The following is a 115,343-nucleotide window of genomic DNA, read 5'->3' on the forward strand; positions in this document are numbered from 1 at the left end:
AAACGGGATTGTGCTGGTTGACTTTATTAACCTCATGCGCGACCGCGGTGTGGAATTGCATGAGGCCATCGCTGCATCCGGAAAATCGCGTTTGCGTCCGGTGTTAATGACCGCTATGACGACTATTTTGGGCATGCTCCCGCTGGCGCTGAGTACCGGCGAGGGAGCCGAAATCTGGCGTCCGATGGGTATTACGGTCATCGGCGGACTGGTGTTTTCAACCCTCGTGACGATGGTGATTGTTCCGGTGATGTATGCCGTTTTAGCCCACAGCGGCGAACGGCGGAAAAAAGAAAAAGTACGTGCGAAGTTTGTATTTATGGACAAATAAAAAAACAAAATATGAAAGCAGTTTTTGTGGTATTTAACCAGGCCAATTCCGAACGGGTGGAGTATATGCTCGATCGCCTGGAAATCAGGGGTTATACCTGGTGGGGCGATGTGCAGGGAAGGGGCTCCGAAACCGGCGAACCTCGTATGGGAACCCACACCTGGCCGGAAATGAATTCGGCGGTACTCACTGTTGTTCCGGATGATAAAGTGGACATCCTCCTTGAAAAAGTAAAAAAGATGGATGAAGTAAACCTGGAAGTTGGGGTTCGGGCATTCGTCTGGGAGGTGCTGAAATCCGTGTAACTGGTTATAAATTTAGGAATCCCGGCATTGGGTTGAAAAAATCAGATGGTTCCCTGTTCTCGCAGTTGAGATGAGCAGGGAACTTTTTGTTTTTAAATTGTTCAGAAACAGCGAATTCTCCGGTCAAAACCTCCGGCTCACCATTCTGGGGAATAAAATTGTTTGCAGTACACCCCGCCCAAGCATAAAAAGCATCATCGACAGCCAAAGGGCATGATTGCCTAAGTGTTCCTGCAAAAAATAGTATGAAGGGACAAAAACCAGCAATGTTGCTGCAATCATGGAGTTGCGCATTTCTTTTGATGCGGTTGTCCCGATGTAGATTCCATCCCAAATAAACGATGCAAAGGTCATTACCGGCGTCAGGATCACCCAGCCCCGGTATTGGCGGGCGGTTTCAATCAGGCTGGTCTGGCTGGTTAATACTGATAGGATTAGTTGATTGCCGAAAAGAAACAGCAGGCTGAACAGCACCGCCAGCCCGCTTCCCCATACAAATAATTTGCGGGTAAGCATCAGGAAGCGGCTTAAGTTGTTTTCGCCCATAAACCGACCAGCCAGCGCTTCGCCGGCAAAGGCAAATCCGTCGATGAAAAACGAAAAAAATAACAGAAACTGGATGAGAACCGAATTAACAGCCAGGATGTGATCATCTGTTGCCGCTGATTTTGAGGTGAAAAAGGTAAAAACAGCAATCACGCAAAATGTGCGGACAAAAATGTCGCTGTTTACGCGGAAGAAGTTTTTCAACGCGGCCAGGTCGGTAATGGCTTTCAGGTTGAGGAACACAGTGAGCTTACGGTATTTTTTAAAAAAGAGGAATAAACCGGTTGCCAGCCCGAGGTATTGGGCAATGACCGTTCCCAGAGCTACCCCGGCTGAGGCCAGGTCCATGAATACAACAAAGATAAAACTGAAAAGAAGATTAAATACATTGGCTAAAATGGATGTAATCATGGGAAAGCGTGCATTTTGCATTCCCAAAAACCAACCATTCAGCGTGTATAAAGCAAGCGTGGCCGGGGCGGCCCAGATCCTGATCCGGAAGTATTCCCGGGCCAGTGATTCTACTTCGTCGCTCCCGTTTATCAGCCGGAAACTCAACCATTCGATCGGTTGTTGAAAGAGAAAAATAAACAGGCTGATCAGCGTCGAAATAAAAATAGCCCGGGCGAGTACCTGAAAGCTTTCCCGCTTGTTCCTTTCGCCGTAAAATTGTGCCGTAAACCCGCTGGTGCTCATCCGCAGAAAACTGAAACCCCAGTATATAAAATTGAATAAGACCGTTCCCAGTGCAACAGCACCAATGTAAACCTCCGATTGCAGGTGTCCCATGAGCGCCAGGTCAACCAACCCAAGCAAAGGAATACTCACATTGCTGATGATGTTGGGAATGGCTAAACGAAGAATCTCTTTATTCACAAATTTTTGGCTGCAAAATAAACAAAAATATTCCTAAGCCTAAAGAGCCTGACCAAAGCCGGTCAAATTGCCCGGGTGATGCTTATTTCACGATTCGGCCGACCTAATGTGATTGACGACATCTATCAGGCATAAATAAATTCTATCAATTTAATAGACTTCTTATTTGGAATGAGTCCAAATAGGTTGTAGATTTGCATATAAAGATAAAAAAATCCGAAATCAAAAAATACAACATTATGTCATTCGAATTACCTCAATTATCATACGCATATGATGCTTTAGAGCCATTGATTGATGCGCGTACCATGGAAATTCACCATACGAAACACCATGCTGCGTACACCAGCAATTTGAATAATGCCATTCAGGATACCGAACTGAGTGGGAAAACAATTAACGAAATTTTGTCAGGAGTGTCTGCACTTCCGGCAGCAGTCAGAAACAACGGCGGCGGTTTTTATAACCACGTGCTTTACTGGGAAATTATGGCCCCGGGAGGCGCGCCACAACCGGAAGGTGATTTATTAAAAGCGATTAATCATTCATTTGAATCTTTCGATAATTTTAAAGAAGCTTTTACAAAGGCCGCCCTTACCCGTTTCGGTTCGGGTTGGGCATGGCTTGTAAAGCAGGGTGATAGTTTGGTGGTTTCATCCACACCGAATCAGGACAATCCGTTAATGGATGTAGCCGATGTAAAAGGAACTCCGGTTCTTGGGATTGATGTCTGGGAACATGCTTACTACCTGAAGTACCAGAACAGACGTCCCGAATACGTTGATGCATTCTGGAAAGTCATCAATTGGGATGAAGTAGCCAAACGGTTTAAAGGTTAGTTGATTTTTGGTTTTTTTCCCCGAAGCAGAGGCTTCGGGGTTTTTATTTTTAAAAAAATTGTTATCTGGATTCTTTTTAAATAGAGCAGACTTTCTTTTTTCTTCAAACTTTTTGGGCTTAATTCATGTTTAGAAAGGCAAAAATCAAAAACGTCTAACTTTAAATTTAGAATTATGCCATTCGAATTACCCGCGTTACCCTACGCAAAAAATGCGCTGGAGCCTTATATCAGTGAGAAAACCATTGAATTTCATTACGGAAAACACCACCAGGCTTACGTGAATAATCTGAATAACCTGGTTCCCGGAACCGGGTTTGAACAGGCCGACCTGGAAACCATTGTAAAAAAGTCCGAAGGCGGAATCTTTAATAATGGCGCACAGGTTTGGAACCATACGTTTTACTTTTTCCAATTTTCAGCCACTGCGGCCAAGGAACCGTCCGGTGACTTGAAAGCTGCGATTGAAACCTCTTTTGGCTCGTTCGACACCTTTAAAGAAGCCTTTACAAAAGCAGCAGCTACCCTGTTTGGTTCGGGTTGGGCCTGGCTGGTAAAAGATGCTGCCGGCAAATTGAGCATCGTGCAAACTGCAAATGCCGGCAATCCCCTGCGCGACGGTTTGACTCCGCTGATGACCTGCGATGTGTGGGAACATGCCTACTACCTGGATAAACAAAATCTTCGTCCGAAATACATCGAAGATTTCTGGCAGGTTTTGGACTGGAAAGTGGTTGAGGAACGGTTTTAATCCGGGCTGTTCGCACAGTAATTAGAAAGTAGCCATCCGAAATTTATTTCATGATCTTTATTTTTAAATCAGCAGATGCCGAAACGAGTTCGGCAAGACCGAAAAATTAAATTAAAACCGATGAGTGCAGAAAAAGTATTACAAGTGATGAAAGCTGCCGGCAAGCCGATGAAAGCCGGTGAAATTGCCGAAGCTGCCGGCCTGGATAAAAAAGAAGTGGACAAGGCCATGAATGTCCTTAAGAAGGAAGGAAAAATTGTTTCACCGGTGCGTTGTGCCTGGGAACCGGTAAAATAAGTTGGATAAATAAAATGGTATAGCAGGAGCTAAGTATTCATCTGCTTTTGCTTGAAATAAGGTTGTATCTGAAATTCTGATCAGAACAGATTAATTGAAATCTGTTCCGGGTAGAATTTTTGGTATAGCCTTTTTTATTTTTTGTGAAGTTGTGTTTTTGCTGCCATTAATTGTTTCATGATACATCAATTTAAAATAAAGATGTTTAAGAATATATTGCAGGTTAATAAAAAAAATTATAAACTTGTATCGTGAAAATAAAAATTATTCTAAGAGTCATTCGATGGATTTATTTCTGAAAGACATAGAGGATGTAAATAATGAAAACCGGCAGTATGCCCAGAAGAGGAAAATTGTGGCGTTGCTCAATAGGTCGGAGAAACCGCTGACCATTCCCGGTATTTGCAAAAAGGTAAAGCTGAGCATACCAACCGGGACAAAATTGATTAATGAGCTGATTGATAATAAAATTATCATTGAAACGGGGAAAAAGGAAACGGATAACGGACGGCGCCCTTCGTTATATAAAGTTGATCCGGATTATGCGTATTGTATCGGGATTGTTGTTTTATTAAAAGGACTTTCGTTTTCAGTATATAACCTTGAGATGGACGAGGTCTTTACCTTTGAAGATGAGAATTTTGTTCTTGAGAACACCCGGGAGTGTCTGGATAGCGTTGTTGAGTTCATTCGCGGTTCAATTTCGAAATCGGGCATTAATCGCAGCCGGGTTTTGGGAATGGGCGTAGGTATTACCGGACGTGTAAATTCCAGGACGGGCCACTCGTATAATTATTTCAATTTTTTGAAAGAATCTCTTACTGATTTCTTTTCTGAAAAGTTTTTATTCCCGGTATACATCGATAATGATACTCACGTACTGGGTTTGGCTGAACAGTTTTTTGGCAAAGCCAAAAATATAAAAAATGCATTTGTCGTAAATCTAAGTCGCGGACTGGGTTTGGCCGTAATTGCCAACGGTGAAATTGTTGTGGGGGAACAAGGTTTCGCCGGCGAGTTTGGACATATCCAGTTTGCCGAATCGGATAAACTTTGTTTGTGCGGGAAAAGAGGATGTTTGGGAACTGAAGTTTCGGGGTATGCACTGGAGCAAAACTTTCAGCAACAAACAGAAGCAGGCGAAACATCCTTGTTACTGACCAATAAGGAATCCCGGGAAATTAAGTACGAAGATATTTTACAGGCGGCATCGGAAGGCGATGCCCTTTCAATCTCATTAATTCATAATATCGGGTTTAAGATCGGAAAGGCGCTGGGCAACATGATAAATTTATTGAACCCAGGGGTGATTATCGTTGGCGGCGAATTTGTTTCGGCAAAAGAAATCCTGATTGATTCAATTAAATCGGGAATGACCCACACCGGACTGTTGTTACCTTTACGATCCTGTGAACTCATCTTTTCTTCTATTGGCGCCGATGCCGCTTCAAAAGGAGCCGCAGCAATCGTATTACGTAGCTTACAACTGATATAACTAAAATCAGAAGAAAATACTAACTAAAAAAAACCTAAACGACTATGAAAACATAACAAAAGGACCGTTGAAACAAAACAGCCTGCCACAAGGCTTGGGGGCACAAGGACAGGCATGAAGTGAATGTATAATCAAGACAAATTTACTTCAATTTTAATATTTTTCATATTTATGTTTAAACCTTTTTTCGAAGGTTGAAACTTGTACTCAAACACGGCATTTTATCGTCATGTCCGGAAATGTCTTTCTTGCTGTTTTTCCGGGATTTGTTTTGCATGAATTTTCTTTTGACGAGAAAAGCCAGGTGTACTTCAAGATTACTTTTCAAGTGTCTATCATTTTAACAGTTCAATAAATGTTAGTTTACATGATAAAAAAACGAATTAGCCTATGGGGCTATGCGCTGACTATAATTACCCTCTTATTCTCTCAATATGCGTCGGCACAGGTAATGGTCAGAGGAAATGTGTCGGATGAAAACGGGGAACCGCTGATCGGAGCATCAGTTGTACTAAAAGGATCGACAACAGGAACAATTACCGATTCCGGCGGAAATTATACCATATCAGTTACAGATAACGCGGTGAGGCTGGTTTTTTCGTTCATTGGTTACGAAGCCAAAGAGGAACCGGTTGGTGCGCGCAGTCAGATCAACGTTGTACTTTCTGAAAAAAAGGAAGGAATTGATGAAGTGATCGTTGTTGGCTACGGTACTCAGAAACGGCAGTCAATTACCGGAGCTGTTTCTCAGGTTTCGGGAGAGGAATTGCTGAAAGCTCCTGTGGGAAACATTACCAACAGACTGGGAGGATTAGTTCCCGGGGTTATTGCCCTGCAACAATCCGGTCAGCCAGGGGCTGATGCCGCCAGTATTATTGTTCGCGGATCAGCTGCAAAATATATTGTTGATGGGATTGAACGAAGCTTTGCTGAAATTGATCCGAATGAAATTGCCACCATCTCTGTTTTAAAGGATGCTGCTTCGGCGGCCATTTACGGTTTAGGCGCCAACGCTGTTATTATTATCACCACTAAGCGTGGTCAGGCTTCTGCCTCTCAGATCTCATTTACCGGCGGATACGGAGTCAGTTCCAATGCTGTTATGCTCGATATGCTCGACGGCCCGGAGTATGCCTACTGGTATAATAAAGCACGCGAAATGGATGGTGATGCTCCCGTATTTACTTCTGAGCATGTTGCAAAGATGCTGAATAATGATCCTTCCGACGGCTGGGGAAATACCGACTGGTACAAAAAAACTTTTGGTACCGGAAAGACGAAGAATTTCAACCTGAATGCAACCGGAGGTACCGATAAAATTCAATATTTTACCTCCCTGGGATATTATAATCAGGAGGGTAACGTGGAAGGTTTTAATTACGACCGCCTTAATCTTCGGTCGAATATTGATGCAGAGATTGCCCGAAACCTGGATCTAACTTTCGATGTATCTGCACGTGTTGAAGACCGGAACCGGCCAGGTTATACTGCTTCGCCGGGTGACTGGAACAATATACCACAACAAGCAATGCGGGCTCATCCGTATGTAGTGGAAGAGATTAACGGGGTGCCTGTTTCAACAAGAACGGCAAGTTCATATGTCAGTCCGCTGGCGGCATCCGATCTAACTGGATACAGCCGGGTTAAAACACATGTTCTTCAAACAAATATAGCTTTGAATTACCGTGTTCCATCCATTAAAGGATTAAGTTTTAAGTTTGTCACGGCCTATGATATCTCTTATCAGACATCCAAATCTTTTTCAACTCCCTATTACACTTATGTGGCAAACACGCCTGCTTCAACCACGAACGATATCAGCTATACCTATACCTATGATGCACGTGGAACTACGGCCAGTTTGATAGAAGGTGCTTCGCATTACACCCATTTGACAACCAATTCGAGTGTTAAATACGAAAATCAGTTTGGCGCTCATAAGATTTCTGCGCTTGCGCTGATGGAAACAATCCAACGCGAAGGCAACAGTTTTGGAGCCTATGGTTACGGATTTGATATTCTGGAACTGGATGAATTGAATTTTGCTAATCTGGATGATCGGACCAAAGTGTCCGGCAGCAGCTATGAACAACGTCAGGTTGGTTTTGTAGGACGCGTCAATTATGATTATGATCAACGGTTTCTGGCAGAACTGTCAACCCGTTACGATGGAAGTTATGTTTTTGGAGGAATGAATAAACGCTGGGGAACATTCCCGGCAGCATCACTGGGTTGGAGAATCTCCGAAGAAGACTGGTTTAAAAATCAGGTAAGTTTCGTCAACAGCCTAAAGTTAAAGGGAAGTGTTGGCTTGACGGGTACTACAGAAATACCCGCCTATTATTATCTGAATACCTTGTCGTTTTTGGATGACCCGGCAGTTGTGATTAACGGAACTGCGCTAAATGGTTTGATTACGTCTAAACCGGCCAATATTAATCTGACTTGGGCAAAGGCTCTTCAGTATAACGCCGGTTTCGACGCTACTTTATGGAATGGCTTACTGGGTGTTGAGTTCGATGTGTTCTACAAGTATATCTATGACATGCTTAGTACCGTCAATGCAACTTATCCCGATTCGTACGGAGGCTATGTTTACGGGTATGAGAATAAAAATAAGCAGGATCATAAAGGCTTTGAATTTGCTCTAAGTCAACGCAATAAAATCGGAGAATTCACTTACAATATCGGTTTGAACGGAACGTATACTGAAAGACGCTGGTTGCGCTACGGTGATTCGTCCAATACCCCTGACTGGTTAAAACTAACCGGGAAGGAAGTGGGAGCACAGGTTGGATTTATTTCGCTGGGCTTATTTCAGAGTCAGGAAGATATTGATAATTCGGCCCTGATTGAAGGGAAAGGCGTTCGCGTAGGCGATATTAAATACCTGGACCGGAATGGCGACGGGATTATTTCGTATGAACAGGATCGCGGTTATATCGGAAAATCAGCTTATCCAAAATTTGTCGGAGGCCTTTCTTTTAGCGGAGAATGGAAGGGAATAGACATTTCTTTCCTGTTCCAGGGAGCTCTTGGGCGTGATGTTGCCCTAACAGGCGTGTACAGCAGCGGTGTTATGGATAATACGTCTATGACCAAGCCATTCTATCATGGAGGAAACTCTCCGAAATACCTGGTTGAAAATTCGTGGCGGGAAGATCATCTCAACGGAGAATTTCCGCGGCTATCCCTGGTGACTCTTAGTTCCAACAATGCCTTTTCTTCCAGTTTCTGGTACCGGAATGGCGATTACCTGAGGTTAAAGAATCTTCAGGTAGGATATACATTACCGCAGGCCTGGGTTAAATCGGTTGGAATGGATAAACTGAGAGTCTATGCAGAAGGTCAGAATCTGCTTACATGGAGCGAGCTGACTAAATACAATATCGACCCGGAGCAACCGGGTGTTTCCAATGGATACTATCCGCAACAGAGAATATTTTCGATGGGTGTGAAATTGACCTTTTAATTCGAGAAATTATGAAAGTTAAAATAAAAAAATTAGCCCTGTTTTTAGGAGTTATCGGTTTAACGGCTTGTAACGAATTTCTGGACACAACACCTACCGACCGGATATCTGATGAAGTGGTCTGGGAAAATGAAGCCAACGTCACCTTGTATATCAATGCGTTTTATCCGTACATCGATCGTTACGGTAATTTCGGTACCTCTCAGTTCAGCGGAAACCTGACCGAAGGGTTGACTGAAACGATGAAGTACGGCTCCTATGTGCCCGGAAGCAAAGCGGGCGATGCCAACATGTATGTATTTACCCCCGAAACCATGTCGCCAACAGGTAACTTGTTGAATACCTGGGGAGATACTTATGAAAGGATCAGGAGGGTGAATGAATTCCTGGTTGGGCTTCAGAAATATTCAAAGCTCGATGAGGAAAAGAATAAGCTTTTTGAAGGTCAAGCCCGTTTTTTTCGCGCTTTCCTTTATTTCCAACTGGCCAAGCGTCATGGAGGGGTTATCCTTTATACCGATATGAATCTGCAAAAGGATAAAAATCGTTCCTCAGCAGAAGAAACCTGGAATCTGATCGAAGAGGACCTCGACTATGCCGCTTCGGTTTTACCGAAAGAATGGTCGGCTGCCAACAAAGGTCGTGTAACGAAAGGGGCTGTTCTTGCATTTAAATCGAGGGCGATGCTTTATGCCCAAAGATGGCAGTCGGCAAAAGACGCGGCCGATGCCGTTTTTGCTTTGGACTTGTACGCATTGACCAATGATTACAACAACGCATGGAAAGGTGGTAATTCGGAATCTATCCTGGAGTATAATTACCTGGTTACAGGGCCGAACCACACTTTTGACAAAGATTACGCACCTTTTGGCGAAATAGAAAACCAGGGTGGAAGCGGAACACCAACCCAGGAGATGGTCGAATTGTATGAGCGGGCAGATGGAACAACCGTCGACTGGAGTGCCTGGCATCAGGAGGGTGGAACTACCACCCGGCCTCCTTACGAAGAACTGGAACCTCGGTTTCATGCAACCGTGATCTATAACGGATCTGCCTGGAAAGGAAAAATCATGGAAAACTGTGTTGATGGAACAAACGGAAAATATATGGGTTACCGTGACGACACTTATGCCAAAGGTCGGACGACTACCGGTTATTATCTGCGTAAACTCATGAATGAAGCTCATACCGACCTGGTTACCTACCGGAGTACCCAAACATGGGTCGAAATCCGTTTGGCCGAAGTTTATCTGAACCGGGCCGAAGCAAACTTCCGGCTTGGAAACAGTGGTCCGGCATTGAACGATTTAAATGCAGTACGGATCCGTCCGGGTGTTGGTTTACCTGTGAAAACAGGCCTTTCAGGTGATGCTCTTTTCAACGCCATCCGCCATGAACGGAAGATTGAACTTTCGTATGAAGGCCATTTATACTGGGATATGCGCAGATGGAAACTTGCCCATACCAATTACAATAACTACCGGGTGCATGGGATGAAGATTTCAAAGGCTGCAGGAGGTTATTTGTACGAGTATGTCGATTGTGATTTACAGGACCGCAAGTTCCTGCAAAAAACATACGTATTGCCGGTTCCTTACAGTGAACTGGCAAACAATTCAGCTATTGAGCAGTATGACGAATGGAAATAAAAAACTAAACCATGAAGAATAATTTAATTATAGCAATAGCTTTTATTTCCACTTTTTTGAGTGGTTGTCAGACACCTGATGAACTTATGCCATCGGTTTCAAGAGAAGGCATCAACAGTATTACAGCCAAGTTTGTTGACGGAACGGGTGAATTCATCGGTTATATTACAAACAACAGCGACGAGATCATTATTCCTGTTCCTTATTTCTTTCCGGAAAGCAGTGACAATCAGGTGACCGAATCCATGTTATCCAATATGCGGGTAAAAGCGAATCTGGATGATAATGTAACAGTTACTCCGGCTTTACTATACATGGATTTAAACCAGGATAACATCATCACCGTGACCGATCAGTTGAAGGCAAAGAAACAATATGTTGTCAGAGGTGAAATCCGGAAGAGCTCAGCCTGCCTGATCGAAGAATTTAAATTACCGTCGCTCGGATTGACAGGAGTGATTAATGAAACGACAAAAACAATTTCACTGGTTGCCGTAGGCGAACTGGAACCAGCGCTGGCTGAAGTGACCTTGTCGTATCATGCCACCATTTCTCCCGATCCTTCTGCTGTTATCCTTGATTTTAACCAGGATGTGGAGTTAACAGTTACTGCATTCGACGGGGTAAGCAAGAGTGTATATACGGTGAAGAAAGAAATTCCAATGAAGTTGCCCTACGGGATAAGATCAGGAAGCGCCAAACTGATGTTTGCCAAAAAGCTGAAGGCCGATCTGGGTATTGCGGTGGATAATTTGACTGGTGGTATGGCGGTAACGGGTGATTATGTCGTGCTCAATACGCGCGGTGAAAACAGTATTTATCTCAATGCCAAAACCGGGGTAAAATTGGGGGAAATTGAACTCGGATCAGTAAAAGGAAGTCTGGTTAATTTCTATAATACAGCCGATCGCGACGGAAATATACTGATCAGTAATCTGGCGCCCAATGCCGGTTCGTTTAAGCTATGGAAGCTGACTTCCGTTACTGCAACTCCTCAACTAATGATTGAATGGAATGAAGGGTACGCGCTGGGACGTAAGATTTCTGTGAGCGGAAGTATTGACGATAACGCGATTATTACAGCACCAATTCTTGCTGCCGGACAAAAGTTTGCCCGTTGGACGGTAAGCAGTGGTGTTTTGACATCTCAAACTCCCGAGATTGTGACCATGAGCGGACTTGTTAAAGGCTGGACGACCAACTGCGACATCATCTATACGTCGGCTACCGATGTAAACAGTGATTATTATGTCGCATCTTATTCGGATAATACCTTTGCCTGGGTTAACGGAAATACCAATGCCGTAAGAAAGAGCCTGGATGCAATTAGTGCAAATTATATCCCGAATGCAGTTGATTATATCGGGTTCAATAATGCGAAATATGTCACGCTAAACTGGGTGAACAGTTTCACCTGGGGAGCTGCTGACGCTGTGTGGTTACTGGATGTGAGCAGCGATGCCAACTTTGCCGGCAACCTCGAAACCCGGACTTGCAACGCTGTCGTATGGGAATGCGACCGTGATAAGTATGGAGCCAAGGGAGTTACCCCATTGGTTGCGAACGGAAACGGAACAGGCGACGTTGCCCTGCGGGTTTCAGACGACGGTTTTTACCTCTATCTTTATTTCATGTTTACGAATGGTTATGTTGTCGGATATCAGTTCGACTGTATCGATATGTGATAAAATTTAACTCAACAATATGGGCATCTCCGTGACAGGAGATGCCGGTATTGTTCTTAATGTCAGGTTATGAGTAAAAGATTCATCTGTTTAGTCTGTATATCTTTGTTTTTTATTTTAACAACTTTTATTGCAAGCTCCTGTGGTGGAGATGATGACGAATACAAATGGGAATGGGATGACAAGGAGGATGAGGAGAATTCAGTTAAACCACGGTTTATATGGGTCGATGCCGCGGCTAATTTTCCGGATTTTGCCAATAGTAAGGAAAATATTTTGCGTGATCTGACCCTGGCAAAAAATGCAGGTTTTACAGATATTGTGGTGGATGTACGACCGACGACCGGAGATGTGCTGTTTGTTACTGATGTGGTGGATCAGGTAAAATGGCTGGGTGCCTGGCTACCTGCCGGCTATACAAAAATTGAAAGGACAGCAAGCTGGGACTATCTTCAGGCATTTATCGATGCAGGGCATCAGCTCGGATTAAAGGTGCATGCCGGAGTGAATACCTTTACAGGGGCAAATACCACTTCGTTGGGATCAGAAGGCGTGTTAGTCAGAGATGCTGCTAAGCGCGAATGGGCAACCCAGTTGCTTACCGGGTCAGGAATTGTGAATACGCTCGACATCAGCGGTACCGGCGCCAAATTTTTTAATCCGGTAAACGAGGATGTTCAAAATTACCTGTGCGATTTACTGGAAGATCTGGCGGCTTATGACAATCTGGATGGAATTATTCTTGATCGTGGTCGCTTTGACGATCTGGACAGCGATTTCTCATCCTATACCAAAAAGAAATTTGAAAGTTACCTGGGATACTCCATTCAGAACTTTCCGGCCGATGTTATGCCGGCCGGAACAAAAACAGGCAGCCTGCCATCGCCGCTTCCAACTTACTTTAAACAATGGCTTGAGTTTCGGGTGAAGGTGATTCACGATTTTATGGAAAAAGCAGCAGCCCGGGTGAGAGCGACCAATCCGGATATTCAATTTGGTGTGTATGTTGGTGGTTGGTACTCAAGTTATTACGGAGTAGGGGTAAACTGGGCAAGCCCCGATTATAATACGGCTTCCGCATATCCTTCATGGGCGACCTCCAATTATCAGAAATACGGTTATGCCGATATCATGGACATAATTCTGATTGGTGCGTATGCTTCGCCTACCCGGGTTTATGGTACAACCGAATGGACCATTCAGGGATTTTGCTCTAAAGCTGTTGAAAAAATCAAAGGGAATGCAAAAGTAATCGGCGGTCCGGATGTGGGTAACGGCGAATGGGCAACGGCCAGCGCTTCGGTAGTCAATCAGGCAATTACCCAATCGGTTGATGCGGCGATCAATGCCTGCGATGGTTATTTCCTATTCGATATGATTCACCTGAAAAACAAAAATCAATGGCAATATGTAAAACAGGGTATTGATGCTGTAATTGCCGGAGACAACTAAAACAAGTATAATAAATTTGAAGATATAAAAATGAAAAAATCAACTGTCTGTCTATGGCTATGTTCGGTCGCATTGTTTTTTGCCTGCAGCCAAAGAACAAAAGATACAATAAAAGTTGAAAAACCAGCCTTGATGTGGTTTGATGCAGAAGCAAATTTTGAGCGTTTCAGCTATCCCGATTCCATCGATTTTTATCTTGAAAAAATAAAGAATATTGGTTTTACGCATGCCGTTGTTGATATTCGCCCGATAACCGGCGAAGTGCTTTATCAGAGTGAGTTTGCCCCTCAAATGAAAGAATGGGATGGTGTTGAACGACCTGATTTTGATTACCTGGGGCATTTCATTACCAAAGCGCATGAACTTGGATTGGAAGTTCATGTTTCGATGAACACCTTTGTCGGCGGACATAATTTTCTCGATAGGGGGCAAACATATACCACCAATCCGGATTGGGCCAGCATGGTGTATACGCCCGATGAGGGAATTGTATCAATTATGACCCAAAAGAAAAAATATTCGGCCATGATCAATCCGATCAATCCCGACTTTCAGGCACATATGCTGAATATTCTTAAAGAAGTGACTGCCAAATACCCGGAACTTGACGGTATTATTCTCGACCGCGTACGCTACGACGGTATTATGGCCGATTTTTCTGAATTATCAAAAACCAAATTCGAGGAGTACATCGGAGAAAAACTGGTGAATTTTCCCACCGATATTTACGAATGGAAGACGGATGAAACCGGAAAAAGCAATTACGAGCCAGGCAAATATTTTAAAAGGTGGCTGGAATGGCGCGCCGGGAATATTTACGCATTTATGACAAAAGCCCGTCAGGCCGTAAAAGAAGTAAACCCTGAAGTTTCTTTTGGCACGTATACGGGCGCCTGGTATCCGTCGTATTTCGAGGTAGGTGTAAACTGGGCCAGCAACCAGTACGATCCGACCGTTGATTTCGATTGGGCAACCGCCGGATATAAGAATTACGGTTATGCCGAAATACTCGACTTATTTACGGTTGGGAATTACTACACCAATGTAACGATGACCGAATATCTGAAAAACAACAACCAGATACAAAACGAAACCGACAGCAAAGCGGCCCGTGGCACCTGGTATTGCGTGGAAGGTTCGTGCGAAAAAATCAAAGGGATTTTAAACGGGCATCCGTTTTATGGCGGCATTCTGGTCGATCAGTTTTATGAAAACCGGCCTCAGTTGTCGCGTACAATAGCGATGAACCTGCAGGCTTCCGATGGATTAATGGTTTTTGATATCGTTCATATCATCCGCAAAAATATGTGGAAAGAAGTAGAAGATGGCTTTATCATGGCAGCCGACCCGGATTATTTCAAAAAGGAAGAAAATAATTAAGCATTGTAATCTTTAATTGCATGAGAATGAATGACGGAATGATAAGACGAAATCTATACCTGGTATTCTTGCTCATCGGTTTGTCCACGTTCTCATTCGCCGGAGGTAAAGTAGAATTGCCGCCCGTTTACAAGGGAAAGGTAACTTGCGGCGGAGAAGGAGTAGCCGGAGTTGTTGTGACCGACGGCTATTCGGTCACGGTAACCGGGAAAAACGGCGCATATTCCTTTACCGGAAATCAGAAGGGGCGTTTTGTCTATATATCTTCTCCGTCAGGCTATACGGTTCCGGTGATAAATTCAGTTCCCCGTTTTTTCTACCCGCTTAACGAAGGTGAAAAAACCGAAAAAATTGACTTTCAGTTGATTAAACTTGCAGGCGGTGATTCAAAACACGGTTTTATCGTGTGGGCCGATCCGCAGGTGAAAAGCAACGAAGAGGCCATACAGGCGAAAGAAGTGGCTGCCGATGCGGCCGATTTGATGTCAAGATATGTTCATATCCCGTTTCATGGACTGGGTTGTGGTGATCTGGTTGGCGATAACCCGGCCCTGTTTGATTGTATTAAAAACATACTGAGCCCATTGGAAATACCCTTTTATCAATCAATGGGAAACCACGATATGTACTACAACGGGCGCTCTGACCAATCAGCCTGCGACATCTTTGAAAGTCATTTCGGGCCAGCCTGGTACTCGTTTAACCGTGGAGACATTCATTACGTGGCGCTCAACGATGTTTTTTATCTCGGACGCGATTATTTTTACATTGGTTATCTTCCCGAGGAACAACTGGCCTGGCTCGAAAAAGACTTGTCGGTTGTTGATATTGGAAAAACGGTGGTGGTAACCCTTCACATACCAACGGCATTGGATGAAAAGGATTTGAAACAGTTTTCGTACTCCGCAATTTCTCAATCACTGGTGAATAAACAGGCCCTGTACAAAATTCTTGAGCCTTACCAAACGCATATCATTTCGGGTCATATGCACATTACAAATAACCTGGCTATTTCGTCCAAGCTTTTTGAACACAACATTTCATCGGTTTGCGGCGCCTGGTGGCAGGGCGATTATGCCGAAGACGGTACGCCGAAAGGGTACGCTGTTTTTGAAGCAAACGGACCGGATTTGAAATGGTATTTTAAAAGTTTCGGGTACGATGAAAATCATCAGTTCCGGGCATATCTGGCAGGAACGAACCCCGAACAACCGGATTATCTGACGGTGAATGTTTGGAATTACGATCCTGAATGGAACGTTTACTGGTACGAAAACGGGATACGGATGGGAGAGATGGAAGCTTACATGGGATCCGATCCGGAAACAGCCAAAGCTTACTCCGATAAAGAGAAGCTTGACTATACCTGGATATCAGCCCGAAAAACGGGGCATATGTTTCGTGTAAAACCTCAATCGGCCTCAGCAAAAATAACGATCGAAGTGATTGACCGTTTTGGCGCTGTTTACACACATGACTTGTAATGGAAAAATAAAAACTAAAATAAATTAATTAACCTGAAATACGAAAATTCAATGACCCGATTGAAAATTTATCTTTATCTGGCCTGCATGGTAGCTTCATTGGGCGGTTTTCTTTTTGGATTCGATACTGCAGTGATTTCCGGAACGGTTGGTTTTGTAGAAAAATATTACGTGTTGAGCAAGCTTCAGTTAGGCTGGTTCGCCGGTTCGGCACTTATTGGCTGCATTTTGGGGGCCATTATCTCCGGGAAACTGTGTGATTTATTTGGCCGGAAACCGGTATTGATCGGATCGGCAATTTTGTTCTTTTTGTCGGCGCTTGGCTCTGCTTATCCGTATAATTTTTCATGGTTGATTATTGCCCGGGTAATTGGAGGTGTAGGGGTGGGTATGGCATCAGTTGCCGCTCCGCTTTATCTTTCTGAATTTGCTCCTCCTAAATACCGGGGACGGGTGGTGGCTTTATACCAGTTGTCGATTGTAACCGGAATTATCGTTGCCTATCTTTCCAATTGGCTGATTCTTGATAAATCGCAAACCGGCTCAGTCAGTTTCGCATTTTTTAATGATCTTTTCATTCTGAACCCGTGGAAAGGAATGTTTGGGGCCGAAACCATTCCGGCGGCCCTCTTTACCTTGATGATGTTATTTGCCCCTGAAACTCCCAGGTGGCTAATTCTCAACAGAAAAGAAAAAAAAGGAAGAAATGTATTGAATTCCATAATGTCCGTCACCGAAGCCGAGTTTACTTTCTCAGAAATAAAAGCCGGACAGATAAAAGAAAAAACTTCAATCCGTGAACTTTGGGGAAAAGGAATCCGAAAAGCTCTTATTATCGGTGTTGCCTTGTCTGTTTTTGGCCAGCTTACCGGGGTTAATATTGTTGTTTATTACGGACCTTCCATATTGGAAAAAGCCGGATTGAACATTGGCGGAGCATTACAATACCAGGTTGCGCTAGGGATTATAAATTTTGTGTTTACGGTTGTATCCATGTTTATCATAGACCGTTTTGGGCGCAGACCATTACTTATTGGAGGAATGGGAATGGTTGCGGCAAGCTTACTATTGACCGGAGTTTTCTTTCTTTTTAAGGCCTCTGCTCTGGCAATAACGATTGTTTTAGGGCTTTATATGGCCTTTGTTGCTGTATCGATTTGTGCTGTTATATGGGTGCTGACACCCGAGATATTTCCCAATCGTCTGCGCGGGCGGGCCATGTCAGTGGCAACATTCTTCAACTGGACAACCAATGCTTTAGCAGCAATTATTTTTCCATGGATTGTCGCCTTGATTGGGATGGATGTCGTATTTTTTGTTTTTGCGGCAATCTGTACGGTGGGGGTTATTATTTTCTATCGCTCAGTCCCTGAAACCAAAGGCCGTTCATTGGAAGAAATCGAAAATTTCTGGAAGGTCGAAAAATCAACCATCGGATAATTCTTAATTAACTCACTGCAAATGAAATTTGAACTTATTGATATATCGATTATCATCGCATACATTGTTTTGAGCATTTTTATCGGCTTTTGGATATCGAAAAGAGCCAATAAAAATCTTCAAAACTATTTTCTCGGGGGAAACCGGTTAAAATGGTATTTCCTGGGGCTCTCCAACGGTTCGGGCATGTTCGATATTTCCGGAACAGCATGGACAGTCACCCTTTTATTTGTTTACGGGCTGAAGAGTGTCTGGATTCCCTGGCTATGGCCGGTTTGGAATCAAATATTTATCATGGTATTTATGGCCATTTGGTTGCGCAGGTCGGGGGTAATGACCGGTGCCGAGTGGATTACCACCCGTTTTGGAAGCGACAGGGGAGGGAAACTTTCTCATATTATTGTGGTGGTTTTTGCCATTATCAGCGCCATCGGGTTTATTGCTTACTTTTTTGTCGGGATCGGGAAATTTGCAGTGACCATTTTCCCTTGGGATTTATCATTCCACCTCGGTTCGGCGCAGGTAATCTCAGAATATGTTTACGCGACGATCTTGCTTTCGTTGACAACTATTTACGTGATTAAGGGCGGGATGTACAGCGTGGTGGCCACTGAGGTGATGCAATTTTTTGTCATGACAATTGCCTGTGTGGCGGTGGCTTGGTTCGCAATGACAAATGTATCAGCCGAACAAATTAACGCAGCTGTTCCCGATGGCTGGTTCGATATTCTTCCTTCGTGGAACACCGGGCTCGACTGGACCGGTATTTTTGACCAGGTGAACGAAAAAATTACGCAGGATGGGTTTGGCATGCTCGGCGCACTGGTGATGATGATGTTTTTTAAAGGCATCTTTTCCAGTTTGGCCGGCCCCGTTCCCGGTTACGATATGCAACGCGTACTGTCTGCTCAAACACCGCGGGACGCTGCCAAAATGAGCGGTCTTACTTCGTTGGTGCTGTATCCGCCGCGTTACCTGATGGTAGCTGGCTTGGGGGCCTTAGGGCTGGTTTTTGTAGCTCCCGTTTTAAAAACAGGCGGCGGTGAAATCGATTTTGAAAAAATTCTTCCCTATGTGATCAACAACTTGTTGCCGGTTGGATTAAAAGGAATTATCCTGGCCGGCTTGCTTGCTGCTTTTATGTCAACTTTTTCTGCTTTTGTAAATGCGGCGCCGGCATACATTGTCAACGATTTGTATAAACGCTATATTAACCCCAATGCTTCGGATAAGAAATACCTTCGGATCAGTTATGTTTCATCAGTCGGAATTGTGGTGGTGGGCATCATATTTGGTTTCTTTTCAGCCTCAATCAATTCGCTGACACTGTGGATTACTTCGTCGCTTTATGGCGGTTACGTGGCAGCGAATGTGTTGAAATGGGTGTGGTGGCGTTTTAACGGATATGGTTATTTCTGGGGAATGCTTTCCGGCCTGGCTGGCTCAACCGTGAAATTCCTGTTTTTTCCGAATACGCCGGATATATATATATTTCCCATCATCCTGGTCATGGCTGTACTCGGAAGCTTTCTCGGCTGTTACCTTTCATCCCCGGTTGATGACCATACACTGATCGAGTTTTACAAAAATGTGCGTCCCTGGGGGTGGTGGAAGCCCGTACACGACAAAGCATTGAAAATGTATCCGCGGTTGACAAAAAATAAAGATCTGCCTCGCGATAGTTTCAATATTCTGGTAGGGATTGTTTGGCAGATGACATTGATTGTGGCTCCCATTTATTTGGTTGTCAGACATTATCAGGGCTTACTGATATCGCTTGCATTATTTGTCATTACTTCGGTCATATTGAAATTTAACTGGTTAAATAAAATCAAAGATTATGAAACCATCTAGAAAACGGGGATGCTGCTTTTTGGCTGCTTGTTTCATGGTTTTAGCCGGAACTGGCATTACTGGAAACCTCGTTGCACAAGACGCGCTGCCTTACGATACCTCGTACACCTTTGCACATTACAAGGTGAGAAGGGCGTTTTATGAAGGGCTTCCAGACGGGAAAAATGAAATTGTGTTTCTGGGAAACAGTATTACTGAAAACGGAGACTGGAACGAACTGTTTAAGAATAAGAAAATAGTAAATCGTGGTATTGGTGGCGATGTGTGTTTTGGTGTGCTTAACCGGATGGATGAGGTGCTTGCTTCGCAGCCAAAATCGATTTTCCTGATGATCGGAATTAACGATATCGGGCGAACAGTGCCGGTGGATGTTATCGCCGGAAAAATCCGGGAAATCATACAAACAATCAACGAAAAATCCCCCAAAACCAAAGTCTGCCTGCAAAGTGTCTTGCCAATCAACGAAAAGGTGATTTGGTACGAGTATATGAAAAACAAATCTGATAAAATTGTCATGCTAAATGAAAAATTGAAAGTAATTGCCGCTGAAGAACGAGTTCGTTATCTGGATTTGTACACTCGCTTTGCCGACAGTGAAGGACAATTAATTCGGGAATATACCGCAGACGGGATTCACCTCAGCGCTACCGGCTATCTACGCTGGCGTGATGCATTTAAAGATGAAAAAATTCGTTTTTAGTTTTGAACAGATCAGAATAAATTGACTTAAAGGAAAAACAGAATGAAGATCAGAGGTACTTTTTTGGATGAAATCAGCCATGATATTCCTCACCAGAACTGGGGAAGAAAAGAATGGGACCGCGACTTTGCCTATATGAAAGAAATCGGGATCAACTCGGTGATCTTAATCCGTAGCGGATACCGGAAATGGCTGACTTATCCATCGCAAATACTTATTAATCGGGAGGGGGCATACAATCCACCGGTTGATTTGGTACAGATGTATTTGGAGTTGAGTGAGAAATACGGCATGGATTTTTACTTCGGTTTGTACGACTCGGGGCGTTATTGGGTGAATGGCGATTTCAGAAAAGAATTGGATCTGAATAAATTGCTTATCGAAGAAGTATGGGCTGCCTACGGAAAGATGAATGCTTTTAAAGGATGGTATATTTCTCAGGAATGCAGCCGGAAAACAGGAACTATTATTGATATGTATGCCGGATTGGGCATGCATTGCAAAGAAGTCTCGGGACAACTGACAACGCTGATTTCGCCATACATCGACGGAGTAAAAAATATCAGCCAATATAAAGCAGAGACCAGCCGCACTTTAGGCGTGAGTTTGAAAAGACATGAAGAAGATTGGAGCGAGATTTTTGCCGGGATAAAGGATGCAGTGGATATTGTCGCTTTTCAGGACGGCCATATCGATTTTGATGAACTGGATGATTTTCTTCAGATCAATAAACAATTGGCAGATAAATTTGGCATTCGAAGCTGGACAAACTCCGAAACCTTTGACCGGGATATGCCGATCAAATTTTTACCGATTAAATGGGAAAAACTGCTGATGAAATTAAATGCGGCAAAGCGTGCCGGAATGGAGCAGGCAATCACCTTTGAGTTCTCCCATTTTATGAGTCCGCAATCGGCTTATTTGCAGGCGGCGCATTTGTACAATCGCTATAACGAATATTTGGAGGGAATTGAGTAACATTCATCAAAATGGAGAAAACAGATTTAAGAGATTTAGCAGGAATATACAAAACGGAATTGCTCAATAACGTGGTGCCGTTTTGGCTGAATAACTCACAGGATAAGGATTTTGGAGGGTATTTTACCTGCCTCGACCGGGAAGGAAAGGTTTTCGATACCGATAAATTTATTTGGTTGCAGGGCCGGGAGGTCTGGTTGTTTGCCATGCTTTATAACCAGGTGGAGAAAAATCAGGAATGGCTGGACGCCGCGATTCAAGGTGCTGAATTTCTGAAAAAATTCGGACACGACGGAAACCTGAACTGGTATTTCTCTTTGAGACGTGACGGGGAGCCGCTGGTTGAACCGTATAATATTTTTTCGTACACGTTTGCAAGTATGGCTTTTGGTCAGTTAAGCAAAGCGACCGGGAACCGGGAATATGCGGAGATCGCAAAAAAAACATTCGATCTGGTTCTTTCGAAAACCGATAATCCGAAAGGACACTGGAACAAAGCTTTTCCGGGTACGCGTAACCTGAAAAACTTCGCGCTTCCGATGATCCTCTGTAACCTGGCGCTCGAAATTGAGCATCTGCTGGATGAAGCTTTTCTGAAGGAGACGATGGAAACCTGTATTCACGAGGTTATGGATGTTTTTTACCGCCCGGAACTGGGGCTGGTGGTCGAAAATCTCAACGCCGATGGCACCTTATCAGATACCTTCGACGGACGCTTGCTGAATCCCGGACATGCCATTGAGGCTATGTGGTTTATCATGGATCTGGGCGTTCGTCTGAACCGTCCGGAACTGATCAGAAAAGCCAATGAAATTGCTATTCGGATGGTTGAATACGGTTGGGATGAACAGTATGGCGGCATTTTTTATTTTATGGATCGCCTCGGCCACCCCACCCGGCAACTGGAATGGGACCAGAAACTTTGGTGGGTTCATATCGAAACCCTGATTACGATGTTGAAAGGTTATCAGCTTACTGGTTCAGATGAAAGCCTGGAATGGTTTAAAAAAGTGCATGACTATACCTGGAAGCATTTTAAAGATGCCGAACACCCCGAATGGTTTGGTTATCTAAACCGTCGCGGAGAAGTTTTACTTCCATTGAAAGGTGGCAAATGGAAAGGTTGTTTTCATGTGCCGCGCGGGTTGTATCAATGCTGGAAAACCTTAGATAAAATCAATAATCAGTAAGATGAAGATTTACCGTTTTCTAAAAGTTGTTGTATTGACCGGGATATTTGCCTGTTGGTTTTCAGGAAGCCAGGCATCAGAGAAAAACCGTTTTTTTGCAGCAGGAAATCCGGCATTTCAGTATATGGGCCGGGTTGAAATTGAAAATGACCAGGCCAGGTACAACTGGCCAGGAGTAGCTGTTTCAGTCGACTTTTCAGGACAGGTATTGGGAATCAGGATAAAAGGCGGCCCACGCAACTATTTTAATGTTTGGGTCGACGATTTTCCGGCAGAAATTTTCTGCGCGGTGAACGATACGGTTTGGTGGTTTCCCAAACGCTTATCTTCTGGCGAACACCGGTTGCGCCTGGTAAAACGTACGGAAGCCGATATGGGGATGGCTGCATTTTATGGCGTTTTTGTCGGGAAGAAGGATTCGGTGAAACGGCCTGCGCCGCTTCCTGAACGAAAAATTTTGTTCATCGGCAACTCCATCACCTGCGGTTACGGAACCGAAGGGACAGACAAGTCGGAGCGGTTTCTGGCATCAACCGAAAATTGCGAAAAGTCGTATGCCACCATTCTCGCCCGTGCATTTAACGCGCAATATCAGTTGATTTCGCATTCGGGTTTGGGAATGGTACGTAATTACGGCGATCCGGGGAAAATAGCTGTCGAAAGAAAACCAATGCCGGCCCGACTCGAATATTTGTTCGACGATGATTCAACCAAATTGTACGACTTGGAGAATTTTGTCCCCGATGTGGTATTTGTCAATCTGGGCACAAACGACTTTTCCACACAACCTTTCCCCGATGAGGCTGATTTTATTCAGGCCGGCGAAAGACTGATTTTGAAAACATGAAAAGACGGAATTTTATAGGAATGATCGGGGCGACAGGTGGTCTTTTTGCTACCGCTCCCCTGATCATGAGTCCGGACAGTTTGTATGCCGGAAATTCAAGGAACAAAAAACGTAACGCTTCAACAGAGGTAGTTGCCGACCTGGTTGTGGCAGGTGCCGGAATGGGTGGTTGCGCCTGTGCTTTGGCTGCTTTGCGCAACGGTCTTTCGGTGGTAATGACCGAAGAAACCGATTGGATTGGAGGTCAGCTTACCCAACAGGGAGTGCCGGTTGACGAGCACCGATGGATTGAAACGCATGGCGCTACCCGGTTATATCGCGATTTCAGAATGGCTTTGCGGCAATATTACAAACGGAATTATCCGCTCACCGAAGCTGCAGCGGCCCGCAGCGAACTAAATCCGGGCGATGGAGCTGTTTCGCGTTTATGCGTGGAGCCACGCGTCGGGGTGGCCGTATTAACGGAGATGCTTGCTCCGTATATCAGTTCCGGTAAATTGAGCTTGCTGCTCAATTGTAAGGTGAAAAGCGCTGATGTGGAAGGTAACAAAGTCCGTGCACTGGAAGTGATAAACCAAAGCGGACAGTTGTTATTGCTAAAAGCGCCATATTTTGCCGACGCAACGGAGATGGGCGACTTGCTGCCGCTTACCGGTACCGAATATGTGACGGGTACCGAGTCAAAAAGGGAGACCGGCGAGCTTCATGCGCCTGAAGTGGGCGATCCGGACAACCAGCAGGCCTTTACGCTCTGTTTTGCAATGGATTATGTTCCCGGCGAAAATCATGTAATCGACAAACCGGCCGACTACGAATTCTGGAGATCTTATATTCCGCAATTGACACCTTCGTGGCCGGGGCGCCTGCTCGATCTTACCTATTCAACTCCGGCGACTCTGGCGCCCAAAACGCTGGGCTTTCATCCCGGGGGAGGGAAAACAGGAGATGTGCTGAACTTATGGAATTACCGGAAAATTATCAATCGTCATAATTTTGTTCCTGGATTTTACCCAGGTGATATCACCGTGGTCAATTGGCCGCAAAACGATTACATGCTGGGAAAACTGGTTGATGTAAGCGAAAAAGAATTTCAAAAACAACTGGACAATGCCCGTCAGCTTAATCTTTCGTTGTTTTATTGGTTGCAAACAGAAGTGGAGCGACCCGACGGAGGTGCCGGCTGGCCAGGTTTACGTTTGCGGGGCGATGTCATGGGAACTGAGGACGGAATGGCCAAGTACCCCTATATCAGGGAAGGACACCGGATAAAAGCATTGTTTACCGTGCTGGAAGAGCATGTAGGCATTGAAAACCGTACGCTCGTAAAAGGGAAGGATGCAGCAACCAAGGCCGAACGTTTTTACGATCGTATTGGCGTTGGATCCTATTACCTCGATTTGCATCCAACCACTAAAGGCAACAATTATATCGACCTGCCTTCACTCCCGTTTGAGATTCCGCTGGGGGCGCTGATCCCGCAACGGATGGAAAACCTGCTTCCCGCTTGCAAAAATATCGGAACCACGCATATTACAAACGGTTGTTACCGTCTGCACCCCGTTGAATGGAATATTGGCGAAGTAGTGGGCATGCTGGCTTTTTATTCTTCAAAAAAGAATGTTTTGCCACGGGATATCCGTGAAAATGAACAACTGCTGGCTGATTTTCAACAATTCATCCGATCGCAGGGCGTCGAAATCCAATGGCCTGAATAACGGATCGTCTATAAAAGCAATTGCCGAAAAAGCGTTAGGGGGAGTTAAAGAAGAAGTACAAAGTAGAGAATACAGAAGGCTGTCCGTTGTATGTTGGACAGCCTTTCTTCCTGTTTTCGTCACTTTTTTTCCGATAATTTATATCTAATTGAAGCAGAATAAAATAGGCTTGTTTTATTTTGATTTTGGGTGTCTCATGGCTATTTTTGTTGCATGTTTGTTCGTCGCAAAGCAAATAAAACGGGATCGGTCAGTGTCCAGGTTGTTGACAAGAGCCATGGGCGTTACCGGGTAATCAAAAGTTTGGGTGCAGGGAGGACCGAGGCGGAAGTTGTCCGTTTAGAAGAGAAAGCTCGCCAACATGTACGCGAACTTACCGGAACAAACAGGTCTCTTTTTGAGGATGAAGATGAAATCAAGCTGGAGGACTTCCTATCAACCATTTCCAACTCACAGATACAAGTCATAGGCCCTGAAATCATATTTGGGACACTTTATGACCGGATCGGCTATGGCCGTATCCACAATGAGTTGTTCCGGCACCTGGTTATAACCCGGCTGTTTAATCCGGGCAGCAAGCTGAAAACGATCGATTACCTTTTCCGTTATCAAGGCGTTGTCTATAACATCAGTAAGATTTACCGGTTTCTGGACAACCTGTGCTTCCGCAGGGAGGCAGTGGAAAGCCAACCAGATGGGATCCCCGACATAAAAAAGCAGGTGGAAGATATCTCCTATTCCCATACGCTTCGTGTGCTGGGAGGGAAGATCGATGTGGTTTTCTACGACATGACCACGCTCTATTTTGAATCAAGCGACGAAGACGATCTTCGGAAAACCGGTTTCTCAAAGGACGGCAAACATCAATGCCCCCAGATTTTTCTTGGCTTGTTGGTTGGCCAGGGCGGGAACCCCATCGGTTATGAACTGTTTGAAGGGAATATTTTCGAGGGAAATACTTTTATCCCGGTACTGCAACGCATGGAAGAGCGGTATAACCTTGGAAAACCCGTTGTCATTGCCGATTCTGGCCTTTTGTCTAAGAAAAACATCTTGGCATTGGAAGAGAACGGGTATGAATATATCCTTGGGGCACGCCCCAAAAACGAAAACGACTTGATCAAGCAAAAGATTCTTGCCTTTGATTTAAAAGACGGTGATGTGCGGACGATAAAGAAAACAGGGGCCACCCGGTTGGTTTTGTCCCGGACAAACAAGCGGATGTCCAAAGATGCCCATAACCGCAAACGTGGATTGGACAGGCTGACCAAGCGCCTGAACAGCGGAAAACTGACCAAATCAAACATCAACAACAAGGGATACAACAAGTATTTAAAGATGGAAGGGATAGTTACCATCTCTATTGATTTGGAAAAGTTCAATGCCGATGCCGCCTGGGATGGCATAAAAGGATACTTGACCAACACTGCCCTTCAGGCAAAACAGGTGATCGCAAATTACAGGAACTTATGGTTTATTGAACGTGCTTTTCGTATGAACAAAACCGATCTTAGGGTACGTCCAATATACCATCGGCTATATAACAGGATCGAAGCCCACATTTGCATCTGTTTCACTGCATATACGGTAATGCTCGAATTGGAAAGATTGCTCAAGGCCAAAAAATCGGTCATTAGTTTGAAAAGGGCACAAGAAATAACGCACAATATGTACCAAATCCTTTATCAATTACCCTACTCGAAAGATACCAAAGCTCGAATGTTAAGAATGGATAGCGAGCAACAGGAACTATATGATATTATAATCCAATCCAAAACTGTAAATTGAAATTTAGGTGTCCCATTGACGAAAACAGGCGTTGAATGGAATATTGGCGAAGTAGTGGGCATGCTGGCTTTTTATTCTTCAAAAAAGAATGTTTTGCCACGGGATATCCGTGAAAATGAACAACTGCTGGCTGATTTTCAACAATTCATCCGATCGCAGGGCGTCGAAATCCAATGGCCTGAATAACGGATCGTCTATAAAAGCAATTGCCGAAAAAGCGTTAGGGGGAGTTAAAGAAGAAGTACAAAGTAGAGAATACAGAAGGCTGTCCGTTGTATGTTGGACAGCCTTTCTTTTTTTTGCAAGTATTGCTCCCGGATGTCTTGTGCTCCAAGAGCTTTTTGTCAAACCAACTTCTGTTATCTCTGGTTTTATGCTGAAAGAAATTGTTACCGGGAAGACCGGATGCTTATTTTTTCAGCAAATGTTCCATTTCCTCCAGTGTTTTGCCTTTGGTTTCAGGAACCATCTTCCAAACGAACAGGAACGACAACACACTCATCAAACCATAAAATGAATAAGTCATTCCGCCACTGAATTCCATCATGGCCGGGTAGGTTGATGAAATAAAGTAGTTGGCTGCCCATTGCGCCGCAACGGCAATGGCGACAGCCTTACCCCTGATTTTATTCGGAAAAATTTCCGAAATCAATACCCAGGTAATCGGGCCCCACGACATCATGAAGGAAGCGGTGTAGATGATGATGAAAACAAGCGTACCAATGCCGATCACTTTCATAAACGACAGGGCGGCAATGGCAAACATGCCGATGGCCATACCCACCGATCCGACCATCAACAGGGGGCGGCGGCCCCACTTGTCGACCGTAACAATCGCCACAACGGTAAAAATCACGTTAACCAATCCCATCACCACGGTTTGCAACATCGAGGCATCTTTTTCGGCCCCCATACTTTCGAAAATACGGGGAGCATAGTATAAGGCCACGTTGATTCCAACAAACTGCTGAAACACCGACAGTAAGATACCGATGATGATAATGGTTTTTCCGTAAGCCAGTATTTTTGCCGATGACTTTTCAACTGTTCCTTTTATCTCGTGAAGAATGGTCTTGGCCTGTTCCAGTCCGTTAATGCGCGACAGAATGCTTAGCGCTTTGTCGTCCTGATGGTTCAATGCCAGGTAGCGCGGGGTTTCGGGTACGAAAAACAGCAGAACACCAAAAATCCCGGCAGGTATAGCTTCGGATGTAAACATTTTCCGCCATCCGACAGTATTGATCCATTCCAGGCTTTGGCCGTTGGCAATGCCCCAGTTGACAAAATAAACAACCAGCATTCCGAAGATGATAGCAAACTGGTTAATCGAAACCAGCCGCCCGCGGATATCGGCCGGAGCAATTTCGCCAATATACATCGGGCACACGGCAGAAGCAAGTCCCACGCCAATTCCGCCAATGATCCGGTAGAAATTGAACATGTACAACAGGCCCATGGTTGGTTCTCCTTTGGTAAAAAAGAGAAATTCCGGATAGCCGGAACCCAGGGCGGAGAGGAAGAATAAGCCGGCGGCCAGCATCAGCGATTTTTTACGCCCGAGACGCGAAGCCAGCAAGCCCGAAAGCGCCCCGCCAATAATACAACCGATCAGCGCGCTGGAGATGGTGGCCCCGTGTGCCCACGAACTTAAGCCTAAGCCATCGATCAGGAAAGCCTGAACGGATTTTTCGGCTCCGGAAATAACAGCCGTATCATATCCGAAGAGTAAACCACCCAAGGTTGCCACCAGGGTGATGGCAACGATGTATAGTGAGTTTTGTCCTTTCATACAGCAAGGATTAAATGTAGCAGTTGATTAGTTGCTCAAATAATTCCTGTTTTCCGCTGATTTGTTTTGGTTCGCCTGTTTCTTTGGCAATGGCATACAAATCTTCGAGGCCTAACCGACCTTTTTCAAATTCGGCGCCTTTACCCGAATCATAAGAAGCATAACGCGTTTTGCGTAGTTTCAGGTAGTCCGATTCCTTTAATATTTTGTCAGCGATCACCAACGAGCGGGCAAAGGTATCCATGCCGCTTACATGGGCAATGAAAATATCTTCCAGGTCGGTGGAATTGCGACGGGTTTTTGCATCAAAATTGATCCCTCCGTCGGTAAATCCGCCGGCGCTGATGATTTCCAGCATCGCTTCGGTTGTTTCGTAAATATTGGTCGGAAACTCGTCGGTGTCCCATCCGTTTTGGTAGTCGCCTTTGTTGGCATCGATTGAGCCTAACATGCCGGCATCGGCAGCCATGCGCAATTCGTGGGCAAAGGTATGACCGGCTAGGGTGGCGTGGTTTACTTCAATATTCATTTTGAAATCGTTTGACAGACCGTTCTTAGCCAGGAATCCCAACACGGTTTGCGTGTCGAAGTCGTACTGGTGTTTGGTCGGTTCCATCGGTTTGGGCTCAATCAGGAACGTTCCCTTAAACCCTTGTTTCCGGCCGTAATCTTTGGCAATTGTCAGGAATTGTCCCAGGTGTTCGAGTTCGCGTTTGGTGTCGGTATTCAGCAAGCTCATATAGCCTTCGCGTCCTCCCCAGAATACATAACCTGTTCCGCCTAAAGCAATGGTGGCGTCAATGGCGTTTTTCACCTGAACGGCAGCGTTGACCAGGACGTTGAAATCGGGGTTGGTAGAAGCGCCGTTCATGTAACGCGGGTTTGAGAATACATTGGCTGTACCCCAAAGCAGTTTCACCCCGGTGGCTTCCTGGCGTTCCCTGGCAAAGTCGATCATTTTAGCCAGTCTTTTTTCGATTTCAAAGACGCTTCCGTCGCCCACCACGTCGGTGTCGTGGAAACAGTAGAATGGGGCGCCTATTTTGGTGATGAATTCGAAAGCGGCATCCATTTTTTCTTTGGCAGCATCCATCGGGTCAGCAGCTCCCACCCAGGGGAAAATCTGTGTGCCCGGGCCAAACGGATCGCCGCCGTCGCCGCAGAAGGTATGCCAGTAAGCTACCGCAAAGCGCAGGTATTCTTTCATGGTTTTTCCGCCAACTACACGGTTTTCGTCGTACCATTTAAATGCCAATGGATTTTTTGATTCCGGTCCTTCGTATTTGATCTTCTCAATTCCCGGAAAATACTCTTTGTTCCCTTTAAACGTTTTCATTTTATTAACTGATATTTATGATTATTAATTGGTAGCTTCGCGACCTTGTGCTTAAATTGTTCGTTGACAGACAGCTCCGAGTCTACCATAGATTTTCACCATACGACCATCCTTCGCGTACCGGCTCTTTAATGTAGGCATCCAGTTCGGGACGATTGGTCACTTTCATATTTTGGGCGTCGTAATCAAGCCTTCCACCGAATCGTTGCGCCAAAACGCCAACCTGGGCCATCTCCATTAAGCTGGCCGAATAGTCGAAGTTGGATCCGGGCAGGGCGCCGTTTTTAATGGCATCGATCCATTCCTGAACGGGTTGTTCTTCGCCAACCCGCGGGATGGTTTGGGCAGGGGCATTTTTCAGAAATTCGGCCATTTCTTCTTCGGGTACAAGCAATCTGGCGTTGTTTGGCCTGCCTCCGGTGATCAGTGTTTTTTTATCGCCAATCATGATCATCCCAGTATCGGGTAATTCGTTAACTCCCCATTCAGGTCTCACTACCGGTTTTTCAAATCCTTCGTACCACTTCATGGTTACAGGCGCTTTATCGCCGCGCGCTGCAAACTGCCAGGTGACGACTGATTCTTCGGCAACAAAGCTATGATCAGGAACCGGATCTGTGATGACCGCTTCTACCGTGTGCGGCAATCCGAGATCCAATGCCCAGAAAGGAGCATCGAGGGTATGACAACACCAGTCGCCTAATTTTCCGTTTCCGAAGTCATAAAATCCTCTCCAGGTTCGGGGAGCGTAAAGGTTATTGAACGGGCGTTCTGCAGCCGGTCCTTGCCATAAGTCCCAGTCGAGCCCGGCAGGTACTTCTTGCGGTTCAGGCGGGAAAGAGCTTGGTTTTCCAAAATAGCCGTCGTTTGCAAAGTCAATTTTGCCTTGCCAGGCAATCACTTCTTTTACTTCTCCGAGTACACCGGCTTCGTACCATTCTTTAACCAGTCTGATGCCGTTTGTGGTGTGACCTTGGTTACCCATCTGCGAGACAATGCCATAATGTTTTGCGGCTTTTTTCAAGGTGCGTAATTGCCAGATGTTATGCGCCAACGGTTTTTCAACAAACACATGTTTGCCAAGCTCCATGGCCGCCATAGCCGCCGGAAAGTGAGTGTGGTCGGGTGTTGCAATAATTACGGCATCAATTTTTTTAGCCATTTTGTCGAACATGACCCGAAAGTCTTTAAATTTTTTTGCACCAGGACATGCCTGAAAGCCTTTTGCCGACATCCGGTCGTCAACATCGCACATGGCGACAATACTTTCAACAGGAACCTGGCTCCAGCAGGCTTGTCCGCGTCCACCAACACCAATTACGGCAATATTTAAGCGGTTGTTTGGCGAACAGCTAATCATGTTCGGAATAAAGATTGCTCCGGCAGTCGCTGCCGAGGCTGTTTTCATAAATGATCTTCTAGAAAGGTTGTTCATAGGAATATGGATTAGGTTTAAGTTTTTCTTTTCAAGGATGAAAACTGGCGCTACACATGACCTTTGAGTCCGGCTTGTTTTTACGAAATCATTTTTTCAAGTTCTGTTTTCCAATGATCATAGGCTTCGGTGTACTCGTCGGCACGCGTGTTGTCAGGTTCAATCACTTCCAGTTTGGTTAGATTGGCAAATGCCTCACTCGCAGATTGGTAGTATCCGGAGCCGATCCCGGCCCCGCGGGCTGCTCCGATCGATCCGTCGGTGTTGTAAAGTTCAATGGTTGCCCCGGTAATACCGGCCAGCGTTTCCCTGAAGATGGGGCTCAGAAACATGTTGGCTTTTCCGGCACGAATGACTTTTGCATCAATACCGATGGTTTTCATGATGTCCATGCCATATTTGAAGGCGAAGACAATGCCTTCCTGCGCGGCCCGGAACAGGTGGGCATTGGTGTGAATGTTAAAGTTGATGCCGGCCAGGGTCGATCCCGGGTTTTTGTTTTCGAGGACGCGTTCGGCGCCGTTTCCAAACGGTAAAATACGCAAACCGTCGGCGCCGATCGGGATACCGGCAGCCAGTTTGTTCATTTCTTCGTACGAGATCGTTCCTCCTCCAATTTGTTTGTTCAGCCACGAGTTGAGGATGCCGGTGCCGTTGATGCACAGCAGCACCCCAAGCCGGTTGGCGTCGGCAGTATGGTTTACGTGGGCAAAGGTGTTTACCCGCGATTTTGGGTCGAATTTAATTTCGTCGCTCACCCCGTAAACAACCCCGGATGTACCGGCCGTGGTGGCAATTTCGCCCGGGTTCAGCACGTTCAGCGACAGGGCGTTGTTGGGTTGGTCGCCGGCACGGTAACTGATTTTAATGCCTTTGGCCAATCTCAGTTCCCTGGCCGCTGTTTCGCTTAGTTCGCCCTGTACCGAGAAAGTAGGAACGATTTTGGGGATGAAGCTTTCGCTAAAACCATAGTGGGCGAGTAATAATTCTGCAGGTTTGTTTTCTTTGAAGTTCCAGAGGATTCCCTCAGAAAGCCCGCTGGCCGTGGTTTTCACTTCGCCGGTGAGTTTCATGGCGATGTAGTCGCCCGGCAGCATCATCTTGTCAATTCGTGCATACAGTTCCGGTTCATGGTCTTTTACCCATTTGAGTTTCGATGCGGTAAAATTACCGGGTGAGTTCAGCAGGTTTTCGAGACAACGTTGCCGCCCGATTTCCTGGAGCGCTTTTTCGCCGATTCCGGTGGCCCGGCTGTCGCACCAAATGATGGAAGGACGCAGTATCTGTTGGTTTTTATCAACCAAAACCAGGCCGTGCATTTGGTAAGAAATACCGATTGAATCAATTTCAGCCGGATTGACCGCTGTTTTATCCATGATTTCGGCAACGGCGAGTTTCAGGTTTTCCCACCACTGCACCGGCTCTTGCTCGGCCCAACCGGATTGGATCGCTGTGATTCTCATTTCCTGTTTGGGATAAAAAGCCGAAGCCAGGCATTTGCCTGATTCTCCGTTTATGATGGATGCTTTCACTGACGAGCTTCCAATGTCAAATCCAAGTAGATACATCTTATTGGTCATGTTTATTTTTACTTTTCCGTTCTGTTCTGGTATGTCCTGCAAATTTAGAGGTACTCCTCGCGATTTCAAAACCGGTATAAATGTTTTATAACAGATTTTAAATGGAACTCCGGACTTTAAGGCTGGTTGGAATCTGAATGGAAACCGGCTCGCTGCTGACAACAAACTCCGCGGCCTTTTTACCCATCAGTTCAAAGTCGGTCGAAATAACCGTAATCCCGTCTTTTACATACTTCTTCATGGGGGTTTCGTTGTACGAAATAACCCCTGCATCTTGCCCGGGAACCAGATTTTTCTCAGAACACTGATCCAGGAAACGGGCCAGGGTACGGTCGCTGACCAGCAGATACAAATCGCCTTTTTTAACGTCGAATTGTTTGGAATTCAGTAATACATCGTAATGGAGCTGAAAATCCTGCCCGAATTTCTCGAAATAGCTGACTGATTCTTTGGGATGATAGGTAAATTCGGGATATAGATAGATAAAACGATCGTATTTTCTTATCAGGTCGAGCTTATTTTGCAGCGAGTCGTAAAGCGTTTGTCCAAAATCCTGGTAGATCATCGACATATCGCGACTTGCATGGATATTCCAGTCAATAATCAGCAGCCGGTCTTTCGGGATCTGGCTGATGATTTCGGGAACACGTTTATGGTCGAAATTCATCACAATGTACTTGGTATATTTTCCCAGACTTTCGGTGATGATTTTTTCAAAAACATTGATGTTGTAATGATGAAAATGCAGGTCCACGGCGATGGTTTCAGGTAGATTTTCGAGAAACGATCCGTAAAGCACTTCTTTATATGCCTTAAAGGTATCGAGAAACAGAAATACCTTGGTGGTTGCCCTGGCTACAAAATACCCTTTGTTGGGAACCGATTCGATGATGCCGCGGTTTTTTAACTCGGCATATGCTTTAAAAACCGTGTCGCGCGATAATGAGCTTTTTTTTACCAATTGATTTACCGAGGGCAGAATATCGCCCACCTGCAGCAGGTTGCGGCTGATTGCGTCGATAACGGCATCAATGAGCTGTTGAAATTTCAATTGATTGGACAGCGGGTCGACAAGGAATTTAAATTTACTCATAATATCGGGTGTTCTGTTCTGTTATGCAAACATACAAAAGAAATTGTGAAAATAGATAAATTTCTGTTTCCCAAAAATAAACGGTGAGTTGGTTTGTTCGGAATTCACATCGGTTTTGTTTTTTTGTAATATTGAAGCAAAAACTATTATCATGTTAAAAGATTTAATCCTTAAAAATCGTAGCTATCGGCGTTTTTACGAGAATGAAAGGCTGTCTGCCGGTCAGTTGGAAGCCTGGATCGACTTGGCCCGTTTTTCGGCCAGCGGGCGGAATGCCCAATCATTAAAGTATGTTTTGATTACCGATGCAGAAACTTGCCATCAGGTTTTTCCCTTGCTTAGCTGGGCCGGTTATTTAAAAGACTGGGGTGGCCCGAAGCCGGGGGAACGGCCAGCGGCTTACCTGGTTATGCTGAATGATAAAGAGATTTCGACCAACTATTATTGCGACGACGGAATTGCCGCTCAGAGCATTTTGCTTGGCGCTGTCGAAGCCGGCTACGGCGGTTGTATTATTGTTTCGGTGAAGCGGACTCAGATGAGGGAACTTCTGAAACTGGACGAACGCTATGATATCATTCAGGTATTGGCTTTGGGAAAACCGGCTGAAACGATTGTTTTGGACGAGATGAAAGAGGGTGATTACAGATATTGGCGCGATGCGGAAGATGTGCACCATGTGCCCAAACGAACATTGAGCGAACTGATCCTGAGGAAATAAAAGGAGGAGAGACGCCCGTAAGCGTCTCTCCGGATTACCCTTAAAATTAACCCCTAAAAAACAGTGCCTTGATAATGTGCGATGTTATTTGCGGATTCTCCTTCAGACGTCGCGTCGAATAATTAAACCATTCGTTTCCAAACGGAACGTAAACCCGCATTTTGTATCCTTCCCTGACAAGCGAATCGCGGAGATCAGGGGTTACCCCGTAAAGCATCTGGAATTCATACCTGTCCTTCGGAACCCGATGCTTTTCGATGAGTTGTTTGGCTTTTTCAATCAGGTATTTATCGTGCGTGGCAATGGCCGCATACATCTGATGGGTGAGCATATATTCGAGGTCTTCGAGATAATGATCGCGTATTTCCTGGTAACCTTTGAAAGCGATTTGCTGAGGCTCGACATAAATTCCTTTGCAGAGCCGGAAGTTAAGCGGATGACTGTTCTGAGGAAGTTTGCTCATGTCGGTCAGATCGTTTAGCGTGCGCCTGAGGTAGGCCTGCAATACCAGACCAACATGACCGGGAAATTCCTGTTTCAATTGCCTGAACATGTTTGTTTCAAGATCAACACATTGCGAATCTTCCATGTCAATCCGAACAAAACTACCTTTCCCGGCGGCCTGGCCGATAATCTCGCGCAGATACCGGTAACATACATCCGGGTTAATCAACAGCCCAAACATACTGGGTTTTAGTGAAAAATGTCCGATAATCTTTTCTTCGGTAAACCGCTCGATAATCTCCAGGTATTTGTTCTTGTTTTCTTCGGTTTGTTGCAGGTTGGTGATAAACTCGCCCAATAAATCAACAGTTACCTCAATGCCACGGGCGTTCAGCTCCTTTGCCACCCGTAATCCGTCGTCAATGGTTTCGCCGGCAATGTACCGTTTCGAAAATACCCAGATGAGTTTTTTCGGCAGGCAGGGAAGCATATTTGCAATCAATTTATTAATCATTCAGGCTGCTTTGTAGTTATTGTTGTCCATTTTCGTTTTCGTAAAAGTACAATGGGAAGGCCCCTGCGTTCAATGATGTTTATCAGCGAATAATTATGATTTTACGCAGGTTTCACGCGTAGTTATGTTGTGTAGTCTGTTGTGAAAAAATATTGATGAACAGGGTGATTTACTAATGATAAATTTTTATTTTTGGCTCGGATTAACCGGAAGGCACGAAACAAATAAGCAGTTTGTTTTGGTTTTCTTTTTAATAGTTGGTTTCTTAAAAAATTAAACGCATGAAAAATACTTCTTTGATCTTAAACCTGGTATTATTGGTTGCTGTTGTGGTGATTTATATTTTGCATTTTACGTCGGGAACTAAAAGTATTGGCGGCGAGTTCGTCGGGTCCGGTTCCGGTGAGGTTGCTGATTCAAAAATTGCCTACGTTAAAGTTGATTCATTGATCCTGAATTATGAAATGGCCCAGGTCCTTCACGATGCATTTACCAAAAACCAGGAAGCATATACCCGTGAATATGCATCCCGACGATCAAAGTTTGAAGAGCAAGCTGCTTCCTTTCAGGAAAAAGTGCAACGGGGCGGGTTTTTGACAGAACAACGCGCCGTTCAGGAGCGTGACCGTTTGGTGGGCGAAGAGCAGGCCATCCTGAAACTTGATCAGGAATTGTCGGGTAAACTGGCCGAATTGCAAAGCTCGAACAATCAGCAACTGGTCGATAGCCTGATGAACTATCTGAAAATTTTCAATGCCGATAAAAAATACGATTATATTTTTAACGGGACGGATATTTTAATTGGCAACGAAGCGCATAATATCACCAAACAGGTGTTGGATGCGATGAACGCCCGTTACGCAAAAAAGAAATAGACTGAAATAATTATAACATGAAGATCCGGGTTTTGCCCGGATTTTTTTTATCCTTAATTTCCGGTCATGTCATTTGCCAAACAATACCTGGAGCAGCATATACCGTACGGGGCATTTATTAAAGATAAACCGTCGGAAAGGCTTGGCCTGATCGTGTTGATCCCGGCCTGTAACGAGCCGGAATTAATGCGGACCATGAATTCTCTTGCCGGTTGCGAACAACCTGCTTGCGGAGTGGAGGTGATTGTGCTGGTGAATGAAGCGGAGAACAGCCCCGGCGATATTCGACTGCAAAATGACAGGAGTATCCGGGAACTGGTGGACTGGAAGAGGTCTCATCCAACTGTTTTCTTCGATCTTTACCCGATCCGGGCAGAGGCTTTTCCACGCAAACATGCGGGCGCCGGTTTGGCCCGGAAAACCGCGATGGATGAGGGAATCCGTCGTTTCTGTGCCATTAACCAGGCTTCCGGGATCCTGGTTTCGCTCGACGCCGATACGCTGGTCGCCCCCAACTACCTGACTGAAATTGAGCGATGTTTTAATTTGGGTGAAAAGCCGGTCGGGGCAACCATTCGCTTCCGGCACCGTGTTGACGAGGTTCACGATAACCGTCACCGGACCGGAATCATGCTGTACGAAAAATACCTGCATTATTACAAACAGGCGCTGGCCATTACCGGTTTTCCACATGCCATTTATACGGTTGGATCAGCCTTTGCCGTGCGGGCCGACGCTTATGTGAAACAGGGCGGCATGAGCAAAAGGCAGGCGGGGGAGGACTTTTATTTTCTGCATAAGTTAACGCAATTGGGGCGGGTAGCTGAAATAAACACCACCTGTGTATTTCCTTCGGCGCGGCTTTCGAACCGGGTTCCCTTTGGGACGGGCCCGGCACTCCAAAAGTGGATGGATGGAGATGATAGCCTTCGGAAAACATACGATTTTAGGGCTTTTACCGACCTGAGGCAGTTTTTTAAGTTGCTGCCGGTTCTTTTCGACACGGCTGTTCGCGCGGATCATATCGAACAACTGCATGTTCCACTGCCGGTTTTGCAGTTTCTTCGGGAAGATCGTTTTTCCGATTCGCTGGCCGAAATCAAAAGGAACAGCTCCTCTTTTTTAACTTTTGAAAAGCGTTTTTATCAATATTTCAATGCCTTCAAAATTCTGAAGTTTTTGAATTTCAGCCATCCGGATTATTATACCTATCCGGATTTGGAAGAAGCTTTCCGGCAAATGGAGAAAGCAACAGCTCGTCTGGTTTCTTTCCCGGAGAGCGAATAAATCAGTCCTTATATTAATAAAGCATGGCGAATTTGAGCGATTCGTCAGATGTTTTGAATTTCACGATTGATCAGTTTCCAGGCATTTTCGACATGTTCTTGTTTCGTATGGGTTTGGCCAATGCTCATGCGCAGCCAAAACGTGCCGTTCAGGACCGTGTGTGTCAAAAATATTTTTCCGCTTTTATTGAGCTTGTCCATCAGTTTTTTGTTGAACCCGTCGCCAGACTTGTGCCGAAAGCAAACCAGGTTAAAAGGGGGTTCATTCAGCAGTTCAAAGTCGGACGAAGCATTTACCCGGGCTGCAAAATCGCGGGCCATACGCAGGTGTTCGCCAATGTGGTAGCGTAAGCCTTCGGCTCCGTAATGGCGAATGACAAACCATAGTTTCAGCGCGCGAAACCGACGTCCCAATTGCACATGCCAGTCGCGGTAGTCAATCACGGCGCCTTTCTCGGTCGCTTCGTTTTTGAGGTATTCGGGCAAAATGCTCAGCGTTTTGATCAGCACGGTTTTATCGGCCACGTAAAAACAATCGCAGTCGAAATTGGTAAACATCCATTTGTGCGGGTTAAAAGCGTAACTGTCGGCCAGCTCAAGCCCGTCAAAATGACTGCGGTAGGCGGGACAAATGGCTGCTGTGCCCGACATGGCCGCATCCACATGGAACCATAGGTCGTATTTCCGGCAAATTTCGCCGATGCGATGCAGCGGATCAATCGCGTTCGATGAGGTGGTACCAACTGTTCCGCAAACGAAAAAGGGGACCAGTCCTGCTGCCAAATCGGCTGTTATCTGATTTTCAAGCGCCTCCGGTTTCATGGCGAATTGGTCTTCTACCTCAATCTTACGCAGTTTGTTTGTGCCTATTCCTGCCACTTTCACGCCTTTCTCGACCGATGAGTGGGTTTGCGTGGATATGTAGGCTACCAGGCGGGAACTGTCGCCGGTAAGGTTGCAGTTAAAGTTTGTTTTTTTCTCACGGGCAGCAAGTAATGCAGTCAATACGGCATTTGAGGCGGTATCCTGGATGACCCCGCCGCCGCTTTCGGTGGTTTTGAAATGTACGGGCAGGTCCATCATGTCAACCAGCCAGTCCATCACCTGGCTTTCCAGTTCGGTGCAGGCAGGGCTGGTGGCCCATAACATACCTTGCACCCCCAGTCCGGCTGAAAGTAATTCTCCCAGAATAGAAGGGCCGGAGCTGTTCGATTGAAAATAGCCGAAAAAGTTGGGCGACTGCCAGTGGGTGATACCGGGCATAATAACCTGCTCCACATCGGTTAACATGGCATCAAACGACTCGCCCGTTTCCGGTGCCGTTTCGGGCAATTTCCCGCGGATATCGCCCGGCGGAACCTTTGACAATACCGGGTAATTTTCTACCTGCGTGTAGTAGTCTGCGATCCAGTCAATCAGTTTTTTCCCTTCTGCCCGAAATTGGTCGGGAGTCATGTGATAATTCTTTTCCATCTTATTTTTTAGGATAAGTGTGATGTGTTTTTAATTGATATGGGTTTTGCTCCGGTATTCAGTATTTCACAAAAAAAGACGGATACTCCTGAATGCCGGGAAGTTCGGTTTTGAACAGCCGGTCGACCCGACTGAGCCCGTTTCCGGCTCTTAACAATTCAATATAGAGTTGAATTGTATCTTCGTCTCCTTCGATTTCCAGATCAACACTGCCATCCGTTTTATTTCTCACCCAGCCGCAAAGGTCAAGTTCGAGGGCTTTTTCCCTGGCAAAATATCGGAATCCAACTCCTTGTACCCGCCCGGTCAACACAATATGACAGGCTTTTTTTTGATTCAAGGTTTGCTGTTTTGAATTTTATGGTCAAACTCGGCGACAATCTCAGGTTGTACCAGCGCCCAGATCGAATATACGCCCAATGCCGTTCCGAGCGGGAAATTCAGCAGGTTTAAAACGGAGAGAATCAAAATCAGGATGCGGGCCCATTGTTGGCGTTTGATCAGTCCGATGCCTCCAATGATGCCGGGAATGGAGAAAATGGCAAAGACTACCGCCAGTATATTGGCAATCATCGCGAGAATAAAGTTAGCGTTTAGGTCATTGGTGAAATCACCTACCAGGTGAAGAATGGTATAAATCAGAAGGGCTGTTAACAGGCCCAGGGCGCCGCAAACAATGTGTAAAATACCGATAAGGCTGATGTGTTTTTCCATGAGTTTAATTTTCCTCTAAAATTAGGAAGAATACACGGAACTTTGGATGAAATTAGGACGGAATAATAGCCGAATCTTGCTTTTCTACCCATATTTGGCGACTGACGGCGTCCCTCAAATGGTACCCGTGTTATATCATAAGTCTTTCTCAGTGATCCACTGTGAGGAACTTTCCTTAAATGCTGCATCAAATCAAAATTGGTTCTTCGTGGAATTTGTCGTACACCCAAATCCGCGCACCCAATGAGCTTTCCTGAAAGTATTTTAAAATTTGTCTGCAAAAATGCAACCATCGCATTTTATATTTGTCTATCGGAATAGTTAAGCAGTTTAAAGCACCAGAAAAGAAAAGTGAAACCTATGAGAATATTGAAACTTGGAATGATTGTGTTCTTATTTTTAAGCAACCAACTTTGGGCCCAGAGCTATGGAAATTATGATAAAGTGCCTTTTGCGGTGGGAATCTTTCCACCTGTCAACAGCAACGGGACGAACGCCGGAAATTGTATTAACCAGTTTTCGCTGAACCTCATCTCCGGTTATTCGGCCGGCCTGACCGGATTTGAATTTGCAGGATTCTCGAATACCGAGCGCGATTTTGTGAGAGGTGTTCAATATGCCGGTTTTTTCAATTTCGTAAACGGCGATTTTACCGGCTTCCAGTTTGCCGGATTTGGAAACTTTAACCGCGATGTTTCCAGGGGGTTTCAGTTTTCGGGTTTCGCTAATTTCAATTACGCTGAAGCCAATGGTGTTTTAGCGGCCGGATTCGCCAATTTTACCAGGGGGAAATCACTGGCCATTCAATGGTCCGGTTTTGCCAATTTTTGCGAGGATGTGCAAGGGGTACAGGCAACAGGTTTTGCCAATGTGGTGAAAGGAAACGGGAAAGTTCTTCAGTTTTCGGGATTCTCAAACATCATTCTGGGAGAGGTGAATGGCATTCAAGCAGCGGGATTTCTCAATTTTTCGAAAGCAAAGATGCAGAATGTGCAGGCGGCCGGTTTTTGTAATGTTTCCATGGACGATGCTACCGGACTCCAACTGGCCGGTTTTTCGAACATCACCAACGGCAATCTGAACGGAACCCAGATTGCGGGATTCGTGAATGTGGCTAAAAAGGTAAACGGGCTGCAGTTAGGAACCATCAACATTGCCGATACCATTGAAAGCGGCGTTCCTATCGGGTTTCTGAGTATCGTCAGAAAGGGATTCCGCGAGCTTGAAGTTTCTTTCGGCGAAGGTTTGAATACACAGCTTGCGTTTAAGATCGGAGTGAACCAATTCTACAATATTTTCGCTATAGGCGCCCAATTCCTGGGTTCAGACGAGATGTGGGGAGTTGGCTATGGTATTGGTACGCATTTGTACAATAACGATCAGACTAAAATACAACTGGAGTTGCTCAGTTACCAGATCAACGAAGGACGCGAATGGACAGATCACTTTAATGGGCTGGAGCAGTTAAAATTGACCTTCGCGAAAAGCCTTGGCAATCATCTTCGTGTTTTTGCCGGGCCAACCGTTAATTTATTGATTACCGATAGTCAGGACAACAACGGACAGAAATTGTACCGTGATTTCGCTCCCTATTCCTTCTATTCCCGAACCGGAAAACATACCAGCATGAAGGGTTGGATTGGTCTGACGGCAGGTATTCATTTCAACTAAAAACACCTCTGCTATTCATAAGCGGTGTTTGTCGTGAATTTTTCAGTGAAGAAGGATTGTTATTTTCTTTTGCCGGCCATGTTTTTGCGTCTTCATTTTTTGCATTAATTTCAAAACGAAAACAGCAGAATCAGTTTTTTCTCTTTGTTTCCCTGTATCTTTAGCAGGCGTTTGGCGAAAGGAAAATCGACCTGTTGTCAGTCGTTTATTTGAAGGGGTGAAAATGATGAGCAAACCAGATCACAGCGGGTTACCAGCCGGTTTAATGAAGGGCCTTCTCGAAATAACGGGAAAGGCGACAAACCTGAATCAATTGTTGCAACAGTTTTGCGACTTGATTGCAGACTTTCCTTTTGCCGGCGATAAAGTTTCGGCACGGATTTTCTTTAACGGAAGGAACTGGTCGGATAAAAACTTTGAAGAAGGCCCGTTCGTCCAAAGCAGCAATTTTAAAAGCCCTGACCACAAACAGGGGAAAATCGAGTTTTTTTACCCGGGCCTTGCAGGTAAGTCGGAAGCAGGTGATATGTCGGTTTATGCTGAAAGTTTGCTTCAGCAGCTTACTCCCTGGCTGGTGAGTTTTATTTCACGATTCCAGCTCGATGAACTGTACCGGTATACCACCGAGCGGGATAAGGAACTGAAAAGTATAAACCGGACGGCCGAGGTCCTAAAAAAAAGTAAAACCCTTGACGAGGCGTTGCAGGAAATTTGTTTGTTTTTGCCTGAAGCCATGCAATATCCCGAACATGCTGCTGCCCGTATTCAATATGGTCAAAAAGAATTCGTCAGCCAGTCGTTTAACGCGACCGCTTGGAAACTAAACCAGGCTTTTGATATGCCCGACGGAACCGGCGGATGCATCGAAATCCACTATCTGAAGAAATTCCCCGATGCTTTTGCCGGACCGTTTTTAGAGGAAGAACAAAGCCTGATCAATAACCTGGCAGCATTGATTTCAGGAACCGTTTCAAAGAAAGTACTGAAGAAACTTTTGGTTGAGAATACGGAGCGGCTGAAAGAGCTAAAAGGGATCAACCAAACGTCGGAGATTCTGCAAAAAGGCAGATCGATGGAAGAGTCGTTACGTGTGATTTGTACCGTTTTGCCGGATGCCTGGCAATACCCCGAGTATACCTGTGTGCGGATTAAGTACAACGGAAACCTGTTTGTCAGCAAAAACTTCAGCGAATCGGAGTGGCGGATGGTCCAGGCGTTTGAAGCTCCCGGAAGAAAAAAGGGAACCATCGAGATTTTTTATTCAAAACAATTTCCGGAGGCCGATGAAGGTCCGTTTTTAAAAGAAGAGCGCAATCTGCTGGTAAATCTGTCCGGACTGATTTCAGGTTCGGTTACCCGCGAAGAATTTAAAAAGCTATACCGGGCCAATACCGAACGCCTCAAAGAACTGAAAGCCATCAGCCAGACTTCGTTCATTATTGAGGCAGGAAACCCGGTAGACGAAACTTTACAGGCAGTTTGTTCCATTCTTCCCGCCTCTTTTCAATATCCGAGATTTACGGTTGCCCGGATCCGGTTCGAAAGCAAGGGTTACACCAGTGAAGGTTTCCGGGAAACCGAATGGGCGCTCAAAGAAAATTTTGTAACGATTGATCATAAAAAGGGACAAATCGAAATTTTTTATCTCAAACAATTCCCGTATGCCGGCGAAGGTCCGTTTTTATATGAAGAACGAAACCTGCTGGTTAATATCGGTAAGCTGATCTGCGGTTATCTGAACGGCTACAAAGGGCATGAAATTATTTCGCACAAAGGGATTGCTGTTACCGAACGGCATCCCTCCGACGAATTCAGAAATTCGCTGATCAAAAACAAAAAACCCTTGCAGTTATACTTCAACCAACAGTCGATTGATAAATACATCTATCTCGACATGATGAAGTATAAAATCAAGCATATTCTTTTTATTGCCACCTTATACGACGCCTTTATTCTCGAAAGCGAAGACTCGTTCTTCGAGAAATTTATGGGCGAAATTTATCAGTACAGCTTGTTTTCTGTTCCCCGCATAACGGGTGTTTCTACGGCCGAAGAAGCTCTGGAGTTAATGAAAACAACGCATTTCGATCTGGTGATTCTGATGGCCGGAATCGACCGCGAGGCGCCCATTTTGATTAGTGAACAAATTAGAGCGTCCGACGAATCGTTGCCCATTTACCTCCTTCTGAATAAAAAAAGTGATATCCGGTATTTCGAAGAACTGGTGCCCACCATCCGTTCGGTCGATAAATTGTTTGTGTGGAATGGCGATTCGCAGATTTTATTTGCCATTGTAAAATCGACAGAAGACAGTGTGAATGTGGAAAATGACACAAAAATCGGTTTGGTTCGCGTCATCCTGCTGATCGAAGACTCGCCTCTGTATTATTCAAAATACCTCCAGATTTTGTATGGGATTGTTTTCGGACAGGTACAACGCTTGTTGCCGGAAGTCGAAAAAAATGAAATCGACAAGATTTGTAAGATGAGGTCGCGGCCTAAAATTTTGCTGGCCCGCAATTACGAAGATGCCATGTATATTTTCAACAAATACCGGGATTTCATGCTTTGCGTGATCTCTGATGTTGAATTCGACCGTTCAGGCAAACTGGACAAGCATGCCGGCGTTCGCTTTATCAAATACGTGCAATCGCATATTTCCAACCTGCCAATCATTCTTCAATCGTCGGAAGACCGGAACGAACGGATCGCCAAAGAGTTGAATGTCACCTTTATCAATAAAAATTCGGAAACGCTGCTGAATGAAATTCGCGCCTCCCTGAAAAATTTTCTGGGCTTTGGCAACTTCGTATTTCGCGACAAAGATTCGAACAAAATTGCCGTGGCCAGGTCGCTGCGTGAATTTGAAACCCTGTTGCATCAAATTCCCGACGAATCGTTTTACCTGCATGCTTCCGAAAATCAATTATCGCTGTGGCTGATGGCGCGCGGCGAAATTCAACTGGCCAAAACGCTTAATCCGGTTCAGGTGAGTAGTTTTCAGAATATGGGCGAATCGCGGCAGTTTTTTATTGATCAGATAAAAAAGTACAAGGACGAGAAGAAAAAAGGGAAAATTCTGGATTTTGACGAGACTTCGACCCTGGACGAAAAAAACATTGTTTCTTTTGCCGGGGGATCGTTGGGAGGGAAAGGCCGTGGTTTGGCTTTCATCAATATCCTGATCTCAAATCTCGATTTTTCGGCCTTGTCAAACCGGATCAATATTCTCGCGCCTATTACGGTCATTATCGGTACCGATGAGTTTCAGAACTTTATTATCAGGAACGGCCTTTTCGATAAAATCATCGATCCCTCTGTTTCCTACGCCGAATTAAGGCGATTGTTTGCCGAGGGACACTTGTCGTCGACCTTAATGCGGAAATTGAAGGTGTTTGTAACTCAGATTGATAAGCCGATCGCGGTGAGGTCGTCAAGCACATCCGAAGATTCAATCACGCAACCTTTTGCCGGAGTTTTTGACACCTATATGGTTCCAAACTGCACGGTGAATAAAAAGATTGTGATTGAACAGTTGTCAACAGCCATTAAGTTGATTTATGCGTCTACATTTTCGGATAAGGCGCGGAATTATTTTTCGATTATCCATCATAAAATTGAAGAAGAGAAAATGGCTGTTGTCCTGCAGGAACTGGTGGGAAGTCAGTACGGCGATTATTATTACCCGCACATCAGCGGGGTAGCCAAATCGTACAATTATTACCCGGTGGCCCACATGAAACCCGATGAAGGATTTGCCGTGGCGGCAGTCGGTCTGGGGGCCTATGTGGTGGACGGATGGCAGGCATTCCGCTTTTCGCCCCGTTACCCCAAAACCGATATGTATAGCATTAAAGATTTGCTAAACAGCTCGCAGGTTGAATTTTATGCGTTAAAATGCAACGAATTATCCGTTGATTTTCTGGAGAAGGGCGAATTGGCATCGATGGAATTGCTGGATATCAGCGAAGCTGAAAAACATGGTTCCCTGGTTCATTGCGTATCAGTGTACAACCCGGAAAACGACCGGCTGGAAGCCGGGCTCAGCGCCTGCGGGCCGCGGGTGATTAACTTTGCCGATATTTTACAATACGGCTATATTCCGCTCGCGGAGACCATCCGGCTTCTTTTAAACACCATTAAAGAAGCATTTGGTTCGCCTGTCGAAATTGAATACGCGGTCGACCTCAACCGGACAAAAAACGGATTGCCTGCTTTTTACCTTCTTCAGATTAAACCCTTGCTTGCCGAACAGATGGCGCCAACCGCGGCCATTGAAACGAAGGATAAATCAAAAATGATCCTTCATACCAGATCGAGCATGGGTAATGGCATCATCAGCGACATCAGCGATCTGATCTTTGTCGATCCGAAACGGTTTAACAAGATGAAAACGTTAGAGATGGCAAAAGAAATAGAAGCCTTAAACAAGATGATGTGTAAAAGCGGGAGACAGTATATTCTGATTGGCCCCGGACGCTGGGGCAGCAGGGATCACTTTGTAGGAATTCCCGTCAACTGGTCTCAGATCTCGAATGCCAAAGTGATTGTAGAAGTCAGCCTCGAGAATTTCCCGCTCGATTCGTCGCTGGGCTCTCATTTTTTTCACAACGTCACCTCGATGAATATCGGCTATTTTTCGGTACAGCATACATCGCCTGTCGATTTTCTGAAATGGGATGTTTTGAACAAACAGAAAATCATTCATGAAACAAAATATTTTAAACACGTCAGGTTCGAAAACACACTGACCATTATGATGGACGGGAAACAACGAACAGCGGCGATATTGGATGAATAAATGAACGGACTTTTCGGGCTCATGCAGATTCAAGAAACAGGTATATGATCAATATTGCACTATTTGATGAACACAAATTGATTTTGGACGGAATTTCCCGTTTGTTGTCCGATATAGCTGACTTTAACCTGGTATTGGTTTCTGATAACCGGGATGTGCTGACCGATAAACTGAAAAAAGTGAACGTGCATGTTTTAATTTTGAATATGCACGATATTTCAGTACGGAACTTAAACTTTATCGTTCAGCTGACCATCGATAAGCCGAACCTGAAAATATTAATCCTTTCGGCCATCCGGAATGAAGAAATTATCCTGAAAACCGTTAAAGCCGGGGCCAAAGGCTTCCTGGGGACAGATTCGGATATAAACGATCTGATGGAGGCCGTTTTTACCCTTCGCAACGGGCATGATTATTACCATAAATCCATCTCCAACCTGCTTGTCAACCAGTATCTTTCCAGGCTTAGCCAGACGCCGGGGCAGGATTCGGCAGCAGCGCAACTGAGCGCCAGGCAAAAGGAGATCCTCCGGTTGTGGGGCGAAAGTTATTCAAACCAGGAAATTGCCGATCAATTATTTATCAGTGTGCGAACGGTCGAAACGCACAAAAACCATATCATGCAGAAATTAAACCTGAAGAGCACCGTCGATATGGTGAAATTTGCAATCAGAAATAACATCATCGACATCTAAACGAGCAAGCCCCGCTTACGTGATACACGTAATTGCAAACCGGAATATATTGATTTTTATCATGAATGCTATTTTTGCCTGACGTGATGCCTTACACATCATCCTGTTCCTGTTTTGCAACGTTTATCACCCATTTATATAAAAAAAACTATTATGACTGACATTTTGAATTTAAAAGTAAACGAATTCATGGCAAAGGTGATTGCCAGAAATCCCGGGGAATCTGAATTTCATCAGGCTGTTCAGGAAGTGGTCGAATCATTGATCCCTTTCATCGAAGAAAACCCGAAATATCACTATGCAAAAGTATTGGAACGGATGGTAGAGCCCGAGCGTGTGATGATGTTCAGGGTGCCCTGGATTGATGACGAGGGGAATATTCAGGTAAACCGGGGCTTCCGGATACAAATGAACAGCGCCATTGGCCCGTATAAAGGAGGCTTGCGCTTTCATCCCACCGTAAACCTTGGCATTTTGAAGTTCCTGGCTTTCGAACAGGTGTTTAAAAACAGCCTGACTTCGTTGCCAATGGGCGGCGGTAAAGGCGGTTCCGACTTCGATCCGAAAGGAAAATCAGATAATGAAGTGATGCGTTTTTGCCAGAGCTTTATGACCGAGTTGCAACGTTACATTGGAGCCGACACCGATGTGCCTGCAGGCGATATTGGCGTTGGCGGCCGCGAAATCGGATACCTGTACGGTCAGTACAAACGCATCCGGAATGAATTTACCGGTGTGTTAACCGGAAAAGCCATCGAGTGGGGGGGAAGCCTCATCCGCCCGGAAGCTACCGGTTACGGGGCGGTTTATTTTGCCGATCAAATGCTGAAAACCCGGAACGAGAGCCTCGAAGGAAAAATTGCCACCGTATCAGGTTCAGGGAATGTGTCTCAATATGCTGTTGAAAAACTGATAGAGATGGGAGCAAAAGTGGTTACCATGTCCGATTCGTCAGGCTTTGTATACGATCCCGAAGGATTCGATAAAGAGAAACTGGCCTATATGATGGAACTGAAAAACATTCGCCGTAAGCGGATTAAAGAATATGCCGAAAAATACGGTGTCCAGTTCTTCGAAGGCAAAACACCCTGGGGAATTAAATGTGACCTTGCTTTCCCCTGTGCCACACAGAACGAAATTCACGAAAGCGATGCTGCCGAATTAGTGAAAAACGGTTGCCAGCTGGTTTCCGAAGGAGCCAATATGCCTTCAACACCCGAAGCTGTTGAAGTATTCTTACAATCCAAAATCCTTTACGGTCCGGGTAAGGCGGCCAATGCCGGCGGTGTTTCAGTATCGGGACTTGAAATGACACAAAACTCTATGCGTTTGCCTTGGACAAGAGAGGAAGTGGATGCCAGGCTGCACCAGATCATGGTTAATATTCACGATACCTGCGTGAAATATGGCACCGAAAACGATGGTTTTATCAACTATGTGAAAGGCGCCAATATCGGCGGATTTATTAAAGTCGCTAATGCGATGATTGCACAAGGAGTAGTTTAATCCCGAACATGATATCCGGCGATCAACCGCATGATGCCGGAGAGCTTCAAAGCCCCGCTATTCCTTGACGTACAACAAGGGTAGCGGGGTAAATTTTTTGTTCCTGGTGACGAATTTGCCCTTTTTTTTCAACCATCTCCCGGTTTATCTGTTTCAAAATCATGCAGCCGTATTTTTGGCTGACATTAATTTTCAGTACTTTTGTGACGGACTAAAAAGAAGGAATTATGCAGTTTTTAATTGTTTTGCTGGTGACTGTTGTTTTGTTGGCTCTGGCCTTTGCCGGGCTGGCTGTCAAGATTTTGCTGGAAAAGAAGGGTCAGTTTCCGAACCTGCATATTGGCGGTAACAGGCACATGAAAGAACGGGGGATTACCTGTGCGCAGACTTTCGACAAGATTGAACAGTCGAAAGCCCGGAAGGAACTTAGTTTCAAAGAGCTTGAAATCCTGAAAAATATACCGGGGAGCTGTTAAGCTCCCTTTTTTCGCTCATTGCGCACCCATCTCTTCACTCGCTACTCGCTACTCGCTACTCGCTACTCACTACTCGCTACTCACTACTCGCTACTCACTACTCGCTACTCACTACTCGCTACTCACTACTCGCTACTACTCGTATTCCTTAATCAACAGTGTCCGAAAACCCTCCGAGACATAGCTTTTATAATGGCCGTTTTCGTCGGCATAAATAAAGTAAACCTCAATGTCGTTTCGCGCATTGGCAATTTCAATGGATTCTTCGAGTCCCAGGACCATAAAAGCAGTTGCAAACGCATCGGCTGTCATGCAATCGGCGGCTAAAACGGTGGTACTTAGCAGGCTGTGCTGAACCGGGTAACCGGATTTTGGATCGATCGTGTGCGCGTATTTTTTCCCGTCTTCCACGTAAAAATTCCGGTAATTACCCGAAGTGGCCAGTGCCTTGTCTTTTAACTGAACTACGGCTTTCAGTTGTTTCGTGTCAAACAGGTTATCTTCATCCGGCCGGCTGACGCCAATGTTCCAGTAATTTCCCTTCTGATTTTTACCGCGGGCGACCACTTCGCCGCCAATTTCAACCATCAGGTTTTTGCAGCCTTTGGCAGTCAGGTAATCGGCTGCCAGGTCGCAGGCAAAGCCTTTGGCAATGGCGCTGCAATCCAGCATCGTATTCGCATGTTCCTTGACGATTTTTCCATCTTCAAGTCTGATCTTTTTATACCCCACCAGTTGCAGCAGTGAGTCGACCAGCTCGGGCGTTACGCTTTCCTTGTTCTTAAAACCAAATCCCCAAACATTCACCATCGGGGCTACGGTAATATCGAAGGCTCCGTTGGTGGCCTCCGATACTTCGACAGCCTTATTGTAAACCGTCAGGAAAATATCATCCAGGACAGTGTCCTTGTTGTTGTTCACCTTCGAGATGGTCGAAGTGGGAATAAAGGTCGACATCGACTGATCCAGCTTTTTCAGTTCGGCCTCAATGCCCTCCTGTAAATCAGTCCCGTTCGGACTTTCGTAAGTGATGTGGTAGATGGTGCCGTAAATAAAGCCCTCGTTAAAAACATATTTGGCCGGCTGCGAACAGGCTGCTAAAAGGACAGAGAGCAGGGTGAGCAAAATGAAGGACGGTCGGGTCATAATTTCAAAAATTTTGTTGCAAAGATAGTTGATTTCCCGGCTCATTCTCATTCGCGATATTTTTTTGCAGATGACATAACTTCAGCTTATTGCGGGCCTTCTGTTGCGGATTTATCATGACGAGGCCTTCATCAGGAAACAGAAAATAATCGTTAGCATTCAATTATGATTATAAAATTATTGTTTTGTCTATTTTAATAATTATCTTCATCAGCTGAAAAACTGATTTTGATTTTTAAAGGTGAATCATCTAAACCAAAAGATCCTGTTGCATTGGCGCCGGGGCTTCAGGGAAATTGTATTCGGTAAATCGACGGCAATTGACCTCGAATCTCAGTTAACGATTGCAACTTGTTTTGTAGTGGCTTTATCATCATTATTTTCGTCAATTGGTAATTATTACCTGGGATTGTACAATATGATGTATGCCACATTGGGCTTGTTGATTTTATCCGTGGCCTGCTATCTGTGTGCGCGACTGTGGAAATTAAGTAAACAATTATACTTTGTCATTTTCGCTATCGCAGTGGTATTCCTGAATGCAAGCTGGTTCTTCAACTACGGGTCCAGGGGGCCGATGCTCCACTTTTTCATCATTATTTACGCGTTCTTTATCTTTATTTGGAACCAAAAGAAGGTGGCCTTGGTCAGTTTATTTTTCTTTTTGAACCTGCTTACCCTTTTTGTTCTGGAATACCGGTCTCCGAACCTGACCGGTAATTACCCCGAAGAGCAGGTCAGAACCCTGGATGTATATGCCGGCAATCTGTTATCGATGATCCTGATGTTAATTTTTGGGGTTTCGATTAAAAGCAGTTACCTGAAACAATATCAAAAAGCCCGGAACTCGGAACAACTGAAAACCGCCTTTCTCGCGAACATCTCGCACGAGATCAGAACGCCGTTAAATGCAATCGTGGGCTTTTCGAGCCTGCTCACAAGCGGCGATTTTGGAAAAAAAGAGCAAAAAGATTTTCAGCGTATTATCACGCTGAACACGGAACACCTGCTTCAATTGATCGAAGATATTATCGACCTGTCGAAACTGGAGGCAAACAACTTTCAGTTGGAGTACCGGAAAGTCGATCTGGAGCAGCTCTTTGGTAAGCTTAAAAAGAAATACAGTCATTTCCTGGCCGACGAAAATAAAAAGATTTCGCTGGAGTATGAGTTGTCGGATGAGCACAAACTGATCTGTACCGACCGGGTCTCGTTAGAGCAGATTATGCGTAAGTTGCTGGAGAATGCCATCAAATTTACCTGGGAAGGAACCATCCGGTTTGGTTGCCTTCTGGAACATGAAACGCACCTGTTTTATGTGAAAGATACCGGGATGGGGATCAGGAAGGAGAATCAGGAACGGATATTTGAACGCTTTGTTAAGGTTGAAGAAGACGAAACGCGCTTGTATCCCGGGACCGGAATTGGCTTATTCCTATCGAAACAACTGGTAGAAAAACTGGGAGGAAAAATTTGGGTCGAATCGCGGCACGGCGAAGGATCAACATTCTATTTTACCCTGAAGAATCAGCCATTGCCGGTGTCATACAATCATCTGCACTCGGAAACCTGATTGCCGCGCCGGATCAATTTTTGAACCGATTCTGAAAAAAATCGCTCAACTATTTTTATTTTTGTGCCGTTATCAATTAAATCATTCATTTAAACAAAATATTACCGTGGGAAGAGCATTTGAATATCGCCGGGCCGCCAAAGAAAAACGCTGGGGGCACATGTCTCGGATTTTTCCGAAATTATCCAGAGCAATTACAATGGCAGCAAAAGAAGGAGGACAGGACCCGGATATGAATGCCAAACTCAGGACTGCCATCCAGAATGCCAAAGCCCAAAACATGCCGAAAGACAACATCGATGCGGCGATTAAACGGGCTGCCGGGAAGGATGCTTCGGAATATACCGAAGTAAACTACGAAGGAAAAGGGCCGCACGGCGTACTGGTTTTTGTTGAATGCGCCACCGATAACACCACCCGCACCGTGGCCAATGTGAAATCGTATTTCAACAAGGTAGGCGGAGGTCTGGTACCCACCGGCTCGCTGGAATTTATGTTTTCGCATAAAGCGGTGTTCGAGTTCGAAAAAACAGCCGCCATCGATGTCGAAGAGCTGGAACTGGAGTTGATCGACGCCGGCCTGGAAGAAATTGAAGTGGTGGAAGACATGGTTTACGCAACCGGCGATTATACCAGCTTTGGTACGCTTTCGAAGGCACTGGAAGACCGGAAGATCGACATTAAAAAAGCCACGCTGAAACGAATTCCGACAACACCGGTTGAATTTACCGAAGAGCAGTTGGAGGATATCGAGAAATTACTGGATAAAATTGAAGACGACGACGACGTACAGCAGGTATTCACCAATATTGCCTGATGTCTGTTAAAAATAATGATCAGCCGTTCTCCTGCCGGGAACGGCTTTTTTTACGTTTGAAAAGGGATTATTGTGACGGGGAGCTGTACGGCAGTATTCGGTACGCCGGATATCAGGAGGGAATGTCGTTTTAAACGCAAAAAAGCTACCCGGTAAGGATAGCTTTTATTGATATGGTAATTGTTTATAATTAACTTCCAAAGTCGTCGAACAGCACGTTTTCGTCGGGTACGCCCAACTCGTAAAGCATTTTGGTTACCGCGCTGTTCATCATGGGCGGGCCGCAAAGGTAGTAGTCAATCTCTTCCGGTTCCTCGTGTTTGCTGAGGTACTGATCGTAGATGACCTGGTGGATAAATCCTTTCGGTCCATCCCAGTTATCCTCGGGTTGCGGGTCTGAAAGGGCCAAATGGAATTTGAAGTTCGGGAATCGTTCTTCGATATCGCGGAACTGCTCGTAATAAAATACTTCTCTCCACGAACGTGCGCCGTACCAGAAAGTGACATTCTTTTTGGTTTCCTTTACCGTGTGGAACAGGTGGAACAGGTGAGAACGCATGGGGGCCATACCGGCGCCACCACCGATAAACATCATCTCGTTATCGTTGTTTTTCAGGAAGAATTCGCCGTAAGGCCCTGAGATGGTTACTTTATCTCCCGGTTTGCGCGAGAAAATGTACGATGAACAAATTCCGGGATTAAGCTTTTGGAAACCTCCTTTTACCCGGTCGAAAGGCGGAGTGGCAATACGGATGTTCAGCATGATGATGTTGCCTTCGGCCGGGTGGTTAGCCATGGAATAAGCGCGGAAAGTGGCTTCCGGGTTCTTCATTTTCAGGTCAAACATGCCATATTGTTCCCATTCAGGACGGAATTTATCGTCAATGTCCATCTCTTTAAAATCGACATCAATTTTGGGGACATCAATCTGGATATAACCGCCCGATTTGAAGTCGAGGTTCTCACCTTCGGGCAATCTGACCACAAATTCTTTGATATAGGTGGCCACGTTGCGGTTCGAAACCACTTCGCATTCCCATTTCTTTACGCCGAGCACTTCCTGGTGGATGTGCAGCTTCATATCTTCTTTTACTTTCACCTGGCAGGCCAGGCGCCAGTTGCCGGCTTGTTCTTTCCGGGTAAAAAAGCCGGTTTCGGTGGGAAGGATTGACCCGCCGCCGTCTTCTACCTGACAACGGCACATCCCGCAGGTACCGCCGCCCCCGCATGCCGAAGGCAGCAGAATTTTATTATTGCCCAGGGTCGACAGAAGGGTATTGCCCGGTTCGACTTCCATATCGAGGTAGCCGTCGTTAATGTCGATTTTTACCGTTCCGGCCGGAGTTAGTTTTTTCTTGACATACAACAGGATTGAAACCAGGAAGATGATCACCAAAAGGAACAAGGCCACGCTGGTAATAACAACTGTTGTTTGAGTAGCTAAAAATATCATGGTTTTAGACTGTTTTTAATTTCTACTATAATTTGATTCCCATAAATCCCATGAAAGCCAATCCCATCAGGCCGGTCACGATAAAGGTGATGCCAAGTCCGCGCAAAGGTGCAGGGACATGAGAATACTGAATTTTTTCACGAATAGCAGCAATGCCCACAATCGCTAAAAACCAACCGATTCCTGAACCTAAACCATAAGTGGTTGCTTCGGCTATGTTGTTGAATGCTTTTTGTTGCATAAACAACGAACCGCCAAGAATGGCGCAGTTTACAGCAATCAATGGCAGGAAAATACCCAGTTGGGTGTACAAAACCGGGGCAAACTTTTCAACGACCATCTCAACCAGTTGCACCATGGAGGCGATCACGGCAATAAACATGATGAAGCTTAAAAAACTGAGATCAACGTCGGCAAAAGTCGGGCCGAGCCAGGTTAAGGCGCCGTCTTTCAGAATATAGTTTTCCAGCAGGTAATCAACAGGTAGGGTAATTGCCAGTACAAAAATAACGGCAATTCCAAGGCCGGTAGCCGTCTTTACTGATTTGGAAACTGCCAGGTATGAGCACATTCCGAGGAAATAGGCAAATACCATGTTTTCAAGAAAGATTGACTTGATAAATATATTAATCAGATTTTCCATTTCTCGTAATTTGTGAGGTTCAATACTAATCTTCGATCAGTTTACGGTTTTTACTGCGTTGCACCCAAATGATGACGCCAACCGTGATCAGGGCCATCGGGGGTAAAATCATCATCCCGTTGTTGGCGTAAGATCCGCCGTTGGCGATAAACCAACTTTCCGGGATCAGGTGAAATCCGTAGATGCTGCCTGAACCAAGCAACTCGCGGAAAAAGCCGACGATCACCAAAATAGCCCCGTAACCGGCGCCATTTCCCAACCCGTCGAGGAAGGAGGGCCAGGGTTTATTACCCAGTGCAAAAGCTTCCAAACGTCCCATCAGGATACAGTTGGTAATAATCAGCCCAACAAATACGGAAAGCTGCTTGCTGACATCGTAAACAAACGCTTTCAGAATCTGGTCAACCAGGATGACCAGGGCGGCGATCACCACCAGCTGTACAATGATCCGGATGCGGTTGGGGATGGTATTTCGTAAGAAAGAAATAATAACGTTCGCAAAGGCCAACACGGCGGTAACAGATATGGCCATCACAATGGCTGGTTTCAATTGGGCGGTTACCGCCAGGGCAGAACAAATACCCAGTACCTGAACGGTAATCGGGTTGCTGCTGTTAAGCGGGTTTGATAACAGTCCCAGGTTTTTCTTTGAAAATAAAGGTTCTCTATCGCTCATCTTCTTTTATTTTTTCTGGTTGAAAAAAGCTTTATACGCACCCAGGTCGTCGGTCAGCATTTGTTGCAATCCTTTCGATGTAATGGTACCCCCTGAAATTGCGTCCACTTTGTGTTGGGCCGGCGCCGATTCGTTTGATTTGGCAACAATGACCGACTGGAATGTGCCGTCGGTTCCGAAAATAACTTTTCCTTTGAACTGGTTCTGGAAAGCTTTGGTCGAGATTTCGGCGCCCAGGCCCGGGGTTTCGCCCTGGTGGTCGAACGTTGCCCCGTAAATGGTATTCATATCATCCTCCACGGAAACATATCCCCAAATCGGGCCCCAGAGACCTGCTCCGTATACCGGGAGAATATATTTCAGGCTGCCGTCGATCTGACACTCAAATACCGGAAGATTGCGATCTTCGGTCTTTTTGCTCCGTTCTTTTTTCAGGTCCACCGAAAAGGCATCTCCTTCAATCTGTTCTCCTTTGGCATTGACCACATACGATTTGACAATCCGTTCACTGTAAATCTGGCCGGCATTTTTCGCGTCTGTTTCGATATTCACCGAGGCCAGGATGTTTTGCATCTTCTCGGTTTCAATATTTTTTTGCTGGAATGGTTTCAGGTTGATTGCTGCAACAGAAAGTACCGCTGCTACGATGATCACCATTACCGAGGCATATATAAATGTATAAACATTACCGTTCCTGTCCATTTTTATCGTCTTTGTAGGTTAAGCATTTACTTTTGCACGTTTCAAACGGCGTTTAATATTTCCCTGGAGCACGTAGTGGTCGATGAGCGGTGCAAAGGTATTCATCAGCAAAATGGCCAGCATCATCCCTTCGGGGTAGGCCGGGTTAACTACACGGATCAGGATGGCCATTACGCCGATCAGGAATCCGTAAATCCATTTTCCTTTATCGGTTTGTGCTGCCGAAACGGGGTCGGTTGCCATAAAGACGGCGCCAAAAGCAAAACCGCCGATGATGAGGTGTTCCCAGAACGGAAGCGCCATGTAGGTATTTACGGCAAAAATATTTAGCAGAACTCCCATGAACAGACCTCCCAGGACAGTTGATAACATGATTTTCCAGCTGCCGATTCCGGTAACGATCAGAATCAGGGCGCCAATCAGGATCGCCAGGGTTGAGGTTTCGCCAATCGACCCGGGAATTAATCCGATAAAAGCGTTCCAGGTATCGATCGTTGTTTCGCCGGCAGCAGCCAGGGCCATTGGAGTGGCTCCGGTAAAACCGTCGGCCAGCGTTTCAATGCCGCTTGCCGAAATCCAGACGGCATCGCCCGACATTTGGGCCGGATAGGCAAAAAAGAGGAATGCGCGGGCTACCAGCGCCGGGTTCCAGATGTTCATGCCTGTTCCGCCGAAAACCTCTTTCCCGAAAATGACTGCGAAGGCAGTGGCAACGGCAATCATCCAGAGCGGAGTATTAACGGGCATGATTAAGGGGATCAGAAATCCCGATACCAGGAATCCTTCGTTTACCTCGTGTCCGCGGATTTGGGCAAACAAAAATTCAATGCCAAGACCAACGGTGTACGAAACAACAACAATGGGCAATACTTTCAGCAAGCCAAACAGGAACATATCGAAGAAACCGGCGGTTTCCAATTGTCCCAGCGCTCCGAAATGCTGATATCCCACGTTATAAATTCCAAACAACAAGGCCGGCACCAGGGCCATGACAACAATACCCATGGTCCTTTTCAGATCGATATAATCGTGAATGTGTGTTCCCGATTTCGACGTATTTTTCTGGACGAAAAACAAGGTAAAAAAAGAATCATGCGTGGAGTGCAGCCAGTGATATTTGGCGCCCTTCTGCACATGAGGTTTCGTCTTTTCAAAAAAGTTTCTTAATGCTTTCATTGAATATCTTGTTTTAAAGCAATCGTTCGTTTATCCCAATTCTTTTACCATGACGTTAATGCCCTCGCGTAAAATATCCTGAACTTTTATTTTTGAAGTACAGGCGTATTCGCAAAGCGCAAGGTCTTCTTCAATCAACTCATAAATGCCGAGTTGCTCCATCTTGTCAATGTCATTTGCCAGGATCGCTTTGAGCAGGAAAACCGGTAAAATATCCATCGGAAGGAATTTCTCATACTGTCCGGTTAAAACAAAAGCGCGTTCTCCGCCATGCATGTTGGCATTCAGTTTATATTCTTTTTTCGGGAGCAAACGCGATAAGAATGCTTTGCTGGCTGTAAATTTATCGATTCCGGGAAGCGCCCATCCCATAAATTCATATTCGTCGCCTTCGGGAATGACGGTTATCTGCTGATCGAAATAACCCAGGTAGTCGTCGGTAGTCACTTTTGTTCCGGTCAGCACATTGCCGCTGATAATCCGTTCGTGACCTTCCTGTTTTGTTTTGTTTTTGAGCAATTCATTCAATTCGGCGCCGTGGATGACTTTGTAGTATTTGGGTTCTTTCACTTCCGATCCGGTCAATGCAATGATCTTCGAAAAATCGGTTTTCCCGTTTTCGAATAAGCGGCCGATGAAAACCACCGCCTGTGCGCTGATCGTCCAGACAACTTCTCCTTTATTGATCGGAGCAATATGGTGAATCTGGATTCCCACGTTGCCGGCCGGGTGAGGGCCTTCGAAGGTGTTGATATCCACCTGTTTCAACGAGGCGAAAACTCCGTTGTTCTGTTTGGTCGACAAACCCAGGAAGACAGATCCTTCAGTTATCCGGCTGAGGGCATTGATCCCGGTTTGGAGGGCCGATTGTTCGTTTTTGAAAATAAAATCGTAATCGGCAGCCAAAGGGCCCGAATCGAAGCCCGAGATGAAAATATGCTTGGGTTTGTCGGCCGGCTTGGCAGTCGTTCCGTAAGGACGTTGCCGTAAGAACGGCCAGATACCGCTTTGTAACAACTGCCCGCAAATTTCTTCGCGGGATAATTTGAGTGGGTCGGCTTGTGTAAAAGACCGGAATTCATTTTTGCCGTCAGCTTCAACAATTACTTCCAAAATTTTACGGCGTTCTCCCCGAATGACCGATTTCACGGTTCCGCTTACCGGCGAAGTAAATAAAATCTCAGGATGGTATTTGTCGAAAAACAGGGCATCACCAGCTTTTACCTGGGCATCAGCTTTTACACTTAGTTTTGGAGTTAAGCCTGGAAAATCGGTTGGCTTAAGGGCAACTGTTTTGGGGGTCGGTGCATCCACCAATATACCTTCCGCATTTCCTTTCAACCGAATATCCAATCCGCGCTTTAATTTAAAATGCTTTGACATTGTAATCCCTTGTTGTATTTGTTATTTTTGGCAGGCAAAAGTACATATTATTAGAAACTTTTACAATCTTTATTTGATAAACTTGGATGGTTTGAAATATTTAAATACGTGTAAACGTTAGTCGAAAAGTTCATCCCGGATGCCGGACAAATTTTTCGCTCCAAACAGGTAAAAAATGATCTGAAATCAATCAAATTTTAACGAAAATGAAGCGTGTTTTTCAAATTTTGCTGTCAGGTTGGTTCGTTATTTTATCATTAAATTCATTTTCGAATCGCGAAAACGAATTTTATTACCAGAACGCTGTTTTTAAAGAAGAGATCAAATCTGTTCAGTTATTTCGCGATGGCGCTGAGCTGAGTCATCCGGTTATTTCACTGGGAACAGACGAACAACTGGTGCTGAAATTTGACGACCTTTCGGGACGGGTTAAGGATTACTATTATACGATCATTCATTGTGATGCCGGTTGGAATGAATCATTCATTTCTCAGAATGAGTACCTCGACGGCTTTGTGGAAAATCCGCTGGATGATTATGCTTTAAGTTTTAATACAACGGTGCAGTATGTCAACTATCAGTTGCGTATTCCAAACGAACGTGTCGGGATTAAGTTCTCGGGGAATTATGTGCTGGTTGTTTACGAGGATATGGACCAGGAGAAAGTGGCTCTGACACGCCGGTTTCACCTGTTGGATCAAAAGGTTAGTGTGAGCGGTTTGGTTAAACGGGCGACCTTTGATCCGTTTAAAGGCGAAAACCAGGAGGTGGACTTTACCATTCGTCATGAACGGATGATGATTGCTAATCCGCGGGAAGAGATTCAGGTTGTGGTGATGAAAAACCGGCGTTGGGATAATGCCATTACGAACCTGAAACCGTTGTTTGTGAGAAACCGGGAACTGGATTATAATTACAACCAGGAAAATGTGTTTAGCGGGGGGAATGAATACCGTTATTTCGATGCCCGAACCTATCGCTTCCCGGGCGAGAATGTCCGTGCTGTTGATTTTTTTCACCCGTATTATCACCTGACCTTAGACATAGATGAGGTGAGAACCAATAAAAACTTTTTCGGATACCGTGAAATGAACGGGAATTTTGTGATTGAATGTCAGGACCGGATTGAGGATTACGATACGGGATGCGATTATGTTTTCGTTCACTTTACCCTGGACCTGGAGGTCCGGTTGTTGGGAGGTACCGTGAATGTATTTGGCGCGTTGACTGATTGGAACGCGAATAAGAGCAACGAAATGACCTGGAATTACGAGCGATCGGCGTACGAATTGTCGCTGCTGCTGAAACAGGGTTATTACAACTATCAGTACGTGTATGTTCCCGAAGGCGCTTCACAGGCCGATGAAACCGTGCTGGAGGGAAGTTTTTATGAAACCGACAACGAGTACCAGATTTTGGTTTATCACCGCGGAATCTCGGGCAGGTACGATGAGCTGATCGGGTATCAAATTCTGAATTCACGGAATTAACGGATAATTTTCAGGGTCGTTTCACCGTCTTCAAAAGGAATGCTGAAATAAAAACGGGAACCTTTGTCCACCTCCGATTCCACTTCAATTTTTCCTCCGATTAACATGGTGTAATGCTGAGCGATGGCCAGACCAAGGCCCGTGCCTTCGTATTTTCTTGTCGGTTTATTGTCGATTTGGTGAAACCGTTCAAAAATCCGGCTGATTTGGGTTGGTTCAATGCCGATGCCGGTATCCCTGACAAAGAACATGATCTGCGTTTTCCCGTTCATCTGGTATCCGAATTCAACCTCTCCCTGGGGCGTGAATTTGATGGCATTATCAAGAAGTTTTTTTAAAATTTCGCTTAACAGGAAGGTGTCGGTTGTAAAGCCAAATTTCGGATTGGCATTTTCGTTGCTCAATTTAAGCCGGATGGGTTTGTTGCTGACTTCCATGCTGTATTCGCGGTAAAGTTCGACCATCAGGTCGTTTATTTTACAGTATCCTTTTTTGGCAACAACCTGTTTGCTTTCAATTTTTGAAATACTGATCATGTCGTCAATCATTTCCATCAGCACTTTGCCGTTCCCGACGATGATCTCCAGAAAACGGTTTTTCTCTTCCATGTCGAAATCAGTCGAACCAAGCATGCGTGAGAATCCAATGATCGCGTTCATCGGCGTCCTGATTTCATGGGAAATGTTGGCCAAAAAAGCAGATTTTAACTGATCGGCTTCCTCGGCTTTTTCCCTGGCCTCTTCCAGCCTGATTTCGGCAACTTTCCGTTTGGTAATGTCGCGGGCAATCGAAATAACCGAGTTGTCGTCGAGCCGGGCGATACGCATTTCGAACATGGCAGTCCCTTTTTCAACCTCCAGTGCGTATTCAATCGTTTCGATGGAGTCAAAACGAATGGCATCCTGGATACACTGGAAAATTTTCCGGGACATTTTTTCCGAAAAACCAACTTCAAAAATGGAATTACCAACAATATCATCGGCTTGTATCTGAATGAATTCGGATTCTTTAATCACAATGTCAACATAAATTCCATCCTTATCGATAATAAAAAACAGGTCGGGGATAGCTTCCAGCAATACTTTATACCGTTTCCGGCTTTCCTTTAAACTCAGTATGCTGTGTTGTTTTTTGGTAATATCGTAAAAGATGCAGGTTATCTTGTCTTTTTCAACCGAGAGGATAAACAGCTCAAACCATTTATCCAGGTGCTCGATGTGCAATTCGGTTTTTTGCTTTTTAGCGTGCAGGAAAAAGTTGTTCCAGTCGAACGAGTTTCTGAATACCTTGGGAAAAATAATATCGGCTTCAATATCACGCAGTTCACGGGCGCTGACCTTAAACATGGTTTCAAAGGCCTGGTTAACTTTAATTACCTGCAGGCTTACCGGGTTATCCATTTCGTCGCGGTTGATTTCGAGTTCGAGCAAACCTTGCTGAAATAAGCGGAAGAAGCGTGAATTTCGTTGTTCGGTTTCCTCCGTTTTCTTTTTTAGTTCCCGCAGATTTACTTCAAAATTCCAGGACAGGAGGAAACAAAAGATAAAAATGATAGTCAGAAAAAAGTACGGATTAATGGTGAATTCATCTCCTTTCCACAGGACAGATGCCAGGTTGGTGAGCATACCTGCTTCGGAAAGGTGATACGTCAGGGTGAGTAAACTGATGCCGAAGTAGACGGACAGTTTTACCCTGTTTTGATCGAAAAACAGGAGTAACATCAAACCTGCCAGCATCGTCCACAACGTGTACGGGGTGGTCAGGTGGATGGGCATAATGGCATAAGGCTTGGCGATGAAAAAGAAATAGGCCGGGAACGGAAACAGGAAAAATGTGTTGACAGTACAGCGTGGCCGGGCATTTCGCAGGCAGTACAGCCCGACAATGAATATTCCCATGAGTGAAACATCGCCGGGGATGCAGGAATATCCCGATGTTCCCCGTACCGCCAGGGTAAAGTCGACAAGGCTAAAAATTAAACCTGCCATCATGATGAAATGCAGGATGATCACCTTCCGTTTTTCATCTTTGGAATCAAAACGAAATGGTCGGATGATAAAGTTAAATATAGAATTTGGCATGAACCTGCTTATCAAATTAAATCAAGGACTAAATATAGTAAATTTTGTGTGGTAATTATTTTTTTGCACAACGCAGAAAGTTGCATTTTTCGAAAGCTGATTTTTATTAGGGATTAAGTTTTTCGGAATACATAGTTTTGTGAAACAGGGGCGAAAGCCTTGGAGAATACAATTTTAACGATATAAACTGACGATTATGCCCAAAGGATTTTTTAATGTACCCATTGCTAAAAATGAGCCGGTAAAAAACTATGCGCCGGGTTCGCCCGAAAGAATCGGCTTGAAGGCGAAATTGGAAGGGCTACGGTCAATGGAAGTGGAGATCCCCATGATTATAGGAGGGAAAGAGGTAACGACGGATCGCCGGATCCGGATTCATCCGCCGCACGAAATCAAACATACGCTTGGGTATTATTACCAGGGAGACGCATCGCATGTGCAGGTGGCAATTGATGCGGCGCTGGAGGCCAAAGCGGAGTGGGCAAATCTGGCCTGGCAACACCGCGCGGCTATTTTCCTGAAAGCAGCCGATTTGCTGGCCGGTCCTTACCGCGAACGGATCAATGCGGCAACCATGTTGGGACAATCCAAGAACGCTTTTCAGGCCGAAATAGATGCGGCCTGTGAACTGGCCGATTTTTTCCGCTTTGGCGTGAAATGTATGACCGATATTTATAAGATGCAACCCGAATCGGCCCCGGGACAATGGAACTACAACGAGTTTCGCCCGTTGGAGGGCTTTATCTTTGCGCTGACCCCCTTCAACTTTACATCGATTGCCGGCAACCTGCCCGCGGCTCCCGCGATGATGGGCAATGTCGTGGTTTGGAAACCATCCAAAACGGCCATTTATTCGGCTGCGGTGATCATGGACATTTTCCGTGAAGCCGGTTTGCCCGACGGTGTGATTAACCTTATTTTTGTTTCCGGACCGGTTGCTGCCGATATCGTTTTTGAACATCCCGAATTTGCAGGGATTCATTTCACCGGTTCTACCGGCGTTTTTCAGGAAATCTGGAAGACCATCGGAGAAAATATTTTCAAATACAGGTCTTATCCGCGCATTGTTGGCGAAACAGGAGGGAAAGACTTCATTTTTGCCGATCATACCGCCGATCCGCAGGCCTTAACCATTGCGATGTTACGTGGCGCATTCGAATACCAGGGCCAGAAATGTTCGGCCGCATCGCGGGTCTATATTCCCGAAAGTTTGTGGGAAGATGTCCGTCAACGGCTTGGCCGGGAACTGGCTACCGTGAAAATGGGCCCGCCCGAAGACTTTACCAACTTTGTGAACGCGGTCATTGATGAGGCTTCTTTCGACAAACTGGCCGGTTTTATTGAACGGGCTAAAACAGATCGGGATGCCGAGGTTATTTTTGGCGGAACCTGCGATAAATCGGTTGGTTATTACATTCAACCAACCGTTATTTTGGCAAAAAGGCCGGACTACATCACCATGACGGAAGAATTGTTCGGGCCGGTACTCACCGTTTACGTTTATGAGGATGAGAAAATCGACGAAACACTGACCTTGTTGGATAAAACCTCTTTCTATGCCTTAACCGGCGCTGTTTTTTCACAGGACAGGTACCAGATTGAAAAAATCACGAAACGGCTGGAAAATTCGGCCGGTAATTTCTACATCAACGATAAACCTACCGGCGCTGTTGTCGGGCAGCAGCCTTTTGGCGGCGCACGGGGTTCAGGCACCAACGACAAAGCCGGTTCGGTGTTTAATATGCTCCGGTGGGTTTCAATCCGTACGATAAAAGAAACCTTTGTTACGCCGGTTAATTACATGTATCCCGGCTTTTTGCCCGACCAGGAGTAAGTTGACACAAAAATATTGTGTAAAAAGGGGATGATTTTTTTCATCTCCTTTTTTTTTGACCGCAGAAACGGTATTTTTGTCCGAAAGGCAAGTGGTATGAATCATGTTTTAACATCGGTCGGGAAAATTATCCGCAACAAATACGGGATTACATTATTGTTGTTCCTGTTGTGGCTTTTCTTTTTTGATGAATACAATCTGCTTGACCATTTCCGCAATAAACACAAATTAGTCCAGCTCGAAGAACAAAAAGATTTTCTAAAGGAAAAAATAGCTTCCGACCAGCGTAAAATTCAGGAGCTTAAAACCAGCCAGAAAAACCTCGAAAAATTTGCGCGTGAACAATTCCTGATGAAAAAGGAAAACGAAGACGTCTATATTGTTATTGAAGACTAATCCGGCCCGATCGCCGTTTCTGCCTGATTTATAGTTTTGTTGACCGGTTTACCGGATGTCGTTCAACTTTATTCACATTTTAATTGTTCCATTTTATTTGATTAATAGTTGAATTTTTTTAAATTGATCTTGAATTCAATAAAAAATGAACTTGAATATCAACATATTTAAAATTGAAACCAATTATGTTTTGCCAGGTAAAGGTCGTATCCTGATTGCGGAACCTTTTCTTCCGGGAAGCTATTTTAACCGCTCGGTCGTATTGCTGGTGGCATATAGCGATAAGGGGGCTGTTGGTTTTATTTTAAATAAAAAAGTTGATTATCCGATCAATGAAATTATTGGCGATTTTCCCGATTTTCAATCTGATATATTCATAGGAGGGCCGGTAAGCACCGATTCGGTTTACTTTATTCATTCACTGGGCGATCTCATTCCCGGAAGTATTCATGTTAAAGATGATTTATACTGGGGCGGAGATTTTGACGAGTTGAAAAAGCTCATTAATCTCGGACTGGTAAAACCGGACCAGGTTCGCTTTTTCCTGGGGTATTCCGGTTGGGATAGTGGTCAGCTCGAAGAGGAATTGAAAGAAAATACCTGGCTGGTGTCTGAAATTGAGCAAAATACGGTAATGGACGATTCTCCGAAGAACCAAATGTGGGTGCAGATTGTACGGGAGTTAGGCGGTAAATACTCCATGTGGGAAAATTTTCCCGAAAATCCGTCATTGAATTAATTCCCGCTTAAAAGCTTCATTTATTTTTTTGATTGTTTTGTTGAAGTAGCGTTTTTGTTCAAATGCCTTCACCCATTCGATTCCGTGAACATCGCCGGCTACAAAAACTTCATCGGCCCGAAGCAGGTCGTCAGTGGTCAGTTGATCGGCTTCATGGAAAATCAGCCCCTCGTTGAGGCATAACTGCCGGATTACCTTTCGTGCGGGGTTCAGGTAAACACCAGTCGTTTCAGATGGTGTGCTGACCGTATTCCCATTCACAATAAAAATATTCCTTTCAGCCACTTCAACGATCGCTTGATTGGTGTTGTAAAGGATAAATTCGGCGTTCGGGCTGTGGGATGAACGTAACATTTTCCAGAAAATTTCAGATCCAACACGTAAAGCTGACAAGGGAGAGATGGCTTTTGCTGTTTGACCGAAACTGGCCAGGCTGATTCCTTCGCGGTTAAGCTCGTAGCCGGTTGCTTCAATTTCGCTTGCCCGCGCCCAATAAGACAATTGCTGTTTTTGCCGAAAGAAAAACAAATCGGTCCGGGCGCTTTTAAAAAGTTTGTTTTTGACCAGCATGCGTTCCAATTGCCTTTTCAGTTCTTTTCCGTTATGGGATAAAAACAGAGGAGCGGGCAGGTTAAACAGCGCTGACTGGCGGTTAATTAAATCCAGGTGTTCGTCCCAAAACATAAACTGATTGCGGATTGACCGGATACAATCCGAAAAAAGCAGATGATCGGGCGCTTCGGCGCCGGGAAACAGTTGGTCGTTTTTAAGAAACTGACCGTCGATAAGTAGAAATGGCGAACTCGTCATGGCGTTTTTGCCGTTTATTTTGCGTGAACGTTATGGTTACCAGTCTTTCAGCCGGAACGGCGATCTTTAAATTAACCGGAAAAGCTTGTCCAGAAAACGTTCCAGGTATTGCGGATTAAGCAGAACGGGTAATACAAATCCGTAAAGTGCTCCCAGAAAATGGGCATCGTGTGCAATATTGTCGTTTTGTTTCCTGCTCATGTAATAGGAATAAGCCAGATACAATACAGCAAACAGAATTCCGGGCACCGGCAGTACGCCAAAAAAGTAGATTTTGTTCCAGGGGTCAAAAAAAATGGCGGAAAACAAAACGGCCGAAACTGCGCCGGATGCGCCTACTGCATTGTAATAGTAATTATTCCGGTGCTTAATAATGGCATAAGCGTTTGAAACAATCATCCCTCCGAAATAGAGCAGCAGGTACCAGGCATTGGCCATCCGCCCGAAGCCATATTGGAAATACACTTCAATGGCCCGGCCAAACGAGAAAAGCACAATCATGTTCACGATCAGGTGTTCCCAGTTGGCATGGACAAAACCGTGGGTAATCAGCCGGTGGTATTCTTTCCGGTGATAAATTTTGCTGGCATTAAACTGGAGTTTATCCATCAGATCGTGACGGTTAAATGCAGCAATGGATACAAGGCAGGTGATGAGAATAATTATAATCGTCATGTTGTTAGTGTAAAATACGGTAAATCATTTCTTTTTGTAACTCTTCCGGGCTGCTCGATACGTTTCCCATCCCTTTCGACTTCAGGTCGTATTCCCGGAGGATTGATATAATCTCAACGACTTTCCGGATAGGGTATTGCTTTGCCGCCGCAACATAATTCCGGACAAAGTATGGACTGATTTGCAGCGACGAGGCTACCGCGTTCTGAGACTTATCTTCCAGAAAGTGGTAGGTTAATATCTTCATGAAATAAAAGAACAAGCTGGCAACCGTTCGTGTGAATGGGTTTGAATTCGGATTGGCGGCAAAGTAATGAATGATTTGGTTTGTTTTTAATACATTTCTCTCAGCCAGGGCATTTTGCAACTCAAAAATATTAAAGTCTTTGCTGATGCCAATGTTTTTCTCGATATGATCGGGCGTTATCCGGCTGTTTTCCGGCAGGCTGATGACGAGCTTGTTCAGTTCGTTGGCCACCTTGCTCAGATCGGTTCCCAGGTATTCGGCAAGCATGGCCGACGCCTGGGGTTCAATGCTGTATTTTTGAGCCGACAGGTAGCTGTTGATCCAGGCAGGCAACTGGTTGTCGTATATTTTTTTCGACTCAAACAAGACCCCTTTTTTATCAATGAGTTTGGCAAAGGTTTTTCGTTTATCGATGGTTTTATATTTGTAATTGATCACCAGAATAGTCGAATTCAGGGGGTTGTTGACATAGGCTTCCAAATCTTCGATTTTCTTAATGTTCTGTGCCTCGCGGATGATGACGACCTGGTGGTTGGACATCATTGGAAACCGGCGGGCATAGGTAATAATGGTATCCACCTCCAGATCTTTTCCATACAGGATGTGTTGGTTGAAGCCTTTTTCAGCTTCGGTAAGCACATGCTGGGCAATGTAATCTGAGATCTGGTCAATAAAGTAACTTTCTTCTCCCATTAACAGGTAAACGGGGTGGTATATTTTATTACGCAGGTTGGCAAGAATATCTTCGTAGTTCATATGTTGTATTAAACGGATTTAAAATTTCAGGTGTTTGACCGACCGGCCGTTTGTTTTTATTTCTATCAGGGCGTCAATCCCAACTTTCAGGTGCATTTCTACAAAATTCGAGGTGACTTTTTTGTCGCTGACCTCTGTTTTAATTCCGGTTGAGATCATCGGTTGGTCAGATACGAGAAGTAATGCGCCAGTCGGTATTTGATTGGCAAAACCAACGGTGAAGATGGTGGCCGTTTCCATATCAATGGCCATGGCCCGGGTTTTATACAGGTATTTTTTAAACCGGTCGTCGTATTCCCAAACCCGCTTATTGGTTGTATACACAACGCCGGTCCAGTAGTCCATTTTATTTTCGCGAATGGCTGTGGAAACGGCCCGTTGCAGGTTAAACGCCGGGAGGGCCGGTATTTCGGGCGGGAGGTAATCGTTGGACGTACCGTCGCTTCGGATGGCTGCGATGGGCAAAATCAGGTCGCCGAGCTTGTTTTTCTTTTTCAACCCGCCGCATTTCCCAAGAAACAAAACTGCTTTTGGCATAATGGCGCTGAGTAAATCCATGATCGTGGCGGCATTGGGACTTCCCATGCCAAAATTGATGATGGTCATTCCCTCGGCGGTGGCATTGGGCATATTTTTGTCTTCACCAATAATCGGCACCTCGAATCGTTCTGCAAACATTTCCACGTAAAGCTGAAAGTTGGTCAGTATAATATAGTCGCCAAAATTCTCCAGTTTCTGTCCCGTATAGCGGGGAAGCCAGTTGTCTACAATCTCTTTCTTGGTTTTCATATTGAATGATGTAATTTTTTTGCACTTTTGGAATGCCTTAGCCGGAAATTCCCGGTGACGGCCATAAAAACGAAATTCACAAAAATACAACTTTGCAACAGCATAAGATGTTCACGAAACTAAATTTACCAATATATTCGTTTCGGACAAAAACGGAGGCAGGGAAAATCCGGATTTTTGATGAGATCAGGAAAAAATTTCTGGTATTGACCCCGGAAGAATGGGTGAGGCAGAATTTTATTCGTTTTCTGATCAGCGAGAAAGCTTTCCCGGCTCAGCTTATGGCCATCGAAAGCGGATTAAAAGTCAATCAGAATCAGTTTCGGGCCGATTTGCTTGTTTACGACCGGTCCGGACAACCGTTGCTGGTGGTGGAGTTTAAAGCTCCGTCGGTTAAAGTTACACAGGATACGTTTGACCAGATTGCCCGATATAACATGACATTTCAGGTGCCTTACCTGATTGTTTCCAACGGACTTGACCACTACTGCTGTCAGGTTGACTTTACAGCGAAAAACTACTCATTTCTAAAAGAAATACCTGCCTTCACGGACTTGATTTAGCAGAATGAGCGGCAAATTTCCAAATGTCGCAATTACAGTATTTTTTGCCAGATTAATTCGTCCAGCCAGCCATCGGTCGTTTTTAGCCAATCCTTCTTTGTGCCGGTCAGCCGGAAACCTGCTTTTTCAAAAAGATGAATGCTGTCCGGATTGTCGGTGCCGATATGGGCATACAACTGGTGTAAGTTCAACGTGTCTTTGGCATAGTTTGTCATTAACTGCAGGCTGTCTGAAGCGAGGCCCCGCCCGCGGTCTGATTCGTCGTAAATGAGTATACCAAGTCCGGCGCGCCGGTGAAACGGGTCAAAATCAAACAAGTCGATGGCCCCGACCGGCTTTCCGGATAAAGTTTCAATGATCAGCCGAAGCTGCCTGGTTTCAAACAGATCGCGGTGCGATTCCTGGATATACTGTTTCAGAATGTAGCGTGAGAAAGGGGCCAGCGTGTTACTTACTTTCCAGATTGCGGTGTCGTTTTCCCAGATGTATAAAAAATCAAGATCTTCCGGTTCCAGTGGCCTGAGTTTGATTTGTCCGTAACTTAAAAATGTGTTGCCCATAAGCTCATATTTTATTCAGAAATCGATTTTCAGAAGGTACAAAATGCGATAATTTTTTGGATAAACCAGATTGATTGCACGATAAACTGTTGCTTCAATGCTATTGCGTCAGGGAGCTTTCAAAATCGAGCCTGTTTTTTATGGAACGGCCGAGTGTCAGCTCATCTGCGTACTCCAGTTCATCGCCAATGGATACACCCCGCGCCAGGGTTGAAATTTTAATCCGGTAATCTTTCAGTTTTTTATAGATGTAAAAGTTTGTCGTATCACCTTCCATGGTGGTGCTCAGCGCAAGGATTACTTCGGAAATCAGGCCATCTTTTACCCGGTCAATCAATGAGGTGATCTCCAGATCGGCTGGGCCTATTCCATCCATCGGCGAAATGATCCCGCCCAGTACATGGTACAGGCCGTTGAACTGGCGGGTATTTTCGATGGCCATCACGTCGCGGATATTTTCCACCACGCAAATGATTTCAGGTATCCGGTTTGCCTGGCTGCATATGTTACACATGTCGGTATCCGAAATATTGTGACAAATTTTGCAATGTTTGATTTCGGTGCGGGCCTGGATGATGCTGTTGCCGAAAAATTCCACCTCATCCCGGTCCTGTTTTAATAAGTGCAGAACCAAGCGGAGCGCTGTTTTTCTTCCGATACCCGGGAGTTTTGAAAACTCGTTCACCGCATTCTCCAACAACCTGGAAGGAAATTTTTCCGTGATCATACCATTTGTTTTAGTCCGCTTCAAAATTAATAAGCTTGACGGAATCAAAGGTAAAAAGTCAGTTTTTCTTTTTTCGGTAAGCCAATGAAACAAACAGTTGGCGCTAACTAAACACATGCCGGCAAAAAATAATCAGGTCATGGCGAATTGTTGACAAATTTTGGAAGAGAGAAATCGATAAGAAAAATTTCTGTTAGCTGATTCAACGTTATCATACCTGTTTCCGGCTATGGGGGGAATTACCTATTGACTGCAATTGATGATAAGAATTAACTTGCATCCAGATATAAAATAGTTATAGGTCTTATTATCTTGATTAAAATTATTAAAAGCATTACATCAGGGAGCAAAGTGTTTTTAGTAGCAATGATTAAAAGAGGAGATATGAAAGTGATGTATAAGATTGCGGTACTGGATCAGAGTCATTTATTTCGTTCCGGATTAATATCGGTGTAACTTGGTATATAAACTTTTGATCCTTAACCTATTTGTTAACCTCTGGAAGGTTAGTTCTTTGCACGCAAGAATGGCCTGATAAACCGCTTCATAAGGCAAGCGTGGTGAAGCTCCTTACCAATGAAACTTCTGAAGAGGGATTATGAATGTTTATTACAATTCTGAAATTTTAATGATGTGATTATGAAAAAGGACTACTTTTTTTCTGTGAGAAAAATGGCAATGGGTTGGCTTAAACGATGTACATGGCAGTTTTTGCTTTACCCGCTTATGCTTGTCGCCTTTATGGTGATTGGCCTTACGGCAGCAGCTCAGAACGTTCAGGGAGTTGCCCCGGTACAAACCCCTATGGGTGGATTTGGCGTTGATGGCGATGCTTTTGCCAATACGCCTGCAGGTTACGAAGGTGTAGGTGACTGGTTTTTCAACGCGCCCGGTGGTGGCGGAGGTTTGTATAACCCCGATCCTCCCTACGATTTCCTTTACCCCTACACGTATCAGTTTGTAGATGCCTGGGGAAGGCAACCGGATTACACTACCTTTACCTCTTCCAATAAAATTAATGATCACCCTGCAACCTACACCTGGGGTTTGGGCAATGTTCCCAATAAGAATGAAATCCAGAATGTCGGGGTGCACTTTACCTGGGGAGAACCTTCGCTGGGAGGTGATGCCGATGATTTATGGTGTTTATTTGCTGCCGACCGCGAGGTAACAAACGGGAGCAGTTACATCGACTTTGAGTTTCTGCAAAACACCTTGTCGATGGTCGAAGGCGGCACCTTTACCACGGAAGGGCCTCACGGCGGACGGACAGTGGGAGACGTGCTGGTCACTGTTGAGTTTACCAACGGTGGTCCGGTCGCTACGGTCGTAGTTAACGTGTGGGAGCAGGTTGGCGCCGGCTACCAGTACGTGGTACATCCGAATTCTGAATTTACCGGAGCTATTTTTGCCACGGTAAATACAGCCCCGACCACTGTTCCCTTTGACGTTTATGGGGGAAACACCTATGTGGTCAACCAATGGTGCGAAGGCGCTGTTAATCTGAGCGCGTTGTTTAATTTGGATGAAGATCCGTGCTTCAGCCTCGCTACCTTGTTTGTCAGGACCAGAACTTCCGGTTCTTCCGCTCAGTCGGAATTGAAAGATATCCCGGGAGCGCCGATTCAGCTGAACCTCGATCTGGATGATCTGGCAGTTAACTGTCCGAATCCGGCTACTGTGGATGCTTGTGCCGACGTTGCCACCGCTTACCAAAATTGGAAAGATGGCTTCAGTTATTCGGGAGGTATCGGAACAATTGTCGATAACCTGGGAGAACTTCCGGAAACTGCAGAAAGTATCCTGTGCGGCGGGCAGATCAGTTTCACCTATTATGTGAGCGATGACTGTATCGATTCATTAAACTGCTCAAGCACCTTTACCGTAACCGCTCCGGACCCGATCGTGATCAATTGTCCGACAGATGTTGACCTGCCCGAATGTACATCCCTGGATGATATCGCGGCAGCCTATGCTTCATGGGTTGGAGGATTTACCTCTTCGGGCGATTGTCGCCTGAGCGACAATATTGATCAGATACCCGCGTTGCCCGAAAATGTACGCTGCGTTGGAGCAGACCTTTCATTTACCTATGAAGTGACAGGCGACTGTTTCGGTACCGAAACCTGCACCAGTACCTTTAAAGTAGCTGCTGATGAAACCGCTCCGGTGATCACAGCCGACAACGAAGACGACGACTTAGGCTGCAACCCGACAGCAGAGGAAATCGAAGCTGCCCTGGGAGGCGCGTCTGCAACGGATAACTGCGATGATGAGGTTGACGTTGACTATACCGATGGTGATGTTATTTCAGATGGTTGTATGCGTTCGAAGACCCGTACCTTTACGGCCGAAGACGAATGCGGCAACGCAGCTGATGAAGTGACCGTTACCGTAACCTGGAAATGGGATACGGAAGCTCCGGTTATTACCGCCGATAACGAAGATGACGACTTAGGCTGCAACCCGACAGCAGAAGAAATCGAAGCTGCCTTGGGAGGCGCTACGGCTATGGATGGTTGCGACGGCGAAGTTGACGTTGACTATACCGATGGTGATGTTATTTCAGATGGTTGTATGCGTTCGAAGACCCGTACCTTTACGGCCGAAGACGAATGCGGTAACGCAGCTGATGAAGTGACCGTTACCGTAACCTGGAAATGGGATACGGAAGCTCCGGTTATTACCGCCGATAACGAAGATGACGACTTAGGCTGCAACCCGACTGCAGAAGAAATCGAAGCTGCCCTGGGAGGCGCCACCGCTATGGATAATTGCGACGGCGAAGTTGACGTTGATTATACGGATGGTGATGTTATTTCAGATGGTTGTATGCGTTCGAAGACCCGTACCTTTACGGCCGAAGACGAATGCGGCAACACAGCTGATGAAGTGACCGTTACCGTAACCTGGAAATGGGATATGGAAGCTCCGGTTATTACCGCCGATAACGAAGATGACGACTTAGGCTGCAACCCGACTGCAGAAGAAATCGAAGCTGCCCTGGGAGGCGCCACCGCTATGGATAATTGCGACGGCGAAGTTGACGTTGACTATACGGATGGTGATGTTATTTCAGATGGTTGTATGCGTTCGAAGACCCGTACCTTTACGGCCGAAGACGAATGCGGCAACACAGCTGATGAAGTGACCGTTACCGTAACCTGGAAATGGGATATGGAAGCTCCGGTTATTACCGCCGATAACGAAGATGACGACTTAGGCTGCAACCCGACAGCAGAAGAAATCGAAGCTGCCTTGGGAGGCGCCACCGCTATGGATAATTGCGATGGAGAAGTAGATGTTGCGTACACCGACGGCGATGTCATGGAAGATGGCTGTATGCGTTCAAAAACCCGTACCTTTACGGCCGAAGACGAATGCGGCAACGCAGCTGATGAAGTGACCGTTACCGTAACCTGGAAATACGACCTGAGCGAACCTGTATTACAGGGAACTTTCGATGATTTGGTATTCGAATGCAGCGAACCGGTTGTGATACCTGATCCGGTATTTGAAGATGAATGTGACGGTACGATTTCCGAACTCACTGTTACCGTTAATGGCGAGCCCGAAACCGACCTGGCCGGTTACATGTTCCCGGAAGGAGATACTGAAGTTTGTTTCTACGTAGAAGATGAATGCGGAAATCCGGCTTCTGTCTGTATTACCGTAACTGTTCTTCCTTGCGGCGAAGATTTCTGTACGCTTACACAGGGATTCTATGGAAACGACGGAGGTTTGTACTGTGACGGCAGAACCACGACTGAATTGCTCACCGACCTGCTTGATACCGACCTGGTTATCGGATGTCCCGGACATTCCTACACCATTCCGGCCGGAAGCGCTGCCTGTGTGATCGGGATTCTCCCGGGAGGAGGTTCGTCGTCAGTGCTGAACGGTGACTACAATTGTGGGCAATTGGTAAACAAACAAGGTACGCTAAACAATTCGTTGCTTGCCCAAACCATTACGCTGGGCTTGAACCTGCGTCTGGATGCAGATCTGGCAGACCTGACAATTACGCCGTACTTTGATGCTGGCGAAGGTGTTTATGTATTCTGGACGTCAAAATCGTCCATTTGTAAAGGTGAAGAAGGCGAAGCTTCTCCGGTTGGAGAATGGTTGCCGTTCTATCTGCCTGCCTCCGTCCTGTCTGGTGGTTCGGTCAATGTCGGCGATTTGTATGCCATGGCTAACGATGCTCTTTGCGGAACCGATGTCGGCGTATCATTAGGCGACCTGGCTATGGCTGTTGGCGCCATCAATGATGGATTCGACGAATGCGCATTCCTGAGCACAACACCACCGGCAGAATATTTTGCTGAGGAAGAAGAGGAAACGGTAATGCAGGAAATGAGTACCTTTAATTCGTTCAGTATGACGATTGAAAAAGAAGGTATCGATTTGATTGCTTATCCGAATCCGTTTACCGAAATGGTAACCTTCCAGTTTGTTCCGTCACAGGATGGCCGCGCTGTACTGGAGATCTTCAACTCAACCGGCGCCAAGCTGTCAACTGTTCTGAATCAAAAAGTACTTCAGGGAGTTACTACCACGGCACAATATCAGCCGGCAGGTGTTGCTCCTGGTGTATTAATCTATTCGTTAACATTAAATGGGACTAAAGTTTCCGGTCAGTTAATTTTGAACAAGTAAAAATGACTGGCGAGATTTTTATAGATTTCTGCGATTCGATATATGGTGGAATGGGCCATATATAATGGTAAGGAGTAGTAATTCAAATGTCCCGACCAAAGAGGCTGAACCGGCGTGTTCAGCCTCTTTCTGTTAAAAAGGCGTGTACATCTGTTGAATCGGAGGTGCAATCCGCATTATAAAAAAGAAGCCCCGGATGGCTGGTCCGGGGTCTTCATTTCAATTTTAATTGATTATTTAAGGATTAGAATTGGTTCTCATTCTTCATCCTGTTCGGCGGCGTAAGCGGCGAGCAGTTCGTCCTGTACTTCCTGCGGTACTTTCTCGTATCCGTCGAACTTAATGCTGAAACGGCCTTTCCCCTGGGTGATCGAACTCAGCGAGGTCGAATATTTAAACATTTCTTTCAGCGGAACTTTGGCTTCAATTTTCTCATATCCTTTTTCACTGCCCATGCCCATGATCAGAGCCCGGCGTCCTTGCAGGTCGCTCATCACATCGCCCATGCGCTCGCTCTGTACCATGACCTCCAGGTTATAAATCGGTTCAAGGATTTTCGGACCGGCATCTTTAAAAGCTTTTGAGAAAGCGTTTCTTCCTGCAAGTTTGAAGGAAATTTCATTGGAGTCAACCGGGTGCATCTTACCGTCGTAAACATAAACCCGGATGTCGCGTGCATAAGAACCGGTTAGGGGACCCTCTTCCATTTTTTCCATAATCCCTTTCAGGATGGCAGGAAGAAAGCGGGAATCAATCGATCCGCCCACGATACAGTTGTGGAAAATCAGTTTTCCTCCCCACGAAAGCGGGTATTCCTGCGTGTCGCGGACCGAAAGCTTCATGTCTTTCCCGTTAATGCTGAAAGATGTTTTCGGGTCGACACCTTCAATAAAAGGTTCGATCATCAGGTGTACTTCGCCAAACTGACCGGCGCCACCCGACTGTTTTTTGTGGCGGTAGTCGGCCTGGGCCGATTTGGTGATGGTTTCGCGGTATGGAATTTTAGGTGTTTTAAATTCAATGTCGATTTTAAAAATATTTTTATAAAACCAGTTCAGCGCATTGAGGTGGTACTCACCCTGGCAGTGGATGAGCATCTGTTTCAGCTCTTTTGAATATTCTACCCGGTAGGTTGGGTCCTCGTCGTGAAGCTTTTGAAACATCTCGCCTACTTTTTCATCATCGGCCTCATTTACTGCTTTTAACGCGACCGTGTGGCGCGAGGTTGGAAATTCAACCGGTTTAAATTTGTAGGCGGCTTCTTTTTCGCTGAGGGTATGGTTTACTTTTGTCTCGCGAAGTTTTACGGTTGCGCCAATGTCTCCGGCAATCATTTCCGGCACCTTGGTTCTGCTTTTACCGGCCGCTACAAAAAGCTGGGAGATCCGTTCTTTATTTTCAGTCTTCGAATTGGTTAAATCCTGACCTTCTTTTACGGTGCCGCTCATCACTTTAAAGTAGGTGATTTCACCCACGTGTTGTTCAATCGAAGTTTTGAAAACAAACAGTGACGTTGGGGCGGCCGGATCCATTTTAACGGTTTTCCCGTTCAGTTCGGGGACTTCAACAGCTTCGGCAGGCGAGGGGGTAATGTTGGTAATAAATTCGAGCAAGCGGCCAACGCCCATATTGTGTTTTGCTCCCGTGCAAAATACCGGGAAAAGGCTTCGGGAAATCATGCCCAGTTTAATTCCCTGCCGCATTTCGTCTTCGGTTAAGCTGCCTTTTTCAAAATACAGCTCCATCAGGTTTTCGTCGTTTTCGGCAGCCATCTCAATCAATTCGTTGTGCAATTTATCGGCCCGGTCTTTTTCCCCGGCCGGAATCTCCAATACTTCGGGTTTACCGCCGTCGGCCGGGTATTTGTACAGTTTCATTTTCAGTACGTCGATAATCGAGTTGAAACCCTGACCAGCATTTACCGGGTATTGCACCAGGGTGACTTTATTTCCGAACGTATGTTTCGCCTGATCGAGGGTTTGTTCAAAGTTGGCGTTTTCGTGATCGAGGTGGTTGAAAACGAAGATTAATGGTTTTTTTGCTTTTTCGGCATAACGGCAAACCGCTTCCGTTCCTGATTCGATGCCATGCGGGGTGTTGATGATCAGAACTGCGCTGCCAACAACATGCAGGGAGGAGATAACCGAACCACGAAAATCGTCCATCCCGGGAGTGTCGATGATGTTGACCTTTTTATTGTTGTACTCCGCGTGCAGGACGGTCGAAAATACGGAGTTGCCATAATCCTGTTCAATCGGATGGTGATCCGATACCGTGTTTTTAGCAGTTACTTCACCTCTGCGGTTAATCACTCCACCCTCGAACAGCATGGCTTCCGCGAGGGTGGTTTTCCCACTGCCGGCATTGCCAATTAAAGCAATATTCCGGATTTCATTGGTCGTATATACTTTCATGGTGTTAGTTTTTTTTGAAAGAAATTTCAGGTTTGTTATACTGTTTTTTGCAATGAAAACACCAAAATTAGTAATAATTTCTTAACAAACAACGAGGCGTAAACCGGGCGAATATGTTATTAAAATGATTTTGAAATTGTGCATTATTGTTGGATTAAATATTTTGTTTATGTATGTCTTCCATGCCCGGCTTTGCCCTTACGTCGTGAAACACCGATTGCAGATTTGCTTTCACACGACAGATTTTCTTTCGGGACATGTTTTAAAATAGACTAATTAAAAGATAAAAACATCCGAAATACTGAAACATTTTAAATTGCTAATAAGTAATGAGTTACATGACAAATAAAAAACAGGATTTATGGAAAAGAATTTTTTACTTATTTTTTCTCTTTGTATGCTGATGATGGCATCATGCGAGAAAACCGCGATGGATGAAGCCTTTGCCGAGGGTGAGTTAAAAAGCGCTAAAAAGGCGTTGGTTTTTAAAGCGCATTTAACCGGGAACCAGGAAGTGCCGGCTGTAGAGACGATGGCGAAGGGCGAGGCAGTTTTTTTATTAAATAAAGACGGGAACATGCTTACATTTAAACTGATTGTTGCCAATATCGACAATGTCCGGATGGCGCATATCCATTTGGCTCCGGCCGGTGTAAATGGTGGCGTGGTCGTTTGGTTATACCCGTTGGCGCCACCTTTTCAGCTAATCCCCGGGACTACGAACGGGATTTTGGCAGAAGGAACCATCACCGAGGCGAATTTTTCGGGAATCTTACTGGGGCGACCATTTTCTGAACTGGTGAGCGCCATGTCGGCCGGGAATGCCTATGTTAATGTGCATACCGACGCTTATCCCGGCGGTGAAATCAGAGGACAAATCAGTGGTAATTAAAAATGACCATGCGGGGGTGATTAAAACGGGTTTCGGCAATGTTCTCAGGATATCCGGGCGGCATAAACGGGACCCTGTTTCTTAATCTTAAATGCTATTGCTCCAGTTTTTTGGCTTCGTCCCAGTATTTGTCCATTTCGGCCAGGCTCATGGTTTTCAGGTCAAGACCTTTTTTCAGGGTTTGGCTTTCCAGGTAATTAAAACGTTTGATGAACTTAATGTTGGTGCGTTCCAGCGCCGCCTCCGGGTCAACGCCGTAAAGGCGGGCCGCATTGACCAATGCGAAGAACAGGTCGCCAAATTCGGCCTCCACCTGATCGGTGTTGTTGTTGGTTATTTCGTGTTGCAACTCGCTGATTTCTTCTTTTACTTTTTCCCAAACCTGCTCCGGATGTTCCCAGTCGAAGCCAACACCGCTGGCTTTTTCCTGAATGCGGTTGGCTTTTACCAAAGCCGGAAGCGAAGCCGGAACGCCTTCGAGCACGGTCTTCTTTTTACGGTCTTTTTCTTTTAGCTTGAGCGATTCCCAGTTTTGTTCCACTTCGCGGGCATTGTGTACATCTACTTCGCCGTAAATATGCGGATGCCGGTAAATCAGTTTTTCGGTTAAAGAGTTAATGATGTCGGTGATGTTGAAGGCCTGTTGTTCCTCGCCAATTTTAGCGTAAAAAACAATGTGCAGCAGTAAATCGCCCAATTCTTTTTTGATCTCGTTCAGGTCGTTTTGCAGAATCGCGTCACCCAGTTCGTAAGTTTCTTCAATGGTTAGTTTTCGGAGCGATTCAAAGGTTTGCTCGCGGTCCCACGGGCATTTTTCGCGCAGCTCGTCCATGATTTCAAGTAATTTGCCAAAGGCATTCAATTTTTCGTTCATCTGCATCTCCTTAAAATGATCAATTCACCAAAATTACAATCTTTATTGAAAGCAGCCGTGGCTGATCCGAAAAAAGGCTGTTGCTTTCGGCTGAAATTTTCAGGACAGGAAAAGATAAATAAACAGGGATATGAACAGGTTGTCTGGCTGCATTTTGCTTTTCAGGAAGGCAGTTGCCCGGTAAAGCTGATTTTCGACAGTTCGTTTGGATAGGCCGAGATTTTTGGCAATTTCATCGTTGTTCAGACCTGATTCTTTGCTCAGTTGAAAAATTTTGCGGCGTTGTTCGGGCATTTGCTGCATCAGTCCGTGAATTTGGGCGAGCATGTCGTTGAAAATAACCTCCTGCCAGGTTGAATCTGATTGATTGGCCATGCTGCTTGCAAAGTCGGCAAAAGCCTGCTCAATATTTTTTCTGCGGATCAAGTCGTAGATGCTGTTAACCGCGATTTTGAAGATAAATGCGCGGATATTGCCGGAGTAATCGAGGGTGTGGCGTTTCTCCCAGACTTTCAGAAAAACATCCTGCACCAGTTCCTCTGCGTCATGATCCGATTTCAGGTAGCTGCATGCAAAGCGGTGGATATTCCGGGCGTACCGTTCGTACAGTAAACGGAAAGCCTCTTTTGATCCGGCGCGGACCAACCCGGTCAGTTCCTGGTTGTTTATATCGGGAGTAATCTTCAACAATGGCTTGTTTTAGCTGGTTACGGGCAAATATATAACAAACTTTAATTAGCCGGTTGAATGCTGCCGGAATATTTTGCATAAGGTAAATTTAAGGATAGCCCGAATGTGGTTGGTTTTGTATCATCCTTCATCCCGAAAATACATTGATCAATTGGTGGTTTTGATCCATGCTGTTCTTACTTCAGCCGAATCTCTTTCGGCAAAATAGGGCTGCAGTGCCAGCGCTTCCCCGGGTATTCCGCTAAAGGTAAAAGTTGGCATTTTCCCGGGAGGCGATACAAATTGTAAATACCGGATAGGATCGCTTTCCGAAAAAGCCGGAAGTTCATCAACCGGCTTTATATAACTAAGCAGGAGGGGGCCGTAGGTAAAAGCCAGCTTGTTCCCCTTGCTCCGTATCACATTCGGACGCATGCCGAGGATAATTTCCACTTCATCGCCGTTTTTCCATTTTTTTGCCACTTCGGTAAATTGTCCGGCTACCACATTGTATTTTACGCCTTTCACGGTAACCGACGCCCGGTCGGCCCATTCGGGGATACGAATGAACAGGTCGAGATAGCGGGTATCCTGCAGTTCAAATTTTAAGTTGATGCTGCCGTCGTAGGGATATTGCGTGTCCTGGATCAGCCGGATTTTTCCTCCCGTTGTGTGCTCGTATTCAATCGCTGAACTTCCGTAAATATTCACATAAATGCGATCATACAGCCGGGTGTAGTAAACTGATTTGATTAGTTCTTCGCTAACCGCTTCGGGGATGTGAGCATTGTAAAACAGCCTTTCCAGTTCGTCGGCAAAGCGTACCTGCCCGGTATATTTTAAAAGGCTGTCGTTTAATGTAACCCACGAGTGAATTTCTTCGGCAGCCAGTTCTTCAAACTTGTCGGTACAGAGCTGTTGCCATCTTTCCCAATCGCGGATAAGTTCTTCTATTTTAATATTTCGGCCACCTTCTTTTAATTGTTCTGTATTGATTATCAGTTGTTTGAATCCCCGTGTGTAATCCGGGGCAGGCGGGTTGCTTGGTGGATTTTCAGGATGACCTTCGGCCAGCCTTTCGGCCAGAATCCCGCCCAACGAAACCTGCTCGGCAGGAACAGTCATGGATACGCCAACCTGATCGGGAGCCGTACGGTATTGGCAGGATGAAAATACACTGATCAGACCAAAGACCAGCAAAAAGAGATCATGTTTCATAAAACCGATTTTTGATAAAAAAACAGCAGAACACAATTCAGGTTCATTCTGTTTGATGATTTCCTTTCGTGGTAAGAGGAAAGACATCCAAATAAAGACAAGGACGATTTTTGGTATACATGGGAATTTGATATATTAGCCGGTCATAAGCAGGAAGCTTGTTATGAAAAAATACCTGGTTGTTATTACCTGTTTGTTTTTGTTGAGTGCTGCCGAAAGTTTTTCGGGAGAACAATACCGGCAAAAAGATGTGTTAATTACTTCAAAAGGAGATTTGGAAATTGAAGTGATCGGGCATTGTTTTTATCATTTCACCTTTAACCGGCTGAATATTTATGTCGATCCGATTCCGAATGTGGGAGATGTCAGCCGATTGCCCAAGGCCGATTTGATCCTGATTACCCATGACCACCGCGATCATTTAAGTAACTCAACCATTGAATTTTTGTCGAAGCACGATACGAGAGTCATTGCATCCAAATCCTGTATCAAAAAGATGGATTTTGGAGAGTTTCTCGAGAATGGCATGCAAACGACTTTCCATGACATTTACATTAAAGCGGTTGCCGCGTACAATGTGGTCAATCTGCGTCCGGACAACGTTCCGTATCATCCGAAAGGAGAGGGCAACGGCTATTTCCTGGTGTTTGGCGACAAAACGATCTATATTGCCGGCGATACCGAATATATTGATGAAATGCGCTTTTTTATGAAACCCGATGTCGCGTTTATTCCCATGATGTTGCCCTTCATTATGGATGAAGATATGTTTGTGCAGACGGTCAAAAAAATCAAGCCCAAAATTGTTTATCCGGTGCATTACAATACCAACCTGAATACGCTGATCGAAAAATTATCGGTGGCCATGCCCGATCTGGAAGTCCGGATTCGCTAACCACAAATTAGCGTGCCGGTTCTTATTTTTTTGATCGGGCTGAATTACCACACCCACCAGGGAGCTGTGCGCGATTGTCCGTAAACCAGGATATCAAAAACCACATGCCCCAGGATGGGGGGAACAATGCTTTTGGAAAATTCCTTTAGCCGCCCGGCCAGCAAACCTACTCCAAACGTGATCGCGAACAACCAGAACAAGCCGCTTCCCGAAGCTTCAGGCTGTGTTGTAAAAAGGAAGGTTTTGTAAGCCGAATGTGCAAAGGCGGCGAATACAACGGCAAAGCTTAAACTGATTTTGCTGAAGTAACCCTGGACGATTCCCCTGAAAATAAATTCTTCGCTGCCACCGATGAGGGCCGCAAGCAAGGCAAACCGGGTGAGAGAACCCGGAAGAAGGGTATTTCCCAGGTAATACCGGTAATAAACAGCCAGCGCTGCTCCTGCCGCTAAGCCGGCAAACAACGAGGTGATTGGCTTTCCGGGTATTTTAAAGCGAATAATTTCGGAGAGTTCGCGCCCCGATTTGATTCCGCCGGCCAATATCCAGGCGGGCAGGGCCAGCCCCGCCACCGAAACAACTGGCCATGGAAACGGGCGGTGAATAAAAAGCGGGAAGAGGATAAATCCCGTTATACAAAAAAATGCCCGTATGTATAATTTTTGTCTTTTTCGAATACGGGCCATCTTCATAAATCAGCAGCAATGCGTTTTCTTTTCGTCAGGAACCAAAACAGGGCGGCAAGCGGGAAAAACAGCAACAACCAGCCGGTGCCCATGCAATAGCCGTAGTTGGAGCCAATCAAACAATTCGGCAATTGGGTTTCGAGTTGGGCCAGGTAAACCGAATCCTGGTAAATGCACTCGGGAAGCGCCAGGTATTTCAGGTTCTTTAATTCTGCTATTGTGGCATGGTCATACAAGCTGTCTGCAATGGTCAATACGGTTAATTCTTTTAACGAAACAAGAGCGTCGAGATCCCGGATGTTTTCGGAGTTATAAAAGTCAAGCGCTTCTAAACCGGGATTATTTGCAATCAGGGTATTGAACTCTTCCTGTGTCAGATTTATATGGAGCGAAAGCCACTTTAAATGATACAATTCGTTCAGTGCATCGATGTTTACGACCGAGTCGGCTTTTAAACTCAGGGATTCCAGTTTATTGTGTTTCCGTATAAAATCAAGATCGATCAAGGTATCCTGTGCGATTACCATTAACTTTTTCAGGCGGGATAAAGGCTGAATGAAAGCATAGTCGGTTAACGAGAGGCTAAGCACATCGAGCCGTTCAATTTGATGGTTATTCATCAGCAGGTCAGAGCTTATTTCCGGCAAATAGTGATCAATAGCCAGGTTTAGCTGTTTTAACTGCGGCATTGCGGGCAGGGGAGTGGTGATCAGGCTGTCGTAAGTTTCGATATATAAACGTTCAAGCAGGTTCAAGCCGGCTAAAATGTCAGCATCGTCCTGCTTAAAGTCGGATAAAATCAGCCATTTGGGATTAAATTTTTTCAGCAGTTGCGGAATGATGTCGTAGTCTTCGTTAAAGCAAAGGCCAATGTTTGGGTGAGATTGTGAAAGTTTATCAATGAATTGAAGCTGTTGCTCGGTTAGGCTGTCGGTATTGATTGTCAGTGATTTGATCGGGTTTCGGTCGTTTTCAATCAACCACTCTGCCTGTTCGATGGGTTCGGCTTTACTCAGATCGATCACCGAAGATTTACTCTCGGCAACAAAGTATAAATCATCTGAAATTCCAATATGAATTCCGGGAGCTTGCGGATCGAAGAAGAAAATGGCATCATCCGATCCGAACAGGTCGCCGGCAGCTGATATCAAAAAAGCAGAATCGGAAGCTTCGACATAAAGGTGTCCGGTTTCTCTCGAAAAGTTAAATACTTCCGTTTGTTTGCTTACGTAATAGCCTGGTTCCTTCTTTTCGTGACAGGATGAGGCCGGGATCAGAAGCATGACGGCCGTTAGCGGGACCAGTATCCACATAAGGTGCCCGGTCAGTTGGCGCATTTTTTTCTTAATGGTTAGGATGGTTGTTTCCATGATGATCAGGTTTAGCGTGATAAATGGTCTAAAGGGTTCCGTATGTGTTCGACAGGCCAAAGTTACGGTTTAAATTTTCATAAAAATCTCATTTTCAGTAAATATTTACTTCGGCTTGTCTCGATTAAGCAGTTCGGTTCGGGTGAAATGCAGAACTTCCCGCGAAAGAGGATAACGGCATTTTCGACCTTTCGGTTGTGAATTTCGTGTTTATTATTCCGGTTAGGCCGATGGTTGTAAAGAAAAGAGAATTGCGTAAATTCGGAGGAAACAAAACAATAAAGAAATGAAGGTTCTTGGAAATATGATTTGGGTCGTTTTTGGCGGCTTTTTTATTTTTCTCGAATACCTGCTTGCCGGGTGTTTGCTGTGTTTAACCATTGTTGGGATACCCTTTGGTTTGCAGTCGTTAAAATTGGCCCAGGTTGCTTTGTGGCCGTTTGGAAAACGGATCGAATACATGGATTACGCGCCGGGATGCCTGTCAACCATTATGAATATTCTGTGGCTGTTGGTGGGCGGGATTTGGATTGCGCTTTCGCACCTGGTGCTGGGCCTGTTGTTTGCCATTACCATTATCGGCATTCCTTTTGCCAAACAGCATTTTAAACTGGTTAGCCTGGCATTAACTCCGTTTGGACGAAGAGTTGTATCGGCCTGATCTAAACACGAAGAGCTTGTTAAACAAGCTCTTCGTGTTTAGCTATTTCTTAATGCGAGTGCAGCCCGCATTCCTTCTTTGAATTGTTTTCCCACCACCAGCGCCCGGCGCGGAAATCTTCGCCAGGCTGAATGGCGCGCGTGCAGGGAGCGCAGCCAATGCTGACAAAACCGCGGTCGTGTAATACATTGTACGGAACATGGTTTGTGTTTACATAGGCACGGCAATCTTCGAGGCTCCAGTGCAGCAGCGGGTTGTACTTCACCAGCGAAAAACCGGCATCCCAGTTGAAAAATTCCAGACCTTCGCGGTTGGCCGATTGCGAGGCCCGTAAACCGGTAATCCAGCACTCCATGCCAGCCAGGGCGCGTCCGAGCGGCTCAACCTTACGAATGTGGCAGCACATTTTTCGGTTTTCAACCGAAGCGTAAAAGCTGTTGGGACCCTTTTCGGCTACAAATTTTTCCAATTGCTCATGATTGGGATAATAGGGGTAAATCGGTTTGTTGTATCTTTCCAGGGTACGGCTGTAAACCTTGTAGGTTTCCTCAAACAAACGGCCGGTATCCAGGGTAATCACCCGAACCGGAAGGTCGTGCTTGAAAATCAGATCCGTAATCACCTGGTCTTCGATGCCAAAGCTGGTTGTAAACACAATTTTACCGGCAAAGCGTTCGGCCAGCGCCTTTAAGGTTTCATGGGTTTCTTTTTCGTTGAATTCGGTATTGAGTTGTTTTACCAATTGTTCGCTCATCATTCAATCTCCTTTCTGCTGAAAATGTCAGTTCCAAAATTAACTATTATTTTTGACCTATGACATCAGAAAAAACCAATTGGCCAACAGCATTTACCGAACGCATCAGAAAACAGTTTCCCGAAACGGCCGAAGAGTTTTTGGAATCGCTTGATTTTCAGTCAAAAGTGAGTGTCCGGTTAAACCCGGGCAAGTTTGACCGGAAATTCGGTTTGGAGCAGGTTCCCTGGAGCAGCAACGCGTATTTTTTGGACGAACGGCCCCTGTTTACGCTCGACCCGCTTTGGCACGCGGGCGCTTACTATGTGCAGGAAGCCAGTTCCATGTTCCTGGAACAGGTGTTTAATCAAATTCAAACCGATCATCCGAGATTGATCCTCGATTTGTGCGCTGCGCCGGGCGGCAAATCAACTCAGTTGAGCAGCCTGATGCAAGCAGGTGATTTACTGGTTGCCAACGAAGTGATCCGCTCCCGTGTGCCGGTATTAATCGAAAACCTGAGCAAATGGGGACATACGAATTTTTTGGTGAGCAACAGCGATGCTGCTCAGTATGGCGAATCGGGAGCTCTGTTTGACGTCCTGGTCGTCGATGCTCCTTGCTCGGGCGAAGGCCTGTTTCGTCGTGATCCGGCGGCAGCCAACGAGTGGTCGGTTGAAAACGCGGGGCACTGCGCGGTACGCCAGCGGCGTATTCTGGCTGAAAGCCGGGATTGTCTGAAAAGCGGCGGGTACCTGATTTACAGTACCTGTACATTTAACCCGGCAGAGAACGAAGAAAACCTGAGCTGGCTGAAAAATCAGGGCGGATTTAAAAGTATTCGTCTGCCGATTCAGCCTGATTGGCAGATCGATGAACTGGAATACGACGGCATTTGGGCTTACCGCTTCTTCCCTCATAAAATGAAAGGTGAAGGTTTTTTTATCGCCTTGCTGCAAAAAACCGAAGAAACCCGGCCGGCACGTTTCCCCGGGAAATTTAAAACAAAGTTGCAGAAGGCCTTGGTTGCTCAGCCAAATTGGTTGCTTCGGTCCGAAACAAAAAGATTCTTTCAGCACCAGGACCAGCTGAAATTTATCCCGGCAGCATGGGAAAAAGAAATACTGCTTCTTTTTGAGCGGGTAAACCTGGTAAAAGCCGGAACAACGATGGGTCTGGTGAAAAAGCATGACGTTTTGCCCGAACATGAACTGGCGATGTGCCTCGATTTAAACCGGCAGGCATTTCCGGAGACAGAACTTATGTTTGACGATGCCATCCGCTACCTGGCGAGGGAGCAGTTCTGCCTGAACGATCGGAACGAAAACTGGTTGCTGGCAACTTTCAGAGAAACTCCGCTGGGTTTTGTCAAAAACCTGGGTAGCCGATTCAATAATTATTATCCGAAGGAATGGCGTTTGCGGATGCAAGCCAGGCCCGAAAGTAAGCTTTGGTATGAGCGTGACTTTTTTTAAATCTGTTTTAAAGTATTTTGTGGCATTGAAAAATTTATTTCCTTTGGCTCATGTTATATAACTTCAATAAACTGACAAAAAAGTAAATGGGAAAAGTATTAATCATCGGTGCAGGAGGTGTGGGAACAGTCGTTGCTCATAAGATGGCTGCACTTCCGGAAGTGTTTTCGGAAATTATGCTGGCAAGTCGCACAAAAGCAAAATGCGATGAGATTGCCAACAAAATTGGTGGTAACCGGATTAAAACAGCACAGGTTGACGCCGAGAATGTGCCTCAACTGGTTGAGTTGATCCGTAACTTCAAACCGGACCTGGTTGTTAATGTGGCACTTCCCTATCAGGATCTGCCCATCATGGATGCCTGTTTGGAAACCGGAACCAGTTACCTGGATACGGCGAACTACGAGCCGAAGGATGAAGCCAAGTTTGAATATAAGTGGCAATGGGCTTATCAAAACCGCTTCAAAGAAGCCGGTATTACGGCTATTCTGGGTTGTGGTTTCGATCCGGGTGTCACCAGCGTGTATACGGCCTATGCCGCCAAACATCATTTTGATGAAATCCGGTACCTGGACATTGTTGACTGCAACGCGGGCGACCATGGTAAAGCTTTCGCAACCAACTTCAATCCGGAGATTAACATTCGCGAAGTGACCCAGAAAGGAAAATACTGGAAAGATGGAAAATGGATTGAAACGGAACCGCATGAAATTCATAAACCATTGAACTACCCGCATATCGGGCCGAAAGAATCGTACCTGATTTTCCACGAAGAACTGGAATCGCTGGTGAAAAACTTCCCGACCATCAAACAAGCCCGTTTTTGGATGACTTTCGGACAGGAATATCTGACTCACCTGCGTGTGATCCAGAATATCGGGATGGCCGGTATTGAGCCGATTATGTACGAAGGGAAAGAAATTGTGCCGATTCAGTTTCTGAAAGCGGTATTGCCAAACCCGGGCGATCTGGGTGAAAACTATAAGGGACAGACCTCTATCGGCTGCCGCATTAAAGGATTAAAAGACGGCAAAGAGCAGACCTACTACGTATACAATAACTGCGACCACGAAATGGCCTATGCCGAAACCGGGACACAGGCTGTTAGTTATACCACCGGCGTTCCGGCCATGATCGGCGCCATGATGTACCTGAAAGGACTTTGGAAACAACCCGGTGTGTTCAACGTCGAAGAATTTGATCCGGATCCGTTTATGGATGCCTTAAATCAGCATGGTTTGCCCTGGCACGAGATCCACGGCGGCGATCTGGAAATGGAATACTAAAGCTAAATTGAAACCAAATATAAAAGGCTGTCTTTTCGGAGACAGCCTTTTCTGTTTCTATGATCAGGCCGATTTGGCCGTGGCACAACCTTCCTGGTATTCGGCAATGATTTTTGAAACCTGCTGCGGTGAAACCCGTCCGTAAACCTTTTCGCCAACCAGTACAACGGGGGCTAGACCGCAGGCGCCAACGCAACGCAGGCAGCTGAGCGAAAATTTGCCATCAGACGAAGTTTGCCCGACGTCGATGCCCAGTTGCCGCTTAAATTCGGTCAGCACTTTTTCGGCGCCGCGTACGTAGCAGGCCGTTCCCATACAAACCGAAATGGGATGTTGTCCTTGTGGCAGCATTGTGAAAAAGGAATAAAAGGTAACCACCCCGTAGACTTTAGCAACCGGGGCATTCAACTCTTTGGCAATCACTTCCTGCACTTCGGCCGGTAAATAGCCCAGTTTGTGCTGCACCTGGTGAAGCACGTTAATGAGTTCGGTTTCCTGATGATTGAATTGGGCGCAGATTTCCCGGATCAGCTCAACCGTTTTTTCTGCAAGTTTTATTTGTGGCATGTCGATTCAGTTTTGTGTTAAAATAAATAGTTGTACCGGACAATTTCTCCCTCCCTAACTCCGGTCAAAATATTTGGTATGAAGCAGGTGGTGCGCTTTTTTACTCAGCGGTTCGCCTAAAAATTCTTCATACAATTTAATGATGTACGGGTTTTCGTGCGATTTACGGAGCGTTTTGTTTTTGTCTTCTGCGTAAATGGCTTTCTGCCGCTTGCGGAGCACATCCACATCGCCATGATGATAAGGTTGTCCGCCGCCGCCAATACATCCGCCCGGGCACGACATGATTTCGATGGCATGAAACCCGCTTTCGCCGGCTTTGATTTCTTCAAGCAGTTTTCGGGCATTCCCCAAACCATGAGCAATACCAATGTGGATGGGAGTGCCGTCGAAATCGATGGTGGCTTTCCGTAAACCATCCATTCCGCGCAGCTCTTCAAAGTCGAGACGTTGAAGTGTTTTTCCGGTTTGTATCTCGTAGGCGGTACGAACGGCAGCTTCAATGACGCCTCCGGTGGTTCCGAAAATCACCCCGGCGCCGGTCGATTCGCCCAGCGGATTGTCAAATTCCTCGTTGGGCAGCGATTTAAAATCGATGTTAGCCAGGTTGATTAACTGGGCCAGTTCGCGGGTTGTCAGGGCGTAATCCACATCCGGGTTGCCATTCACCGCAAATTCGTCGCGACTGCTTTCATATTTTTTAGCCACGCAGGGCATGATGGAAACCACTACCAAATCTTCGCGTTTGATTTGCATTTTGTCGGCGAAATAAGTTTTGGCAATGGCCCCGAACATTTGTTGAGGCGACCGGGCGGTTGACGGAATGTCTTTCAACTCGGGGAACTGGTGTTCGAAAAATTTCACCCAGGCCGGGCAGCATGAGGTCAGGATGGGCAATTTCACATCGTTGTCGCCGGCCAGGTATTTGTTGAGGCGGCCCAACAACTCCGTGCCTTCTTCCATAATGGTGAGGTCGGCGGCAAAGTCGGTATCAAAAACATAATCGAAGCCTAACCGGCGCAGGGCAGCGGCCATTTTCCCGGTGACCAGTGTGCCGGGTTCCATCCCGAATTCTTCGCCCAGGGCGGCGCGAACAGCCGGAGCTGTTTGTACCACAACGGTTTTTGACGGGTTGGAGAGGGCGCGGATCACAGCCCCGGTCTGGTTCACCTCGGTCAGTGCCCCGGTTGGACAAACGGCGACACATTGTCCGCAATAGGTACAAACCGAGTGGTCGAGGTTCATCTCGAAAGCGGGCGAAACAACAGCGTGGAACCCCCGGTTAATGGTTGAAAGTACCCCCACGGTTTGGACGTCGTTACACATCATCTCGCAACGGCGGCACAAAATACATTTATCCATCTCGCGGATGATGGCGGGAGAAGTATCCTCGCGAAAATGCGATTGCGATCCCTTGTAATGAATTTCGCGGATGCCCAGGCGGTGGGCCATATCCTGCAATTCGCAGTTTCCTGATTTGGCGCAAACCAGGCAGTCGGCCGGGTGGTCCGATAAGATCAGCTCCACAACGGTTCGGCGGGCGTTGATGGCCCGGATGGAATGGGAACTGATTTCCATGCCCTCACTTACTTCGGTGCAACAGGCAGGCGCCAGGTTTCGTCGTCCCTTCACTTCAACCACACAGACGCGGCAGGCGCCGGGTTTATTTTCAATGTTCATGTCGTGAAGCTTCATATGGCAAAGCGTGGGAATTTCGATGCCAATGCTTGACGCGGCTTCCAGGATGGTTGTTCCTTTTTTAACGACGATGGGTTTATGATCGATGCTTAGATTAATCGTTTCCATAATTCTTTCTTTTTTAAGCGATTTTAATCGCATCAAACTTGCACTTTTCGTAACACACGCCGCATTTGATGCACAAGGTCTGGTCGATGTAATGTGGGCTGCGTTTTTCGCCTGAAATGGCGCCAACCGGGCAATTCCGGAAACAAAGGGTGCAGCCGGTGCATTTGTCATCGTCAATCAGGTACTGCATTAAGGCTTTACATTGTCCGGCCGGACATTTTTTAGTATCAACGTGGGCTTCGTATTCGTGTAAAAAGTGATCCAGTGTTGATAATACCGGGTTGGGCGACGTTTGACCCAGGCCGCACAAGGACGAATCTTTGATCACCTGGCTGAGCATGCGCAGTTTCGTAATGTCTTCCGGCGTTCCTTTTCCGTCGGTGATTTTTACCAGAATTTCGTGCAGCCGTTTGTTTCCGATACGGCAAGGCGTACATTTTCCGCAGGATTCATCCAGTGTAAACTCCAGGTAGAATTTGGCAATTGAAACCATGCAGTCGTCTTCGTCCATCACGATCATTCCGCCCGATCCCATCATGGAACCGGCAGCCAGCAGGTTTTCATAGTCGATGGGCGTATCAAGAAAATCGGTGGTCAGGCAGCCTCCCGACGGGCCGCCGGTTTGAACGGCCTTAAACTTTTTACCATCCTTGATGCCTCCGCCAATATCGTAGATCACCTCGCGCAGGGTAGTGCCCATCGGGACCTCAATCAATCCTACATTATTAATTTTACCGGCCAGGGCAAATACTTTTGTACCTTTTGATTTTTCGGTACCAATGCTGCTGAACCAGGCTGCTCCTTTATTGATGATCGGCGGGATGTTGGCAAAGGTTTCCACGTTATTCACGTTGGTTGGTTTTCCCAGGTAACCCGACTCGGCCGGGAAAGGAGGTTTAACCGTTGGTTCGCCGCGCTTACCTTCCATCGACTGGATGAGGGCTGTTTCTTCGCCGCAAACAAAGGCGCCGGCGCCGTAGCGGATTTCGATATCAAAATTAAAATCAGAACCTAAAATGTTTTTGCCCAGCAGTCCGTATTCGCGGGCCTGCACGAGGGCTGTTTTTAAACGCTGAATAGCCAGCGGGTATTCGGCCCGGATGTATACCAGTCCTTTGTCGGCTCCGATACAGTAACCGCAAATGGCCATTGCTTCGATGACCGAATGCGGGTCGCCTTCCAGGATGGAACGGTCCATAAATGCTCCGGGATCGCCTTCATCGGCATTGCATACCACGTACTTCTGGTCGTCTTGCGATTTCCGGGTGATCGCCCACTTCAGCCCGGTTGGAAAACCGCCGCCTCCTCTTCCGCGTAGTCCCGAATCGGTTATCAGGCGGATGACTTCGTCGGGGCTATGTTCTTCGAGGCACCGGGCAAGCGCTGAATAACCGTCGTTCCCGATATATTCTTCAATGTTTTCGGGATCGATGAACCCACAATTACGAAGCGCCACACGGACTTGCTTTTTATAAAAGTCCATGTTTTTACTTTCGCTCACCCGTTTTTTTGTTTCCGGGTCACGGTAAAGCAGTCGTTCAACCTTACGTCCTTTGATGAGATGTTCTTCAATGATCTCTTTGGTGTCTTCGGGTTGCACCGAAACGTAGAAGGTATTGTCTGGTTGGATCTTCACAATCGGCCCTTTCTCGCAAAAGCCAAAACAGCCGGTGTGAATAACCTGAATATCATCATCCAGCCCAAGTTCGCTCAGCTGGTTTTTAAAGTTTGATTTGATCAGTTCGCTTTGGGAGGCTTTACAGCCCGTCCCGCCGCAAACCAATATATGCATATTGAATTCAGCCATTTTATATGAAGCTTAGTGATTAGTCAATCGTTTTATAGGTTACCGGAATGATGCCGTCAACCAATTCATTCAGTTTGATGTGTTTGTCGATGATTTCCTTTGCTTTAATCTTGTCAACATAGCCGTAAACAACAGGTTCCCGGCCTGGTATCAGCAGTTCGATGGTGGGTTCGGCATAACAATAACCCATGCAACCGGTTTGAGTGACTAAAGCATCGATCCCCTGATGATCAAGTTCTTCGATCAGGAAGGTCATGGTTTCTTTTGCTCCCGACGCAATGCCGCAGGTGGCCATCGATACTTTTACCTGAATAAGTTTCTCGGGATGGTCGCCTTTTTCCCGTAATTTAATTTTTGACTGAACGTCGTCTTTCAGTTTTTTCAGATCAGCCAGTGATTTAATTTTTGTCATAAATTTCGAGGGGTCATTATTTAATTAGTTGATTTTTTGTTTGTTGAATGCACAAATATCAGAAGTTTACGTCAATAAAAATCTAATAATTATCATTATTCGCTTATTTGGATTTGTTCCAGATTCTCACAGATCATCTCATGCAGAAAACTGCGTATTTCGGGCTCGGCCGGATTTGTACCTTCCAAAATCAGTTTTACTTCACGTGTGTCGAAGGTATATGCTCCTCCGGGGCTCCGGTGGGTGTATCTAATTTCGGTCTGGTTCTCGTTTGTCATTAAAATCAGCAAAGCGCCGGCCATATCGCCTAAAACGGGACGATCGACATGATGAAAACCAAAACAGGCATTCAGGCGGACACCATGTCCTTTTTCTGAACTTATCTCCAGTGAACCGCCGCTTTGCTCGGCGCTGTGTTTCAACAGGGGAATGCCCAGACCAACTTTCCGGGTTTTTCGGGAGGTAAAGAAGGGGTTTTCGGCCCGGTTCAGGCTTTGCTCATCCATGCCCGGACCGTCGTCTGAAATCGAAATCTCGTACCGGTCTTCATCCGGCTTTTCCGTGATGACGATTTCAATCAGACTGGCTTTGGCACGAATCGAGTTTTGTGCAATATCCAGGATATGCAGCGATAATTCGGTCATGATTCAATCGTTAGCGATCTTCCGTTTTTTTTGTGCAATGCCCAACTGATTTCTTTGAATGTTGGTTCATTCAATTTGAAAACAGTACAGGCCGAACCGATATCTTCGGGATAATGTGCATCCGATGCTTTGATGATGCTGATCTCGGCCGGTATATCATATAACTTCCTGATCAGGGCTTCATTCGCGTATTTGCTGATTTGAAGGGCATCCACATGCAGTTCTTTGGGTAAAAATCCCAACTGGCTGAAGATGCTGTTGATGGGCCGGTCGACATGGGCCGGGATGAACAGCCCGTTGAGCTCGTGCGTGAAGGCGGCAATCAACTCCAGTTCAGCATTCAGCCCGTTACCCAGGTAAAAGGGAATTTCTTCCGTTACATGATTCTGTTCGTCAACCAGTACCTGATAGCCAAAATAATCGGGGCGGTTTGGAATTTCAGGAAGAGAGTGGTCCAGAAATTTCTGGAACTCGTTCCGGCTGTAATCATCCTCGAACAGGCAAATCGCGTGTACATCTTCGCGGCTGTTTACTTCGCATCCGTTTAAGACCAGCAGGCCGGAGTCCCGGGCCATTTCCCTGACTATCCGGCACTGGCGGGTGCTGTTGTGATCGGTCACAGCAATAATGTCCAGCCCTTTCCGTATGGCCAGGTCGATGAGTTGATCAGGGCTCATTCCCGGATCGGCGCATGGCGACAATACCGTATGTAAATGGAGATCAGCCCTGAATTTTTTCATTTCCCCGGGTTCAGCATTTCGTAAAGTTTACCGGCTGTATCAAATGTAGAGAGCGTGGTCGACAGAATCGGGATCTGTTCTTCATTGCTGTGTTCAATGGTATTTTCGTTGGCGGTTAAGCCTTTTACCAGGATAATGGCTGCCAGCTCCTTCAGCGAGGCGATAGCCATCACATTCTGATGCACCTGCAGGGTAATCCATACTTGATTTTCGCGGGCATTCCCCATCACGTCGCTCAGTAAATCGGAGACATAAGCCCCGTCTACTTCACGGTTCAGTCCTTTCTCTCCGGAAATGACTTTGAGATTTAATTTTTCTACCAGATCAGAAACCTTCATTGCGTTTTCCTCTTTTGTTACAATCTGCTTTAAAACGATCTTTTCCCCATTTTCGCTCCACATTTTGCAAAGCTTTTGAGGCGCTGATTTTATGTTCGTCCTGCCAATGTTGTTGCAGGAAAATACAGTCTGACATTTTCGCCTGCCCGCAGGCCATATCTTCGGCCAGGGCCTGGCAGTTTGGTGCGCCGCATGCCCCGCAGTCGATACCCGGAAGGAAACAGATGATGCGGTGCGCCTTGTTCGCTTTTTCCAACGCCCGTTCGCGGTCTTCATCCAGTTGAAAGGCCGGTCGGTACTGAATTTTGTCGGCTTCCAGCAAGGGTTTTAGTTGTCCGGCAGCTTCCTGTACCGGGTGATCTTTAAACTTAAACGAAGGCAGGTACCGTTTTGCCCGCCGCTCCAGGCGTTCAACGGTTAGGAAACGGTTTCCCGACATCAGGTTGCCACCCGCGCAACTTTGGTCGCAGGCCCGCAGTTCGAGAAAGTCGAGGTCGGGCACTTCTTCGTTCTCAAGTCGTTCCAGGAACTTAATGACATTATGAATGCCGTCAATGGCCATGCTCCGTTCTCCGAAATGCCGCGCTTCGCCGCGGGTAAGGCTCCACAGAATGCCGTCGCGGGTGAGGGTTTGGCGCTGATTGCTGGTATCCGGTACATCCGGGAAGTGAATATTTTTCATCACCTGGTTATACAACTCGTTCATGTTGATGATACCGTCGACAATCGATTCTTTCTCTCCAAGCGGACTTTTTACCGAAGTCATTTTGGCTATGCAGGGCGTGACGTAAAACAGGCCGATCTCATCTTCGGAGGCGCCAAGTTTTTTTAACTGGTGGATGGCAAAATGTGCAGCCAGGTCGTGCGGCGCTTTACGCAGAATCATGTTGTCGATCAGCGACGGATAGCGCGACTGGATCAGCCTGACAATTGCGGGGCAAAAGGTGGAAATATGCGGTTTTATCTTTTTTTTCTTCCGGCGGTATTCCCGGATGGATTCCTTTAAGAAACCAATGGGCTGTTCCACTTCAAAAACATGCGTGAAGCCGATCTTCAGCAGGGCGGCATAGATCTGGTCTTCGGTGTATTTTTCAGGAAACTGTCCGATCATGACCGCCGGGAAAAGTACAACCCGGTATTTGAATGCTTTGATTTTATCCAGGTCGTCCTGTTCCACGAAAATCGCGTGGGCGGGACAAGCCCGCATGCAGTTGCCACAATCGACGCATCGTTTTTGCTGAATGACAGCCAGACCGTTCCGGATGCGGATGGCCTCGGTAGGGCATACCTGCATGCAGTGCGTACAGCCAATACATTTTGACGCATCAACCTTTAAAGCGTGATATATGAGTGTATTTGGCATTAAAAATGATTAACCATCGTTACTGTTGTTCCTTCTCCTACAACCGATTCAATTGTAAGGATATCGGTATTTTTCTTCATGTTCGACAAACCCATTCCGGCTCCAAATCCCATTTCCCGAACCTGTTTACTGGCGGTAGAATAACCTTCCTGCATGGCCAGTTCAATATCGGGAATCCCCGGCCCCTGATCAATGACTTTTACCCGGATCTTGTCTTTGTCAATTTCCACGAAAATCTGTCCTTCGCGGGCGTGGGCAACCACATTGACTTCGGCTTCGTACAAGGCAATCACGATGCTTTTAATACATTTGGCATCGATACCCAACTGTTTCAATACCTTTTTTACTTCACTGGAAGCGCGCCCTGCCCTGGTGAAATCTCCTCCCGCGATTGAAAAGTTTAGTTTCATTCAATACACGGGTTTAAGTCCGGCCTGAAACAACAAACCGCTGGCCTTAAATAAGGTAAACGGCGATTCGAGAATGCAAATGCCGTGTTCGCGCGCCAAAGTCAGCATTTCGTCCGTTGCCCGTTTATTACGTACAAAAACAATGTAGCGAATGTCGGCCACCTCGGCAGTACGGATGGTTTGCAGGTTACACATGCCGGTAAGTAACAACAGGTTATCGGTATCCAGCGTTAATACATCGCTCATTAAATCGGAACTGTAACCTTTTTCAATGGGCTTACAATCATCCATGTTCCCGCAAATCAGGTTAGCCGACAATAAGGTGCAGACATCAGCGATCTTCATTTTATGCTTGGTTGTTTTTGCAAAGATGTTTGAAAAGCTTTAATTGGCAGCGTTTTTTTGAAAAGATTATTTGCTTTTGCCTGAAATTTAGATTCATTCTCAAAAATTGAGTATTCTCTGACTTTTACTTGCTCCAATGGGCAAGATATCCTGTTCAAAATTCGTTAACTTTGCAATCGAATTTTACAAAACCGCATGGCAAAAAAGATAAAGAATAAAAAATCGTCTTCCTCCATTGGCTTCTTTAAAAGGCTTCGGTCTTTTTTTACAGGTGATAAGTTTAAATACACCGTCGGGCTGTTCCTGTTTGTGTTTGGACTTTATTTATCGGTGGCTTTTATCTCGTTTTTGATATACGGGCATGCCGATCACAGTAAACTGGATTTGTCGTTGCGGGAATTGATCCGGAATGCAGATATTAAGGTGCAAAATAAAGCCGGGAAAACCGGTGCTTTTTTAAGCGAATCAATCATTAACCGGGGTTTTGGCCTTTCTTCTTTTTTGCTGATATATTTACTGATCATCACGGCATTCCAATTTTGGGGAAGGCCGTTGGTCAGGTTTGACCGGGCCATCCTGTTTTCGGTGGTGCTGATTTTTTGGATTTCGGTTTTCTCGGGGCTGCTGTTGTCTGGTTTCAGGATGAACGGATTTTTACAGCCGGGAGGCGAAAACGGGTTGGTGATGGCCAACTGGCTTAGCTCGATGTTCGGAAGTATCGGCGCTTTTTTCCTGTTGGTTTGCAGTTTGTTCTTAATCATTCTTTTCGGGGTTGAAAATTTCATTCCCTGGCTGAAAAAACTGTTTGGCAAATGGTTTAAACCGGCCCCGGCTCTTCCATTGGCACAGGAGACTTCTGTAAATGTGGCCGCCAATCCGGTGACCGATGATGCCATCTCGAAAATCATTCATGGGGACAATCTAATTGAAACCATTTTTGACCCCGACAGCGATGACCTGGAGATTGATGAAAAGGTGGACGTTTCGGGTGTCGGATTTCATGTGTCGGAGAAAATGGTGAAACCGGAGGATGAGCAAGAAGATTTGGACATGATGGTTGAAAAGAACCAGGAAGAAACCGATGAGGATTATCTCCCCGGCGATCAAACGACGGAATACGACCCGACCCTGGACCTGTCGATGTACAAGTTCCCGACCATCGATCTGCTCGACGACCATCCGACGGGGAATGCCGAGGTGAGCAACGAAGAGCTGATCTCGAATAAAAACAAAATTGTAGAAACGCTCCGGCATTATAAAATTGAAATTACCAAGATCAGGGCAACCATCGGGCCAACCATTACCCTGTATGAAATTGTTCCGGCGCCGGGAATCCGGATTGCTAAAATAAAAAACCTGGAAGATGATATTGCCCTCAGCCTGGCTGCTCTGGGGATCCGTATTATTGCCCCGATTCCCGGAAGGGGAACCATTGGGATTGAAGTGCCGAACCAAAACCCGGAAGTTGTTTCCATGCGGTCCATCATCTCATCCAAAAAATTTCAGGAGAGTACTGCCGATCTGCCGGTTGTCCTGGGTAAAACCATTTCGAATGAAACCTTCCTGATCGACCTGACCAAGATGCCGCATATCCTGGTGGCTGGCGCTACCGGGCAAGGGAAATCTGTTGGGTTGAATGCCATCATCTCTTCGCTGCTGTATAAAAAGCACCCCTCTCAACTGAAACTGGTGATGATTGACCCCAAGAAGGTCGAGTTGAGCCTCTATTCAACCATTGAGAAACACTTTCTGGCCAAGCTGCCCGATGATGAGGAACCGATTATTACCGATATCCAGAAGGTAAAATACACCTTGAATTCCTTAAACCTGGAGATGGATAACCGCTACGACCTGCTTAAGAAAGCGCATGTGCGGAATATTAAGGAATACAATGCCAAATTTGTGGCCCGCCGGTTAAACCCGGAAAAAGGACATCGCTACCTGCCATATATCGTGGTGATTATCGACGAATTTGCCGACCTGATCATGACTGCCGGTAAGGAAATTGAACTGCCCATTGCCCGAATCGCACAGTTGGCCCGAGCCGTTGGTATTCACATGATTATTGCCACCCAGCGTCCTTCCATTAATATCATTACCGGAGTGATCAAAGCCAACTTCCCCACGCGGATTGCCTTCAAAGTGGCTTCGATGATCGACTCGCGGACCATTCTGGATACCCCGGGAGCCAACCAGTTAATCGGGAAAGGCGATATGCTGATTGCGATGGGCAGCAGCATGACCCGTTTACAGTGTGCCTTTGTGGATACCCCGGAGGTAGAACGTATTTGCGAACACATTGCAGCCCAGCAAGGCTATCCCACTGCTTTTATGCTGCCCGAGTACGTGGCCGAAGGTGACGGAGGAGCAATGGAAACCGACCTGAACAACCGCGACGAGTTGTTTGACGAAGCCGCCCGGGTGGTGGTGATGAATCAAATGGGCTCGACATCGATGATCCAGCGTAAATTTTCGATTGGTTATAACCGGGCCGGCCGGATTATGGACCAGTTGGAAGCTGCCGGAATTGTAGGTCCGAGCGAAGGAAGCAAGGCCAGGCAGGTATTACTTCAGGATGAATATAGTTTGGAACAATTATTGAATAGCTTGTAAACAAAAAAAAGAGAAAATGAAGAAACTAATTGTATCAGCAGTCGTTATTTTTGCTGCGTTCGCGGTCTTTGCTCAACAAGACCCCAAAGCAAAATCCATTCTTGAAAATGTAACCAAAACAACCCAGTCGTATACCACCATACAGGCCACCTTCGACTATATCATGGAGAATAAAGAAGAAGGCATCCATGAGGAAAATAAGGGCAATATTCTGATGAAAGGAGCGAAGTACCAGCTCAAACTGCCGCTGCTCGGGCTGGAAGTGTATTGCGATGGAAAACAGGTATGGACCTATATGAAAGACGCCAATGAAGTGACTGTTGCCGAAATTGATGAGGAAAGCGGCGAACTGATGAACCCTTCAAAATTATTTACCATTTACGAAGATGGGTTCAACTACAAGTTTATTGAAGAGGCAACGGTGGAAGGAACAGTTGCGTATGTGATCGATTTGCTTCCACAGACGAAGTCGATGGAATATTCCAGGGTGAGAATTTACATTGATAAGCAAAAGATGCTGATTAAGAAAGCGGAAATGATCGGGCAGGAAGGCAATAACTACATCGTGAAGGTGAACGACCTGAAGACCAATGTGGCAGCCGATGATAATGCTTTTGTCTTCAATGCCGCAAAACACCCCGGAGTTGAAGTGATTGATTTGCGGTAAAAACGAATCATCCCCGCGCTGACGCAAATTTGCCATTTGTGACTGATCTAGTGTTAAATTTGAGTACTTATGGTATAAATAACAGATTAAAACTTGGTTAATAACAATTCAAATACATTTTGATCGACGTACCTTGGTGTCGCGGTTTCTGAGCCGCGACGCAGTTTCGTTTAATCACACAAAGAAAGTCTTGCTGCTTATGTCCTTCCCAACAGGCTTTAACTTGTTGTTTTAACGCAAAAAAGCAAGGCAAACCGGGCCTAAACGCCCCGCAAACAAAGGATTTTACTTGTCAGGTGTGACCTTCCGAAAAACCACCTTAGGTTTTATGCAAAACCACCTGTGGTTTTTTGAGCAGGTGGTTTTCTGATACGAGTAGCGGATTAATGATCAAAGAAGCGCTTGTCATTGGTAACTTGTTTGAGCATCTGTCGCCATTTGCTGCTCGTTGGTTAACGATAAAGGATAAAATCTGGTTGCAAACAGGAAAGCGAGGGATTTGATTCGTAATAAATCTTATTCTTCCTGTTTTTTATTTGTGTTCTTCAATTATGCGCTGTGCAGCAGGGATTTCAGAAGAATACTTCCGAACGAATATTCCCGGGAGAAACCCCGTATGCTTCCAGGATGCCGGTCACTTCCTCAATCATATCCGAATTTCCGCAGAGGTAACAAATGGTTTCCGGATCAACCGGGTTTTCTTTTAAATAATAAGTGACGCGGCCAAAATAATTCCCCGACTCTTCGCGCGACGTGCAAAGGCAAAACCGGTAAGGCTTAAAGGCTTCTTTCCCGTAGGCTTCATCGGCAAAATGAACCCCGTGCAGCACTTTATAATTCATATCGGGGTAACTTCTCACAAACGAGTGGAAAGGAGAAATGCCTGTTCCCGAAGCAATAAACAACGCCGGGTGGCCCGATTTAACCTGCTCGTCCAGTACAAAAAATCCGCGCGGACCTTCGATCTCGATCGTCGATCCCGGTTTAAGATGGCGCAAAAAACGCGAAAAATCGCCGCCTTCCACCTCTCGTACCAGGAACGAAAGCTTCCGGTAGTGCAGGGAACTGTATATGGAATATTCCCGCCCGTCGCCGGTTTCAGGGTTGCGCAGGATAACGTATTGTCCGGGAGAAAAGATAAAACCGTTTCGTTCGAAGTGAAGGACAAAGGTCTCGGGTGTCAGATCTTCTTTCTCAATGAGTTTGTGTAGTAATTTATTCATGATGTGTGTTTTTTCAGGCATTGACATGCCTTTCCGCGTGGTACGAGGAACGCACCAGCGGGCTGCTTTCCACGTAGCGGAAGCCGCGTTTGTAAGCTTCTTTCCGGTAAATGACGAATTGTTCGGGGCTAACGTATTCCACCACCTTCATCAGATGAGCGGCGGGTTGCAGGTATTGCCCGAGCGTGAGCACTTTGCAGCCGGCCTGTTTCAGGTCGTCCATCGCTTCGAGTACTTCAGCGGGAGTTTCACCCAATCCGAGCATGATGCCCGACTTGGCAACGATGCCTGCCCCGGCCACGTACGAAATTACCTTTAAACTCCGGTCGTAGCGGGCAGTACTCCTGATTTTTGGAGTCAGACGCCTCACCGTTTCCAGGTTATGTGAGATGACTTCCGGTTTGGCATCAATGACTTGCTGCACCAATTCTTTTTTTGCATGAAAATCAGGAATCAGGGTCTCGATGGTTGTTCCCGGGCTCAATTCTTTTATTTTCAGGATGGTACTTGCCCAAAAACCGGCCCCGCCATCGGCTAAGTCGTCGCGGTCGACGGAGGTGATTACACAGTGTTTCAGTCCCAACGTGCGGATGGTTTCGGCTAAACGACGCGGTTCGTCCCAGTCGACCGGATCGGGGAGCATATTTTTTACATAGCAAAACCGGCAGTTCCGGGTACATTTGTCGCCTAAGATCATGAAGCTGGCAGTACCGGCATTCCAGCATTCTCCCTTGTTTGGGCAGTTGCCGCTGGTACAGATCGTATTTAATTGGTGTTCGGCAATTAATCGCTTCACTTTTGAGTAGTTTTCGCCACTTGGCAGGGGTGATTTCATCCATCCCGGCAACCGCTCTCTTTTCTCAGAAATATCTGTCATCTCAAAATGGTTTTGTCCTCTAAACAAGAAAATCCCCGGCTTGTTCATGATTTTTTATAACTCGCGGCTACTTTTTATCCTTTAACGAGATCCGGTACTGAACGCCGATTTGGAAGTCGGGTGCGTTGTTGATCGAAATAATATCTTCGCCAACATAAAAGGTAAATTCGCGGTTTTTGTGGTGAAATCCCAGGACGATATAGGATTTGACGGAGTAATAGTAAAGCGACTTGGGGGTCAGGTTGGTTAGCCAGAATTCCTGAGAAACAGGCTCGCCTTCCCAGGTGTCGCCTTCATCCAGGTATTTCAACCCGATTGTTTCGTAATCGGTCAGGCTGCCCGAAAAGGAGTACCCTTTCAGCAACGGGTCCTGAAAGTTATTCAGGATGCCGATCGTGGTTATTTTATTTCGTGGCGAAATGAAATTGAATCCAAGGTAAGCTTTGGCATGTTTCCGGTACCTCCAGTCAATACCGTTAATCTCCCGGCTGATTTTCAGAAACTGCTGGTCGGTAATCCCGCCGTCAGTAGCAAAGGTCACCGAACTGTTTGTCCCTAATCTCCGGTCGATGCGGAACCCGGCGCTGATTCCCGGAACGATGTAACGGTGAAAATCATTTAAGGGAAGGGAAAGATGGGAGGCAAGCTGCGAATCGAACCGCCAACCAGACGATTGCGAACGGAAAAGCCGGCGGTAATAGTGCAGATCGAACACGCCGGTGAACACATCTCCTTTGTCTTTCCGGTAGGTATGGCCTTGTTCATCGGTAAATTGAACAGATGCCCGGTTAAACGGGAAAAGGCGGCGCCCGTAATTATCGTCTACGGCGAACTGGGTATGGAAATTCTCGATAAACCAGTCGCTTACAAAAAAATTAACCGGCGATTTTCCCCCGTTCAGCATATGTGCATTCATGTTGACGATCAGGCTGTTGCGGTTTTTCCACTGGCGGATCCAGCTAAACCTGAAATGTTGTAAAACCCCGTCCGATTGATAGAGCTTTTCTTTCGTGTCGATATCAAATACCGCGAAATATTGCGGGCGAAGTGTCATATGGATATCCCGGAGTTGTTCCCGTTGTTTCGGCGTCAGGTTTTCGGGATAAACGAAGCGGGTTTGCGGGTGCCAGGTGTTGCCCATGGAGTAGCCGAACGAAAACTGGTTTTTTGCCTGGTTCTCACCGGGAAAATGGAAGGGCAGGTCAAGGGTCAGTATGCCAAGGGCATTTTCGGGATTTATCTCCGAAAAATAGATAGGGACCTGTAAAACAGAGTTGGAATTTTCTTCTGTTTGAGCAAGAACAGGATAAGCCAGTAATATTGAAAGGATGACGAGTAATTGGTTTCTCCCATTCATCGTGCCGCAATTTTAATTTCAGTCCTCAAAAATATCGTTTCGGTGAAAAAGTAACAACCAAATTGCAAAAGACTTTCAGCGATTTGAAAAAAAAAATCGTAACTTCCGTGACGTTTTAAGTGAAAAAATTAGCGTTCAACCGGATGGAAATGGAGTTAGGACGAATCGATCAGAACGATCACATTGTAAATAGTTGGGAAGAACTTTGCGAGGAAGTTTATCACGATTCCTGGAAACCGGGCATGGGACGATACCGGTCTGACTTTGCTTTTCGTGGTTTGTCGGACTCCGGCTACGAGTTGAAAAACAGTTTCCTCCGGAATTGCGGCTCACGGCCCGAACTGGAGTACCACCTGTTACGAAACTTCAGAAAATATTCCATATCGAAAGATGTGCAGCTTGGCGGTTCTTTTTGGCGTGCGTTGGTGATGGCGCAACATCACGGTTTGCCCACGCGCTTGCTCGACTGGACTTACTCGCCCTTTGTGGCCATGCACTTTGCTACGGTCAATACCGAAAAATATGATCTTGACGGGGTGATTTGGAAGGTTGACTTCGTCAAGGTGAACCAATTGGTCAACGAGCCGCTCAACTGCCAGCTCCAGGAGGAAAAATGCAATGCCTTTACGGTTGAATTACTCGAAGAAAGTATTCATTCGCTTTCGGATTTAGATAAAAAGATGGGCAAAGACCAGGTGCTTTTTTTCGAACCGCCGTCGATCGATGAACGCATTGTCAACCAGTTTGCTTTTTTTTCGGTGATGAACGATCCGACCTCTATCCTCGATCATTGGCTGATGCGGCATCCGGATTTATACCGGCGGCTCATTATTCCCAAAGAACTGAAGTGGGAGGTGCGCGATAAACTCGACCAGGCGAACATTACCGAGCGGGTGCTTTTCCCGGGGCTCGATGGCCTGGCTCATTGGCTGAAACGACACTATAAACCGGCCACCGGCAACCTGTAACCCGCTTTAGGCCAGCTGATTGTTTGCCCGGACAGTGATTACTCAATAAAATAACATGATTCAAAAGATTCTGCAAACAGACCATTCAAAAACAACGATCATCATTCGTTTCATTGTAGGCGCTGTTTTCCTTTCAGAAGGAATTCAGAAATATTTATTCCCGGCTGTCCTCGGGGCAGGGAGATTTGAAAAAATTGGATTGCCTTCGCCCGATTTTCTGGGCCCGTTTGTCGGCGCATTTGAAATACTCTGCGGCGCTTTTATTTTGCTGGGCTTGTTTACCCGATTAGCAAGTATTCCAACCATCATCATTATGCTTGTTGCCATTTTAACCACCAAAACAGAAATATTGGTTAGTCAGGGTATCTGGGAAATGCTTCACGCGAGCCGGACCGATTGGTCGATGCTTCTCGGAAGTGTTTTCCTTTTTATCAAAGGAGCTGGCTGTTGGTCGATCGACAAAAAGTTGATGAAGAATGGATAGAAAGAGCGAATTGAAGGAGATTGCCAGGCTGTTTTTCAAATTAGGAAGCATTTCCTTTGGCGGGTTTGCGGCTCACATCAGCATGATGGAAGATGAAGTGGTGAAGAAACGAAAGTGGATGACACACGGGCATTTTCTCGATCTGGTGGGGGCAACCAATCTGATCCCTGGTCCAAATTCCACCGAAATGACCATGCACTGCGGATACGAACGGGCCGGTTGGAAAGGACTCGTTGTGGCGGGTATTTGTTTCATTTTTCCGGCCGTATTGATTACCTCGGTTTTTGCCTGGTTGTATCAGCAATACGGACAACTGCCCAAAGTAGAGCCATTTATTTACGGCATTAAACCGGCGGTAATTGCAATAATTGTTTCTGCTTTGATTGCACTGGGGAAGAAGGCATTAAAAAACCTGGAGCTGGGTATTTTAGGCGTTTTAACGGTAGTCGCCTGTTTGCTTGGCGTGAATGAAATTGTTGCCCTGTTCGGATGTGGCTTATCAGGTCTTTTACTTTATGTAAGCCGGAATACCGGTAAAACAGCCAACAGTTTTTTACCTGTTGTGTTATTGCAAACCACCCTTCCGGCCCTGCAAATCGGCAATATGAAAATTTTGTGGATATTCTTTAAGGTGGGTACATTGCTTTATGGCAGCGGTTACGTGTTATTTGCTTTTCTCGAAGCCGAATTGGTAGGTAAAGGGTTGCTGACGAGGCAAGTATTGATCGACGCCGTGGCAGTGGGGCAGTTTACGCCTGGTCCGCTGTTGTCAACAGCCACATTCATCGGTTGGCAAATGAATGGCATCTGGGGAGCATTGACGGCGACTTTCGGCATATTCCTGCCTTCCTTCTTATTTGTAGCCTTACTCAACCCGCTCATCCCCCGGTTGCGGAAATCAAAATACATGGCTGCGTTTTTGGATGCCGTGAACGTGGCGTCGGTTGCCGTCATTTTAGTTGTTTGTATTGAAATGGGAAAAGACAGCCTGACCGATTGGAGGACAAGCCTGATTGCCGTGACCAGTTTGGCCGTTTCCGTTGTCTTTAGAAAACTGAACAGCGCTTTGGTCGTCGCTGGCGGAGCGGCGTTGGGGTATTTATTGGTATTGATCTGAATACAGGCGTTTCCCTGTTAACTCTCCGCAACCGCCACCAGTGGTAAATGGTCGCCGGTATATGGCGCTTTTGCAAAATTGGCATAAAAGCGAACTTGTTTAAAGCCGGCCAGGATCAGCAGTTTTTCCAGCTCGTTTTTTTTAACCGGTAACAGGGCAACGCTGTTTTCGAGGCTCTCACCGGTGGCTTTTACCGTTAGGCGGGAGCGAAATTCAATTTTGGGCTGACTTCCTTTGGGCAGGATGTAGTGGCGTTCAAAACGGATCTGATCGTTTTCAATCAGGGGTAATTCGGTCAGTTGCTGGTTCAGGATCTGATCGTAATTTAACTGTTGAAGCAGTAATTTGCCTCCCGGTTTGAGGATGCTAACAGCCTGGGAAAAGAAATTTTTGATTTGAGTGACCGAATCGAGGTGTACCAGGGTATTTCCGAAGCAAATGACCGCATCAAAATAACGGGGCGGGAATGACCGGTCGAGGTGCAGCATATTCAATTTCCGGAAACTGAGACCCGGGGAAGCGAACAGATTCATGGCTCGCTTAATCATTTCTCCGTTCAGGTCGATTCCGCAACCCAATGCTCCGTGGCGGCTGAGTTCATTGGCCAGCTGTCCGGTCGAACAGCCTGCATCGAGAAAATAGAGATCTTCCAGGGAGTTAAACTCCGACATTACGAACTCAACCTGCTGCTTGTTCAGCGGGAAAATTTGTTCATAATAATTTGTAATAGAACTATAAAACCGGTCCTGATCCATCTTCCTCTTCCCCTTTCGTATATAAACAACTGTCTGAGCTGAAAGGTTTAACTTTCAGTTGTTTAACTGGTGATTTAACCTTTTAATTCGTTCAATAAACCCTGGCAGGCGTCTTCCAAAATATCTAACACCAGTTCAAAACCCTCTGAGCCACCATAATAGGGGTCGGGTACCGCATAATGCCCGCCGTTGGAGCAAAAATCGGTCATTTTATAGATTTTATTTAAGTCTTCACTGCCCGACGCCATATCCTGCAAGTCATTTACATTCTGGTCGTCCATGCCAATGATGAAGTCGAATTGATCAAAGTCGGTTTCCGGCCTGAATTTTCGTGAAATGGAGGTCAGGCGGTAGCCCCGGCGTATCGCGTGACTTTGCATTCGCTGATCGGCCGGTTCTCCTTCGTGGTACCCGGCCGTTCCGGCAGAGTCACACTCAATCAGATCCTGCAATCCTTCCTTTTTAATCATCCCGTTAAAGACCGCCTCGGCGCTCGGAGACCTGCAAATATTTCCCAGGCAGACAAATAAAATACGTTTCTTCATGACTTGATCTGTTTTTTGCGGCAAAAATAACGGAATCCTGACAGAACAGCAGCCGCGACCGAAAAACTTAACCCAACATTAACCTACGGTTTTGGGCTGAGCAGTCCGGATTTTCAAATCAAATGGTTTTCGCTTCAGGCAGGGCATTTTGATATTCAGCAAAAATTAAGGAGCTTTGAAATTTTTAATCTGAAATATGAAAGATTTTACGGAGGGAAGGGAGGCCACTTTAATTCTGCGTTTTTCTGTTCCGCTGGTGCTGGGGAATATTTTTCAAAACATGTACAATATTGTTGACAGCGTAATTGTCGGGAATTACCTGGGCAAGGAAGCGCTGGGAGCAGTTGGGGCATCGTTCCCCATTATTTTCACCCTGATCTCGTTGGTGATTGGTGTGGGTTCGGGGGCTTCAACCGTGGTTTCGCAGTATTTCGGAGCCAGGCAAATGGAGCAAGTGAGACGGACCATCGACACGATTTTTATTTTCTTTTTGGTTTCCTCCATTTTCGTAACAGTAATCGGCATTGGTTTGAGCAGGCAGGTTTTTCAGCTTTTGCAGTTGCCCGAAGAGATGTTGCCCCAGGCAGTCACTTACCTGAATATTTACTTGTCAGGAATGTTTTTTTTCTTTGGTTTTTCGGGGATTACCTCCATTTTGCGCGGCTTGGGCGATTCCAAAACGCCCTTGTACTTTATGATTATTTCTACCATGACCAATGTGTTGTTCGATTTGCTTTTTGTGCTGGTCTTTAAGTGGGGGATAGAGGGAGTTGCGCTGGCTACGGTTGTTTCGCAGGCCGGCGCCTTTATTTCAGCAGCCTGGTACCTGGAGAAAAAACACCCGGTCATAAAATTGTCGTTTCGCAAGTATATTTTTGATCGTGATATTTTTAAAAGCTGCGTCAGGATTGGATTACCCACCGGCTTTCAGCAATCTTTTGTGGCATTGGGGATGCTGGCCATCATGGGCATTGTAAATACCTTTGGCACCAATGCTGTTGCCGCTTACACGGCGGCCATCCGGGTCGATTCGTTTGCAAAAATGCCGGCGATGACCTTTAGTTCGGCCTTGTCGGCTTTTGTTGGGCAAAACCTGGGCGCTTACCGGGAAGACCGAGCGCGGAAAGGACTGAAGGTTACCTTGCTTTTTTCGCTTGGATATTCGGTTTTTGTATCGGTATTGATCATTCTTTTCGGGAAATACATTATCCGGATTTTTACGCCCGATCCGGGGGTGATTGCCATCGGACAGGACTACCTGGTGATTGTTTCGTCGTTTTATCTTTTGCTTTCGGTGATGTTTTCATTTACCGGGTTCCTGCGTGGCGCCGGGGCTACCTTTATTCCCATGCTGACATCGCTGACGGCCTTGTACCTTTTCAGGATACCAATGGCTTATCTTTTGTCCTCAGAAATCGGCGTTAACGGAATTTGGTGGGCAGAGCCAACCGGTTGGTTTGCAGGAATGTGCATCCTGATCGCGTATTATTTTTCAGGCAGATGGAAGGGGAAAGTGGTGGTAAAAAAGAGGCCGTATGAGAAACAGGTAACACGGGAAGAGCTTCCTGTCGGTTCGGCGAAATGATTGACGGTTGTTGCCGGAGGTTCATTTATAATTAGTTCAAATTAACACGAAAATTTGATTTCGCGATACAAGTTCATAGGCATGTGATTATCTTTAACGTTGAAAAAAATCAAAATTGGCCTGCCTTATAACATTTCGTGTTCCGGTCAACATCAATTATTGTTATTTTAAGGCCCAATTTCATTAAACTAAAGGAAACTCTAACCGCAACAAAGTTGCATAAAAATAATAAAACCTATGAACGCTATTTTTTGGATAGTTCCTCTTTGCTCTTTGATAGCATTGATATTCGCATGGTTTTTCTTTAAATCCATGATGAAAAACTCAGAAGGTACCCCACGAATGATGGAAATTGCCCAATACGTGCGCGAAGGGGCTATGGCGTACCTCTACCGGCAGTATAAAGTTGTTGGAATTGTGTTTGTAATCATCATGTTGATTTTATTGCTGCTTGCCTACCTGGGTGTTCAGAACCCGTTTGTGCCCATTGCATTTCTAACCGGAGGTTTCTTTTCAGGCCTGTGTGGTTTTCTGGGAATGAAAACGGCAACTTATGCCTCTGCCCGTACGGCACATGGCGCTTCAAAATCGCTGAACCAGGGACTGAAAGTGGCTTTCCGGAGTGGCGCTGTGATGGGATTGGTGGTCGTAGGCTTTGGTTTGCTCGACATTGCTGCCTGGTATTGGTTCCTGAATGAAGTCATTTTCACACCGGAGCACATGACAAACGGGATGCATTTTGCCGGTCTCAACTTTGTCCATGCCGGAACCAGCGAACACCAGAAACTGATTGAAATTACCACCACCATGCTGACCTTCGGGATGGGCGCATCAACCCAGGCTTTGTTTGCCCGTGTTGGCGGCGGTATTTACACCAAAGCAGCCGATGTGGGCGCCGACCTTGTGGGGAAAGTGGAAGCAGGTATTCCGGAAGATGACCCGCGCAACCCGGCAACGATTGCCGATAACGTGGGCGATAACGTGGGCGATGTAGCCGGTATGGGAGCCGATTTGTACGAATCGTACTGCGGATCCATTCTGGCGACGGCTGCTCTTGGCGCTGCGCTTCCCGTTGCCGCTTTAAAAACTTCGGGCATGGAAACCGAAATGGCAGTGATTGCCCCGATGTTGGTGGCCGCTATCGGTATCATTTGTTCGATCATCGGTATTTTCATGGTGCGTACGAAAGAATCGGCCACGCAAAAGAATTTGTTGAATGCCCTGTTGATCGGAACCGGCGGCGCTTCTCTGTTTATTTTGATCGCGATGCTGGGAATGGCGGCCTTGGGTTGGATCACTTACGGCGTATTTGGTTCGGTAATTATTGGTTTGGCTGCCGGGGTCATTATTGGACAGGCAACCGAATACTTCACCTCCGATGAATACAAACCCACTAAAGGGATTGCCAAACAAGCCCAACAGGGCCCTGCCACCACCATCATCGATGGGATTGCCGTTGGGATGTACTCGACCTGGATTCCCGTCGTGACCATCGTGCTGGGTATAACCGGTTCATTCTGGTCGGCAGGCGGATTTGAGCATTTTGCAATGGGTGTTTACGGTATTGGTTTTGCCGCTGTGGGCATGCTTTCTACCCTGGGTATTACCCTGGCAACCGACGCTTTTGGCCCGATTGCCGATAATGCCGGCGGTAACGCTGAAATGTCTGAGTTGCCTAAAGAAGTCCGCGAACGCACTGATGCCCTGGATATGTTGGGAAACACCACGGCTGCAACCGGTAAAGGTTTTGCCATCGGTTCTGCCGCGTTGACGGCCATGGCGCTGATCTCAGCCTACATGGAGGAAATTCGCCTCTGGTTTGGAAAAATTGCCGGACCCGAAGGTTTTGTTACAAAAGGAGACTTCGTATTCTACACGACCATAAAGCCCGCTGTTGAGGAAGGTATTCAGGCGATCCAGATTTCGGCAGCCTCGGTAAAGGATTTCTCTGCGGCTTACGATATTACCTTATTTAATCCCTTGTTCCTTGGCGGTATTTTCCTCGGATCGATGATGGCCTTTGTATTTTGCGCCATGACCATGAAAGCTGTTGGCCGCGCTGCCGGCGCTATGGTGGATGAGGTGCGCCGCCAGTTCCGCGAAATTGCCGGAATTATGGAAGGAAAAGCGACTCCTGAATATGCCAAATGTGTTGAAATTTCGACCCGGGGGGCGCAACGCGAAATGTTGTTGCCTTCGCTGATTGCCATTATAGTTCCGATTGCCGTTGGCGCCATCATGGGTGTGGCCGGCGTGGTTGGCCTGCTGGCCGGAGGGTTGACCTCAGGTTTTACCCTGGCGGTGATGCTCAATAATGCCGGAGGCGCCTGGGATAATGCTAAAAAATACGTCGAAAAAGGAAATTATGGCGGTAAAGGTAGTGAAACACATAAAGCCAGTGTTGTAGGCGATACCGTTGGCGACCCCTTTAAAGATACTTCAGGCCCCTCGCTGAACATCCTGATCAAACTAATGACGATGGTTTCGGTGGTTATGGCGGGTTTGACGGTAACCTTGAGTTTGTTGTAATTTATCCGATCAATATAAATCGCATTGAAAACCTGTGGGTTCCGGCTCACAGGTTTTTTTCTTCTTTTCACAAACTGAAAAATGATGACCGAACAACTAAAGGCTTTTTTTGAAAATGACCGCTTTGCGGCCCTGACAGGCGTTGAAATCGTGGAAGCCGGGGCCGGTTACTGCAAAGCAAAACTCGAAATTGCAGATAAACACCTGAATGCCGCCGGGGTGGTTCAGGGAGGCGCCATTTTTACCCTGGCCGATCTGGCTTTTGCCGTGGCGTCGAACAGTCGCGGGCAACTGGCCCTGGCGGTCAATGTGAATATTTCTTTTTTGAAAGGCAAATCGTCGGGCGCTTTGTTCGCCACAGCTACCGAGCTGGCCGATCCCAAACGCATCGGCGCCTACGATGTGCTGGTGACAGATGAAGACGGTGACCTAATTGCCCGTTTTAACGGACTGGTTTACCGGAAAAACGAGAAACATTCCTTTTAGCCCGGAACGATCTGTTATTTTCTCCGCTTATACATGAACAAAAGCTTGTTTGTTTGAGTTTTAGTAGCAGAAAACAACCCAAAAAATCAATATTATGGCAGATCTATCCACTACTTACATGGGGCTGAAACTGAAGAACCCGATTATTTTGGGGGCCAGCAACCTTGTTGATAAAGCAGACCTGATTGAACAACTCGAAGAAGCAGGCATCGGGGCAATCGTCTATAAATCGTTGTTTGAAGAGCAAATCCAACTCGAATCGATTCAACTGGACGAAGAGTTGCACGAGTATGAAAACAGGAATGCCGAGATGATCCGGCTTTTTCCCGACATGGAACATGCCGGCCCGAAAGAACATCTGTTTAACGTGAAAACCTTGAAAAATAAAGTGAAGGTTCCGGTAATTGCCAGTTTAAACGCCGTATATGAAGCCACCTGGGTAGAATATGCCCGCGAACTGGAACAAACCGGCGTTGATGCCCTGGAAATTAACCTGTATGCTGTTCCCGGGTACTTTGAAGTGGACGGCGATAAAATCGAGGATAAACAGGTACAGATTGTCAAGAGCATAAAAAAGGCGGTAAAAATTCCGGTGAGCGTTAAGTTGAGTCCGTTTTATACCAACACCCTGAATTTTATAAAAAAACTCGATGAGGCAGGGGCCGATGGTTACGTGCTGTTCAACCGTTTTTTTCAACCCGAGATTGATATTGAGAAGGAGTTGTTCCATTATCCCTGGAGTTTAACCCAGGCCAAAGATCATCAGTTGGCTTTACGTTTTTCGGGTTTGCTGTACGGAAATATCGACGCCAGTATATGCGCCAGCCGGGGTATTTCCGATGCTGAAGATGTCATTAAACTGTTGCTTGCCGGGGCCGACGTTGTTCAGCTGGTATCTGCCATTTACAGGAATCAGGCCGGGTATGTCACTACGATGATTAACGATTTGACCAACTGGATGAACAACAAAGGCTATAAAACGCTCGATGATTTCCGCGGAAAGCTTTCCCGGAAAAACATGGCCGATCCCTTTGCGTATCAACGGGCGCAATATGTTGATATTCTGATGAAATCGGAGGAGATCTTCAAAAAATATCCGATGGTTTAAATTCGGCATCGTTTAATCATAAAGGCTGTATCTAATACGTTCAGGCAGGTTACTTTTGTATGTTTTCCTGTTGAGTTCGTTTTAGATGCAGCTTTTTTTTGTGGCAAACAGATGTGCCGTTCAGCCGTCTACCTTTCTGATTGAGTTTGTTTTCGCTTACTCCGGCGACAGAAATCCGGCCAGGGCATACACGAGGGCTCCCTGCCAGTTGATGGCGATTTCATTGGTTGCGTAATCCTCTTCTTTATCAACCCAGCCGGTGGCTGAATGACCGCCCCCCACGAGGTAGCCGGGCCAGGGTTCGGGGAGATCATCTGATCCCGAGCGCCGGTCATGAGGGTTCATCGGCGGATTGATGCCAATACCGGTCACGAAGGAGCGGTTGTAGTAATTTCGTCCAAACAGGTGTGCAATGGCGTCGAGCGCAGTTTGTTTGTAAGCCGTTTGGGGCGACAAGCTGCAGGCAACCTGAAGGTTCAGCACCTGGCGTGCAATGGTGCCGTTACATCCCCAGTAATAGCGTCTGCCAAGGGGCCGGCCGTAAACATCACGGTTTCCTTTTTCGACGATTTGATCGGCAACAGCCAAAATATGATTGCTTATTTTCTCCTTTACTTCATCTGATTTTCCTTCTTTTTCAGATAAGATATAGGTAAACATGGCCAGGTTTGATACATCTCCCCAGTCCCAGTCCTCGTCGATGGTGAAATTCAATGAGGCAGCGCGCTGTTCAAAGTCGTATAGGTATTTGTCTTCACCGGTTGTTTCCCAGAGTTCTGCTGCTGCCCATATCCGGTCGTCGTCATCGGGTGATTGGTAACCGCCTGTTTTGAACTCCCCTTGTTCAAACTTTTTGTGTTCCGGATTTTCTGTCAAAAACTGATAACTCTGTTGGGCTGCATCCAGGCACTTTTGGGCATAGTCGGCATCAAAGGGTTTAAAATAACGGGCAGCCTGCGCCATTGTTGCAGCAAAATTGGCAGTCGCATCAGAACTCCATTCGGTGAAGTAACGTTTCTCATGATCTTCGTCTGCCCGAATGGAAGGGGCAAAGTTTTTACGGGTAAGCTTGTGTGAAACCCGGCCCGTCCCATCAGGGTATGACATGGTTAACAGCCAGTCGGTTTCCCATTTCAGTTCTTTTAAAAAATCAGGATAGCCGGGCGCTGTTTCGGGCAAATCAAGTGAAATCTCTTCCAGTTGATCCTGAAACCGGTCCCAGGCCATAAACAACATGCCGAGTGTTATCCCGGCATTCACGGTATATTTTCCGTAATCTCCGGCATCGTGCCAGCCTTTGGCGCCGTTACGCCGGACACCCGGATTGCCGGTGAAGTCGTCATATCCATCATCCATGTGACAGGGGCCATGTGAGAATGTGTTTTCATGGTGTTGTCCTGTTACGGCTGTTCCGCACCTCCACAGGTAAAAGGCGCGCATGGCGGTGTAATATACCGGCTGGTAAACTGCCGGTGAAATATCAAATGTTACTGAACGCTGGCCCCCGGATAATTCCAGGTAATAATTTCCGGCTGTTTCCAAACCCGAAAAATCAGCGATCAATACCTCCTGATCCAGGTCTTCCTGTTTAAACGGACCAGATAGTATTCCTTCGAAGACTACGGTATCGCCGGTTGTTTGTTTTATCACAAATGAATCTGCCTGCCCAATAATGCTTGCTTTTTTATGGGCGGAGGGCAAAAAACCGATGGAGCTCAGATGGATGCTTGTATCGGCTTTTTTTACCGGCTGGCAACTCATTAACAGTAGTCCGGTAAATAAAATAAACAGCTTTTTCATGTCAGATTGGGTTAGTTTATGTGGATAATTCCATCTTTTTTCACTAAAAATAGGATAAAAAGATGACCTTCATCCGCCTAAAGTGAAAAATTATGTTTGCGCGTGGTTTTTCCGTACCTTATTTTTCCGGTAGGCTTTCCACCAGATAAGAAAACCGCTGATTAGCACCATGAGCAGGCACAGGCCTGAAAGAGGCACGTACAGAATATAAAACGGGCCAAGCAGGTGTTCAAAAATTCGGCCGGTG

The 115,343-nt window shown here is 46.0% G+C and carries 99 protein-coding genes (2 of these 99 running past the window's edge); 51 read left to right on the plus strand and 48 right to left on the minus strand.

Features of this window, described 5'->3' with window-relative positions; all coding sequences use genetic code 11:
• Together AC6H3C_RS06580 and AC6H3C_RS06585 are read left to right on the plus strand one after the other, a co-directional pair.
• Positions 1 to 331 carry the final stretch of an efflux RND transporter permease subunit gene (locus AC6H3C_RS06580; protein WP_497519899.1) on the plus strand. It extends 2,789 nt beyond the left edge of the window, so only the last 331 of its 3,120 coding nucleotides appear in the window; its start codon lies off the left edge, out of view; its stop codon occupies positions 329 to 331.
• A gap of 11 nt (positions 332 to 342) precedes the next feature.
• Positions 343 to 636, plus strand: a complete 294-nt coding sequence (locus tag AC6H3C_RS06585) for a PG0541 family transporter-associated protein (protein ID WP_497519900.1) — start codon at positions 343 to 345, stop codon at positions 634 to 636.
• A gap of 123 nt (positions 637 to 759) precedes the next feature.
• On the opposite strand, the gene AC6H3C_RS06590 is transcribed toward AC6H3C_RS06585, so the two are convergent.
• Positions 760 to 2,058, minus strand: coding sequence for an MATE family efflux transporter (locus AC6H3C_RS06590; RefSeq protein ID WP_497519901.1), 1,299 nt, complete (start codon positions 2,056 to 2,058; stop codon positions 760 to 762).
• A gap of 239 nt (positions 2,059 to 2,297) precedes the next feature.
• Here AC6H3C_RS06590 and AC6H3C_RS06595 point away from each other — a divergent pair, with 239 nt between their 5' ends.
• From AC6H3C_RS06595 to AC6H3C_RS06685, 19 genes are all read left to right on the plus strand, one after another.
• On the plus strand, positions 2,298 to 2,897 hold the full coding sequence (locus tag AC6H3C_RS06595) for a superoxide dismutase (RefSeq protein WP_497519902.1): 600 nt from the start codon (positions 2,298 to 2,300) through the stop codon (positions 2,895 to 2,897).
• A gap of 174 nt (positions 2,898 to 3,071) precedes the next feature.
• Positions 3,072 to 3,647, plus strand: a complete 576-nt coding sequence (locus AC6H3C_RS06600; protein WP_497519903.1) for a superoxide dismutase — start codon at positions 3,072 to 3,074, stop codon at positions 3,645 to 3,647.
• Positions 3,648 to 3,767: 120 nt separating this feature from the next.
• A complete protein-coding gene (locus AC6H3C_RS06605; RefSeq protein WP_497519904.1) occupies positions 3,768 to 3,944 on the plus strand; it encodes a hypothetical protein in 177 nt (58 codons plus the stop codon).
• 283 nt (positions 3,945 to 4,227) lie between these two features.
• A complete protein-coding gene (locus AC6H3C_RS06610) occupies positions 4,228 to 5,439 on the plus strand; it encodes an ROK family protein (protein ID WP_497519905.1) in 1,212 nt (403 codons plus the stop codon).
• Positions 5,440 to 5,806: 367 nt separating this feature from the next.
• Positions 5,807 to 8,911, plus strand: a complete 3,105-nt coding sequence (locus AC6H3C_RS06615) for a SusC/RagA family TonB-linked outer membrane protein (RefSeq protein WP_497519906.1) — start codon at positions 5,807 to 5,809, stop codon at positions 8,909 to 8,911.
• 11 nt (positions 8,912 to 8,922) lie between these two features.
• Positions 8,923 to 10,560, plus strand: a complete 1,638-nt coding sequence (locus AC6H3C_RS06620) for a RagB/SusD family nutrient uptake outer membrane protein (RefSeq protein WP_497519907.1) — start codon at positions 8,923 to 8,925, stop codon at positions 10,558 to 10,560.
• Positions 10,561 to 10,571: 11 nt separating this feature from the next.
• The gene (locus tag AC6H3C_RS06625) at positions 10,572 to 12,245 is read left to right on the plus strand and encodes a DUF5018 family protein (protein ID WP_497519908.1); all 1,674 of its coding nucleotides are present in this window, start codon (positions 10,572 to 10,574) and stop codon (positions 12,243 to 12,245) included.
• 69 nt (positions 12,246 to 12,314) lie between these two features.
• Positions 12,315 to 13,697, plus strand: coding sequence for an alpha amylase family protein (locus AC6H3C_RS06630; protein WP_497519909.1), 1,383 nt, complete (start codon positions 12,315 to 12,317; stop codon positions 13,695 to 13,697).
• Between the two features lie 132 nt (positions 13,698 to 13,829).
• Positions 13,830 to 15,077, plus strand: coding sequence for an alpha amylase family protein (locus AC6H3C_RS06635; protein ID WP_497519910.1), 1,248 nt, complete (start codon positions 13,830 to 13,832; stop codon positions 15,075 to 15,077).
• Positions 15,078 to 15,115: 38 nt separating this feature from the next.
• The gene (locus tag AC6H3C_RS06640; protein WP_497519911.1) at positions 15,116 to 16,561 is read left to right on the plus strand and encodes a calcineurin-like phosphoesterase C-terminal domain-containing protein; all 1,446 of its coding nucleotides are present in this window, start codon (positions 15,116 to 15,118) and stop codon (positions 16,559 to 16,561) included.
• Positions 16,562 to 16,612: 51 nt separating this feature from the next.
• A complete protein-coding gene (locus AC6H3C_RS06645; RefSeq protein WP_497519912.1) occupies positions 16,613 to 18,001 on the plus strand; it encodes a sugar porter family MFS transporter in 1,389 nt (462 codons plus the stop codon).
• Positions 18,002 to 18,022: 21 nt separating this feature from the next.
• The gene (locus AC6H3C_RS06650; protein ID WP_497519913.1) at positions 18,023 to 19,855 is read left to right on the plus strand and encodes a sodium:solute symporter family protein; all 1,833 of its coding nucleotides are present in this window, start codon (positions 18,023 to 18,025) and stop codon (positions 19,853 to 19,855) included.
• Positions 19,842 to 20,555: a GDSL-type esterase/lipase family protein gene (locus tag AC6H3C_RS06655; protein WP_497519915.1), complete on the plus strand. Its 714-nt coding sequence runs from the start codon at positions 19,842 to 19,844 to the stop codon at positions 20,553 to 20,555. The genes AC6H3C_RS06650 and AC6H3C_RS06655 overlap by 14 nt, the downstream gene beginning before the upstream one ends.
• A 42-nt stretch (positions 20,556 to 20,597) precedes the next feature.
• Complete coding sequence (locus AC6H3C_RS06660) at positions 20,598 to 21,533, plus strand: DUF4434 domain-containing protein (protein ID WP_497519916.1); 936 nt, start codon at positions 20,598 to 20,600, stop codon at positions 21,531 to 21,533.
• A gap of 11 nt (positions 21,534 to 21,544) precedes the next feature.
• Positions 21,545 to 22,723 carry a n-acyl-d-glucosamine 2-epimerase gene (locus AC6H3C_RS06665; RefSeq protein WP_497519918.1) on the plus strand — a complete coding sequence of 393 codons (1,179 nt, stop codon included), beginning with the start codon at positions 21,545 to 21,547 and terminating at the stop codon, positions 22,721 to 22,723.
• A 1-nt stretch (position 22,724) separates the two neighbouring features.
• Positions 22,725 to 23,570: an SGNH/GDSL hydrolase family protein gene (locus AC6H3C_RS06670; RefSeq protein ID WP_497519919.1), complete on the plus strand. Its 846-nt coding sequence runs from the start codon at positions 22,725 to 22,727 to the stop codon at positions 23,568 to 23,570.
• On the plus strand, positions 23,567 to 25,285 hold the full coding sequence (locus AC6H3C_RS06675) for an FAD-dependent oxidoreductase (RefSeq protein WP_497519921.1): 1,719 nt from the start codon (positions 23,567 to 23,569) through the stop codon (positions 25,283 to 25,285). Before AC6H3C_RS06670 ends, AC6H3C_RS06675 begins: the two co-directional genes overlap by 4 nt.
• Positions 25,286 to 25,498: 213 nt before the next feature.
• Complete coding sequence (locus tag AC6H3C_RS06680) at positions 25,499 to 27,073, plus strand: IS1634 family transposase (protein WP_497516599.1); 1,575 nt, start codon at positions 25,499 to 25,501, stop codon at positions 27,071 to 27,073.
• 15 nt (positions 27,074 to 27,088) lie between these two features.
• Positions 27,089 to 27,259 carry a hypothetical protein gene (locus AC6H3C_RS06685; protein WP_497519922.1) on the plus strand — a complete coding sequence of 57 codons (171 nt, stop codon included), beginning with the start codon at positions 27,089 to 27,091 and terminating at the stop codon, positions 27,257 to 27,259.
• Positions 27,260 to 27,482: 223 nt separating this feature from the next.
• On the opposite strand, the gene xylE is transcribed toward AC6H3C_RS06685, so the two are convergent.
• The 5 genes from xylE to AC6H3C_RS06710 form a co-directional block, all read right to left on the minus strand.
• A complete protein-coding gene (xylE, locus tag AC6H3C_RS06690) occupies positions 27,483 to 28,862 on the minus strand; it encodes a D-xylose transporter XylE (protein WP_497519924.1) in 1,380 nt (459 codons plus the stop codon).
• A gap of 10 nt (positions 28,863 to 28,872) precedes the next feature.
• Positions 28,873 to 30,198: a xylose isomerase gene (gene xylA / locus AC6H3C_RS06695; protein ID WP_497519925.1), complete on the minus strand. Its 1,326-nt coding sequence runs from the start codon at positions 30,196 to 30,198 to the stop codon at positions 28,873 to 28,875.
• 82 nt (positions 30,199 to 30,280) lie between these two features.
• The gene (locus AC6H3C_RS06700) at positions 30,281 to 31,633 is read right to left on the minus strand and encodes a Gfo/Idh/MocA family oxidoreductase (protein ID WP_497519927.1); all 1,353 of its coding nucleotides are present in this window, start codon (positions 31,631 to 31,633) and stop codon (positions 30,281 to 30,283) included.
• Positions 31,634 to 31,713: 80 nt separating this feature from the next.
• The gene (locus AC6H3C_RS06705) at positions 31,714 to 33,201 is read right to left on the minus strand and encodes a xylulokinase (RefSeq protein ID WP_497519928.1); all 1,488 of its coding nucleotides are present in this window, start codon (positions 33,199 to 33,201) and stop codon (positions 31,714 to 31,716) included.
• A gap of 109 nt (positions 33,202 to 33,310) precedes the next feature.
• Entirely contained in the window at positions 33,311 to 34,306 is a 996-nt protein-coding gene (locus AC6H3C_RS06710; RefSeq protein WP_497519929.1) for a GntR family transcriptional regulator, read from the minus strand.
• A gap of 151 nt (positions 34,307 to 34,457) precedes the next feature.
• On the opposite strand from AC6H3C_RS06710, the gene AC6H3C_RS06715 reads away from it, so the two are divergent.
• Complete coding sequence (locus AC6H3C_RS06715; RefSeq protein WP_497519930.1) at positions 34,458 to 35,027, plus strand: nitroreductase family protein; 570 nt, start codon at positions 34,458 to 34,460, stop codon at positions 35,025 to 35,027.
• A gap of 46 nt (positions 35,028 to 35,073) precedes the next feature.
• Here the strand turns inward: AC6H3C_RS06715 and AC6H3C_RS06720 are convergent, their stop codons facing one another.
• Positions 35,074 to 35,985: a proline dehydrogenase family protein gene (locus tag AC6H3C_RS06720; RefSeq protein ID WP_497519931.1), complete on the minus strand. Its 912-nt coding sequence runs from the start codon at positions 35,983 to 35,985 to the stop codon at positions 35,074 to 35,076.
• Positions 35,986 to 36,266: 281 nt separating this feature from the next.
• Between AC6H3C_RS06720 and AC6H3C_RS06725 the strand changes: the two genes are divergently transcribed.
• Positions 36,267 to 36,860, plus strand: a complete 594-nt coding sequence (locus tag AC6H3C_RS06725) for an OmpH/Skp family outer membrane protein (RefSeq protein WP_497519932.1) — start codon at positions 36,267 to 36,269, stop codon at positions 36,858 to 36,860.
• 66 nt (positions 36,861 to 36,926) lie between these two features.
• Positions 36,927 to 38,147, plus strand: a complete 1,221-nt coding sequence (locus AC6H3C_RS06730; protein WP_497519934.1) for a glycosyltransferase family protein — start codon at positions 36,927 to 36,929, stop codon at positions 38,145 to 38,147.
• A gap of 44 nt (positions 38,148 to 38,191) precedes the next feature.
• On the opposite strand, the gene AC6H3C_RS06735 is transcribed toward AC6H3C_RS06730, so the two are convergent.
• From AC6H3C_RS06735 to AC6H3C_RS06745, 3 genes are read right to left on the minus strand one after another with little or no spacing between them, the layout of a single operon-like run.
• Complete coding sequence (locus AC6H3C_RS06735) at positions 38,192 to 39,619, minus strand: pyridoxal-dependent decarboxylase (RefSeq protein ID WP_497519935.1); 1,428 nt, start codon at positions 39,617 to 39,619, stop codon at positions 38,192 to 38,194.
• Positions 39,620 to 39,677: 58 nt separating this feature from the next.
• The gene (locus AC6H3C_RS06740) at positions 39,678 to 39,959 is read right to left on the minus strand and encodes an acylphosphatase (RefSeq protein WP_497519936.1); all 282 of its coding nucleotides are present in this window, start codon (positions 39,957 to 39,959) and stop codon (positions 39,678 to 39,680) included.
• Positions 39,956 to 40,333, minus strand: a complete 378-nt coding sequence (locus AC6H3C_RS06745) for a hypothetical protein (protein WP_497519937.1) — start codon at positions 40,331 to 40,333, stop codon at positions 39,956 to 39,958. The genes AC6H3C_RS06740 and AC6H3C_RS06745 overlap by 4 nt, the downstream gene beginning before the upstream one ends.
• A gap of 360 nt (positions 40,334 to 40,693) precedes the next feature.
• Here AC6H3C_RS06745 and AC6H3C_RS06750 point away from each other — a divergent pair, with 360 nt between their 5' ends.
• From AC6H3C_RS06750 to AC6H3C_RS06770, 5 genes are all read left to right on the plus strand, one after another.
• Positions 40,694 to 42,004: a hypothetical protein gene (locus tag AC6H3C_RS06750; RefSeq protein WP_497519938.1), complete on the plus strand. Its 1,311-nt coding sequence runs from the start codon at positions 40,694 to 40,696 to the stop codon at positions 42,002 to 42,004.
• 223 nt (positions 42,005 to 42,227) lie between these two features.
• A complete protein-coding gene (locus tag AC6H3C_RS06755; protein WP_497519939.1) occupies positions 42,228 to 46,805 on the plus strand; it encodes a PEP/pyruvate-binding domain-containing protein in 4,578 nt (1,525 codons plus the stop codon).
• Between the two features lie 44 nt (positions 46,806 to 46,849).
• Positions 46,850 to 47,500 (plus strand): LuxR C-terminal-related transcriptional regulator, encoded by a 651-nt coding sequence (locus tag AC6H3C_RS06760; protein ID WP_497519941.1) that lies wholly within the window; start codon positions 46,850 to 46,852, stop codon positions 47,498 to 47,500.
• Between the two features lie 153 nt (positions 47,501 to 47,653).
• On the plus strand, positions 47,654 to 49,006 hold the full coding sequence (gene gdhA, locus AC6H3C_RS06765) for an NADP-specific glutamate dehydrogenase (protein WP_497519942.1): 1,353 nt from the start codon (positions 47,654 to 47,656) through the stop codon (positions 49,004 to 49,006).
• A gap of 227 nt (positions 49,007 to 49,233) precedes the next feature.
• Positions 49,234 to 49,482: a hypothetical protein gene (locus AC6H3C_RS06770; RefSeq protein ID WP_497519943.1), complete on the plus strand. Its 249-nt coding sequence runs from the start codon at positions 49,234 to 49,236 to the stop codon at positions 49,480 to 49,482.
• 135 nt (positions 49,483 to 49,617) lie between these two features.
• On the opposite strand, the gene AC6H3C_RS06775 is transcribed toward AC6H3C_RS06770, so the two are convergent.
• Positions 49,618 to 50,679 (minus strand): FAD:protein FMN transferase, encoded by a 1,062-nt coding sequence (locus tag AC6H3C_RS06775; protein WP_497519944.1) that lies wholly within the window; start codon positions 50,677 to 50,679, stop codon positions 49,618 to 49,620.
• A gap of 190 nt (positions 50,680 to 50,869) precedes the next feature.
• Between AC6H3C_RS06775 and AC6H3C_RS06780 the strand changes: the two genes are divergently transcribed.
• Positions 50,870 to 52,201 carry a sensor histidine kinase gene (locus tag AC6H3C_RS06780; RefSeq protein ID WP_497519945.1) on the plus strand — a complete coding sequence of 444 codons (1,332 nt, stop codon included), beginning with the start codon at positions 50,870 to 50,872 and terminating at the stop codon, positions 52,199 to 52,201.
• 106 nt (positions 52,202 to 52,307) lie between these two features.
• Entirely contained in the window at positions 52,308 to 53,018 is a 711-nt protein-coding gene (locus AC6H3C_RS06785; protein ID WP_497519946.1) for a YebC/PmpR family DNA-binding transcriptional regulator, read from the plus strand.
• 190 nt (positions 53,019 to 53,208) lie between these two features.
• Here the strand turns inward: AC6H3C_RS06785 and nqrF are convergent, their stop codons facing one another.
• From nqrF to AC6H3C_RS06815, 6 genes are read right to left on the minus strand one after another with little or no spacing between them, the layout of a single operon-like run.
• Positions 53,209 to 54,471: an NADH:ubiquinone reductase (Na(+)-transporting) subunit F gene (gene nqrF / locus AC6H3C_RS06790; RefSeq protein ID WP_497519947.1), complete on the minus strand. Its 1,263-nt coding sequence runs from the start codon at positions 54,469 to 54,471 to the stop codon at positions 53,209 to 53,211.
• A 25-nt stretch (positions 54,472 to 54,496) separates the two neighbouring features.
• On the minus strand, positions 54,497 to 55,114 hold the full coding sequence (nqrE, locus tag AC6H3C_RS06795) for an NADH:ubiquinone reductase (Na(+)-transporting) subunit E (RefSeq protein WP_497519949.1): 618 nt from the start codon (positions 55,112 to 55,114) through the stop codon (positions 54,497 to 54,499).
• A gap of 25 nt (positions 55,115 to 55,139) precedes the next feature.
• Positions 55,140 to 55,790 carry an NADH:ubiquinone reductase (Na(+)-transporting) subunit D gene (locus tag AC6H3C_RS06800; RefSeq protein WP_497519950.1) on the minus strand — a complete coding sequence of 217 codons (651 nt, stop codon included), beginning with the start codon at positions 55,788 to 55,790 and terminating at the stop codon, positions 55,140 to 55,142.
• A gap of 6 nt (positions 55,791 to 55,796) precedes the next feature.
• Positions 55,797 to 56,492, minus strand: a complete 696-nt coding sequence (gene nqrC / locus AC6H3C_RS06805) for an NADH:ubiquinone reductase (Na(+)-transporting) subunit C (RefSeq protein WP_497519951.1) — start codon at positions 56,490 to 56,492, stop codon at positions 55,797 to 55,799.
• 18 nt (positions 56,493 to 56,510) lie between these two features.
• Entirely contained in the window at positions 56,511 to 57,668 is a 1,158-nt protein-coding gene (locus AC6H3C_RS06810; protein ID WP_497519952.1) for an NADH:ubiquinone reductase (Na(+)-transporting) subunit B, read from the minus strand.
• Between the two features lie 30 nt (positions 57,669 to 57,698).
• The gene (locus AC6H3C_RS06815; protein WP_497519953.1) at positions 57,699 to 59,051 is read right to left on the minus strand and encodes a Na(+)-translocating NADH-quinone reductase subunit A; all 1,353 of its coding nucleotides are present in this window, start codon (positions 59,049 to 59,051) and stop codon (positions 57,699 to 57,701) included.
• A gap of 206 nt (positions 59,052 to 59,257) precedes the next feature.
• Between AC6H3C_RS06815 and AC6H3C_RS06820 the strand changes: the two genes are divergently transcribed.
• Positions 59,258 to 60,541 carry a type IX secretion system plug protein gene (locus AC6H3C_RS06820; protein ID WP_497519955.1) on the plus strand — a complete coding sequence of 428 codons (1,284 nt, stop codon included), beginning with the start codon at positions 59,258 to 59,260 and terminating at the stop codon, positions 60,539 to 60,541.
• Here the strand turns inward: AC6H3C_RS06820 and AC6H3C_RS06825 are convergent.
• Positions 60,538 to 62,622 carry a sensor histidine kinase gene (locus AC6H3C_RS06825; RefSeq protein WP_497519956.1) on the minus strand — a complete coding sequence of 695 codons (2,085 nt, stop codon included), beginning with the start codon at positions 62,620 to 62,622 and terminating at the stop codon, positions 60,538 to 60,540. The two genes, AC6H3C_RS06820 and AC6H3C_RS06825, sit on opposite strands and share 4 nt — an antisense overlap.
• Before the next feature lie 196 nt (positions 62,623 to 62,818).
• On the opposite strand from AC6H3C_RS06825, the gene pruA reads away from it, so the two are divergent.
• From pruA to AC6H3C_RS06840, 3 genes are all read left to right on the plus strand, one after another.
• The gene (gene pruA / locus AC6H3C_RS06830) at positions 62,819 to 64,456 is read left to right on the plus strand and encodes an L-glutamate gamma-semialdehyde dehydrogenase (protein WP_497519957.1); all 1,638 of its coding nucleotides are present in this window, start codon (positions 62,819 to 62,821) and stop codon (positions 64,454 to 64,456) included.
• Positions 64,457 to 64,552: 96 nt separating this feature from the next.
• Entirely contained in the window at positions 64,553 to 64,852 is a 300-nt protein-coding gene (locus AC6H3C_RS06835) for an FtsB family cell division protein (RefSeq protein WP_497519958.1), read from the plus strand.
• A gap of 145 nt (positions 64,853 to 64,997) precedes the next feature.
• Complete coding sequence (locus AC6H3C_RS06840; protein WP_497519959.1) at positions 64,998 to 65,591, plus strand: YqgE/AlgH family protein; 594 nt, start codon at positions 64,998 to 65,000, stop codon at positions 65,589 to 65,591.
• On the opposite strand, the gene AC6H3C_RS06845 is transcribed toward AC6H3C_RS06840, so the two are convergent.
• The 4 genes from AC6H3C_RS06845 to AC6H3C_RS06860 form a co-directional block, all read right to left on the minus strand.
• Positions 65,580 to 66,401, minus strand: a complete 822-nt coding sequence (locus tag AC6H3C_RS06845; protein ID WP_497519960.1) for an aminotransferase class IV — start codon at positions 66,399 to 66,401, stop codon at positions 65,580 to 65,582. The genes AC6H3C_RS06840 and AC6H3C_RS06845 overlap by 12 nt on opposite strands.
• 66 nt (positions 66,402 to 66,467) lie before the next feature.
• Complete coding sequence (locus AC6H3C_RS06850) at positions 66,468 to 67,076, minus strand: rhomboid family intramembrane serine protease (RefSeq protein WP_497519961.1); 609 nt, start codon at positions 67,074 to 67,076, stop codon at positions 66,468 to 66,470.
• Positions 67,077 to 67,080: 4 nt separating this feature from the next.
• Positions 67,081 to 68,079, minus strand: a complete 999-nt coding sequence (gene holA / locus AC6H3C_RS06855; protein WP_497519962.1) for a DNA polymerase III subunit delta — start codon at positions 68,077 to 68,079, stop codon at positions 67,081 to 67,083.
• 18 nt (positions 68,080 to 68,097) lie between these two features.
• Positions 68,098 to 68,868, minus strand: coding sequence for an AMP nucleosidase (locus AC6H3C_RS06860; RefSeq protein ID WP_497519963.1), 771 nt, complete (start codon positions 68,866 to 68,868; stop codon positions 68,098 to 68,100).
• Positions 68,869 to 68,975: 107 nt separating this feature from the next.
• Here AC6H3C_RS06860 and AC6H3C_RS06865 point away from each other — a divergent pair, with 107 nt between their 5' ends.
• Positions 68,976 to 69,431: a type I restriction enzyme HsdR N-terminal domain-containing protein gene (locus AC6H3C_RS06865; protein ID WP_497519964.1), complete on the plus strand. Its 456-nt coding sequence runs from the start codon at positions 68,976 to 68,978 to the stop codon at positions 69,429 to 69,431.
• A gap of 32 nt (positions 69,432 to 69,463) precedes the next feature.
• Here AC6H3C_RS06865 and AC6H3C_RS06870 read toward each other — a convergent pair whose 3' ends face one another.
• The gene (locus AC6H3C_RS06870) at positions 69,464 to 69,991 is read right to left on the minus strand and encodes a GNAT family N-acetyltransferase (protein WP_497519965.1); all 528 of its coding nucleotides are present in this window, start codon (positions 69,989 to 69,991) and stop codon (positions 69,464 to 69,466) included.
• 100 nt (positions 69,992 to 70,091) lie between these two features.
• Positions 70,092 to 70,718, minus strand: a complete 627-nt coding sequence (gene recR / locus AC6H3C_RS06875) for a recombination mediator RecR (protein WP_497519966.1) — start codon at positions 70,716 to 70,718, stop codon at positions 70,092 to 70,094.
• Positions 70,719 to 71,357: 639 nt separating this feature from the next.
• Between recR and AC6H3C_RS06880 the strand changes: the two genes are divergently transcribed.
• Positions 71,358 to 75,377 (plus strand): hypothetical protein, encoded by a 4,020-nt coding sequence (locus AC6H3C_RS06880; RefSeq protein ID WP_497519967.1) that lies wholly within the window; start codon positions 71,358 to 71,360, stop codon positions 75,375 to 75,377.
• 257 nt (positions 75,378 to 75,634) lie between these two features.
• Here the strand turns inward: AC6H3C_RS06880 and fusA2 are convergent, their stop codons facing one another.
• Complete coding sequence (fusA2, locus tag AC6H3C_RS06885) at positions 75,635 to 77,791, minus strand: elongation factor G2 (protein WP_497519968.1); 2,157 nt, start codon at positions 77,789 to 77,791, stop codon at positions 75,635 to 75,637.
• A 361-nt stretch (positions 77,792 to 78,152) separates the two neighbouring features.
• Between fusA2 and AC6H3C_RS06890 the strand changes: the two genes are divergently transcribed.
• The gene (locus AC6H3C_RS06890; RefSeq protein WP_497519969.1) at positions 78,153 to 78,683 is read left to right on the plus strand and encodes a CHRD domain-containing protein; all 531 of its coding nucleotides are present in this window, start codon (positions 78,153 to 78,155) and stop codon (positions 78,681 to 78,683) included.
• Positions 78,684 to 78,777: 94 nt separating this feature from the next.
• Here AC6H3C_RS06890 and mazG read toward each other — a convergent pair whose 3' ends face one another.
• The 3 genes from mazG to AC6H3C_RS06905 all read right to left on the minus strand — a co-directional run bounded on the left by mazG (position 78,778) and on the right by AC6H3C_RS06905 (position 81,444).
• Positions 78,778 to 79,557 carry a nucleoside triphosphate pyrophosphohydrolase gene (gene mazG, locus AC6H3C_RS06895; protein ID WP_497519970.1) on the minus strand — a complete coding sequence of 260 codons (780 nt, stop codon included), beginning with the start codon at positions 79,555 to 79,557 and terminating at the stop codon, positions 78,778 to 78,780.
• A 99-nt stretch (positions 79,558 to 79,656) separates the two neighbouring features.
• Positions 79,657 to 80,247: an RNA polymerase sigma-70 factor gene (locus AC6H3C_RS06900; RefSeq protein ID WP_497519971.1), complete on the minus strand. Its 591-nt coding sequence runs from the start codon at positions 80,245 to 80,247 to the stop codon at positions 79,657 to 79,659.
• Positions 80,248 to 80,394: 147 nt separating this feature from the next.
• The gene (locus AC6H3C_RS06905; protein WP_497519972.1) at positions 80,395 to 81,444 is read right to left on the minus strand and encodes a glycoside hydrolase family 127 protein; all 1,050 of its coding nucleotides are present in this window, start codon (positions 81,442 to 81,444) and stop codon (positions 80,395 to 80,397) included.
• Positions 81,445 to 81,607: 163 nt separating this feature from the next.
• Between AC6H3C_RS06905 and AC6H3C_RS06910 the strand changes: the two genes are divergently transcribed.
• On the plus strand, positions 81,608 to 82,339 hold the full coding sequence (locus AC6H3C_RS06910; protein ID WP_497519973.1) for an MBL fold metallo-hydrolase: 732 nt from the start codon (positions 81,608 to 81,610) through the stop codon (positions 82,337 to 82,339).
• A 44-nt stretch (positions 82,340 to 82,383) separates the two neighbouring features.
• On the opposite strand, the gene AC6H3C_RS06915 is transcribed toward AC6H3C_RS06910, so the two are convergent.
• On the minus strand, positions 82,384 to 83,025 hold the full coding sequence (locus AC6H3C_RS06915; RefSeq protein WP_497519974.1) for a CPBP family glutamic-type intramembrane protease: 642 nt from the start codon (positions 83,023 to 83,025) through the stop codon (positions 82,384 to 82,386).
• A 2-nt stretch (positions 83,026 to 83,027) separates the two neighbouring features.
• Entirely contained in the window at positions 83,028 to 84,395 is a 1,368-nt protein-coding gene (locus AC6H3C_RS06920) for a leucine-rich repeat domain-containing protein (RefSeq protein ID WP_497519976.1), read from the minus strand.
• A 286-nt stretch (positions 84,396 to 84,681) separates the two neighbouring features.
• On the opposite strand from AC6H3C_RS06920, the gene AC6H3C_RS06925 reads away from it, so the two are divergent.
• Positions 84,682 to 85,056, plus strand: coding sequence for a YccF domain-containing protein (locus AC6H3C_RS06925; protein WP_497519977.1), 375 nt, complete (start codon positions 84,682 to 84,684; stop codon positions 85,054 to 85,056).
• A 49-nt stretch (positions 85,057 to 85,105) separates the two neighbouring features.
• On the opposite strand, the gene AC6H3C_RS06930 is transcribed toward AC6H3C_RS06925, so the two are convergent.
• Entirely contained in the window at positions 85,106 to 85,813 is a 708-nt protein-coding gene (locus AC6H3C_RS06930; RefSeq protein ID WP_497519978.1) for a phosphoadenylyl-sulfate reductase, read from the minus strand.
• Positions 85,814 to 85,869: 56 nt separating this feature from the next.
• Here AC6H3C_RS06930 and AC6H3C_RS06935 point away from each other — a divergent pair, with 56 nt between their 5' ends.
• Together AC6H3C_RS06935 and AC6H3C_RS06940 are read left to right on the plus strand one after the other, a co-directional pair.
• A complete protein-coding gene (locus AC6H3C_RS06935; protein WP_497519979.1) occupies positions 85,870 to 87,264 on the plus strand; it encodes a methyltransferase RsmF C-terminal domain-like protein in 1,395 nt (464 codons plus the stop codon).
• An 86-nt stretch (positions 87,265 to 87,350) separates the two neighbouring features.
• Entirely contained in the window at positions 87,351 to 88,550 is a 1,200-nt protein-coding gene (locus AC6H3C_RS06940) for a saccharopine dehydrogenase family protein (RefSeq protein WP_497519980.1), read from the plus strand.
• A 63-nt stretch (positions 88,551 to 88,613) separates the two neighbouring features.
• On the opposite strand, the gene nuoE is transcribed toward AC6H3C_RS06940, so the two are convergent.
• The 10 genes from nuoE to AC6H3C_RS06990 form a co-directional block, all read right to left on the minus strand.
• On the minus strand, positions 88,614 to 89,117 hold the full coding sequence (gene nuoE / locus AC6H3C_RS06945) for an NADH-quinone oxidoreductase subunit NuoE (RefSeq protein WP_497519981.1): 504 nt from the start codon (positions 89,115 to 89,117) through the stop codon (positions 88,614 to 88,616).
• A gap of 54 nt (positions 89,118 to 89,171) precedes the next feature.
• Complete coding sequence (locus tag AC6H3C_RS06950; RefSeq protein WP_497519982.1) at positions 89,172 to 90,923, minus strand: NADH-dependent [FeFe] hydrogenase, group A6; 1,752 nt, start codon at positions 90,921 to 90,923, stop codon at positions 89,172 to 89,174.
• A 13-nt stretch (positions 90,924 to 90,936) separates the two neighbouring features.
• A complete protein-coding gene (locus AC6H3C_RS06955) occupies positions 90,937 to 92,730 on the minus strand; it encodes an NADH-ubiquinone oxidoreductase-F iron-sulfur binding region domain-containing protein (protein ID WP_497519983.1) in 1,794 nt (597 codons plus the stop codon).
• Positions 92,731 to 92,749: 19 nt separating this feature from the next.
• Positions 92,750 to 93,142, minus strand: a complete 393-nt coding sequence (locus AC6H3C_RS06960; protein WP_497519984.1) for a (2Fe-2S) ferredoxin domain-containing protein — start codon at positions 93,140 to 93,142, stop codon at positions 92,750 to 92,752.
• A gap of 95 nt (positions 93,143 to 93,237) precedes the next feature.
• Positions 93,238 to 93,786 (minus strand): ATP-binding protein, encoded by a 549-nt coding sequence (locus AC6H3C_RS06965; RefSeq protein WP_497519985.1) that lies wholly within the window; start codon positions 93,784 to 93,786, stop codon positions 93,238 to 93,240.
• A complete protein-coding gene (locus tag AC6H3C_RS06970) occupies positions 93,783 to 94,526 on the minus strand; it encodes a PHP domain-containing protein (protein WP_497519987.1) in 744 nt (247 codons plus the stop codon). The genes AC6H3C_RS06965 and AC6H3C_RS06970 overlap by 4 nt, the downstream gene beginning before the upstream one ends.
• Positions 94,523 to 94,864: a DRTGG domain-containing protein gene (locus AC6H3C_RS06975; RefSeq protein WP_497519988.1), complete on the minus strand. Its 342-nt coding sequence runs from the start codon at positions 94,862 to 94,864 to the stop codon at positions 94,523 to 94,525. The genes AC6H3C_RS06970 and AC6H3C_RS06975 overlap by 4 nt, the downstream gene beginning before the upstream one ends.
• Entirely contained in the window at positions 94,851 to 96,227 is a 1,377-nt protein-coding gene (locus AC6H3C_RS06980) for a [Fe-Fe] hydrogenase large subunit C-terminal domain-containing protein (protein ID WP_497519989.1), read from the minus strand. Before AC6H3C_RS06980 ends, AC6H3C_RS06975 begins: the two co-directional genes overlap by 14 nt.
• The gene (locus tag AC6H3C_RS06985) at positions 96,227 to 96,637 is read right to left on the minus strand and encodes an ATP-binding protein (protein ID WP_497519990.1); all 411 of its coding nucleotides are present in this window, start codon (positions 96,635 to 96,637) and stop codon (positions 96,227 to 96,229) included. The genes AC6H3C_RS06980 and AC6H3C_RS06985 overlap by 1 nt, the downstream gene beginning before the upstream one ends.
• Positions 96,638 to 96,982, minus strand: a complete 345-nt coding sequence (locus AC6H3C_RS06990) for a hypothetical protein (RefSeq protein ID WP_497519991.1) — start codon at positions 96,980 to 96,982, stop codon at positions 96,638 to 96,640.
• Between the two features lie 195 nt (positions 96,983 to 97,177).
• Here AC6H3C_RS06990 and AC6H3C_RS06995 point away from each other — a divergent pair, with 195 nt between their 5' ends.
• Complete coding sequence (locus tag AC6H3C_RS06995) at positions 97,178 to 99,595, plus strand: FtsK/SpoIIIE family DNA translocase (protein ID WP_497519992.1); 2,418 nt, start codon at positions 97,178 to 97,180, stop codon at positions 99,593 to 99,595.
• Positions 99,596 to 99,611: 16 nt separating this feature from the next.
• Positions 99,612 to 100,262: an outer membrane lipoprotein periplasmic chaperone LolA1 gene (gene lolA1, locus AC6H3C_RS07000; protein WP_497519994.1), complete on the plus strand. Its 651-nt coding sequence runs from the start codon at positions 99,612 to 99,614 to the stop codon at positions 100,260 to 100,262.
• A 572-nt stretch (positions 100,263 to 100,834) separates the two neighbouring features.
• On the opposite strand, the gene AC6H3C_RS07005 is transcribed toward lolA1, so the two are convergent.
• From AC6H3C_RS07005 to AC6H3C_RS07015, 3 genes are all read right to left on the minus strand, one after another.
• Positions 100,835 to 101,485 (minus strand): ferredoxin--NADP reductase, encoded by a 651-nt coding sequence (locus tag AC6H3C_RS07005; protein WP_497519995.1) that lies wholly within the window; start codon positions 101,483 to 101,485, stop codon positions 100,835 to 100,837.
• Between the two features lie 13 nt (positions 101,486 to 101,498).
• Positions 101,499 to 102,362 carry a lipoyl synthase gene (gene lipA / locus AC6H3C_RS07010; RefSeq protein ID WP_497519996.1) on the minus strand — a complete coding sequence of 288 codons (864 nt, stop codon included), beginning with the start codon at positions 102,360 to 102,362 and terminating at the stop codon, positions 101,499 to 101,501.
• 67 nt (positions 102,363 to 102,429) lie between these two features.
• A complete protein-coding gene (locus tag AC6H3C_RS07015; protein ID WP_497519997.1) occupies positions 102,430 to 103,719 on the minus strand; it encodes a hypothetical protein in 1,290 nt (429 codons plus the stop codon).
• A 143-nt stretch (positions 103,720 to 103,862) separates the two neighbouring features.
• Here AC6H3C_RS07015 and AC6H3C_RS07020 point away from each other — a divergent pair, with 143 nt between their 5' ends.
• The 3 genes from AC6H3C_RS07020 to chrA are packed head-to-tail and all read left to right on the plus strand — an operon-like array spanning position 103,863 to position 106,288.
• Complete coding sequence (locus AC6H3C_RS07020; protein ID WP_497519998.1) at positions 103,863 to 104,687, plus strand: FRG domain-containing protein; 825 nt, start codon at positions 103,863 to 103,865, stop codon at positions 104,685 to 104,687.
• A gap of 55 nt (positions 104,688 to 104,742) precedes the next feature.
• Complete coding sequence (locus AC6H3C_RS07025; RefSeq protein WP_497519999.1) at positions 104,743 to 105,171, plus strand: DoxX family protein; 429 nt, start codon at positions 104,743 to 104,745, stop codon at positions 105,169 to 105,171.
• Positions 105,164 to 106,288: a chromate efflux transporter gene (gene chrA / locus AC6H3C_RS07030; RefSeq protein WP_497520001.1), complete on the plus strand. Its 1,125-nt coding sequence runs from the start codon at positions 105,164 to 105,166 to the stop codon at positions 106,286 to 106,288. The genes AC6H3C_RS07025 and chrA overlap by 8 nt, the downstream gene beginning before the upstream one ends.
• A 17-nt stretch (positions 106,289 to 106,305) precedes the next feature.
• Here chrA and AC6H3C_RS07035 read toward each other — a convergent pair whose 3' ends face one another.
• Entirely contained in the window at positions 106,306 to 107,043 is a 738-nt protein-coding gene (locus AC6H3C_RS07035) for a class I SAM-dependent methyltransferase (protein WP_497520002.1), read from the minus strand.
• A 74-nt stretch (positions 107,044 to 107,117) separates the two neighbouring features.
• Entirely contained in the window at positions 107,118 to 107,588 is a 471-nt protein-coding gene (locus AC6H3C_RS07040) for a low molecular weight protein-tyrosine-phosphatase (RefSeq protein ID WP_497520004.1), read from the minus strand.
• Positions 107,589 to 107,784: 196 nt separating this feature from the next.
• On the opposite strand from AC6H3C_RS07040, the gene AC6H3C_RS07045 reads away from it, so the two are divergent.
• The 4 genes from AC6H3C_RS07045 to AC6H3C_RS07060 all read left to right on the plus strand — a co-directional run bounded on the left by AC6H3C_RS07045 (position 107,785) and on the right by AC6H3C_RS07060 (position 113,296).
• Positions 107,785 to 109,173, plus strand: a complete 1,389-nt coding sequence (locus AC6H3C_RS07045) for an MATE family efflux transporter (RefSeq protein ID WP_497520005.1) — start codon at positions 107,785 to 107,787, stop codon at positions 109,171 to 109,173.
• A 237-nt stretch (positions 109,174 to 109,410) separates the two neighbouring features.
• Positions 109,411 to 111,702 (plus strand): sodium-translocating pyrophosphatase, encoded by a 2,292-nt coding sequence (locus tag AC6H3C_RS07050; protein ID WP_497520007.1) that lies wholly within the window; start codon positions 109,411 to 109,413, stop codon positions 111,700 to 111,702.
• An 81-nt stretch (positions 111,703 to 111,783) separates the two neighbouring features.
• Positions 111,784 to 112,188 (plus strand): PaaI family thioesterase, encoded by a 405-nt coding sequence (locus AC6H3C_RS07055; RefSeq protein ID WP_497520008.1) that lies wholly within the window; start codon positions 111,784 to 111,786, stop codon positions 112,186 to 112,188.
• Positions 112,189 to 112,282: 94 nt separating this feature from the next.
• Positions 112,283 to 113,296, plus strand: a complete 1,014-nt coding sequence (locus AC6H3C_RS07060) for a dihydroorotate dehydrogenase-like protein (protein ID WP_497520009.1) — start codon at positions 112,283 to 112,285, stop codon at positions 113,294 to 113,296.
• A 156-nt stretch (positions 113,297 to 113,452) separates the two neighbouring features.
• On the opposite strand, the gene AC6H3C_RS07065 is transcribed toward AC6H3C_RS07060, so the two are convergent.
• Positions 113,453 to 115,096, minus strand: a complete 1,644-nt coding sequence (locus AC6H3C_RS07065; protein WP_497520010.1) for a glycoside hydrolase family 9 protein — start codon at positions 115,094 to 115,096, stop codon at positions 113,453 to 113,455.
• A gap of 90 nt (positions 115,097 to 115,186) precedes the next feature.
• Positions 115,187 to 115,343 carry the end of a PepSY domain-containing protein gene (locus tag AC6H3C_RS07070; protein ID WP_497520011.1) on the minus strand. 1,403 nt of this gene lie beyond the right edge of the window, so only the last 157 of its 1,560 coding nucleotides appear in the window; its start codon lies beyond the right edge, outside the window — the gene reads right to left on this strand; it ends in the stop codon at positions 115,187 to 115,189.

It is taken from the genome of Gaoshiqia sp. US2 (genome assembly GCF_059705485.1).

What these genes read in the sequence shown, in the direction of transcription:
- AC6H3C_RS06585 (WP_497519900.1), top strand. Translation starts at nt 343, where the DNA reads ATGAAAGCAGTTTTTGTGGTATTTAACCAGGCCAATTCCGAACGGGTG.
- AC6H3C_RS06595 (WP_497519902.1), top strand. Translation starts at nt 2,298, where the DNA reads ATGTCATTCGAATTACCTCAATTATCATACGCATATGATGCTTTAGAG.
- AC6H3C_RS06600 (WP_497519903.1), top strand. Translation starts at nt 3,072, where the DNA reads ATGCCATTCGAATTACCCGCGTTACCCTACGCAAAAAATGCGCTGGAG.
- AC6H3C_RS06605 (WP_497519904.1), top strand. Translation starts at nt 3,768, where the DNA reads ATGAGTGCAGAAAAAGTATTACAAGTGATGAAAGCTGCCGGCAAGCCG.
- AC6H3C_RS06610 (WP_497519905.1), top strand. Translation starts at nt 4,228, where the DNA reads ATGGATTTATTTCTGAAAGACATAGAGGATGTAAATAATGAAAACCGG.
- AC6H3C_RS06615 (WP_497519906.1), top strand. Translation starts at nt 5,807, where the DNA reads ATGATAAAAAAACGAATTAGCCTATGGGGCTATGCGCTGACTATAATT.
- AC6H3C_RS06620 (WP_497519907.1), top strand. Translation starts at nt 8,923, where the DNA reads ATGAAAGTTAAAATAAAAAAATTAGCCCTGTTTTTAGGAGTTATCGGT.
- AC6H3C_RS06625 (WP_497519908.1), top strand. Translation starts at nt 10,572, where the DNA reads ATGAAGAATAATTTAATTATAGCAATAGCTTTTATTTCCACTTTTTTG.
- AC6H3C_RS06630 (WP_497519909.1), top strand. Translation starts at nt 12,315, where the DNA reads ATGAGTAAAAGATTCATCTGTTTAGTCTGTATATCTTTGTTTTTTATT.
- AC6H3C_RS06635 (WP_497519910.1), top strand. Translation starts at nt 13,830, where the DNA reads ATGTGGTTTGATGCAGAAGCAAATTTTGAGCGTTTCAGCTATCCCGAT.
- AC6H3C_RS06640 (WP_497519911.1), top strand. Translation starts at nt 15,116, where the DNA reads ATGATAAGACGAAATCTATACCTGGTATTCTTGCTCATCGGTTTGTCC.
- AC6H3C_RS06645 (WP_497519912.1), top strand. Translation starts at nt 16,613, where the DNA reads ATGACCCGATTGAAAATTTATCTTTATCTGGCCTGCATGGTAGCTTCA.
- AC6H3C_RS06650 (WP_497519913.1), top strand. Translation starts at nt 18,023, where the DNA reads ATGAAATTTGAACTTATTGATATATCGATTATCATCGCATACATTGTT.
- AC6H3C_RS06655 (WP_497519915.1), top strand. Translation starts at nt 19,842, where the DNA reads ATGAAACCATCTAGAAAACGGGGATGCTGCTTTTTGGCTGCTTGTTTC.
- AC6H3C_RS06660 (WP_497519916.1), top strand. Translation starts at nt 20,598, where the DNA reads ATGAAGATCAGAGGTACTTTTTTGGATGAAATCAGCCATGATATTCCT.
- AC6H3C_RS06665 (WP_497519918.1), top strand. Translation starts at nt 21,545, where the DNA reads ATGGAGAAAACAGATTTAAGAGATTTAGCAGGAATATACAAAACGGAA.
- AC6H3C_RS06670 (WP_497519919.1), top strand. Translation starts at nt 22,725, where the DNA reads ATGAAGATTTACCGTTTTCTAAAAGTTGTTGTATTGACCGGGATATTT.
- AC6H3C_RS06675 (WP_497519921.1), top strand. Translation starts at nt 23,567, where the DNA reads ATGAAAAGACGGAATTTTATAGGAATGATCGGGGCGACAGGTGGTCTT.
- AC6H3C_RS06680 (WP_497516599.1), top strand. Translation starts at nt 25,499, where the DNA reads ATGTTTGTTCGTCGCAAAGCAAATAAAACGGGATCGGTCAGTGTCCAG.
- xylE (WP_497519924.1), bottom strand. Translation starts at nt 28,862, where the DNA reads ATGAAAGGACAAAACTCACTATACATCGTTGCCATCACCCTGGTGGCA.
- xylA (WP_497519925.1), bottom strand. Translation starts at nt 30,198, where the DNA reads ATGAAAACGTTTAAAGGGAACAAAGAGTATTTTCCGGGAATTGAGAAG.
- AC6H3C_RS06700 (WP_497519927.1), bottom strand. Translation starts at nt 31,633, where the DNA reads ATGAACAACCTTTCTAGAAGATCATTTATGAAAACAGCCTCGGCAGCG.
- AC6H3C_RS06705 (WP_497519928.1), bottom strand. Translation starts at nt 33,201, where the DNA reads ATGTATCTACTTGGATTTGACATTGGAAGCTCGTCAGTGAAAGCATCC.
- AC6H3C_RS06710 (WP_497519929.1), bottom strand. Translation starts at nt 34,306, where the DNA reads ATGAGTAAATTTAAATTCCTTGTCGACCCGCTGTCCAATCAATTGAAA.
- AC6H3C_RS06715 (WP_497519930.1), top strand. Translation starts at nt 34,458, where the DNA reads ATGTTAAAAGATTTAATCCTTAAAAATCGTAGCTATCGGCGTTTTTAC.
- AC6H3C_RS06720 (WP_497519931.1), bottom strand. Translation starts at nt 35,985, where the DNA reads ATGATTAATAAATTGATTGCAAATATGCTTCCCTGCCTGCCGAAAAAA.
- AC6H3C_RS06725 (WP_497519932.1), top strand. Translation starts at nt 36,267, where the DNA reads ATGAAAAATACTTCTTTGATCTTAAACCTGGTATTATTGGTTGCTGTT.
- AC6H3C_RS06730 (WP_497519934.1), top strand. Translation starts at nt 36,927, where the DNA reads ATGTCATTTGCCAAACAATACCTGGAGCAGCATATACCGTACGGGGCA.
- AC6H3C_RS06735 (WP_497519935.1), bottom strand. Translation starts at nt 39,619, where the DNA reads ATGGAAAAGAATTATCACATGACTCCCGACCAATTTCGGGCAGAAGGG.
- AC6H3C_RS06745 (WP_497519937.1), bottom strand. Translation starts at nt 40,333, where the DNA reads ATGGAAAAACACATCAGCCTTATCGGTATTTTACACATTGTTTGCGGC.
- AC6H3C_RS06750 (WP_497519938.1), top strand. Translation starts at nt 40,694, where the DNA reads ATGAGAATATTGAAACTTGGAATGATTGTGTTCTTATTTTTAAGCAAC.
- AC6H3C_RS06755 (WP_497519939.1), top strand. Translation starts at nt 42,228, where the DNA reads ATGATGAGCAAACCAGATCACAGCGGGTTACCAGCCGGTTTAATGAAG.
- AC6H3C_RS06760 (WP_497519941.1), top strand. Translation starts at nt 46,850, where the DNA reads ATGATCAATATTGCACTATTTGATGAACACAAATTGATTTTGGACGGA.
- gdhA (WP_497519942.1), top strand. Translation starts at nt 47,654, where the DNA reads ATGACTGACATTTTGAATTTAAAAGTAAACGAATTCATGGCAAAGGTG.
- AC6H3C_RS06770 (WP_497519943.1), top strand. Translation starts at nt 49,234, where the DNA reads ATGCAGTTTTTAATTGTTTTGCTGGTGACTGTTGTTTTGTTGGCTCTG.
- AC6H3C_RS06775 (WP_497519944.1), bottom strand. Translation starts at nt 50,679, where the DNA reads ATGAGAATGAGCCGGGAAATCAACTATCTTTGCAACAAAATTTTTGAA.
- nqrF (WP_497519947.1), bottom strand. Translation starts at nt 54,471, where the DNA reads ATGATATTTTTAGCTACTCAAACAACAGTTGTTATTACCAGCGTGGCC.
- nqrE (WP_497519949.1), bottom strand. Translation starts at nt 55,114, where the DNA reads ATGGAAAATCTGATTAATATATTTATCAAGTCAATCTTTCTTGAAAAC.
- AC6H3C_RS06800 (WP_497519950.1), bottom strand. Translation starts at nt 55,790, where the DNA reads ATGAGCGATAGAGAACCTTTATTTTCAAAGAAAAACCTGGGACTGTTA.
- nqrC (WP_497519951.1), bottom strand. Translation starts at nt 56,492, where the DNA reads ATGGACAGGAACGGTAATGTTTATACATTTATATATGCCTCGGTAATG.
- AC6H3C_RS06810 (WP_497519952.1), bottom strand. Translation starts at nt 57,668, where the DNA reads ATGAAAGCATTAAGAAACTTTTTTGAAAAGACGAAACCTCATGTGCAG.
- AC6H3C_RS06815 (WP_497519953.1), bottom strand. Translation starts at nt 59,051, where the DNA reads ATGTCAAAGCATTTTAAATTAAAGCGCGGATTGGATATTCGGTTGAAA.
- AC6H3C_RS06820 (WP_497519955.1), top strand. Translation starts at nt 59,258, where the DNA reads ATGAAGCGTGTTTTTCAAATTTTGCTGTCAGGTTGGTTCGTTATTTTA.
- AC6H3C_RS06825 (WP_497519956.1), bottom strand. Translation starts at nt 62,622, where the DNA reads ATGCCAAATTCTATATTTAACTTTATCATCCGACCATTTCGTTTTGAT.
- pruA (WP_497519957.1), top strand. Translation starts at nt 62,819, where the DNA reads ATGCCCAAAGGATTTTTTAATGTACCCATTGCTAAAAATGAGCCGGTA.
- AC6H3C_RS06835 (WP_497519958.1), top strand. Translation starts at nt 64,553, where the DNA reads ATGAATCATGTTTTAACATCGGTCGGGAAAATTATCCGCAACAAATAC.
- AC6H3C_RS06840 (WP_497519959.1), top strand. Translation starts at nt 64,998, where the DNA reads ATGAACTTGAATATCAACATATTTAAAATTGAAACCAATTATGTTTTG.
- AC6H3C_RS06845 (WP_497519960.1), bottom strand. Translation starts at nt 66,401, where the DNA reads ATGACGAGTTCGCCATTTCTACTTATCGACGGTCAGTTTCTTAAAAAC.
- AC6H3C_RS06850 (WP_497519961.1), bottom strand. Translation starts at nt 67,076, where the DNA reads ATGACGATTATAATTATTCTCATCACCTGCCTTGTATCCATTGCTGCA.
- holA (WP_497519962.1), bottom strand. Translation starts at nt 68,079, where the DNA reads ATGAACTACGAAGATATTCTTGCCAACCTGCGTAATAAAATATACCAC.
- AC6H3C_RS06860 (WP_497519963.1), bottom strand. Translation starts at nt 68,868, where the DNA reads ATGAAAACCAAGAAAGAGATTGTAGACAACTGGCTTCCCCGCTATACG.
- AC6H3C_RS06865 (WP_497519964.1), top strand. Translation starts at nt 68,976, where the DNA reads ATGTTCACGAAACTAAATTTACCAATATATTCGTTTCGGACAAAAACG.
- AC6H3C_RS06870 (WP_497519965.1), bottom strand. Translation starts at nt 69,991, where the DNA reads ATGGGCAACACATTTTTAAGTTACGGACAAATCAAACTCAGGCCACTG.
- recR (WP_497519966.1), bottom strand. Translation starts at nt 70,718, where the DNA reads ATGATCACGGAAAAATTTCCTTCCAGGTTGTTGGAGAATGCGGTGAAC.
- AC6H3C_RS06880 (WP_497519967.1), top strand. Translation starts at nt 71,358, where the DNA reads ATGAAAAAGGACTACTTTTTTTCTGTGAGAAAAATGGCAATGGGTTGG.
- fusA2 (WP_497519968.1), bottom strand. Translation starts at nt 77,791, where the DNA reads ATGAAAGTATATACGACCAATGAAATCCGGAATATTGCTTTAATTGGC.
- AC6H3C_RS06890 (WP_497519969.1), top strand. Translation starts at nt 78,153, where the DNA reads ATGGAAAAGAATTTTTTACTTATTTTTTCTCTTTGTATGCTGATGATG.
- mazG (WP_497519970.1), bottom strand. Translation starts at nt 79,557, where the DNA reads ATGAACGAAAAATTGAATGCCTTTGGCAAATTACTTGAAATCATGGAC.
- AC6H3C_RS06905 (WP_497519972.1), bottom strand. Translation starts at nt 81,444, where the DNA reads ATGAAACATGATCTCTTTTTGCTGGTCTTTGGTCTGATCAGTGTATTT.
- AC6H3C_RS06910 (WP_497519973.1), top strand. Translation starts at nt 81,608, where the DNA reads ATGAAAAAATACCTGGTTGTTATTACCTGTTTGTTTTTGTTGAGTGCT.
- AC6H3C_RS06915 (WP_497519974.1), bottom strand. Translation starts at nt 83,025, where the DNA reads ATGGCCCGTATTCGAAAAAGACAAAAATTATACATACGGGCATTTTTT.
- AC6H3C_RS06920 (WP_497519976.1), bottom strand. Translation starts at nt 84,395, where the DNA reads ATGGAAACAACCATCCTAACCATTAAGAAAAAAATGCGCCAACTGACC.
- AC6H3C_RS06925 (WP_497519977.1), top strand. Translation starts at nt 84,682, where the DNA reads ATGAAGGTTCTTGGAAATATGATTTGGGTCGTTTTTGGCGGCTTTTTT.
- AC6H3C_RS06930 (WP_497519978.1), bottom strand. Translation starts at nt 85,813, where the DNA reads ATGATGAGCGAACAATTGGTAAAACAACTCAATACCGAATTCAACGAA.
- AC6H3C_RS06935 (WP_497519979.1), top strand. Translation starts at nt 85,870, where the DNA reads ATGACATCAGAAAAAACCAATTGGCCAACAGCATTTACCGAACGCATC.
- AC6H3C_RS06940 (WP_497519980.1), top strand. Translation starts at nt 87,351, where the DNA reads ATGGGAAAAGTATTAATCATCGGTGCAGGAGGTGTGGGAACAGTCGTT.
- nuoE (WP_497519981.1), bottom strand. Translation starts at nt 89,117, where the DNA reads ATGCCACAAATAAAACTTGCAGAAAAAACGGTTGAGCTGATCCGGGAA.
- AC6H3C_RS06950 (WP_497519982.1), bottom strand. Translation starts at nt 90,923, where the DNA reads ATGGAAACGATTAATCTAAGCATCGATCATAAACCCATCGTCGTTAAA.
- AC6H3C_RS06955 (WP_497519983.1), bottom strand. Translation starts at nt 92,730, where the DNA reads ATGGCTGAATTCAATATGCATATATTGGTTTGCGGCGGGACGGGCTGT.
- AC6H3C_RS06960 (WP_497519984.1), bottom strand. Translation starts at nt 93,142, where the DNA reads ATGACAAAAATTAAATCACTGGCTGATCTGAAAAAACTGAAAGACGAC.
- AC6H3C_RS06965 (WP_497519985.1), bottom strand. Translation starts at nt 93,786, where the DNA reads ATGACCGAATTATCGCTGCATATCCTGGATATTGCACAAAACTCGATT.
- AC6H3C_RS06970 (WP_497519987.1), bottom strand. Translation starts at nt 94,526, where the DNA reads ATGAAAAAATTCAGGGCTGATCTCCATTTACATACGGTATTGTCGCCA.
- AC6H3C_RS06975 (WP_497519988.1), bottom strand. Translation starts at nt 94,864, where the DNA reads ATGAAGGTTTCTGATCTGGTAGAAAAATTAAATCTCAAAGTCATTTCC.
- AC6H3C_RS06980 (WP_497519989.1), bottom strand. Translation starts at nt 96,227, where the DNA reads ATGCCAAATACACTCATATATCACGCTTTAAAGGTTGATGCGTCAAAA.
- AC6H3C_RS06985 (WP_497519990.1), bottom strand. Translation starts at nt 96,637, where the DNA reads ATGAAACTAAACTTTTCAATCGCGGGAGGAGATTTCACCAGGGCAGGG.
- AC6H3C_RS06990 (WP_497519991.1), bottom strand. Translation starts at nt 96,982, where the DNA reads ATGAAGATCGCTGATGTCTGCACCTTATTGTCGGCTAACCTGATTTGC.
- AC6H3C_RS06995 (WP_497519992.1), top strand. Translation starts at nt 97,178, where the DNA reads ATGGCAAAAAAGATAAAGAATAAAAAATCGTCTTCCTCCATTGGCTTC.
- lolA1 (WP_497519994.1), top strand. Translation starts at nt 99,612, where the DNA reads ATGAAGAAACTAATTGTATCAGCAGTCGTTATTTTTGCTGCGTTCGCG.
- AC6H3C_RS07005 (WP_497519995.1), bottom strand. Translation starts at nt 101,485, where the DNA reads ATGAATAAATTACTACACAAACTCATTGAGAAAGAAGATCTGACACCC.
- lipA (WP_497519996.1), bottom strand. Translation starts at nt 102,362, where the DNA reads ATGACAGATATTTCTGAGAAAAGAGAGCGGTTGCCGGGATGGATGAAA.
- AC6H3C_RS07015 (WP_497519997.1), bottom strand. Translation starts at nt 103,719, where the DNA reads ATGAATGGGAGAAACCAATTACTCGTCATCCTTTCAATATTACTGGCT.
- AC6H3C_RS07020 (WP_497519998.1), top strand. Translation starts at nt 103,863, where the DNA reads ATGGAAATGGAGTTAGGACGAATCGATCAGAACGATCACATTGTAAAT.
- AC6H3C_RS07025 (WP_497519999.1), top strand. Translation starts at nt 104,743, where the DNA reads ATGATTCAAAAGATTCTGCAAACAGACCATTCAAAAACAACGATCATC.
- chrA (WP_497520001.1), top strand. Translation starts at nt 105,164, where the DNA reads ATGGATAGAAAGAGCGAATTGAAGGAGATTGCCAGGCTGTTTTTCAAA.
- AC6H3C_RS07035 (WP_497520002.1), bottom strand. Translation starts at nt 107,043, where the DNA reads ATGGATCAGGACCGGTTTTATAGTTCTATTACAAATTATTATGAACAA.
- AC6H3C_RS07040 (WP_497520004.1), bottom strand. Translation starts at nt 107,588, where the DNA reads ATGAAGAAACGTATTTTATTTGTCTGCCTGGGAAATATTTGCAGGTCT.
- AC6H3C_RS07045 (WP_497520005.1), top strand. Translation starts at nt 107,785, where the DNA reads ATGAAAGATTTTACGGAGGGAAGGGAGGCCACTTTAATTCTGCGTTTT.
- AC6H3C_RS07050 (WP_497520007.1), top strand. Translation starts at nt 109,411, where the DNA reads ATGAACGCTATTTTTTGGATAGTTCCTCTTTGCTCTTTGATAGCATTG.
- AC6H3C_RS07055 (WP_497520008.1), top strand. Translation starts at nt 111,784, where the DNA reads ATGATGACCGAACAACTAAAGGCTTTTTTTGAAAATGACCGCTTTGCG.
- AC6H3C_RS07060 (WP_497520009.1), top strand. Translation starts at nt 112,283, where the DNA reads ATGGCAGATCTATCCACTACTTACATGGGGCTGAAACTGAAGAACCCG.
- AC6H3C_RS07065 (WP_497520010.1), bottom strand. Translation starts at nt 115,096, where the DNA reads ATGAAAAAGCTGTTTATTTTATTTACCGGACTACTGTTAATGAGTTGC.